Source organism: Neolewinella lacunae, assembly GCF_014349155.1.
GTDB classification, from domain to species: Bacteria; Bacteroidota; Bacteroidia; order Chitinophagales; family Saprospiraceae; genus Neolewinella; species Neolewinella lacunae.
Genome location: NZ_JACSIT010000083.1, coordinates 1 through 91,680 on the forward strand (window position 1 = coordinate 1; position 91,680 = coordinate 91,680).

The 91,680-nt window shown below is 56.2% G+C and carries 70 protein-coding genes; 23 read left to right on the plus strand and 47 right to left on the minus strand.

The window, feature by feature from the left end:
* From H9S92_RS06980 to H9S92_RS06990, 3 genes are all read right to left on the minus strand, one after another.
* The coding region (locus H9S92_RS06980) for a hypothetical protein (protein ID WP_187465994.1) at positions 1–3,875 on the minus strand (3,875 nt) is incomplete at its 3' end.
* Between the two features lie 228 nt (positions 3,876–4,103).
* On the minus strand, positions 4,104–4,445 hold the full coding sequence (locus tag H9S92_RS06985) for a DUF779 domain-containing protein (RefSeq protein WP_187465995.1): 342 nt from the start codon (positions 4,443–4,445) through the stop codon (positions 4,104–4,106).
* 77 nt (positions 4,446–4,522) lie between these two features.
* Entirely contained in the window at positions 4,523–6,046 is a 1,524-nt protein-coding gene (locus H9S92_RS06990) for an aldehyde dehydrogenase family protein (RefSeq protein ID WP_187465996.1), read from the minus strand.
* A gap of 206 nt (positions 6,047–6,252) precedes the next feature.
* On the opposite strand from H9S92_RS06990, the gene H9S92_RS06995 reads away from it, so the two are divergent.
* Together H9S92_RS06995 and acs are read left to right on the plus strand one after the other, a co-directional pair.
* The gene (locus tag H9S92_RS06995) at positions 6,253–7,152 is read left to right on the plus strand and encodes an AraC family transcriptional regulator (RefSeq protein ID WP_187465997.1); all 900 of its coding nucleotides are present in this window, start codon (positions 6,253–6,255) and stop codon (positions 7,150–7,152) included.
* Between the two features lie 131 nt (positions 7,153–7,283).
* On the plus strand, positions 7,284–9,188 hold the full coding sequence (gene acs, locus H9S92_RS07000; protein WP_187465998.1) for an acetate--CoA ligase: 1,905 nt from the start codon (positions 7,284–7,286) through the stop codon (positions 9,186–9,188).
* A 191-nt stretch (positions 9,189–9,379) separates the two neighbouring features.
* Here the strand turns inward: acs and H9S92_RS07005 are convergent, their stop codons facing one another.
* The 10 genes from H9S92_RS07005 to H9S92_RS07050 form a co-directional block, all read right to left on the minus strand.
* On the minus strand, positions 9,380–11,044 hold the full coding sequence (locus H9S92_RS07005) for a glycoside hydrolase family 32 protein (protein WP_187465999.1): 1,665 nt from the start codon (positions 11,042–11,044) through the stop codon (positions 9,380–9,382).
* A gap of 24 nt (positions 11,045–11,068) precedes the next feature.
* Positions 11,069–12,889: an FG-GAP-like repeat-containing protein gene (locus H9S92_RS07010; RefSeq protein ID WP_187466000.1), complete on the minus strand. Its 1,821-nt coding sequence runs from the start codon at positions 12,887–12,889 to the stop codon at positions 11,069–11,071.
* A 104-nt stretch (positions 12,890–12,993) separates the two neighbouring features.
* Complete coding sequence (locus tag H9S92_RS07015) at positions 12,994–14,748, minus strand: RagB/SusD family nutrient uptake outer membrane protein (protein WP_187466001.1); 1,755 nt, start codon at positions 14,746–14,748, stop codon at positions 12,994–12,996.
* A gap of 119 nt (positions 14,749–14,867) precedes the next feature.
* Positions 14,868–18,128: a SusC/RagA family TonB-linked outer membrane protein gene (locus H9S92_RS07020; RefSeq protein ID WP_187466002.1), complete on the minus strand. Its 3,261-nt coding sequence runs from the start codon at positions 18,126–18,128 to the stop codon at positions 14,868–14,870.
* Between the two features lie 232 nt (positions 18,129–18,360).
* A complete protein-coding gene (locus H9S92_RS07025) occupies positions 18,361–19,293 on the minus strand; it encodes a carbohydrate kinase family protein (RefSeq protein ID WP_187466003.1) in 933 nt (310 codons plus the stop codon).
* The gene (locus H9S92_RS07030) at positions 19,290–20,624 is read right to left on the minus strand and encodes a sugar porter family MFS transporter (RefSeq protein ID WP_187466004.1); all 1,335 of its coding nucleotides are present in this window, start codon (positions 20,622–20,624) and stop codon (positions 19,290–19,292) included. The genes H9S92_RS07025 and H9S92_RS07030 overlap by 4 nt, the downstream gene beginning before the upstream one ends.
* Before the next feature lie 203 nt (positions 20,625–20,827).
* On the minus strand, positions 20,828–22,534 hold the full coding sequence (locus H9S92_RS07035; RefSeq protein WP_187466005.1) for a substrate-binding domain-containing protein: 1,707 nt from the start codon (positions 22,532–22,534) through the stop codon (positions 20,828–20,830).
* Between the two features lie 293 nt (positions 22,535–22,827).
* On the minus strand, positions 22,828–23,715 hold the full coding sequence (locus tag H9S92_RS07040; protein WP_187466006.1) for a sugar phosphate isomerase/epimerase family protein: 888 nt from the start codon (positions 23,713–23,715) through the stop codon (positions 22,828–22,830).
* A gap of 80 nt (positions 23,716–23,795) precedes the next feature.
* Positions 23,796–24,830 carry an aldehyde dehydrogenase family protein gene (locus tag H9S92_RS07045; RefSeq protein WP_187466007.1) on the minus strand — a complete coding sequence of 345 codons (1,035 nt, stop codon included), beginning with the start codon at positions 24,828–24,830 and terminating at the stop codon, positions 23,796–23,798.
* 56 nt (positions 24,831–24,886) lie between these two features.
* Positions 24,887–26,347 carry an ArnT family glycosyltransferase gene (locus H9S92_RS07050; protein WP_187466008.1) on the minus strand — a complete coding sequence of 487 codons (1,461 nt, stop codon included), beginning with the start codon at positions 26,345–26,347 and terminating at the stop codon, positions 24,887–24,889.
* A 375-nt stretch (positions 26,348–26,722) separates the two neighbouring features.
* Between H9S92_RS07050 and H9S92_RS07055 the strand changes: the two genes are divergently transcribed.
* Together H9S92_RS07055 and H9S92_RS07060 are read left to right on the plus strand one after the other, a co-directional pair.
* Positions 26,723–27,286, plus strand: a complete 564-nt coding sequence (locus H9S92_RS07055) for a DUF4240 domain-containing protein (protein ID WP_187466009.1) — start codon at positions 26,723–26,725, stop codon at positions 27,284–27,286.
* Positions 27,287–27,380: 94 nt separating this feature from the next.
* Positions 27,381–28,658 (plus strand): replication-associated recombination protein A, encoded by a 1,278-nt coding sequence (locus H9S92_RS07060; RefSeq protein ID WP_187466010.1) that lies wholly within the window; start codon positions 27,381–27,383, stop codon positions 28,656–28,658.
* Between the two features lie 318 nt (positions 28,659–28,976).
* Here H9S92_RS07060 and H9S92_RS07065 read toward each other — a convergent pair whose 3' ends face one another.
* From H9S92_RS07065 to H9S92_RS07090, 6 genes are all read right to left on the minus strand, one after another.
* The gene (locus H9S92_RS07065) at positions 28,977–29,132 is read right to left on the minus strand and encodes a hypothetical protein (protein WP_187466011.1); all 156 of its coding nucleotides are present in this window, start codon (positions 29,130–29,132) and stop codon (positions 28,977–28,979) included.
* A gap of 316 nt (positions 29,133–29,448) precedes the next feature.
* Positions 29,449–30,561 carry a beta-ketoacyl synthase N-terminal-like domain-containing protein gene (locus H9S92_RS07070; RefSeq protein WP_187466012.1) on the minus strand — a complete coding sequence of 371 codons (1,113 nt, stop codon included), beginning with the start codon at positions 30,559–30,561 and terminating at the stop codon, positions 29,449–29,451.
* A gap of 89 nt (positions 30,562–30,650) precedes the next feature.
* Entirely contained in the window at positions 30,651–31,418 is a 768-nt protein-coding gene (locus H9S92_RS07075; RefSeq protein ID WP_187466013.1) for a hypothetical protein, read from the minus strand.
* Entirely contained in the window at positions 31,415–31,525 is a 111-nt protein-coding gene (locus H9S92_RS22810; RefSeq protein ID WP_406612122.1) for a T9SS type A sorting domain-containing protein, read from the minus strand. Before H9S92_RS22810 ends, H9S92_RS07075 begins: the two co-directional genes overlap by 4 nt.
* Before the next feature lie 150 nt (positions 31,526–31,675).
* Positions 31,676–32,818 (minus strand): aminotransferase class I/II-fold pyridoxal phosphate-dependent enzyme, encoded by a 1,143-nt coding sequence (locus H9S92_RS07085; RefSeq protein WP_187466015.1) that lies wholly within the window; start codon positions 32,816–32,818, stop codon positions 31,676–31,678.
* 11 nt (positions 32,819–32,829) lie between these two features.
* Complete coding sequence (locus H9S92_RS07090) at positions 32,830–33,534, minus strand: RluA family pseudouridine synthase (RefSeq protein ID WP_187466016.1); 705 nt, start codon at positions 33,532–33,534, stop codon at positions 32,830–32,832.
* A gap of 326 nt (positions 33,535–33,860) precedes the next feature.
* Here H9S92_RS07090 and H9S92_RS07095 point away from each other — a divergent pair, with 326 nt between their 5' ends.
* Both H9S92_RS07095 and H9S92_RS07100 read left to right on the plus strand, forming a co-directional pair.
* Entirely contained in the window at positions 33,861–34,703 is an 843-nt protein-coding gene (locus H9S92_RS07095; protein ID WP_187466017.1) for a 1,4-dihydroxy-6-naphthoate synthase, read from the plus strand.
* A gap of 65 nt (positions 34,704–34,768) precedes the next feature.
* Positions 34,769–36,010, plus strand: a complete 1,242-nt coding sequence (locus H9S92_RS07100) for an ABC transporter permease (RefSeq protein ID WP_187466018.1) — start codon at positions 34,769–34,771, stop codon at positions 36,008–36,010.
* A 111-nt stretch (positions 36,011–36,121) separates the two neighbouring features.
* On the opposite strand, the gene panD is transcribed toward H9S92_RS07100, so the two are convergent.
* Together panD and panC are read right to left on the minus strand one after the other, a co-directional pair.
* Positions 36,122–36,466: an aspartate 1-decarboxylase gene (panD, locus tag H9S92_RS07105; protein ID WP_187466019.1), complete on the minus strand. Its 345-nt coding sequence runs from the start codon at positions 36,464–36,466 to the stop codon at positions 36,122–36,124.
* Positions 36,467–36,550: 84 nt separating this feature from the next.
* Positions 36,551–37,414, minus strand: coding sequence for a pantoate--beta-alanine ligase (gene panC / locus H9S92_RS07110; RefSeq protein WP_187466020.1), 864 nt, complete (start codon positions 37,412–37,414; stop codon positions 36,551–36,553).
* 378 nt (positions 37,415–37,792) lie between these two features.
* Between panC and H9S92_RS07115 the strand changes: the two genes are divergently transcribed.
* The 5 genes from H9S92_RS07115 to H9S92_RS07135 all read left to right on the plus strand — a co-directional run bounded on the left by H9S92_RS07115 (position 37,793) and on the right by H9S92_RS07135 (position 43,920).
* Positions 37,793–38,617, plus strand: a complete 825-nt coding sequence (locus H9S92_RS07115; RefSeq protein WP_187466021.1) for a glycogen/starch synthase — start codon at positions 37,793–37,795, stop codon at positions 38,615–38,617.
* A 257-nt stretch (positions 38,618–38,874) separates the two neighbouring features.
* Positions 38,875–40,269: a DUF4270 family protein gene (locus tag H9S92_RS07120; protein WP_187466022.1), complete on the plus strand. Its 1,395-nt coding sequence runs from the start codon at positions 38,875–38,877 to the stop codon at positions 40,267–40,269.
* Positions 40,270–40,443: 174 nt separating this feature from the next.
* Positions 40,444–42,285: a glutamine--fructose-6-phosphate transaminase (isomerizing) gene (glmS, locus tag H9S92_RS07125; RefSeq protein WP_187466023.1), complete on the plus strand. Its 1,842-nt coding sequence runs from the start codon at positions 40,444–40,446 to the stop codon at positions 42,283–42,285.
* Between the two features lie 174 nt (positions 42,286–42,459).
* On the plus strand, positions 42,460–43,185 hold the full coding sequence (locus H9S92_RS07130) for a DUF4290 domain-containing protein (protein ID WP_187466024.1): 726 nt from the start codon (positions 42,460–42,462) through the stop codon (positions 43,183–43,185).
* A gap of 186 nt (positions 43,186–43,371) precedes the next feature.
* Entirely contained in the window at positions 43,372–43,920 is a 549-nt protein-coding gene (locus tag H9S92_RS07135) for a hypothetical protein (RefSeq protein ID WP_187466025.1), read from the plus strand.
* A 50-nt stretch (positions 43,921–43,970) separates the two neighbouring features.
* On the opposite strand, the gene H9S92_RS07140 is transcribed toward H9S92_RS07135, so the two are convergent.
* The 3 genes from H9S92_RS07140 to H9S92_RS07150 all read right to left on the minus strand — a co-directional run bounded on the left by H9S92_RS07140 (position 43,971) and on the right by H9S92_RS07150 (position 47,226).
* Positions 43,971–44,492 carry a DUF421 domain-containing protein gene (locus H9S92_RS07140; protein ID WP_187466026.1) on the minus strand — a complete coding sequence of 174 codons (522 nt, stop codon included), beginning with the start codon at positions 44,490–44,492 and terminating at the stop codon, positions 43,971–43,973.
* A 240-nt stretch (positions 44,493–44,732) separates the two neighbouring features.
* Positions 44,733–45,221: an MlaD family protein gene (locus H9S92_RS07145; protein ID WP_187466027.1), complete on the minus strand. Its 489-nt coding sequence runs from the start codon at positions 45,219–45,221 to the stop codon at positions 44,733–44,735.
* Positions 45,222–45,267: 46 nt separating this feature from the next.
* On the minus strand, positions 45,268–47,226 hold the full coding sequence (locus tag H9S92_RS07150) for a GNAT family N-acetyltransferase (RefSeq protein ID WP_187466028.1): 1,959 nt from the start codon (positions 47,224–47,226) through the stop codon (positions 45,268–45,270).
* 180 nt (positions 47,227–47,406) lie between these two features.
* Between H9S92_RS07150 and H9S92_RS07155 the strand changes: the two genes are divergently transcribed.
* A complete protein-coding gene (locus tag H9S92_RS07155) occupies positions 47,407–49,962 on the plus strand; it encodes a M14 family zinc carboxypeptidase (protein WP_187466029.1) in 2,556 nt (851 codons plus the stop codon).
* 294 nt (positions 49,963–50,256) lie between these two features.
* Here H9S92_RS07155 and H9S92_RS07160 read toward each other — a convergent pair whose 3' ends face one another.
* The 3 genes from H9S92_RS07160 to H9S92_RS07170 form a co-directional block, all read right to left on the minus strand.
* Complete coding sequence (locus H9S92_RS07160) at positions 50,257–51,417, minus strand: DDE-type integrase/transposase/recombinase (protein WP_187466030.1); 1,161 nt, start codon at positions 51,415–51,417, stop codon at positions 50,257–50,259.
* Positions 51,414–51,728, minus strand: coding sequence for a transposase (locus H9S92_RS07165; protein WP_187466031.1), 315 nt, complete (start codon positions 51,726–51,728; stop codon positions 51,414–51,416). Before H9S92_RS07165 ends, H9S92_RS07160 begins: the two co-directional genes overlap by 4 nt.
* 383 nt (positions 51,729–52,111) lie before the next feature.
* Positions 52,112–52,900 carry a hypothetical protein gene (locus tag H9S92_RS07170; RefSeq protein ID WP_187466032.1) on the minus strand — a complete coding sequence of 263 codons (789 nt, stop codon included), beginning with the start codon at positions 52,898–52,900 and terminating at the stop codon, positions 52,112–52,114.
* Between the two features lie 342 nt (positions 52,901–53,242).
* Here H9S92_RS07170 and H9S92_RS07175 point away from each other — a divergent pair, with 342 nt between their 5' ends.
* The 4 genes from H9S92_RS07175 (at position 53,243) to H9S92_RS07190 (ending at position 58,884) form a co-directional block, all read left to right on the plus strand.
* The gene (locus H9S92_RS07175; protein WP_187466033.1) at positions 53,243–53,908 is read left to right on the plus strand and encodes a phosphatidylserine decarboxylase family protein; all 666 of its coding nucleotides are present in this window, start codon (positions 53,243–53,245) and stop codon (positions 53,906–53,908) included.
* A gap of 13 nt (positions 53,909–53,921) precedes the next feature.
* Entirely contained in the window at positions 53,922–54,266 is a 345-nt protein-coding gene (locus H9S92_RS07180) for a 2TM domain-containing protein (protein ID WP_187466034.1), read from the plus strand.
* 340 nt (positions 54,267–54,606) lie between these two features.
* On the plus strand, positions 54,607–55,419 hold the full coding sequence (locus H9S92_RS22480) for an RNA recognition motif domain-containing protein (RefSeq protein ID WP_187466035.1): 813 nt from the start codon (positions 54,607–54,609) through the stop codon (positions 55,417–55,419).
* A 378-nt stretch (positions 55,420–55,797) separates the two neighbouring features.
* Positions 55,798–58,884: a DUF4961 domain-containing protein gene (locus H9S92_RS07190; protein ID WP_187466036.1), complete on the plus strand. Its 3,087-nt coding sequence runs from the start codon at positions 55,798–55,800 to the stop codon at positions 58,882–58,884.
* A 131-nt stretch (positions 58,885–59,015) separates the two neighbouring features.
* Here H9S92_RS07190 and H9S92_RS07195 read toward each other — a convergent pair whose 3' ends face one another.
* The 14 genes from H9S92_RS07195 to H9S92_RS07260 all read right to left on the minus strand — a co-directional run bounded on the left by H9S92_RS07195 (position 59,016) and on the right by H9S92_RS07260 (position 73,094).
* Positions 59,016–60,056 carry a Gfo/Idh/MocA family protein gene (locus H9S92_RS07195; protein WP_320055157.1) on the minus strand — a complete coding sequence of 347 codons (1,041 nt, stop codon included), beginning with the start codon at positions 60,054–60,056 and terminating at the stop codon, positions 59,016–59,018.
* A gap of 5 nt (positions 60,057–60,061) precedes the next feature.
* Positions 60,062–60,661 (minus strand): acyltransferase, encoded by a 600-nt coding sequence (locus H9S92_RS07200; protein WP_187466037.1) that lies wholly within the window; start codon positions 60,659–60,661, stop codon positions 60,062–60,064.
* Between the two features lie 100 nt (positions 60,662–60,761).
* Positions 60,762–61,919: a hypothetical protein gene (locus H9S92_RS07205; protein WP_187466038.1), complete on the minus strand. Its 1,158-nt coding sequence runs from the start codon at positions 61,917–61,919 to the stop codon at positions 60,762–60,764.
* 267 nt (positions 61,920–62,186) lie between these two features.
* Entirely contained in the window at positions 62,187–64,187 is a 2,001-nt protein-coding gene (gene pulA, locus H9S92_RS07210) for a type I pullulanase (RefSeq protein WP_187466039.1), read from the minus strand.
* 161 nt (positions 64,188–64,348) lie between these two features.
* Complete coding sequence (locus H9S92_RS07215) at positions 64,349–64,618, minus strand: hypothetical protein (RefSeq protein ID WP_187466040.1); 270 nt, start codon at positions 64,616–64,618, stop codon at positions 64,349–64,351.
* 281 nt (positions 64,619–64,899) lie between these two features.
* Entirely contained in the window at positions 64,900–65,415 is a 516-nt protein-coding gene (locus tag H9S92_RS07220) for a flavodoxin family protein (RefSeq protein WP_187466041.1), read from the minus strand.
* 412 nt (positions 65,416–65,827) lie between these two features.
* Positions 65,828–66,655, minus strand: coding sequence for a hypothetical protein (locus tag H9S92_RS07225; protein WP_187466042.1), 828 nt, complete (start codon positions 66,653–66,655; stop codon positions 65,828–65,830).
* Complete coding sequence (locus tag H9S92_RS07230) at positions 66,639–67,637, minus strand: type IV toxin-antitoxin system AbiEi family antitoxin (RefSeq protein WP_187466043.1); 999 nt, start codon at positions 67,635–67,637, stop codon at positions 66,639–66,641. The genes H9S92_RS07225 and H9S92_RS07230 overlap by 17 nt, the downstream gene beginning before the upstream one ends.
* A 322-nt stretch (positions 67,638–67,959) precedes the next feature.
* Complete coding sequence (locus H9S92_RS07235; RefSeq protein WP_187466044.1) at positions 67,960–70,149, minus strand: peptidase domain-containing ABC transporter; 2,190 nt, start codon at positions 70,147–70,149, stop codon at positions 67,960–67,962.
* Complete coding sequence (locus tag H9S92_RS07240; protein WP_187466045.1) at positions 70,136–70,657, minus strand: peroxiredoxin family protein; 522 nt, start codon at positions 70,655–70,657, stop codon at positions 70,136–70,138. The genes H9S92_RS07235 and H9S92_RS07240 overlap by 14 nt, the downstream gene beginning before the upstream one ends.
* A 134-nt stretch (positions 70,658–70,791) precedes the next feature.
* The gene (locus tag H9S92_RS07245; protein ID WP_222936008.1) at positions 70,792–70,995 is read right to left on the minus strand and encodes a hypothetical protein; all 204 of its coding nucleotides are present in this window, start codon (positions 70,993–70,995) and stop codon (positions 70,792–70,794) included.
* A gap of 153 nt (positions 70,996–71,148) precedes the next feature.
* A complete protein-coding gene (locus H9S92_RS07250; RefSeq protein WP_187466047.1) occupies positions 71,149–71,445 on the minus strand; it encodes a hypothetical protein in 297 nt (98 codons plus the stop codon).
* A gap of 650 nt (positions 71,446–72,095) precedes the next feature.
* On the minus strand, positions 72,096–72,299 hold the full coding sequence (locus H9S92_RS07255) for a hypothetical protein (RefSeq protein WP_187466048.1): 204 nt from the start codon (positions 72,297–72,299) through the stop codon (positions 72,096–72,098).
* 120 nt (positions 72,300–72,419) lie between these two features.
* Positions 72,420–73,094: a hypothetical protein gene (locus tag H9S92_RS07260; protein ID WP_187466049.1), complete on the minus strand. Its 675-nt coding sequence runs from the start codon at positions 73,092–73,094 to the stop codon at positions 72,420–72,422.
* Between the two features lie 1,216 nt (positions 73,095–74,310).
* On the opposite strand from H9S92_RS07260, the gene H9S92_RS07265 reads away from it, so the two are divergent.
* Positions 74,311–75,786 (plus strand): sigma 54-interacting transcriptional regulator, encoded by a 1,476-nt coding sequence (locus tag H9S92_RS07265; protein WP_187466050.1) that lies wholly within the window; start codon positions 74,311–74,313, stop codon positions 75,784–75,786.
* Between the two features lie 267 nt (positions 75,787–76,053).
* Here the strand turns inward: H9S92_RS07265 and H9S92_RS07270 are convergent, their stop codons facing one another.
* Complete coding sequence (locus H9S92_RS07270) at positions 76,054–77,382, minus strand: sugar porter family MFS transporter (protein WP_222936009.1); 1,329 nt, start codon at positions 77,380–77,382, stop codon at positions 76,054–76,056.
* Positions 77,383–77,553: 171 nt separating this feature from the next.
* On the opposite strand from H9S92_RS07270, the gene H9S92_RS07275 reads away from it, so the two are divergent.
* Positions 77,554–78,597: a lactonase family protein gene (locus H9S92_RS07275; protein WP_187466051.1), complete on the plus strand. Its 1,044-nt coding sequence runs from the start codon at positions 77,554–77,556 to the stop codon at positions 78,595–78,597.
* 12 nt (positions 78,598–78,609) lie between these two features.
* Complete coding sequence (locus tag H9S92_RS07280) at positions 78,610–79,713, plus strand: MBL fold metallo-hydrolase (protein ID WP_187466052.1); 1,104 nt, start codon at positions 78,610–78,612, stop codon at positions 79,711–79,713.
* 189 nt (positions 79,714–79,902) lie between these two features.
* Here H9S92_RS07280 and H9S92_RS07285 read toward each other — a convergent pair whose 3' ends face one another.
* The 3 genes from H9S92_RS07285 to H9S92_RS07295 all read right to left on the minus strand — a co-directional run bounded on the left by H9S92_RS07285 (position 79,903) and on the right by H9S92_RS07295 (position 83,720).
* Complete coding sequence (locus H9S92_RS07285; protein ID WP_187466053.1) at positions 79,903–80,085, minus strand: hypothetical protein; 183 nt, start codon at positions 80,083–80,085, stop codon at positions 79,903–79,905.
* Positions 80,086–80,296: 211 nt separating this feature from the next.
* Positions 80,297–81,484 carry a hemolysin family protein gene (locus H9S92_RS07290; RefSeq protein WP_222936010.1) on the minus strand — a complete coding sequence of 396 codons (1,188 nt, stop codon included), beginning with the start codon at positions 81,482–81,484 and terminating at the stop codon, positions 80,297–80,299.
* 82 nt (positions 81,485–81,566) lie between these two features.
* A complete protein-coding gene (locus H9S92_RS07295; RefSeq protein ID WP_187466054.1) occupies positions 81,567–83,720 on the minus strand; it encodes a LysM peptidoglycan-binding domain-containing protein in 2,154 nt (717 codons plus the stop codon).
* Positions 83,721–84,148: 428 nt separating this feature from the next.
* On the opposite strand from H9S92_RS07295, the gene H9S92_RS22485 reads away from it, so the two are divergent.
* Complete coding sequence (locus tag H9S92_RS22485; RefSeq protein WP_187466055.1) at positions 84,149–85,429, plus strand: peptidoglycan DD-metalloendopeptidase family protein; 1,281 nt, start codon at positions 84,149–84,151, stop codon at positions 85,427–85,429.
* A 572-nt stretch (positions 85,430–86,001) separates the two neighbouring features.
* Here H9S92_RS22485 and H9S92_RS07305 read toward each other — a convergent pair.
* Both H9S92_RS07305 and H9S92_RS07310 read right to left on the minus strand, forming a co-directional pair.
* Entirely contained in the window at positions 86,002–87,573 is a 1,572-nt protein-coding gene (locus H9S92_RS07305) for a carbon-nitrogen hydrolase family protein (protein ID WP_187466056.1), read from the minus strand.
* A gap of 251 nt (positions 87,574–87,824) precedes the next feature.
* Entirely contained in the window at positions 87,825–88,481 is a 657-nt protein-coding gene (locus H9S92_RS07310; RefSeq protein WP_187466057.1) for a toxin-antitoxin system YwqK family antitoxin, read from the minus strand.
* A 31-nt stretch (positions 88,482–88,512) separates the two neighbouring features.
* Between H9S92_RS07310 and H9S92_RS07315 the strand changes: the two genes are divergently transcribed.
* From H9S92_RS07315 to H9S92_RS07325, 3 genes are all read left to right on the plus strand, one after another.
* Complete coding sequence (locus tag H9S92_RS07315; RefSeq protein WP_187466058.1) at positions 88,513–89,289, plus strand: hypothetical protein; 777 nt, start codon at positions 88,513–88,515, stop codon at positions 89,287–89,289.
* 144 nt (positions 89,290–89,433) lie between these two features.
* Positions 89,434–90,000: an FKBP-type peptidyl-prolyl cis-trans isomerase gene (locus tag H9S92_RS07320; RefSeq protein WP_187466059.1), complete on the plus strand. Its 567-nt coding sequence runs from the start codon at positions 89,434–89,436 to the stop codon at positions 89,998–90,000.
* Positions 90,001–90,287: 287 nt separating this feature from the next.
* A complete protein-coding gene (locus tag H9S92_RS07325) occupies positions 90,288–91,541 on the plus strand; it encodes an IS256 family transposase (RefSeq protein WP_187465088.1) in 1,254 nt (417 codons plus the stop codon).
* Positions 91,542–91,680: the final 139 nt, after the last annotated feature.

The following is a 91,680-nucleotide window of genomic DNA, read 5'->3' on the forward strand; positions in this document are numbered from 1 at the left end:
GGGCAGACGGCAATCTCCGTAGCCGTGAAGGTGCGCGTCAGGATGACATCTTCACACAGGGGGTCTTCGGCGTCGTAGGCCACCACGTCGTTGACGCACACCCGGATACGGTCCGTGCAGCCGTCCGTGAAGGTCGGCAGCAGCGGCGTCAGGCCACCGGCCAGCAGGCGGGCCCGCAGCTGGGGGGCCATCGTACCCGCTACCGTCGTGCCAGCTACCGCACCAACTTGGCCGGAAGCCGTAGCGCTGCGGTTGTTGGAGAATACTTCGTAGCACTTGCTGATGTTGGCCGGAAGCGTCGTCAGCGTGTTCGCGTCAAGGTCTACGCAGAGCAGGTTCACGTCTTCAACTTCCGTGACAACCGCTGGCGGCGTCTTGTCTTCGGCGTTGACGATGCCCCAGCAGGTCTCGAAGTCGAGGCCCAGCAGTTCACCACCACCAAAGCTGAAGTTGCTGATCGTTACCCGGCTGATGTTGCCAGAGGTAGAGAAGTCATCGCCTTCGAGCATGATCATCAGCGTGCTGCCAGCGGGGACGTCTTCATTTACGTTGAAGTTGCCGGACTCAATCGGGCCAGTCGTGCCTTCGTTGCCGATGGACTGGAAGATGATGTTGCCGTCGAAGTCGATGATCAGAATGTCTTCAATGATCTCCGTCTCCAGTTCGTAGTCGACGTCAAAGTTGACCGTACCTGCACTTGCGAACTGGTAAGAGACCGTGATGTCGTCGGAGTTGCTGAAGTCGCCATCGTTCACTACACCGGAAGTGATTTCCAGCGTAGTGGGCGTAAACGTTGCAGAAGCTTCGGCACCCGTGGCGTTTACCGTCCAGTTGGCAGGAGCAAAGGCGCCCGTGAAGCCGTTGGTCGTAGCTCCGCTTTGGGAAGTAGAGCGGATCATGTACTGGAAGCTGCCGCAGCCGTCGATGATCGGGCCGTTGCTCGGGTCGCTGTCCATGACCGTGATGTCAAAACCGAAGACGTCCAGGCAAGCTACGTTGCCCGTCAGCACCATGCGGGGGATCAGCAGGCCCTGGCAATCGTCGTTCAAGGTCAGGTTGATCTCGCCGATGCAGGACAGGTTGGGCTGCAGGAACTCTACCGTTACGATGACCGGGGCCGTCGTTACGTTGCCATTGACGTCGGTGGCGGTGATGATCACTTCCACCTCGCCGATGTCTTCGCAGGTGAAGAGCAGCTGGCTGGCCGTCAAAGAGGCGATGCCGCAGATGTCCGTGGCGGTAGCCAGGTCGGCAACCGTCAGGGTAGCCGTTCCCGTGGCGTTGCTCAATACTACCGTTTGGGGCGTGACAACGATCTCGGGAGCGATGTTGTCTTCTACCGTTACCGTAGCTTCGCAGCTGGCGCTGTTGCCGTTCACGTCCGTTACCGTCAGGGTAACCACGTTGGGGCCTACGTTGGCGCAGGTGAAGTCCGCTTGGCTGACCGCGTAAGTCGCGATGCCACAGGCATCAGAAGAGCCGCCGTCGACCAGGGGTGCATCGCTGCTGCCGCCGCCACCGTCGCCGGCCGCAAAGACCTGGCCACCGTTGGCGCTGCTGATCGTGTAGGTGTAAGGTCCATCCGGAACGTTTCCGGAGAAGGTGCTAGTGACCAGAGTGTAGTTGCCGGGAACAAGCGTCAGTTGAATCATCAACTCTGGCTCAGTACTGCCGGGACCGTCATCGTCGCCCGCCAGGAAGTTGGCGCAAGGCAGCGCCGGATCAAAACCTCCTTCGTAAAGGATGAAGTAGAAGTCGGGGCCAAGCACATCCATCATCGTGAAGGTGTACATGTCTTCAGCCGAGATCGTGAAGTTGAACACTTCGTAGTAGTGGTCGGCGGGAGATGTCGTGCCACAAGTCAAACCGTTGGCGTTCGGGCGGGCAAACTGGAGATCGCCCACGTCCAGGGAACCACTTACTTCCGTTACGGCAGTAGGCGTACCAGTAGCACCAGCGGCGATGGAGGCATTGCCTTCTTCGTCGAGCTCAATGGTCACGTTCTGGCAAATGGCAACGGGGGAAACCGTATCCAGCACCGTGATCGTGATGGTACACACCTCGCTTACGTTGCCGGAAGCGTCGACGTCAGACTCATTGAATACGAAAGACTCACCAGCTGACGCACAGTCGAAGGCTACCAGCGGGTCACCTACCAACACCAGGGGTGGGCAGGCATCTTCGGTCACCAGCAATTCGCCGGGAGCGATGGAGGCAAAGCCGTTTTCGTCCAGGTAAATGGTCGTATCCGTTACGCAAGAGACGATGACGGGGGCGATATTATCGACCACCGTGACATCGTAGGTGCACTCGCCGCGGTTGCCGCTGGCATCCGTAATGACGACGGTGCGCTGGAAGGTAGAGTCAGCAAAAGAGCAATCGAAGGTCCGAAAGGTCGGGCCGCCAACGGTGAAAGGACCGCTCAAATCATCGGGGCAGTTGTCGTAGATGCTCACCACTGCGTCAGCATTTTCGATCGTGGCATTGCCGGTGCTGTCGAGCGCCACTTCAATGGCTTCGCAGACGATGACGGGGGCGATCGTGTCGATGATTGATACGTCGTAAGTGCAGCTGCCTTGGTTGCCGCTGGCGTCCGTAACCACTACGGTGCGCTGGTAAGTGGAGTCGGCGTCCAAGCAATCGAACATCCGGGCGGTCGGACCACCTACGGTGAAAGGGCCAGAAAGGTTGCCGCCACAGTTGTCCTCGATGCTGACAACGGCGTCACCGTTGGCAATCGTTACGTTGCCGGTGCTGTCGAGGGCTACCTCAATGGCTTCGCAGATGATGATGGGGGCGGTGGTATCCTGGACGGTGAAGACCTGCTCGCAGGTCGTAATCTGGCCACAACCGTCGGTGGCGGTATACGTAAAGGTGTAGGTCGTACCAGCCATATCTGGCGCACCTACGACAACCGCATCAGAAACGGTAATGACGGGCGTGCCACAACCAGAAGTGGCGGTAGCATCGTCGGCATCAACGACGGGCACTACGCCGCAGTCGATAAGGGAATCCGCTGGGCAGACGGTGAACACGGGTGCCTCGCCGTCGAAGGCGATCGTGGAGCGGAAGAAAATGGAATCCGCCGCCTGGTTGCCCACTTCGTCGCGAATGACCACCACGTTGATGATGTCTACGGAGCAGCCGGGGACCCGGTTTTCTTCGTAAGAATCAACGAAGGCAGCCTCGAAATCTTCGGAGCAGTTGTCATCTACGCAGGCAGACAGGTCGAAAGATGCAACGTAAATACCGCCGGCAGCAACGGAGAAATCACTCAAATCCCCGATGGGGAAAAAGGTGCCCGTGGGGGAGTTCGGGAAGATAGCGTCCGCACAAGCGTTGAAGTTGGCCGTGAACTCGGGGCAGGCCACGACGGGAGGGGTCATGTCGACAATACCGTCTATTTCCAGGGAAAATGCAAAGTCCGAAGTGGTACCCACGAAGGCGTCGTGCACATACATAAGATAGGTAAGGTTGGGGTCCGTGTTGACCACCATCACCAGCGCGTCAAGACCGGGCCCACTATCGTCGTCGCCAGTAACACAGGTCAGGCTGGCGCAGCTGCCGCTGTAGACGTTGACTTCTGGATCCCAATCAGGACCTTCCGGGAACATGAAGGTCCAGGTATTCCCATCACCCACGAAGGTGTACCAAACGCCTTCTCCTTCCGCATCGGCACCAGTCCCACAGGTGGCTGCTCCGTTCGGGTTCTGGGCAGTTGCGTCAATGGTGGTGCCGTTGTAGCACCCTGGCATAGTGAGGACAATGGCGTCGGCGCAAAGGTCGTTGACCGGTTGGGCAAACGCAGTAAGCCCGCTGAGTAAGAGCAGGCAGATCAGGCCTATTCGGCCCATTCTGGGTAAAAAATTCTTCATTGGGTCGTCTTTAAAATTCGAGATTATAAGGCAGGGCTTCCCCAAGGGCGAAGCGCAATTGAGGGTAAAAATAACACCAGAAGGAAGCAAACACCAAGGATTAAAGAAAAAAATATGTTTGTACGGATTGCATTCAGCCTGGTGGGGCCTTGTTGGTGGTCAAATCCCTCATCCTCCCAGGCTTCCTCTGCTCCCTTGTCCTAACGCCCCGGCACCTGCGTCCGCGCCCTACTCCAGATCGGCTTCGGTAAGGATGCGTGAGTTGACCACGAAGCGTAGCCCCAGCGGAATTTCCGCCGAAAAACTGGCACCCCGGCCCGGGGTGACGTCGAGGGTCAGGTGGGTATGCTGCCAGTATTCATACTGAAATTTGGACATGTAATAGGGGCAGCCGTGGACCTCCCCGAGCAACTCGTCGTTATCGTCAATGAAAAACTCTCCGTCGGGGAAGCACATCGGCGCGGAGCCGTCGCAACAGCCGCCGCTCTGGTGAAAAATGAGGTCGCCGTGCTGGGCGCGCAGGGTATCGATGACGGCGCGCGCGGCGTCGGTAATGTCTACTTTGGGCATGATTTTGGTAAATAAAACGCCGACTGGAAACAGTGCTCCAGCCGGCGTAGGTTTTGGGGAATCGGGAAGAAACTAGCCTAGAAGAAGCCCAATTTTTCCTTGCTGTAGCTGATGAGCATGTTCTTCGTCTGCCGGTAATGATCGAGCATCATCTTGTGGTTTTCGCGGCCGATGCCGGATTTCTTGTAGCCACCGAAGGGGGCGTGGGCGGGGTAATCGTGGTAGCAATTGACCCAGACGCGGCCGGCTTTGATCTTGCGGGCCATGCCGTAGGCTTCGTGGGTGTCCCGCGTCCAGAGGCCAGCCCCGAGGCCGTAGAGGGTATCGTTGGCGATCTCGATGGCCTCGGCTTCGTCCTTGAAGGTGGTGATACAGACTACGGGACCGAAGATTTCTTCCTGGAAGACGCGCATCTTGTTGTTGCCCTTCAGCACGGTGGGCTGGATGTAGAAGCCGCCGGAGAGCTCATCGACGAAGGCGGGGCCGCCGCCCGCGAGGACTTCACAACCCTCTTCCTTGCCAATTTCGATGTACTTGAGGATTTTCTCGTACTGGTCGTTGCTGGCCTGGGCACCCATCATGGTGGAGGGATCGAGGGGGTGGCCCATTTTAATGGCCTTGACCCGTTCGATGAAGCGTTCGACGAACCGGTCGTAGATGGATTCATCCACCAGAATGCGGCTGGGGCAGGTGCAGACCTCGCCCTGGTTGAGGGCAAACATGGCGGCACCTTCGAGGCACTTATCGAAGAAGGCGTCGTCGGCATCCATCACGCTTTTCATGAAGATGTTGGGGCTTTTGCCGCCGAGCTCCAGGGTAACGGGGATGATGTTCTTGCTGGCGTACTGCATGATGAGCTGGCCGGTGGTCGTTTCACCGGTGAAGGCAATCTTGCAGATGTCGGGGTGGCTGGCCAGGGGCTTACCGGCTTCGATACCGAAACCGTTGACGATGTTGAGCACGCCGGCGGGCAGGATGCCGTCGATGAGTTCCATCAGGATGAGGATGCCGACGGGGGTTTGCTCGGCGGGCTTGAGCACGATGCAGTTGCCGGCAGCCAGGGCGGGGGCGATCTTCCAGGCCGCCATCAGGAGGGGGAAGTTCCAGGGGATGATCTGCCCGACGACACCGAGGGGCTCCCAGACGTTCATGGAAACGGTGCTGCTGTTGAGCTCGGAGACGCCGCCTTCCTCGCCGCGGATGACGCCAGCGAAGTAGCGGAAGTGGTCGATGGCCAGGGGCAAATCCGCCGCCCGGGTTTCACGGATGGACTTGCCGTTGTCCCAGGTCTCGGCGCGGGCCAGGACTTCGAGGTTATCTTCCATCACCTGGGCAATCTTGAGGAGGAGGTTGCTGCGCTCGGTGGCCGAGGTGTTGTTCCAGTGGTCGGCTGCCTTCCAGGCCGCGGCAACGGCCTTATCGATGTCTTCCTTCGTGGAGCGGGGGATGCGCGTGAAGGAATTGCCGTCTACCGGCGAGATGTTGTCGAAGTATTCTCCGTTGGTGGGGGCGACCCATTCGCCGCCGATGTAGTTTTCGTACTGGTCCTTAAACTTAGGACGCGAAAGCGTAGGAGAAGAGGTGGTTGCTGTGGTACTCATGATCGATCGATTTTAATGTGATGGGGGCACCCAAAAACAGTGCGCCGCTTGATACCTCCAAAAGTAGTCCGTCCTCCTCCCCGCCCCCTTGCACAATCCACCCAAGGAATTGCACAATCCTACATTTGTATGGCAATTGGCGCGAACCACCACCTGCGCTACGGCTTTTTATACCTACATTTATACATTGTTCTGAAAAACCGATCATGCTCAACGTTCAGTCCTTGCCCGTCCGCCAGCTGCAGACCCTGGTGGAAAACCGGACCACTTTCACCGCCGACAGCTCCGCACTCAGTCTTTTCGAGACCCACGAGGAGGCCGGTGCCGTGCATTTGCGTTTCGATAAACCGGTGTTGGCCAGCATGATCCAGGGCCGTAAGGTGATGCACCTGCGCGACCGGCCCGGCTTCAATTTCCTGCCCGGCGAATCCGTCTTATTGCCCCCGGACGAGCTAATGGTGATCGACTTCCCCGACGCGCGGCCCGGCAGCGCCACGAAGTGCCTGGCGCTGGAGGTAGACCCTGCGGAGATCAACAAGGTGCTGGACGGCATGAACGAGCGCCGCCCGCGCTCCGACGGCAAAGACTGGAAGCGGGAACACAACAATTTCCACTTCACCAACGACCCCGGCATCACCCAGCTCCTGCAGCGCCTCGTTTACCTCTACGCCGAAAAACACCCGGCGCGGGATCTCTTTGTCGGGATGTCCTTACGTGAACTGCTCATCCGGCTGCTCGAGGCGGAGTCCCGCGAACAGCACCTGCTCGACCCCAATAACCTGGCCACCAGCCAACCCATCACCGCCGCCGTTTCCTACATCCTCAATCATCTGGACGATAAGCTGACCATCGCCAGCCTCAGCCGCCTGGCCTGCATGAGCGAATCGGGCTTCCACCGGGCCTTCAAAAATGAGATGGGCATTTCGCCGGTCGATTTCATCAACGCCGAACGCATCAAGCTGGCCAGGCGGCTGCTGCAGTACGAATCCCTGAGCATCCAGGAGATTGCCCTGCAGGCCGGGTTCAACAGCGCCAGCTACTTCACCCGCATGTTCAAACGGCAGTTCGGGATCAGCCCCGCCCGCTTTCAGGCCCAGGCCAGTTGACCTCCCCCGCTCCTCTGTCCCTTCTCCCCCCCTTCGGGGGGTCGGGGGGGAGCACCTGCGGCCGCGCCCCAAAAAGCGAGTAGTTATTACATTGCCACCCATTAAACCTCCAACTGACCATCATTCAGATCATGCTACCTACCCAAATCACCTCTTTTGAACACTACCAATCCGAATACGCCCGCTCCGTCAACGATCCGGAAGGCTTCTGGGCCAAACAGGCCAGCACCTTCAACTGGCGGAAAAAGTGGGACCATGTACTGGAATGGAACTTTGAAGAACCTAACATCAAGTGGTTCCAGGGTGGCAAGCTGAACATCACGGAAAACTGCCTGGACCGCCACCTGGCCACCCGCAGCCAGCAAACGGCCCTGCTGTTTGAACCCAACGCGCCGGGTGACCCCGCACGCCACATCAGCTACCGGGAACTCTACGAGGAAGTCTGCAAAACCGGAAATGCCCTGCGCGAACTCGGCATCGGCAAGGGCGATCGCGTTTGTTTTTACATGCCGATGGTGCCCGAGCTGGCCATTTCCGTGCTCGCCTGCGCCCGCATCGGGGCCATTCATTCCGTGGTCTTTGCCGGCTTCAGCGCCCAGGCCCTGGCCGACCGGGTGAACGACGCCGACTGCAAAATGATCATCTGTTCCGACTACAATAAGCGCGGGAACAAGAACATCGGCGTGAAGGAAATCGTCGACGAAGCCCTGGCCATCGGCTGCCCCAGCGTGCAAACCGTGCTGGTGCACCGCAATACCGGTGAGGAAATTGCCTGGGACGAAAGCTACGACGTCTGGTACCACGAAAAAGTGGACGGTCAAGCGGCGGAATGTCCGGCAGAGGAAATGGACGCCGAAGACGTCCTGTTCATCCTCTACACCTCCGGCAGCACGGGCAAGCCCAAGGGCGTCGTCCACACCTGCGGCGGCTACATGGTATACACCGCCTACAGCTTCCTCAACGTTTTCCAGTACCAGCCCGGCGACGTCTACTGGTGTACGGCCGACATTGGCTGGATCACCGGCCACAGCTACATCGTCTACGGCCCGCTGCTCTGCGGCGCGACCTCGCTGATGTTCGAGGGCGTACCGACCTACCCCGACGCGGGCCGCTTCTGGGAGGTATGTGCTAAGCATAAAGTCAACCAATTCTACACCGCCCCCACGGCCATTCGCGCGCTCATGGCGCAGGGCGACGAATTCACGGAGGGCTACGACCTGAGCCACCTCAAAGTGATCGGCTCGGTGGGTGAGCCCATCAACGAAGAAGCCTGGGAGTGGTACAAAAAGCACATTGGCAAGGACACCGTGCCGGTGGTCGACACCTGGTGGCAAACCGAGACCGGAGGCATGATGATCTCCGGCATGGGCGGACACAGTCCGCAAAAACCCACCTTCGCCGGTTATCCACTGCCGGGCATCCAGCCCTGCCTGGTCGATAAAAACACGATGCAGGAAGAGGAGGGCAACCCCGCGGCGGGATTGCTCGCCATCAAATTCCCCTGGCCCAGCATCCTGCGCACCACCTGGGGCGATCACCTGCGTTGTAAACACACCTACTTCAGCACCATCCCCGGCATGTACTTCACCGGCGACGGCGCGCGGCGGGACGCCGACGGCATGTACCGCATCATCGGGCGGGTTGACGACGTGGTCAACGTCTCCGGCCACCGCCTCGGCACGGCCGAGGTGGAAAACGCCATCGATGAGCACCCCCAGGTAGTGGAATCCGCCGTGGTGGGCTATCCCCACGACATCAAAGGCCAGGGCATTTACGCCTACGTTATTGTGGGCGCGGGCGCAGGTGCCGACGATGCCTTAAGAGCAGAGATTGTCGCGACGGTCCGCCAGGAAATCGGCCCCATTGCGAAGCCCGATAAGATCCAGTTCGTCTCCGCCCTCCCCAAAACGCGCTCGGGTAAAATCATGCGCCGCATCCTCCGCAAAATCGCCGCCGGCGAGCAGGATTCCTTGGGGGACGTGAGTACGCTGCTCAACCCCGAGGTGGTGGAGGAATTGATTTTGGGGAGGGTGTAGGCTGTCTAATTAATTGGGATGAACCCGTACTCCCTCCGGGGAACTGCGCTTTTCCGCTGCGCGGGGTTTTTCACCACTAAGAGCTTGTCTAAGCGCTTAGCGTTCGTTTGGATTTTTACTTCCGGAGAACCAATGCGTTTGCTACGCAGCAAACGCATTGGTTCTCAGTCCTTACCACCCCCGACACGCTCTTATTTTTTAGCTGGCCATATACTGTTCAGGGGATAAAACTTTCCACCGAGGAATTTTACGCCTCCACTCCTTTCCTGATACAGGCTAATGTGATTAAATATTTCCCCGGGGAAGTAAATATCCGTGATCACGGTGGCTCCCTCATCTCCAAACAGCTCTGCGGAAGCATGGTCGAAAAAGAGGTGCATTTGCACGGTATCGGATTGAACAACGCGGGGCGCACGAGTAACTTTATCAGCAAATGCTTCGGAAAAAGAATGGTCTCCGCTTTCCCGGCGGTCACTGAAAAACTCCTGATTTCCGGGGTGGTAACCTACCCGATAGGCTTCGCCCAAATCATTGTTTAACAACACGCCGAAGGGGCTTGCTTCGGGTGACGTGATAAGAAAATCGAGGATCAACTCATAGGTACCCGACGCATTCTTTTCTGGCGTGGCCGCAGGTGCAAACAAGGATTCAAGGGGCAGGGGTGTTTTGTCCATGGTGCTACCCGCGAGCACCTTTTCGTTGCGGCGAAGTTGTTGCAACTCCTTTACGGGTGTTGAGAATACCCGGTAACCGGCCGGCAGGCGATGAAGCTCCAGTTTACGGGGAAGCGTAGAGGCACTTCGCCATTTTTCGGTGGGAACTTCGCGGGCATATTGCCAGTTACTCATCCAGCCGATGAACAGGCGCCGGCCGTCGCTTTCGGGGATATTAGACCACGTTACCCCGGCGTAGTTGTCTCTTCCGTAATCCAGCCAAACTGCTTGCTCTGCGGTAACATCCGGTTTGAAGGTTTCGTCAAGCGTAAACACCTTACCATCGAAGTCTCCCACAAAGTACTGCGTGGCCGACCCACCATTGGGTCCACCAGGGTTGATGCTCGCGATCAAGACCCATTTTGTAGTACCGTCACCGACTACTTTCATCGGGAAAAAGTCGGGGCATTCCCATACGCCGGCGTGCGTGCCGTAGGTTTCACCAAATTCACTCAGGAATTCCCAATCGATGAGGTTGGGGCTTTTCCAGAACATCATCCGGTTTTGGGCGGCAAAGACCATTAGCCAGTATCCCCCTTTTTCGTACCAGCTAACCTTTGGGTCTCGGAAATCTCTGATGGGCGTAGTGTTGGGAACTACCGGGTTGCCTGCGTACTTCTCCCAGGTTCGTCCTTTGTCGTTGCTGTAGGCGATGCCCTGGTATTGGTAATCCTGCCTTCCGGCTTTTTCCATTACCGAATTGTGGTAAGTGAAGATCGCGATCAGCGGGCCCTTACCGTCCTTACCGAGTCCGCTGGTATTGTTTTTGTCAATAACTGCGCTACCGGAGAATATCCATCCCAGGGTATCGGGGTAGAGTGCGATGGGGAGGTGCTCCCAGTGTACCAGGTCTTCGCTTACTGCGTGCCCCCAATGCATGGGGCCCCACACGGTACTGTCGGGATAGTATTGGTAAAAAAGGTGGTATTCCCCTTCGTAATAGACCATCCCGTTGGGATCGTTCATCCATTTTTCCCGAGGGGTGAAATGAAGCTGTGGCCGATGGGGTTCCTGAAAGTCAGTAACGTATTGTTGGTCCGTTTTTTTACTGCCGGCTTCAGTACCATCCTCACCGGTACCCGGCTGACACGATACGAACAGCGCCAGCAACAGGAGGCAGAAAGATGGGAGGAAGATCTTCATTTTGAGAAAATTACTTAGTGGTGGTCAATTGTTTTGTTTCAGCAGTTTGCCGGTGCTTACTGACTTATCGGAAGTGAGGCGGTAGAAGTAAGTTCCTTTGGGATGGACGCTGGCATTCCAAGTAAAACTTACGGTTCCGGTAGCGGGCACTGTGGCACTGGCTTGCCAAATGGGTTGACCAGTTGTGGAAAAAACATCAAGGGAAACACCCTGTCCAGCGGGAAGCTTAAAACGGAGGTTGACTTCCTGGTCAAAGGGGTTGGGAAATGCCGCAGCCGTAATTCCTCTTGGCCCCCCTGGTGGATCGCCTACGTCGGTGAGGCTTCCTCCTTCGGTAACGTTGATGGTCTGGTTCACCCCAATCCTACGGTAAGTTTCTACCGCACCGGATAACCAAGTAATCTGAATTTCCTCCACCTCGGTGGCGGCACCTACGCCAATGTGGACGGCTTTCTGGCTCTGGGAAAAGAAAGCGGAGCCATGGTGCCAGCGGTAATAAGTTTTGCCCCCCACCGTTACCTTCACTTCGGTGCCGTAAGCCGAACGGTTGGATGCGGTTCCTTCCAGCCGGATTTTGAGCCAGTTGCGGGCACCATCGTTTTCGAGATTGTTACGAAAGAGGATAGGCGTAGATTCAACATTGGCAATTAAAATATCTAAATCACCATCCCCGTCGTAATCGAAAACCTCCATCCCCCGGGCGCGTTCCATAGCACCTAATCCAGTTTCTACGGTCTTATCCAAAAAGCCCTCTACTCCATTTTCTACTAAGGTATTCTGAAAGAAATAATTGGGTTCATCCTGTTGTTCGGCACCGCCGATGTATTGTTTGCTGACCACTCCGTTGACGGCATACAAGTCTTCGTCTCCGTCGTGATCGACATCTAAAAAGTGTACCCCCCAGCCCCATCCGGTGTTATCAACGCCCAGTCTTGGGGCTACATCCTCAAAGCGACGCTGTCCGGTGTCTTTGTAAAGCGGATTAGGGTGATGATTAAAAATGTTGGTTACGTAGATATCGAAAAGGCCATCGTTGTTGTAGTCCCCTATGGCGATCCCCATTCCCGCCCCTTCATCTGCCAGGCGGTAAGCCAGGCTGTTGTCGTTGTAATGTACCCCAGAGGTGTTGGCAAAGCATTGGTTATTTTGGGTGTCATTAGCGAGGTAGAGGTCCAAAAACCCATCTTTACCAATGTCTAGGGCAGCCGTTGTCCAGGTAATGCTTTGACTAAAAAGTATGGGGAGGTTTGTAAATAGGGAGAACCGACCATTGCCTAAGTTTTCGTAGGCGAGATTCGGGCCGTTGAGAACACTGACGTAGAGGTCTAGATCGCCATCCCGGTCATGGTCAAACCAGGTAGCCCCTGCACTGTAACATTCGTTGCAAGCGATCAGGCCAGAGGTGGCACTCACGTCGGTAAACGTACCATCTCCGTTGTTGTGGTACAACTGGTCCTTGCGGCTGTTGCTCAGGTAAAGATCGGGATACCCGTCGTTGTCGTAATCGCCCCAAGAGGCACCCATCTTCTCCCCCAAAGAAGCAATTATGTCGGTATTGACGAATTGGTCGGTAAAGCCCGCCGCGATCGTCACATCGGTAAAGGTACCGTCCCCGTTGTTCCTCATTAATCGATTCCAGGTGGAATCCGCCCTAGCCTCGAAACTATGGTAGCCTGTGAAAAATAGGTCTTCGTAACCGTCCTGGTCATAATCGGCAATGGCCACGCCGTTGTTGTCGGAGATATGCCCGAGGCCAGCCTCCAGTTCCACCCTGGTAAATGGTTGGGCGTATAGCTGGGAGACGAGGAGGGAAAAGATTACATAAAGCATTTTTTGTGCGTGCATAACAAAATATTTGAAAGACTAAAAACTGCTTATTGGTAAAGATGCTCCGGAGGCTATGGGGGCTAGCCCCCGGAGCATGAATGGTCGGGCAATCAGTAAAGCAGCTAGTTGTAACCGGGATTCTGAACGTAAAGCCCCTGGGAGATCGTGATCTGTTGCTGGGGGATGGCGAGGTACTCGTCCCGGCCAGCCGTAAACAAAGCGTCCGTTAGGTGCGCTACTCGGCTACGCTCTTCATTGAAGTACTGATTGAGCGTTTCTTCGGCAATGCCCCACCGAACCAGATCAAAGAACCGCTTCGACTCAAAGGCAAGTTCAAGCCGCCGTTCCATCCGGAGAATCTGGCGGGCGTTGTCCTGGCTGCCCAAGTCCGTGTATTCACCCACGTTCCAGTTGCCCGTAGGGTTACCCCCAGCGTCCATTATCCGCGAAAGACTTGCGTTAGAAATAGCCCGGCGCCGAATCTGATTGATGATCGGCAATGCCTCTCCAATGCGGTTAAGTTCAATGAGCGCCTCTGCTTTCCACAGCAATACCTCCGCCCAGCGGATCTGGTCGGTATTTCGGGCAATGCTGAAGAAAGCTTCATACTGCCGGAAAGCCGGTGAGCTGGGCAGTTCCTGGTCCTTCATCCCCATTTTAAAGCCGTACACGCCTGGCACGCGGGAATAAGATTCATCATATATCCGGTTGGGGTCATACTTGAACGGCATACCGATCAGGCCGATGGTATGCGCAATACGGGGGTCCATGTTGGTGGCCCGGGTATCCTCGATGGATTGAATCTGTAGCCCCGCGTTGAAGTCACCATGCAGCGGCAGTCCGTTTTCGTCGGTCTTATAGGCATTGGCCAGGTTCTGAGATGGTTGGTTAAAGGAGCAGCACCCGTAGCCGGGGCCAAGGGAGGAGGTCAGGCCCGTAGAGAAATTCCCTCTGCCCTGATTTGACCCATCGTTGATGGAACGCATAACGGCCCATACCGATTCAATGCCGCTTTCAAACTCCCAGAGGAAATTCTTTGCGTAGTCGTCGTGCAAAGCGTATTCGTTCGTCCCCTCAATGGTCGTAATCAGGTCGACGGCTTCCTGCAATTCAGCAGCATTGATGCTGATTACCTGATGGTTATCATCCTGAATGTAGGCTTTGTACATCAGTACTTTGGCGAGGTAAGCCCGGGCGGCGTTCTTGGTTGGCCGCCCTTCATCCGCCTGCACGTCGGGCAACGAAGTAACCCCGGCGCGGAATTCATCGGCAATGTAGGCCCACCCCTCTTGGTCGCTAAGTACCCGGTTGGAGATGTTGATGATCTCCTCTTTCGGCACATTCTCGTCTACGAAAACGGGATATTTATGCAATATCTTTAGGATGAACTGGTAATGCCCCCGGAGAAAGCGCATTTCCGCCAGGCGTTGGTCCACACTCACGCCTACCTCGGCCTGGTAAGCAGCGGGGTCAATGGCCTTAATCCGACGCATAGCGTCGTTTACGCGCGAAATCCCCGCGTAAATCCACCGCCAGTTGAGGTTGGCATTAAAGTTGTTGGGGTCATTGAGCGTGAAAACCTCCGTTTGGTGCGTAGGAAATTGATCGCCAATACCGCCCCCGCCTTTGTACCCATCGTCGGAGCGGGTAGTACCCCAGGCCCAGAGGTCTCCGTACTGGTGGGCAAGTAACCCGTCGTTACCCAAACTGGCGTAAGCGGCAACTACCATTGCCTCTACGGCCGCCGGGGTTTCTAAATCGCCGCTCGATACGACCCCCGTAGGCGTAAATTCCAGGAATTCTTCGCTACAGGAAGTAAAGATGAGGAGCAGCGAGAAGATCGCAAGATACGTATGCATCTGAATTTTTCGATTCATGATATTCAATTTTTGGTTGCCCTGTGGGCGGAATGGGTGCCGCTCCGTTCCCATCCCGCAGGCAGGCAAAGGAATATTGCAGCGCCCAGCCCACCAGCTGGAGCGTAAAATAATGGATGTTAAAAACCTGCGTTGAAGCCAAGCGAGATCCGCAATGGTTTTGGGTACAAACCCCCTACGTTGTTCTCTACGCGCCAGCCTACGTGCGGAAATTGGTTGGGACCATTGCGGTCAACAATCCAACCCAGGTTTTCAGCACTCAGGTATATGCGAAGATTGGAAAAAACATTGCGGAGGCCAGATACGGCAGGGAGGGTATAACCAATGGTGGCCTGACGGAAGGCAAAGAAGTTACCGTTGCGCAAATTATAGTCAAGCGAGAATCCAAAGGGCTGGTTACTATTGCTTATCGCAGGAATATAACTATCGGTGTTGGTAGGAGACCAAGCGCCGAGCTGGGCAACGCCACCATTTTCACCGTTGTTCAGAGAACCCAGCTCCATTCGGAAAACATCGGGGGCAACCGTGCGGCCCAGAGCTCCCCAGCCGAATACCGTAAGGTCGAAGTTCTTGTAATCAAGGCGCACGTTCACACCAAACTGAACGTCCGCTACCCCATTTCCACGTGAATCATCGTATTCCTGATCGAGTGCATCAATTACATTGTCCCCGTTGAGATCAACGAAGCGGAGCGCGCCTACGCGGGCACCGGTTTGCGATGCGTGCGCCGCCACTTCTTCGGCATTTTGGAAAATGCCGTCGGTGCGGTAACCAAAGAAAGCATTTGGGGCCTGTCCGATGATGTTCTGTTCCTGATTGCCAGGGTAGGAGGTCCATAAGTCTTCGGGCAGATCGGTAATAATGGCTCGGTAGCTGCCAAAATTTGCTCCCACGGAGAACCCAAAGTTTTTCTTGACTAAGCTATTATATTGCAAAGTCAACTCCCATCCCGTGGTTTTAACATCTGCTGCGTTTACAAATCGACGCGCACCATCGCCAAAGGCACCAATCGCCGTAGGAATAATGAGAATGTCCTCGGTCATCTTATTGAAAACCTCGAATGTACCGGTGATGGCGTCGTTCTTCAGGCCAAAGTCCATCCCAAAATTCAGTTCGGTGGAGGTTTCCCACTTCAAGTCGGGGTTGGCCGTTTGGATGGCAAGGAAGCCAGAAGGAAGGATGCCACTGTCGTTGTTCCCGATATCGTAAGCCGTAGCCGCATCGTTACAAACGGTTTCGGCACAGCCCCCTCCCCAGGGCAAGACGACGTTCTGCGGAGCATAAACCGCCCGGTACAAAGCCAATGTGGCGTCATTAGCCGTAAACTGGTTGCCCGTCTGTCCATAAGCCACCCTAACTTTTAGATCGGAAATGAGGTTGTTGTTGACCAGGAATGGCTCTTGGCTGATTCTCCAACCCAAGGAGGCAGCGGGAAATACGGCAAAGCGGTTGTTCGCCCCAAACCGGGATGACCCGTCACGCCGCAACGTGAAGGAGGCCAAGTACCGGTCGTCAAAGCTGTACCCTACCTTCCCGAAGTAAGAAAATAGGGAGAAACCCGTCTCTCCGCCATTATTCGACCTTTCCCCCGAAGCAGCACCCAGCTGGAAGTACTCGTTGGTCTCCAACGCAAATTCCCTGGCAGTTGCCGAACTGAAACGCTGCGTATTTTCAATCGCTTCCGTCCCAACCAGAATGTTGAAATTATTCTTGCCTACATCAAACTTATAGGCCAGGGTATTATTAAAGACAATACTGGCAAACTGGCTTTGGGTCAGCGTCAATTCCGCAATGTTGTTGGCCAAGAAACCACGGGAATAAGTCCTGAAAATATCCCGTGAGTTGATGTTGTCGTAGTCTACCCCTAAGTTTGTGCTAAAAGTAAGCCCAGGGAGTAAGTCCACGTTGGCGTAGACATTGCCAAAGATCTTAATGTTATCGACGTTATCGTCCCGATTATCAAACGCCAGGGCGATCGGGTTATCCCGGTCCGAAAATCCGCCCCCGGGAGGACCCGAGAAACGGCCGTCTTCCGTTCGCACCGGTAGAATGGTCTTGTAACGGTAGGGAGCCGCCTCCGCCGTACCACCAAAGCCGCTGTCCAATAGTTGACGATCACCGCGCACCACCGCCAGGTTTTCCCCGATGGTGATCCGGTCATTGAAGAACTTGTGGTAAGAATTCAAGCGGAGGCCAATCCGCTCGTAAGCCGTTTCAATGACCACCCCTTTCTGGTTAAAGTAGTTGGCCGAAAACATGACGCCGCCCCGCTCGCCGCTTTCCGTAAAGGAAATGTCGTAGTTCTGTACCAAGCCCGTCTGGGAGATCTCATCCCAATAGTTCGTCCCTTCCTCAATGCGACCCCCGTACACACTATTGGGGTGGCCAGAGGGTCGGAGCTGATCGGCCTCGTCCAGCCACTCTGGATAAATGATCCGTTCCAGCACCGGAACACCCGTGCCTTGGATGCCCGGCCCCAGGCTGGGGTCTAGGCGCCACTCGTAAGTGTAAACTCCCGTAGCATTGGGGTCTGAACCGTCATTTACGGCTCCCTGCCACTCAACCCGCGCTCGCTCTTCGTTATTCGTAAGCTGATCGAAACGGTTCCAGCTCTCTACACTGCTGCGAACGTTTAGGCTGATTTTGCCCTTCCCACTGTTCGGCCGGCGGGTAGTAATGATGATTACACCGTTGGACGCCCGCGATCCGTAAATCGAAGCAGAAGCAGCATCCTTAAGAACTTGGACCGACTCAATATCATTCGGGTTGAGCCAAGAGAGGCCCCAGTTTTGCGCGTAACCCGTACCCAGGGCATCCGTATTGAAAGGTTCAATGGGTACCCCATCCACAATGTAGAGGGGATTGTTGTTGTTCAGCGTACTGGTCCCTCGCACCTGCACCCGTGCACCCTGGCCCGGGTCTCCAGAAAGGTCAACGTTGACCCCAGCCGTACGCCCTTGGATGCTCTGCAGCACGTTTGGGTTGGCCACGTCCTGTATCTCTTCCATATTGATTACGGCAACCGCACCGAGCAGGTCCTTTTTACGCTCAGTCGCGTAGCCAGTAACGACTATCTCGTCAAAGTTGACCCCAGAGCTAAGGGACAAGTTGAGCACGCTTTGCCCCGCTTCAACTTTTATGCGCTGGGTCGTGTAGCCCGTGTAAGACACGACCAGCGTAGCGTCCGGAGTAACGCTCAGCATATACTTACCCTCAAAATCGGTCACCGTACCCGTGGTAGTCCCCTCCAGCATGATGGAAGCACCAATCAGCGGATCACCGGATTCCGCATCGGTTATCGTACCGCTGAGGTTTTGTTGTGAATACACCTGTAAACCTATCGTAAAGAAGGCGAACAGCAGAAGTAACTTCAGTTTCATAGTTGATTAGTTAATGTGAAATAATACTGGCCTATTTTTCATCGCAGAAAATCGTGCCGTTGTGAGTTACATGGTTTTTATTCGTTCTTCAACCACTAGTGGTTGAGGAATGAATTAGGGCTTAGCTTGGGCGAAGGGATCGTGGCGCTGAACAAGTGGACGAAACGCCAGCATAGCCGACCTATGGTGGCGTTTTGGCCAGGCAGTTCAGTGCCGCGAGGGCAAGTCCAAGCTAGATCGGAATTCGTTTTTCAACCACTAGGTCTTTCAAACTGTAGTTGGGCGTACCTCCCGTTTGGCTGGCAACGTACGCCCCAACTCTACAGGCGTAAGCCAGGCTCACCGCGGGGCCCTCTCCGCCGAGGTACCGGATCAGAAAAGCAGCCAGAAAGGCATCTCCCGCGCCAATCGAATCGGCCACTTCCACGGCAATGCCCGGGTGTTCGTAATATCCACTATGGTCCAACAGGGTTGCTCCTTTGCCGCCCCGGGTAAGTACCACCGCCCCAAGCCCAAATTTTTCTAGCATTTTACCCAGTAATTCCCTGTCATCTCCCCACCAGCCACACCAAGCGCCAATCACTCGGAGCTCCTCCTCGTTTACCTTCACCAGGTCGGCGTGGCCAAGCAATTCCCGAACCGTCTTTTCGTTAAAAAAAGGTGCCCGGAGATTTACGTCCATTACCCGCACCCTCGCCAGAAAAAGTAGCGTCCGTAAATGGCTTAAATTGGTTTCCGACCGCGCGGCCAGGCTGCCAAAAACCAGCGCTTGCGCCATGCTTACCGCAGTTTTTGTCTCCTCACTAATGCCAATTTGATCCCACGCGACGGGGCCGTGTATCGTGTATTCCGGCGTTTCGCGGTTGCGAAAAGTCACCCCAACCGTTCCGGTCTCAAGCACTTCATCTACCGGAACGGGGAGAGCGTCCAGGCCATGTTCACGGATAAAAGCCAGGATATCTTTGCCGAGTTCGTCGCGGCCAACCCGGCTGATGATGGCACTGCGGCCACCCAAGCGTTGTACGTGGTAGGCTACGTTCAAAGGCGCACCTCCAATGCGCTTTGCGGTGGGCATCAGATCGATGAGCGTTTCCCCAAAACAAACAATGGCAGGAAAAGCCGGGCGATCGTAAAGGGGCGCGGTCGCAGGTGCAGTGGAAGTCATTGGGCAATGTTGGTTTTGAGCACAGTACCGAGTGCTTCGAGCGGAATACCTTTGGTTTCGGGCATCATGCGCCAAACGAAAAGCAACTGCAGTACCATCATAAAAGCGAAAAAGGCAAACACCGGAGCGGTACCCACCGTAGAGAAAAGCACCGGCACCAGTGAAGGAATAATCGCCGCCAATACCCAGTGCACGGAAGTCCCGAAAGACGTTCCACTCGCCCGCAGGTGATTGGGGAAAATTTCGCTGAGGAACACCCAGATCACCGTACCCTGCCCAATAGCGTGTGCGGCAATGAAAACAAAAAGAAACCCGGGCACGTACCAACCCTGCCAGCCCAGCCCAAAGGCCAAAGCCACCATACTCAGAGAAATGATGTAGCCCACGGAACCGATATACATCAACTGCCGACGGCCAAACCGATCAATTAAAGCAAGACCTAGCAGGGTAAAAACCAGGTTGACCACGCCAATCCCTACGCTGCTCAATAAGGCCGAACGCTGCTCCAGCCCAGCGGCCTCGAAAATGCGGGGCGCGTAATAAAGAAAGGCATTGATCCCCGAAAACTGGTTGAACGCGGCAAGCAGAAAAGCCAGCAGAAGAGGAAACCGGTAGCGGGTTTGGAAAATCGTCTCAGCGCTATCCGCTCGTTGGTCTTCCGCTGCTATTTCAGCCATCATTGCACCTGCGTCCGCGCCCGGATGAATGAGCGCCAAAACCCGCTTCGCTTCCTCCGGTTGCTTGCCCCGCGTCAGGAGCCAGCGGGGCGAACGGGGCACCCCCAAAACAAGTAAGGTGTAGATGAAGGCCGGGAGCGCTTCCACCCCAATCATCCACCGCCAGGCATTTTCCCCCATTCCACTCAGCAAGTAGTTGGAAAGAAAGGCTACCAGGATGCCAAACACAATGTTGAACTGGTAGGTGGCCACTAGCTTGCCGCGGTCCGCCGCCGGAGCAATCTCAGAGATGTAAGTCGGTGCCGCAATGGTACTGACCCCTACCGCAATGCCCCCCAGGAAACGTAAACTGGCAAAAACCCAAGGGTCACTTACCAGGGCCGAACCCAGCGCAGAAACGAAATAGAAGACGCCAATCCAAAGAAGGGTAGTTTTTCTTCCCAGGCGGTCCGTAGGTATTCCCCCAAACAGGGCACCGGCAACCGTTCCCCAAAGCGCCGAGGCCATTACCACCAGCCCATGAAACAGCTCACCCCGCCCCCACAGCTTCTGTAAGGGAATGTCGGCCCCCGAAATCACTACGGTATCGAAGCCGAAGAGAAATCCGGCCAGAGCCACTACAACAGACCAGAATAAAATTTTACTGTTTTGCAATTTGTCAACTTTAATGTTGGCAAATGTCGACTTATGAAAAACTTTAGGGAGGTAAATTAGTACCAAAGATTCTGCACTATTGTCCCACTACGCACCAACAGGTAAATTGCTGATAATCAACAATTTAAGGCCTCCTTTTTCGCAAAAATTTGTCGACTGGTAAAATCGTCCCAAGGGCTGCGGACCATTTTGAAGGGCCGTCATTATGTCCCTTGGCGGTGCCGGTCTCGAAAACCCGAAGGCGACAGTTGATAGCGGGCTTTGAAGACCTTGGCAAAGTACTCAGGAGTGGAATATCCAACGCTGTAGGCGATTTCTGCGATGGAGTCGTTGGTATCCAGCAGGAGCCTTTCGGCATTGCGCAGACGCACGTTCTCCACGTAACTGATCACCCCCTCCCCCATCAGCTCCTTGACTTTGCGGTAGAGGTGGGAGCGAGATACCCCCAACTCCTGGCAAAGATCCGTCGCTTTAAAATCCGAATCGGCGTAGTGGGCCTCTACATAAGCAGCCATTCGTTGCAGAAAGTCGTGGTCTTCCGCCAAAAGTTCCTCCTTCCGCAGCACTTGGTCTAATTTGGACTCCCCGCTAGCGGCAGTTTCCTCTTCCGGGTTTACCCCACCGTTGCGCTGCTGCTTTAGCAGCATCCGCTGGATACGGGAAATGAAGTATTCCACATCAAATGGTTTGTCCTCATTAAAGGTCACCTCGTCCGCTTCGGCCATCTGCTCCGCCAGCTGCTTCAGTTGACGCTGGCTTTCGAGGATTTCCCGGTTTTTTTGCTGTAGGCTTGCATTGGCGGCTTGCTTGGTGCGTAGGGACCGAAATAAAGAAACGGCCAGAATGAACCCTCCTAGCAGCGCCGCGAGGAGCACGGTGATCAATACCCGCTGGCTGCGGTAAGTAGCCTGGAGAGATGCCAGTAGGCTGATTTCTTCGTCAATCATGACCTGCAACTTATCCACACGTTTCATCTGGTTGTGCAGGATGGTAGCGTTACTTGGTTCGATTACGATGGTCTCCAGTTTGTTCTCTTTTTGGTAGGGCAGCCCTTGCAGGATGGCCATGATCAATCGGACGGCCTCATCCCCGCCCGTGGGGTAGAGGACGGAAGCATCCAGAATGCCATCCTTAACGGCCTCGATGCCGCGGCCCGAGCCCGGGATACCATCAATTCCAATAAAAAAAAGGCTGTCCTCCAGCCCATTCTCCTGAGCAAAGGAGTGCGCCTTCTCCGCCAAGACGTCCGTGTGGGAGAAGACAATATCAATGTCCTTACTGTCAACGATCATGCGCCGCAGGGAGTCTGGGTTGTCAAACACAATATCGTCGCTGATCGCCCGTACAATGCGCAAGCCAGGGTTCGCCGAAATACCTTCGCTAAAGCCCTTCGTTCTGGCCATTCCCGGCGAGATGGTTTCGGGAATTTCTATGGCCATGATGTTTCCACCCGCCGGAAATTTGCCCGCCAAGTACTGCCCGGCAGTACGCCCCACCTCATAATTATCCGCGCCGATAAAAGCAGTGTACAAATTGGATTCAATTTTTCGATCAATCAGCACCACCGGTATTCCTGCCTTATAAGCATCTTCCAGCACGGGGGTAAGCGGAGCTGATTCGTTGGGGGAAACCAGCAGCACATCAATCCCCTCCTCTATTAAGCCTTTGATGTGGGCAATTTGCTCCCTGCTGTTGTTGCTCGACCCCCGGAATAAAACGGACACTTCGGGGTGCAAGGACGCTTCCCGCATGACCTCTTTGTTCATCACGTCTCTCCAGCCGTCATTGCAACACTGAGAAAAACCAATCTTGATGGCGGCAGGCAACGCTTCGTTAGCCGCAGGCGAGCCGCAGGAGGACAAAGCCAGAAACACCAGCAACCGTAAGAAAATCGTAAAATAGTTGCCCAACTTAGTAATTTTCCGTGAAGGTAAGGGTTTAGCACCTTTCAACAGCCAGACCAATGACGGTCAATCACTTAGGACCTAACAACCCCCAATACAGCGTGTCTACTAAACCAGCTTGCGGGTTTTGCCCCCAGTTCACACCGCCAAGTACTACTGCACCCCGCAGGTAACGCTCAAGCGGCAGCAAAGCTGCTGGGGGGAGTCGAGGTGGAAACCCTAACGGCCCAGCGACGGTCAGCGCAGTTAAAAGAGCCAGCAAAAAATCGCAGCGCTAGAGTGGTTCAACTACACCCTTCCTAAAACACCCCCTGCAAATGCGCCTTAAAGTACGCCGCACTGTCTGCCGCACTCTGCAGCGGGTTGTGCGCAAAGTTGCCCCCTTGTTCCAGATAGTAGTACTCGAGCCCAGAGACCTGCGGGTCCGGTAAAACTTCCCGGTAGTCAATGGAGCCGTTGCCCAGCTCGGTGTAATCGCGCGATACCTTGTGCATATCTTTAATGTGCCACATCACGTAGCGGCCCGGGGCGTTTTGGATGAGTTCTTTCGGCGTGAGCTTGGAAGAATGCATCACCCAGTACAGGTCCAGCTGGAGTTTAACCAGTGCGGGGTCGGTTTCCCTCAGAATGATGTCGTAGCCGGTTTGCCCATCGTAGTCAATGAACTCGAAGTCGTGGTTGTGGTAGGCGAAGCCCAGCCCTGCGGCATTGATCTGTTCGCCAATCCGATTCAGTTTTTCCGGAAGGCGTTGGAAAGTTTCCAGGGTTCGTTGCTCGGGGGCCATCCAGGGCCAGGTGATGTAGGGCATCCCCATGGTCGTTGCCCCTGTAATGCACTGGTCAACGAATCGCTTCAACTCGTCGTCCGTCTTGTCGAGCAAAGGATGGAACATGAAGTGGCCACTGGTGGTCGTTACATTCAGGTCTTCGAGCACCTTCCTGAATTCAGCGGAGGTATAGCCATAAATAGTGTTTTTTTCCGCCTCGTAGCCGTACACTTCAAAGTCCTGGTAGCCCATTTTGATCAGGGCTTTGAGCGTAGCCAGAGGGTCTTTGGCCATGTCTTCCCGGACGGAAAAAAGTTGGTAACCCAGCTTCCGGTGCTGTGCAGGCACAGAAGAGGAGATTGGGAGCAAAGCGGCAGCACCGAGGAGGCTGGTCTGCGTCAGAAAAGTACGGCGATTCATAGTGAGATTTGCTGATCGACCGATGAAAAGGCCACCGTCGGTTTGGGCAAATGTAGTTGTTTAGGTCGAATCCCAAACTCTTACACCTCCAACAAAAACCCCAACGTATCCACCCCATCCGCATAATCTCCCAGGCCCGGCCGTTGGGCAGCACCGAAGGGGAAAGTCGGCAGCTCCGTTTGCAGCAAGCCGGGTTGGGCCACGACGAGTTGGATCTCCTCCCTCCGCTCCAGTAACTCCGCCGCCAGGCCATCCAGGTCGGCGTAACGCGTGAAGTGCAACGTAGCAATGCGGGAGGTAATGGCGGGGTATTCCAGCAGCATCAGCGGTCCCGTCAGGTGAAAGCTTTCTTTGTTGAGCGTGGTCAGGGCGTAGTTGTAGTCAAAATTGTTCTTCCACTTGCTGTGGTTTTGCAAGTGTTTCCATTCGTGAAATACCTCCAGCAGGGGCTGGAAGTCGTAGTCCTGGGGCACGTAAAGCTTCGCTACGTTGCGGCAACCCAGACCGAAGTACTGGAAAACATCGTCGCCCAAGGCCCGCAATTCCGCTTCGCTTTCCTGGCCGGAAAGAACGGCCACGGCGTTGCGGTTCTTGCGAATGATGTGGGGGTATTTTCCAAAGTAAGCTTCGAAATAGCGCGCCGAGTTGTCCGATCCCGTGGCAATCACCGCGTCAAAGCCTTTCAGCATCGGGACGATCTCAAAGTAGTCCGCCGCCCGCGCATCGTAGCGCGCCAGCAGTTGCAGCAGGTAGGGCAAAACGTACTCGTCCTTGCTGCTCAGCTTGATCTGCGAACGGTGCCCGGCCACGTAAACACACAGGAGGTCATGAAAGCCTACCAGTGGAATATTGCCCGCCAGGACCAATCCGACGGTAAAACGCGGCTCCGTCGGCGCGTCGGCCACGGCGGGGTAATCGGCCAGCCAGCGCCGCAGCGCCGCCTCGTCTAAAAAGGCACTGGCGATGGCCTGCACCGCCGACCGCTGGTTGTCTTGGGTAAACCAGCCGTTGTGGAATTCCGTCCGCTGCTGGAGCGCCGCGAGGTACTCATCATTGTTGGCCAGCAGGTGCTGACCGAGCTGGGTGAGGGTCCTTAGTCTTTCGTCTAGTGTCATCTGGAGGGCGAAGATAGGGGCTGCAGACGAGGGTTACCGCTCTACACAGCACCCATTTAGTCTCTCACCAGATCCCCCTCGGGCGTTTTAGTGACGTCGTACAGCCTAAATACCTCGTCATCAGTGATGATGTAGTAAGGAAGCGGCTTATCGTACCTACTTTTATCGACTACCAAAAAGCGTAAACCCAAGCGGCGGTAACTCACCATCCAATTGTGATGATCCAAGGTACTGCCATCTGCAAACCACCCTCTCCGGTGTGCGTAGTACATATTGGTCGGGTTCATCCATACGTCGTGCACCATGATCAACTCGTCCTTCGGTACGCCAGCCGCAGTGAGTAGCGCATCTAACTCAAGGGCCGGTATTTCAGGCACCAAGTTGATGTCCCGGTAACCATAGCTCAATGGTTGATAAGCCAGGCCAAGCACAATCACCAAGGCCAGCCAGCGTGGCAACCAAGGCTGCGACAGCATTTTCCCAGCGTAAAGTGCCATCAGCGGGATAAACGGAATGACATAGTAATTGTGCGTTGAAAAAACGGGGCCCGTCTTAAAGATAAATAATAAAAAAATGAGCGCGTAGGCCAAGGTACCTGCCAAAATCTTCCACTCCCGACGGTAAACTGCCAGAGCTACCCCCGCCAGAAAAAGGTAAGCGGGAATGGGGCCACAAAAGGCTAAGATATGAAAACGATGCAGCGAATCCCCCAAGGCATCGAAAAAGAAAATGCGAAAACCTTCGGCCAGGCTCACGGGATAAATAAGCGGCGCACATCGCGTTAATGCCTGCAAATGCGGCATCCAGGCAAAATACCACCCCGCCGAAAGAAGTCCACCAATTCCAAGAACCACAAACACATTTACCTTACGCCGCCAAGATATTTCTCTCGTCAATACCGGAACACTCAATAGACAAATTACGACCACCGAAGGTATTTTACTCAACACCCCAAGGGCAACAAGCACTCCTCCGAGAATGAGCCACCAATGCCTACCCCGCTGTAAGTAATCATACAAAAAGTATACCCCAATGGTCACCAGCGCCACCGAAAAAGTATCCGGCATAATCTTCCGCCCAAACATCGTGGCGATGGAACCGACCATAAAAAGCATGGAAAAAAGACCCACCGGCCGCTTCATCAACTTATCACAAAGCCCGGCAAAGAACCAGAGCCCCAGGCAATAAACTGCCCAATTAATCAAGCGACCAATCCAGTATTCCTCCCCAAAAATATAGTACCCAAAGGTCATTAAAATTTGCAGGAAAGGAAATTCCGTCGCAAAATAATTGGGCGAGGTCTCGCCACAAATGTTCATCGTCGGGTACATGGGGTTCAAGCCCAGTTCATAAAAGTTACGGGCAATGGTTGCGGTTACCGCCTGCCGCTGAACGTGGTCCCCATGAAACGGCAGATCAAGAAAAAATAACCCGCTTAAAAAGAGTAAAACAGCCCAAAAAGCGGGGGAAAAAACGCTGCGCTCAAGGGTAATAGTGGGTAAGGTTTTAGGGAGCATGCTTAGCTTTTAGACTACAAAATTAGTAGTTCTCTAGCAATTTGTGCCGTGGTATTTTGTGCGCTGCCGGACATTTTTGCACGTCGCAACTCGGACTCCCAGCCTGTCCACCTCCCTGAGCAGCCTAAGTAAAAGCCCTGTAACCAGCAGCAAGTCTCGCTTTTTTGTCAGAATTCTGCGCGAAGAAGCCGCCCTTCCCAGCAGGCCACACCAGCAGTAGCGGCCCGAAGAAGGCTCACCAACCCGCTCCAATGTCCCCAAAGACAGAAAAGGCTACCCCCTTCACCAACCCACCAAATTTTCCGTAACTTTGCGAAGCATCCACCCCAACACTACCGCAGAAGACCTCTATCTTATCACTTCAAGCTTCCTGCTATGGCAACGGTTCTGAAAGTTAACATCAACGACCTCAACAGTCAGTTTTTTCTTGATTTAGGTCAAAAAGTTGCTGATGCTACGGAAATCGAAATTCGCATACCAGATCAGCCTTCAAAAATTGAGCTTTTCCCAGATGCCGATTTTTGGAAAATCATTGACTGCTTGGACTGGTCGAAGGAGGAACCTGCCGAAATCCTCCTGCCTGCGATCAAAAAGTTGGCAGCGATGCCCGTAGTAAACATCTATCTTTTTGCTGACAAACTTGCAGAAAAACTGTTCGAACTCGATACACGAAGCCACGGAGAGGCCTATTTACAACAGGTAGGAGAAGATGATATCTCGATTGATGATTTTTTGTACGCAAGGTGCGCTGTTGTTGCGGAAGGAAAATCGTATTTTGAGGAAGTCCTCCAAGACCCGCAAGCCATTTCTGGCGAAAGCACTTTTGAGTCTATTTTGAACTTACCCGATGGCGCATACGAGCTTAAAACTGGGAGGGAATTTGAATACCTGCCAAGCATTAACCACGAGACATATAGTAATCACATAAATTGGAATTAAATAGGAAATTAAACAAAATTACCATGCATATTCGCCTCTTGGAAGCATATCAAAAATAAAATACAGCCCACCAGTAAAATATTACCTGCCTCCAATGCAACCCCTAGCCGAGCGCATGCGCCCCCAATCGCTGGATGAATACGTCGGCCAGGCCCATTTGGTGGGGCCCGGGGCGGTCTTGCGGCGGGCGGTGGAGACCGGCCGGCTGCCCAGTTTTATCTTGTGGGGACCGCCCGGCGTTGGCAAAACCACCCTGGCCAAAATCATCGCCAGCCAATTGGCGGTGCCTTTTTACCTGCTTTCCGCCATCAATTCCGGGGTAAAAGACGTCCGCGATACGATCGACAAGGCCAAGCGCAGCCAGTTTTTCGACCGCGCCAGCCCCATCCTGTTCATCGACGAAATCCACCGCTTCAGCAAATCCCAGCAAGACAGCCTCCTCGGGGCCGTCGAGGCGGGCACCGTCACCCTCATCGGGGCCACCACCGAAAATCCCAGTTTCGAGGTCATCCCCGCCCTCCTCAGCCGCTGCCAGGTCTACGTCCTCGAACCCCTCGGCGCCGAAGATTTGCGCAGCATGGTCGAGCGGGCGCTGACGCAGGATGCAGTGCTCAGTAAACGAGCAGTGGAAGTCCAGGAGGACACCGCGCTGCTCCGCTACTCCGGCGGAGACGGTCGCCGCCTCTACAACCTCCTCGAACTGGTCACCAACAACGCCGACCCCGCCGAGGCCATCACCATTACCGACGAGCTGGTCAGCACCCGCGTCCAGGAAAACCTCACCCGCTACGATAAAACGGGTGAACAGCACTACGACATCGCTTCGGCCATGATCAAGTCCATCCGTGGTTCCGACCCCAACGGCGCCGTCTACTGGCTGGCCCGGATGATCGACGGGGGCGAAGACGTCAAATTCATCTGCCGCCGCCTCATCATCTCCGCCTCCGAAGACATCGGCCTAGCCAACCCCAACGCCCTGCTACTGGCCACCACCGCCGCCCAGGCCGCCCAGCTTGTAGGCTACCCCGAAGCCCGGATCATCCTCAGCCAGGCCGTCATCTACCTGGCCACCAGCCCCAAGAGCAACTCCAGCTACCTGGCCATCAACGAAGCCCAGGCCGCCGTCCGCAACACCGGCACCCTGCCCGTCCCCCTGCACTTGCGCAACGCGCCCACCAAGTTGATGAAACAGCTCGACTACGGCAAAAACTACGACTACAGCCACGATAACCCCGGCAATTTTCGCGCCCAGGAATACCTCCCCGATGCCCTCAGCGGCACGGCCTTCTTCCAGCCCAAGCCCGATAACCCCCAGGAAAAAGCCCTCCTCGAGCGGCTTAAGGCCTGGTGGCGGGGGAAGTACTATCCTTAATGCGTGAATGCTTGAATGCGGGAATGCGTGAATGCTTGAATGCGTGAATGCGGGAATGCTTGAATGCGGGAATAATTAGTGAATGAGTGACCGCCGTAGGCAGCAGCGTAGGATACAAGCTAATGAGCTGCCGCACTGGATAGGCGTTACCAATATCGGCTGCGGGACTGTTGTGGGAATAAAAATTGAAAGCTATTTTTACAGCACTGTAAGCCATTCATCTTTAGCCAAATTATTATTTCACCTAAAGAGCAGGGATTTAACATTATTCGAAAGTTAACCCTTCTCGCATCATCAATTGCAATGCAAACCAAAATTTTAAACAGGGCCGTGTTTTTTGCCGCGTTGACCCTTGCCGTTTTTATCGGGTATTTGTATTGGATGACTTCCCAACATTTCGGCACCCATGCCACAATAGAATACACGGACTTGTGGAAGATAATCCGCAAAGCCTCCCTCTTGATAATAGTGCATCTCCTAATTGGTTATGGGGTAGGAAAATTCGCCATTTATCATGAGAATAAATAGCGATTTGATTTTCAGGGCTTTGTGTGTAGAAATTAGATTTAGGTCCTTCCCCATTTCTCGTGTGTGAAAATGCTAAATGCCCAAGTTGAATCCGAAATTTGTTCAGTCATTAGCTGCGCTGCTGCCTATCGGCGGTCACGCATTAGCTAGGCTGCTGCCTACGGCGGTCACTCATTGTCAGGTCGCTCGCGGTAGCGTGTCGCGTGCGGCAGCGTGTCGCGCGCGGCAGCCCATTCACGCCTTCACGCATTCGCTCATTCGCTCATTCCAAAAAAACCGAAACCACATTCCCCCCAAACCCCGTAGCATTCACCAGCACCGAGCGCACCCCCTTCCCTCCCGGCAAGTACGCCAAACCAGCGGCATCCCCAGCGCGCAGGATGGCAATGGCCAGCTCCAGGGCCAGCGGACCGGAAGCACCGAATGTATGCCCCGTTGCCCATTTGCCGGAAGTGACGGCCTGGTCTGGCCCAAACACTTTTCGGATGGCAAACAACTCAGCCGCATCCCCCCGCCGGGTCCCCGGGGCGTGAGCGATGATAAGATCGGGGGACTTACCCGCCGTGGCCGCCGCTTCGCGCATGGTTTTTTGGAGTCCTTCCCCCGTGGGCGTAATGCCCGTTGGACTGCCCGCCACCTCCCGCGCAAAGGCGAGTCCCGTGATCCGGGCGATGGGCGGCGGGGCACTGTCTAGCTCCAGGGCCAGAAACGCGGCCCCTTCGCCCACGACCATCCCCGTCGGCGGCTGGGCCAGGGGGCGACAAACCGGCAGGCAATCATCCTCCGGCGGAACGGCGTAGATGCGCAAAGCCTCCATTTGCCGCAGCGTAAAGGGGGTCAGCGGAGCTTCCGCGCCACCCACCAAGACCCGGCTGGCCATCCCCGCCCGCAGCAAAGCCACGCCGTGCAGCAAAGCGTGCAAGCCCGAAGAGCAAGTCACACTAAGGCTGCTGGCCAAACTGGCGCTGGAGAAGTAAGCCCCCAACCCAAACCCGATGCTGCCCAAGGTCGTCGCAGGGGAAGTCCGGGGCCCTACCCTACCCGCCCCCGCAAACTGCTCGTACCCCGCCTCCCAACTCATGGTAGGGCCACGGGAAGAACCCACCAGTACGGAAAAGTCTTCCCCCCTCCATCCCGCGTGCTCCACCGCCCGGTCGGCAGCGTACAGGGCCAACAGCGTGGCGCGGTCCAGGTCCTGCTCCGCACTAAATGCTTCAATTCCGGCGTGGGACGGCAGCTGGGCCCGGTACACGGGCAAATGGATACTGGGGTCCATAACCCAGCGGGCCGGCCCCTCCGTGTAGGTCCGCCAAACTTCCTGCGGGTCGCTGCCCGCCGCGGAGATGCCGCCAATGCCGGTAATACTGATGTTCATGGGCGGGCAAAGGTAGGCAGAGAAACGCTGCGAAATGGTGGCCCACTAGGAATTCCGGCAACAGCGCACGCCAATCTTAATTGCCCACTTTAGAAAAACCGGGAAACCGAAAAGGTTAGTTTCAGCGGATTAAACTTTTCAAAACCAGTTGGAACGGTGGTAGAACGACCTCTAATTACAGTAGCTTGGTTTACCGTATGACTATCAACAAAGTGGTTGTTGTATAGCCGGACACCTAACTCAAATGCCAATTTATTCCTGCACATATAACGCACCCCACCCAAATATTCAATGGACTTTGGCTCAAAGCCCCAAATCCCTGGGATCCTCCAAATATGGGAATTTTCTATCGACGAATGATACCCCGTTGTATAAAACCGATAGCGTGGCCGGAATCTTCCGAATAAACCAAATCGCGGACTAAGCTGGTATACCAAGGATAGCTCCGGGGCAATCATAAAATCGTAGAAGCGATCAGCCGTTCGAAGATCAAAAGAAATGATGTCACCAGGTTTGTATCCTGGGCGATAAGGCCGAGTGAATGTCGCAAGCTGAAAATGAGCACCTGCACCAACCCATAGGGATAAACGGCGAAAGTTCAATACCTTTTTTTGCCCAGATATGCCAATTCCATACGTGCCGAAATATTCAGGCTGACTGCGCAGCAATTCACGTGAAGACGAACCATACAATCGTTTATCATGCGCCTCAATAGCCGTTTCAATCGTCAAACCCCAGCGGGAAGAATCCAATTGAGCACGCACTGAACCTAAGGGCAAAAATAAGATTACCAATACAATTACGAAGGAACCCAACACAAAGGTATTCCAGCTAGGAAAGTTGGAGCAGCGGATCATTGAATAATAATTTTACGGGTGGTCGTACTTTGCGGAGTACTTAACCTTAAGAAATATACCCCTGAAACGTAGGGACGTGGAACAATGCTGCTTAGCTCTTCACCCATTCGCCAAACAACAAGAATTGCCCAGTTGCTGCTTTGCTTACTAACCCCAATAACGTAATGCGAAGCGAACACAAGTTAGTTCCTTTTTCTGAATGTTCAAATGGCTGTATTTGACTAGAAAAGGGAAATCCTTCTTTTCACTTATTCTCCTTAATCAACATCCCCCAACCCCGCCAACACCCTCAACAGCGCATCCATTTCCGCAGCGGTGTTGTAGGCGTGCAGGCAAATCCGGAGCCGTTCTGCACCAGCGGCCACGGTGGGCGAACGGATGCCTTTGACCAAAAGACCCGCCCTGCGGCAAGCGGCTTCGGCGGCCAGCACCGCCGCGTTGCCGGGGGTGGAAAAGATTTGAATGGGGCCTTCTCCCCCACTCAGGGAGACACCGAGCCCGGCCCGCTCCGCCGCGCTGCGGAAGTAAGCAATGTTGTCGCCCAGGGCTGCGTAACGGCTGGCGTGGTAATTGGCCAGCTTAGCATAGGCCCCCGCAATGCCGTACCATTGATCAGGGGCAGGGCCAGTCGTGTAAATGAACGGACGGCAGGTATTGATCAGGTATTCCCGCAAATTTTGGCTGCCCAACACCGCCCCGCCGTGGGTGCCAAATGCCTTACCGTAAGTGATGATGGTCGCAAAAACCTGGTCTTGGAGGCCGTGGCTGGCGACCAATCCGGCCCCGGCCCGCCCCTCCAATCCCCCGGAGTGCGCTTCGTCTACGATCAGCTGGGCCCCGAAACGCGCACAAAGCCCGGCCAGCTCCGGCAGGGGCGCTAAGTCTCCATCCATACTGAAGCGGCTTTCGGTCAATACGAAGCGCTGTCCATCGGGTCGGGCCGCGGCCAGCAGCCGTTCCAGGGCCAGGAGGTCATTGTGCGGAAAGCGAAGGGCCTTGCCCAGGCCCAGGCGGATGCCATCGCGGCAACTGGCGTGCACGAGTTCGTCGTAGAGCAGCGTATCCGTCCGGCGTACGAGGGCGGAGAGCAAGCCGAGGTTGGCGGTATAGCCAGAGTTGAAGACCAGGGCGGTGGGATAGCCGTGGTAGGCGGCAATGTCGGCTTCAATGCCGTGCCACTCGGCTGCGTCGCCGGAGATGGAACGGGAGCCCGTTGCGCCAGACCAGGTGCTGGCCGCCGTCTCGCCCCGCTTTTGCAAGGACGTTCCCGGCACCTGCGTTCGCGCCAAACCCAAATAGTCGTTCGACCAAAAATCTACCCCCGCCAGCGTGCCCCCCAGCGTGCGCCAGGTACCGGCCGCCGCAATTTCGGCCAAACGTTGTTGGAGAAAGTCCGCCATCCCTTCCGAATTTACCACTCGGTCATCTCCCCGAAAAGCTGCCAAAGTTGGTCGTCCTGGGGGATGGGCGCGATGATGTGTACGGTCTCTTTTTTCACCGGGTGCTCAAAGCGGAGCGAGCGGCTGTGCAGGTTGATCGTGTTCTGGTCGTTGCGGTAACGGGAGCCGTATTTTACGTCGCCCTGGATCGGGGTTTTCAGTTGGTCGGCGAGTTGCACCCGGATCTGGTGCGGGCGGCCGGTTTCGGGGGTGACTTCCAGCAGGACGTTGGAGCCGACACGGCCGAGGAGGCGGTAGCTGAGCTTGGCCAGTTTAGCGCCCTGGTGGCGGTTGGAGTCGGCCTTCGGGACGATCTTGCTGCGGTTCTTTTCGCTGTCCTTATACAGGAAGCCCGAAAGGCTGCCCTCAATGGGGTCGGGCTGTTCGCCGACGATGGCCCAGTAGGTTTTGGCTACTTGGCGGTCGCGGAACTGCTCGTTCATGCGGGTGAGCGCCTTGCTGGTGCGGGCGAAGAGGATGAGGCCACTGACGGGGCGGTCGAGGCGGTGTACGGAGCCGAGGAAGACATCGCCGGGCTTGTTGTAGCGGAGCTTGATGTACCGTTTGGCCCAGTCCATCACCGTCTCGTCGCCCGTAATGTCGCTTTGGCTGAGCAAGCCGGCGGGTTTGTTGATGGCGATGAGGTGGTTGTCTTCGAAGAGGATCTGGAAGTTCATTGGTACGGCTTTGAGGTCACAGGTCTTCCTGGCCTTGGTTTGGGGCGCAAAGATCGGAATTTAATGCCGACCGCAACCCAGGGTACTATTGAACGTGCGGTTGAGCCCATGGAGTAACAACAACTAATTGGTCTTCAACGGCCTTGTAGTATTGTAGTTTTGTAGTTTTGTAGTTTTGTAGTTTTGTAGTTCGGTAGTACTGTAGTAGAAAACTACCGAATTATGAAACCATTGCACGCTAACCATCTGAAAATCAGCTTACCTCTACGTTGTATACCCCAAGCTGACGTTATTGATGGTTAAATGAACTAGCCAAATCCCCCACCGTGCTGCTAACCCTCGGTTTTTCTCCGTGCCCCAACGACACTTTCATTTTTGACGCGCTGGTCCACGGCCGCATTGATACGGAGGGGCTGCGCTTTGCGGTCCGCCTGGCCGACGTAGAGGAGCTCAACCGCCTGGCATTTGCGGGCGAGCTGGACTGCACCAAGCTCAGCTACCACGCCCTGGGCTACCTGACGGAAAGCTACGCCTTGCTTAACGCCGGCAGCGCCCTGGGCCGGGGGGTGGGCCCCTTGCTGGTGACGGCCGACGCCGCGCTGGCCCAAAATTTCGTACCCGACGCCAGCACGAAAACCGCCATTCCCGGCAAATACACCACCGCCAATTACCTGCTGGGACTGGCCTACCCCAACCTGCAACAAAAGGAGGAAGTCTTGTTTTCGGACATCGAAGGCAAGGTCCTGGCGGGCGAATTCAGCACCGGCGTGCTCATCCACGAAAACCGCTTTACTTACCAGGAGCGGGGCCTGCACAAGATTGCCGACCTGGGCGAATACTGGGAGGGCAGCACCGGCCACCCCATTCCCCTGGGCGGCATCGTTGTACGGCGCACGCTGCCGCCGGAGGTGCAGGCGACGGTGGATCGGGTGCTGGCGCGGTCCGTCCGCTACGCCTTCGACCACCCCGCCGCCTCCGAAGATTATGTGGCGGCCCACGCCCAGGAGATGGACCCCGGGGTGCGCCGGCAGCACATTTCCCTTTACGTCAATGACTATTCCGAGGACCTCGGCGTGGCGGGCCGGGCAGCGGTGACGGCCTTCCTGGCGCAGGGCAAAGAGCGGGGCGTGATTCCGGCGGGGCGGGCCGACGTATTCGTAACCCGGTAGATGCGCGGCCGCCGTTCGTCGAAAAGCACCAGGCCGCCCGACGGAAAGCGCTACATTTGGACCCTATGGGATTAATGGAAAACATCCGCGTTGCCCTGCGCAGCGTCAACGCTAACCTCCTTCGGGCGCTGCTCACCACGCTCATCATTGCCGTTGGCATCATGGCCTTGGTCGGCATCCTTACGGCCATCGATGCGGCGATCTATTCGCTCTCCTCCAACCTCTCCAGCCTGGGGGCCAACACGATCGAGATCGAGCGCGTCAGCACCAGCCTGCGCGGCGGCGGTGATGGCCGGGGCCCGCGCAAGCAATCAGCGCCGTTCACCTACGACCAGGCGAGGGAGTTTGCCGAGCGTTACAATTACCCCTCCGACATCAGCCTCAGCTTTTTCGCCACCGGGGCTACGGTGATCAAGTACGCCGACCGCGAGACGAACCCCAACGTTTCCCTCTACGGCATGAGCGTCAACTACCTCAACAGCAAAGGCTACGAAATCGACTACGGCCGCAATTTCACGGAGCGGGAAGTGGCCGAGGGCGGCAACATCGCCATCATCGGTTCCGATCTGGTGGACGACCTCTTTGATGGCAAAGCAGAATTTGCCGTCGGAAAAGAAATCCAGGCCGGCACGCTGCGCCTGACGGTGGTCGGGGCCCTCAAAAGCCGCGGCAGCAGCATGAACACCAGCCAGGACCGCCGCGTGCTCATCCCCCTGCAAACGGCCAAACGCTACTATGGCTCGGGGCAGACGAGCTACGACATCCTCATTGCCGTGAAAGACCCTGCCGGCGTGGAAGCGGCCATGGCCGAGGCTACCGTAACGATGCGCAACGTCCGCCGCCTGCGCGCCGGCGAGGAAAATGACTTTCAAGTAGAAAACAGCTCCGATCTGGTGAGCATCATCAAAGACAACACCGTGACGCTGCGCCTGGCCGCCGTTTCCATTGGCTTGATGACCCTGCTGGGCGCCGCTATCGGCCTGATGAACATCATGCTCGTGTCGGTGACAGAGCGTACCCGCGAAATTGGCGTGCGCAAGGCCCTGGGTGCCACCCGCCGCAACGTCCTGCTGCAGTTCCTGGTGGAAGCCATCGTCATTTGCCAGATCGGCGGTATTCTCGGCATCATCCTCGGAGTGGCGGCGGGCAACGGTGTCGCCCTGGCCACCGGGGGCAACTTCATCATGCCCTGGGTCTGGATCGGGATGGCGCTCGTCGTCTGTACCGTAGTGGGCCTGGTGTCCGGGCTCTACCCCGCCATGCGGGCGGCGGCGCTGGACCCCATCGAGTCTTTGCGCTACGAGTAGGGGGGCGAAAGGCTTACGGTAGGTCTGGCTGAGGGTGTCCCCACCCGAATATGTCCACGTTTCGGGTGGGGACACCCTCAGCCGGTATTTTACGGGAGGGGACTGCCTCCCTCAGAGCAAATTATTCGCATCGGGGAAAGCCACTTTGGGCTCAAAAACCAGGGCTTCTTCGGTCGTCATGTAACCATAGGCGATGATGATGACGACGTCGCCCACCTGGCAGCGGCGTGCGGCGGCCCCGTTAAGGCAGATGATGCCGGTGCCTTCCTCGCCGCGGATGGTGTAGGTTTCGATCCGTTCACCGTTGTTGTTGTTGACGATCTGCACCTTTTCGCCTTCGATGATGCCGGCGGCATCCAGCAGCTTGCCGTCGATGGTGATGGAGCCGACGTAATTGAGGTTGGCCTCAGTAACGGTGGCGCGATGAATTTTTCCTTTAAAGCGTTGAATCAGCATAATCTGACTGGGTTGGGGCGGTAAACTGTGGTATTTCGCCTACGCAAGACGGCAGCTCGCCGGGGAGAAAACGGTAATTAATGCTTAAGGGTTGAATGGTGCGGCCAATGCGTGGTTATCAATCAGGCGCACCGGGCCGCAACGCACGGCCGTGGCTACCACGATTTCGCGGCTCGTTTCGCCTTCGGTGTAAGGCAAAAGGGTATCGCCGTGGCAAATTTCGACGTATTCGGGGTCCAGGAGCGGATGGCGGCGGAGGCCATCCAGGGCCAGGGCTTCGAGCTGGCGGGCGGGCCAGCCCGCCCGCAGGCCGGCGACAACGGCGGCCAGGTGGCGGTTGATGGCCGGTGCGGCCTGCCGTTCGGCGGGACCCAGGCGGCGGTTGCGGCTGCTCATCGCCAGGCCGTCGGCTTCCCGGACGGTCGCCACCGCGCGCAGCACCACCCCCAAACCCAACTGGGCAATCATGGAGCGGACGACGGCCACCTGCTGGTAATCTTTTTGTCCCATCACCAGCGTGGTGGGCCGGACGATCTCCAGCAGGCGGCTCACCACCTGCGCTACGCCCGCGAAATGGCCGGGGCGGTGCGCCCCCTCCATGCGGGTGGTCAGACTGCCGAAGTCGAGTTGCTCCGCCAGGCTCACGGCCGTGCCGGTGGGGTACACGTCTTCGACGTCGGGCAGGTACAACACCTCGCAGTCTACGCCGGCCAGCAGGGCCGCATCGGCCTCGGGCGTGCGAGGGTAGGCCTCCAAATCCGCCGCCTCGTTGAACTGTGTGGGGTTCACGAAAATGCTGCACACCACCGTCGGGTGGTCAGCGCGGGCGGCGCGCACCAGGGCCAGGTGCCCCTCGTGCAAGGCCCCCATCGTAGGTACGAAAGCGATGGGGCCCGGAGCCCGGTCTAAGTAGTCCCGCAGTGCTTCCGCGGTGGTAAATATCTGCATTGCGAAGTGGCTCGGGTAGGTTGGGCGGGTAAGTATTTCGGGCGCGGCCGCAGGTGCTCCCCCCCGCCCCCCCGAAGGGGGGAGTAGGTTGGCCCCCCAACCCCCAAAGGGGGAGCAGCGGGGGAAGTCCGGGGGCCAGCCGAGGCCTTAACCCCGCTGTTGAAAAGACGTTCGCGGCACCTGCGACAGCGCCCAATTGGTAAAACGAAGAAGCAAAAAGGGGCCGAAAGTGCCGAAAAACCTGGGTCGGCGGGCCGAAATGGCGGCGAAGATAGTCGGTCTCCATAATATTTCGTAAATTTGCCCCGGCTGATGCCTCGGCGGTGGTGGACAATGGTCCCGGTCCGGCGAACAACCTGAATTGATACCGATAGCGATATGAGTAAAAGAAAGGTGCTGATTGTCACCCAGGAAATGGAACCCTACACCGTTGCAAAGGATATTGCGACTACCGTGCGGGCCCTGGCTCCTCATCTCCAGAAGAATCAAATGGAAATCCGCGTGTTGATGCCCCGCTATGGCACCATCAACGAGCGCCGCCATCGCCTTCACGAAGTCGTTCGCCTCTCGGGCATGAACATCATCGTTGATGACAATGACTTCCCCCTCATCATCAAGGTAGCGTCGCTGCCCGATAAGGGCCTGCGTATGCAGGTGTACTTCCTGGACAACGAAGATTTTTTCAAGCGCAAGTTTGTTCACCACGACAAAGAGGGCAAGCCTTTTGCCGACAATGCCGACCGCACCGCCTTTTTCTGTAAGGGCGTCATCGAGACGGTCAAAAAATTTGGTTGGCCGCCCGACATTATCCACTGCCACGGCTGGATGACGAGCCTCATCCCTTTCTATCTCCGCACGGCTTACAGCACGGAACCGCTCTTTGCGGACAGCAAGATCGTCTACAGCCTCTACCAGAGTGAGGCGGAGGAGCACATTGCGACCGACTTCCCCAACAAGGCCAGCATCAACGCCCTTTCGGCCGAAGACCTGGCGCCCTACATGCACGAAGGCAAGCCCGACCTGCACGGCGGTGCCATCAAATTTGCCGATGCGGTGATCAAGGGCTCCACGGAGCTGAGCGCCCACAACGAAAGTTTGCTGGCGGCGGCGGAAGTGCCCGTCCTCGACGTCCAGGGCGAAGATGCCCCGGCGGCCAGTCTGGATTTCTACTTCAGCCTGCTCGAAGAAGAGGTGGTGAAATAGCGGTGTAATTACCGGGCCGCAGCAAAAAACCAGCGGCGATACCAACCTTAAGGCCCACCACCGGGGTCTATTAGCAAAAATCCTTCCTTCGCTCCGGTGGGGGAAGGATTTTTAAGCGCAAGTCGGGCGGTTTACCCGGCTCCGCTGCCGCTGCTCCGGTGGCGGTCGTTTCCATTCTTTAACCTGTCTTTACCCCTAACCGGCCTCCTGACTTTTGGTGCGGCTCCGGTGTGTTCCCTTCCCCAATACCAACGACGATGACTAAGTATCTCTTTTTTGCGGCGGCTGCCCTGATCTTGCTGCAGAGTGCCTGCACCGACCCCATCACGGTAGGCTCCGACCTCCTGGCGGGCGACCGGGCCGAGTTGGGGCAGACGGTGGACATCACGTTCACCACCCGCGTAGTGCCCGACGATAGTTTGCTGACTTACGATGCCAGCAGCAACTCGGCCGTCGGGACGTTCAACTTTGGGCATCTCAGCGACCCCTTCGCGGGGGAATGGATCCACAGTGTTTACATCATCCCCGAACTTAACCGCCGCCAGAGCACCGGCCTGATTGACGTGCCAGCGTTTGCCCTGCGCCCTGAGGTGTTGGTAGATTCCGTGGTCTTGCTCCTTCCGATTGACACAGCGCAGGCCCTTTATGGCCCGGGGCGTCTTTTCCCCTACCGGCTCAACCAATTGGCGGGGGCGGTCGATCAATCCCGTGATTACGATTCCAACGTCAGCTTTCCCCGGGGCTTCAACGAGCTCAACCGGGAGAATGTGTTTCTGGCCACGCGCGAGCCACGGCTGCTTTACGACACGATCATCGCCAGGGGTGCAGACTCTTCGCGGTACAACTTTCCGCACGTACGTATTCCTCTGGACCAGCAGTTTGTGGACCAGCTGAACCTAAGGGACGCCAGCACCTTTGAGAGCGATACTACCTTCTGGGAATTTCTGGCGGGTTTTCAATTAGAGCCAACGGAAGTGACGAATGCTTTGCTAAAGCTACAGCCCTTACCTGCGCGAGCGGGTGAAATTCCCTTCGCAGGTTTGTACTTCTTCTACCCCGATACGCTCGACCAGCGGCCCACCTTTTACCGGGCACCGCTTTCGCTTTCGCTGCCGCGCTACGAGCGCAACTACGCGGGGTCTTTGGCGGGTGATTTGCTGTTACAGGGCGTCAACAACGAACGAACGTTCCTCGGCGGCCAGGCCAGCCTGATGACGGAGATCAATTTCCCCGATCTGACGAGCCTCGAAGACGTGGTGATCAACCAGGCCGAAATCAAGCTGTACCTGGAAGACGTGGCGGGCTACGATTACGCAGACTACCCCTATCCTACCTTCATTGCACTGTACTACCGCGACGGAAGTGGAAACCTGACGCCTATTCTCGACCGGCAACTGCTGGGCAACCCGAACAGCAACCTTGCCATCCGGCAGTTTTTGGGTGGAAACCCCCAGGAAGACGAAGAGGGGAACATTTTTTACCTCCCCCGCTTCTCGGTACACCTGCAGCGGATGATCGACGGAACGGTGCCTTCCACCATTTACGCGCGGGTAGTGCCCATCGACCGCGACCCGAGCCGGGCGGTACTGGCTGGGCCCGAGGCAAGCGTCCGGCCCGCTACGGTGAAGGTGACTTTTACTAAGCTGGACTAGTCTATAGGTACAGGTTTGGACAGCTTGGTTTCGCTTGGGACAAACTAAGCAGTAAAACAAGGCGTTTGCTTAGGTGGGCTGAGACTTTGGCCTCAATTGCCCGGCCCGGACTACCCGTTCACCGAGGGCTCCTGCTGGCTGCTGCCCTCCTTTTTATTATTAAGCATTCAATTTATGTGTGGAATTGTAGGTTACATCGGCCATCGTCAGGCGGATGAACTCATCATTAAAGGTCTGGAACGGCTGGAGTACCGTGGATACGACAGTGCGGGCCTGGCCATCATCAACCAGGACGGCCTGGCCATCCACAAAAAGGCGGGTAAAGTAAAGGCGCTTCGCAAACTGCTGAGCACGGAAGACACCAGCGGCACCATCGGCATCGGGCACACCCGCTGGGCCACCCACGGGGAACCCAACGACCGCAATGCCCACCCCCACACGGGCGGGAAAAACCGCCTGGCCCTGGTCCATAATGGCATCATTGAGAACTACGCCGTCCTGAAAAGCGCCCTCATTGCCGAGGGGCACCACTTCACGAGCGACACCGATACGGAAGTGTTGGTCCACCTGATCGAAGAAATCCAGCGGGAGGGCGACCTGGCCCTGGACGAGGCCGTCCGCCTGGCCCTCAACCGGGTAGAGGGAGCCTACGCCATTGCGGTGATTGACCGGGAGAACCCAACCATGCTGGTAGGCGCACGCAAGGCCAGTCCGCTGGTCGTCGGCATCGGCGAAGGGGAGTTTTTCATCGGTTCTGATGCTTCGCCGTTCCTGGACAGCACCAAACGGGTGGTGTACCTGGACGACAACCAGATTGCGTCCATCTCCCTGGAGCACGGATTGCAACTGCGGAATAAGGACAACGTGACGCAGCCAGCCTTTATCCAGGAGCTCGACCTCCACATCGAAGCGCTGGAGAAAGAGGGTTACGACCACTTCATGCTCAAAGAAATCTACGAGCAACCGAAGACCATCCTGGACGCGATGCGGGGGCGGATCAGCAGCAAAGAAAGCCGCGTCATCCTGCGGGGCATGGAAGAGTACGCCAACCGCTTCGTGCGGGCCAACCGGATCATCATCGTGGCGTGCGGGACGAGCTACCACTCGGGCCTCATCGGGGAGTACCTGATTGAGGACCTGGCCCGGATCCCCGTGGAGGTAGAGTACGCCAGCGAATTCCGCTACCGCAACCCCATCATCAACGAGCACGACGTGGTTATTGCCATCAGCCAAAGCGGCGAGACGGCCGATACCCTGGCTGCGCTGGAGCTGGCCAAGAGCAAGGGTGCCCTGATTTACGGCATTGTCAACAGCGTTGGCTCCAGCATTGCGCGGCTGACGGATGCGGGCAGCTACATCCACTGTGGCCCCGAGATTGGGGTGGCCAGCACCAAGGCCTTTACCGGGCAGGTGACGGTACTGACGCTGCTGGCCCTCAGCCTGGCCCGCAAGCTGAGCACCATCAGCAACACCTATTTCCAGACGCTGCTGAGTGAGCTGGAGCTGATCCCCCAGAAAGTGGAGGAAACGCTCAAATCCAGCGACCACATCAAGTACATCGCCAAGGAAATCAAAGGCCACCACAATGCCTTGTACCTGGGCCGGGGCTATAACTTCCCCGTAGCGTTGGAAGGTGCCCTGAAGTTGAAAGAAATCAGCTACATCCACGCCGAGGGTTACCCCGCAGCGGAGATGAAGCACGGTCCCATTGCACTGATTGACGAAAACATGCCGGTGATTGTGACGGCGACCAACCGTTCGGCGTACGAGAAGATCGTGAGCAACGTCCAGGAAGTGGTTGCGCGCAAGGGGCGGGTGATTGCCATCGTCAACAAGGGCGAGCAGGCCATTACCAGGATTGCCGACCACGTGATTGAGATACCGGACACGGAAGAGCCGTTTTCGCCCCTGCTTTCGGTCATTCCGCTGCAACTGCTGAGCTACTATATTGCCGTAGAATTGGGTAAAAACGTAGACCAGCCCCGGAATCTGGCCAAATCGGTGACGGTAGAATAGCGCCAGGGGAGGCCGCAGTTGGGGGCGGAGACCTTTGCGACGGACATTGCTGTTCAAGGCGCTATCTTTGCACCTGCGTCCGCGCCCCACTGGGCAAAAATTGTAAATGTAGTGGCTGCCGCCCAGCGGAGAGCGCCACTAAAAAAAGACGCCAGTCTAAAAAAAGACTAAGCTATGGAATGGGATATTGCCTATAACACCACCCAGGAGGAACTGATTTTCAGTGAGTACGGCCGTGCGGTGCAGGAACTGCTGCGCAACGCCAACAACGTGGAAGACGACGACGAGCGGCAGGCTTACGTGGAACGCGTGATCAAGCTGATGCTGCAGATGCAGCCCGGCATCAAGACGCAGGATAAGTACGAGGAGCGGCTGTGGCGCCACGCCTTTCAGATTGCGGGTGAGCCCCTCAAAGTACAGCTGCCCGAGGGCGTAACGCTGGAGCCGGCGACGGAAGAAAAAGAACTGGAGCCCCTGCCCTACCCCGAATCTACGGTACGGATGCGGCACTACGGGCAGCACGTGCAAGACCTGATCAAGGCCGCCATGGCGATGGAAGATGGCCCAGAACGGGACCTGGCGACGTACACCGCAGCCTACTACATGAAAATAGCGCTGAGCAGCTGGGACCAGGGGAAATTTGTCAACGAAGACATGATCCGCAAGGACCTGTACGAGTTGAGCGAGCGCAAGCTGGTGTTGCCGCCCGATGCCAAGCTGGGCGAACCCGGCCCCAACCAGCCGGCGCAGCACGACGACAAAAAGAAGAAAAAGAAAAGCAAAAACCGGAGCATGAAGCAGACGATCCAGCCGCCCCAGGTTTCGCGCCCGACGGGTGGCCACACGGGTGGCGGCGGCGGTGGCAGCAAAAGCCGCAACCGGAATAAGCGGCGGCGGTAGGGAGTTGCGGCGGGCGCAAGCACAATTTCTCCGTTAGCGGCCGTCCTTGCGCAAGCTCCTAGTGCTTGATACCCTATGCTCACACAAAGACCCATCCGGACGGACCGTAAGAGGAAAGGGAAAGTAGTCCCGGTGGGCAGCTACCTAAAAAGGAAGTCCTTACCTCACCCACCAATCCACCTCCTCATGAAAAAAACCTGCACCAGCCTCTTCCTACTCCTTTTCCTGGCCTGGAATCTGGGCGCACAAACGGAGGCCGACTACATAAAGGCCCTGGGCCAACACCTGCAAGGGCAGACGGAACACGCAGTGGAAAACGGACGGGTGGATATCCTGACTGCTACCCACGCCATTGAAGTGGAATGGGCAACGAAGTGGAAAAACAGCATCGGGCAGGCGCTTTGGTACAGCCTACAGACCAACAAGAAAGCGGGCATCATTTTGCTGCTCAAGGAGCCCAAAGATTACGCGCAGGTCATTCGCCTGGGGAGTACTTTGCGCTATGCGGGGCTCGGGGAGCAGGTTAAAGTCTGGGTTTACCCCAACGATTTCCCGGGCCTGCAGGTGGCTCCGCCATCAGTGTCCCCCAACGCCGACCCCAGCCTCACGCACTGGCTGAATCTGAATTCCCAGAAACGGCATAACGCCAAATGCACCAGCAACTACGGGCGTACCAGCAACGGCCGTTATTGCCGGGCCGATGAGGGAGTTGCCTGCGGGATTTGCGGCGGTTAGCTGGCGGTAATACGTCAAAACCGCAGGAAAAATGCCCGCCCAGAGCGCGCTCAGACCTTCATGGCAACGTTGGATAGCACTGGCGTGGCGGCGCTGGCTGCTTTTTTGATGATGGCGACATCGCCGGTGGTTTCCAGGATGATCATGTCTACGCCGTCTAAGGTAGAAAAACCTTGCTGGCGGGCGGCGCTGTAGATTTCCTCTTTCGTCAGCCGCTCCTTTTTCATGGCGGACTCCACAAAACTCCCCTGGTAAAAAATCAGGTTCGGGCGGCTGGTGATCAGGGTTTTTACGGCTTTTATGCGGACGGAGAGCCAGGTCAACAGGAATTGTAAACCAATAAAGATCAGCATTGCCATGACGCCATTGACGAGGGGAACACTCTTATTGAGGGCAACACTGGCCAGTACCGAGCCCAGGGCAACGGTTACTACGAAATCAAAGGCATTCATTTTTGCCAAAGTGCGTTTGCCGGAAGCCCGCAGCAAAACCACCATGGCTGCGTAGGCCAGAGGAGTAGTGAGGACCACTTTGAGAAGACCTTCCCAACTGTCGAACCAGAAGTTTTCCATAGACTGCGACGCTTTAATTGAATGGCCAGTACAGAATTCTGCAGTGGGCGCAGCGTGGAACTTTTGCGCTCCGGTAGTGTGCCCTCAGGTACTACGGAAGGCGTAGCCAATTGTTCGTTGTGGGGTGGGGCCAGCCCACGCTGGGCCGCTTTGAAGGCCTGGGTGGCGGCCATCAGCTTGGCAAGTTGAGTTCTTCGGCGACGTAGGCTTCGGTGATGCGGAGTATTTCCTGGGGTGCGATCATTCGTTTTTATTCCATTTTTCCAGGTTGTTATTCAGCCGCCGGATTTCGATCAGTAGTGAGTCTTGGTTGGAGGGCCTGGTAAAACCCTCCAAGACATCTTTCAAAAATGTTGACAAGGTATCGGAACCAAATAAACTCGGGCCTGCAAATACCAGCAAGGTATCTCCAGACGCGATCATCTCCTTCTCCGTTCCTAGCTCAACCATAAGCTCTACTTCGCCCAGCAGACCCACACTACCAAGTTGAAATTTTGAGTCAAGGGGCAATACTGGTTCTTTCTGAAGTTGCAGTTCCAAGACGACCTGACCTCGAGGACTTAAAGCGATATCATCTATCTGCCCTATTTCAATGCCGTGGAGGGTTACGGGAGTTTCCACCCGAAGTCCGCCCACCTCATCTGCTACCAAGTAAATGGTGTTCACCTCGTTTTTACACGAGTAAAAAAGACTGGCCAAAATCAGGGCAAACAAAAAATATTTTCTCATCGAATGGCAATTTTAGTCAAGTACTCAAAAGCAAAAGCCACCTCATTTACCCCCTCCCAAAATCAATCCTACGGATGTTCTTGGCCACCTCGATACGGTCGTAGAGGGCATCGATGATGAGGGCGTAGAGTTTATCGCCCAGAACGACGTCTTCGATGCCAACGTCAATGTTGGGGTTGTCATTGACCTCTACGACGTAGACTTTGCCGTCGATCATCTTCAGGTCAACGCCGTACAGGCCATCACCGATCAAGGCGGCGGCCTTCAGTGCAGTTTTTACCACTACGGCGGGAACGGCCTCAATGGGCAGGGTTTCCGAATCTCCGGAGGTTTCTTCGGCCTCCCCTTTCCAGTTATAGATCTGCCAGTGGCCTTTGGACATGTAGTACTTGCAGGCAAAGATGGCTTGGTTGTTCATGATGCCGATGCGCCAGTCGAAATCGGAATACAAAAATTCCTGGCACACCACCATATCCGATTTTTTGAACAATTCCCGCAGCGCGTCGGCGGCCTCCCGCGCCGTGGCGACTTTGGTGATGCCCAGGGAAAACGCGCTATCGGGCTGCTTGAGCACCAAGGGGAAATTCATCCCTTCCAGGTCTTTTTTAGTAAAGAGATTTTTGGTAAAAATGGTGGTGGCGGGGGTGAGGATTTTGTGTTTCCGAAATATCTCGTTCTGGTATATTTTGTTGGAGCATTTGAGGATTGACCACGGGTCATCCATCACCACCAGGCCTTCAGCGTAGGCCATGCGCGAAAATTCGTAAGTGTAATCGTTGACGTTGGTGGTGGCGCGGATGAAAAGTGCGTCAAATTCATTGATCTTATCGGCGTCCGCACGCGTAATAAATTCTACGTAAAGGCCCCGGCGGTTGGCCATTTCCTTGAATTTCTTCAGCGCCCGGGGGCACGAAGGGGGCGTATCTTCCGAGGGGTCCACCAGAATGGCAATATCGTATTTATAATTAACCAGTTTGGTTTTATTGAAGCGCTTTTTGCTGAAATACTTTTTTGCCGCTGCGTACATCGGGGCGAGGTCCTGCTCCGGCAATTTATTGATGCTCAGCACTTTCATGTCCTTGATCATCCATTTATCGTGGCGGACGAAATGGACCTCAAAAAGCGGTGCCTCAAAAAGCTGGTAGAGTTTACGGGCCAGGCCGTTGTAGCCCTTGGTGTTGGAACGTCCGAAGTAGATGTGGAGAGAAAAATCATTGCCGTTCACCTTGCGCAGGGCCTTATTGATGGCCTCGTCTACGTCGTAGGCAACAGATTTAATGACGTTGAAAATCTTAAAGTCCCGGATCGTGAGGGTGCTGGGGATGATGCGTTGCCCGCGGGCGGAAGCCAGCAGCGACACGTAGTAGCCGTAGCTCTGGTAGCGGTAGGAACTGCAGAGGTTGAAAATCCGCAGGTCGTTATCGGAATGGTAGACCGGATTATTGATGTATTCTTTGACGGAGATGACCTTGGCGTTTACGTCGGGGAAAGTCCAGGTAATGGGCTGGTTGATGACGATAACGTTGCTCATCTTTTTGCCCTTCGCGGGCGGGTCGATTTTGAGTTCCATTTTCACGGCGTGGTGGCCCGGGCCATAGTAATCGGGAAGGGTGCCGACCTTTTGAAACCCGCGTTTGGCGTACCATGCGAGCAGCTTGGCGTGGTCGGCGCGGGCTTCGATGGCCAGTTTTTGGTAGCCGTTGCGGGTGGCCAACTCACGGGCTTGGTGCAGCAGGGCGTCGCCCACCCCCTGTCCCTGACATTCCGGCAGGGTGGCGATGGAGTAAATCCGCAGCGTTTTGCGGTATTTAAAAAGGATGAGTGCGCCCACCGGACGGCGCGGCTCCCCGGTGCTTTCGGCGATGAGTACGTCCTGAAAATCGCTGGTGATGGCCCGCGCCAGGTTCTTTTTTGCGTTGCGCTGGTGCGGCAAAAACGCCTCCCGCTCCAGATGATCGAGGAAAGACAGGTCTTCCGGGGCGGCTTTTCGAATATCAAGTTGCATACGGTAAAAAGGGGATAGCGGGCGTCGTTGGTCTGCGCAAGCGCAATAATACGAACAATTGGGCGCGGCCGCAGGTGCGGAGTTGGCCCCGGTGAAAGCAAAGTAAGTCGCCTGATTTGCCAGCTGGGTTGTACTTTTCAATTTACCCCTATCTTCCGGCCCGAACCAAATGCTCCTGCCGTGCGCGCGTACCCGATCTTTGCTCTTCTCCTCTTCCTTTGCACCTGCGTCAGCGCCCCACTGCCCGGGCAAACCAGCAACTCCGAGGCCCCGCGCCCCCTGACGTACTACCTGCCCGCGCTGGATTACAACCCGGCCATTACCACGCCCGAGGAGTTTCTGGGCTGGCAGATTGGCGATTGGCACCTGAGCCACGATCTTCAGCTGGCCTATATGCGCCTGCTGGCCAGCCAGAGTGACCGCATTGTGCTGGAAGAAATTGGCCGCACTTACGAAGACCGACCCCTAGTCAACCTCATCTTCACCAGCCCGGCCAACCACGCCAAGCTCGGGGAACTGCGCGAAAAACACCTTGGCTGGAACGACCGCAACTCTGCGGTAAAAGCCAACATGATCGACGAAATTCCCGCCATCCTCTACCAGGGTTTCAGCATCCACGGCAACGAAGCCAGCGGGGGCAACGCCGCCCCGCTGGTGGCCTACTACCTGGCCGCCGCGCCCGCCAGCGCCGTCGGCAAACTCCTGGACAACAACATCGTCCTCTTCGACCCCTGTTACAACCCCGACGGCTTTAACCGCTTCGCCAGCTGGGCCAATGTCCACAAAAACAAAAACCTGACCGCCGACGGGGCCGACCGCGAGTACAGCGAAGCCTTCCCCGGCGGCCGCACCAACCACTACTGGTTTGACCTCAACCGCGACTGGCTCCCCGTCCAGCACCCCGAAAGCCGCGCCCGCATTGCCCAGTTCCACAAGTGGAAGCCCAACGTGCTGACCGATCACCACGAAATGGGCAAAGATGCCACCTTCTTTTTCATGCCCGGCGAGCCCACCCGCGTCCATCCCCTGACGCCGAAAATCAACCAGGAACTCACCTACAAAATCGGGCAGTACCACGCCGCCGCCCTAGATGAGATCGGCTCCCTCTACTACTCCGGCGAGGGCTACGACGACTTTTACTACGGCAAGGGATCCACCTACCCCGACATCAACGGCTGCGTCGGCATCCTCTTCGAGCAGGCCAGTTCCCGCGGGCACCTGCAGGAGACCGAAAACGGCCTGCTGAGTTTCGCCTTCACCATCCGCAACCAGGTAGCTACGGCCCTGAGCACCCACGCGGCCTTTGCCGACCTGCGCAACAACCTGCTCACCTACCAGCGGGAGTTCCACCTGGCCCAAAACGTCACGAGCAATGGCTACCTAGTGGACGCCGATGGCGACGCGGGCCGCACCCGGGAGTTCATCCAAATGCTCCAGCGCCACCAGGTCGACATCCGCCAAGACGGTCCGGGCCGCAACGCCCCCCGCTATTTCGTCCCCGAAACTCCCTTCACCAAGGCCATCTTTGATCCCATCACCACCTTCGAAGACAGCCTTTTTTACGACGTTTCGACCTTCGTAATGCCCCACGCCTACAACCTGCCTTACGAGCGGGTGACCACGGGCGCGCCCAGAAACGGCAAGTGGCAGCATATTCCCAACGTCAGCATCCAGTCCGTGCCCACCTCCGCGCCGGCCGACTACGCCTATTTGCTGAGCTGGGACGATTACTACGCCGCCAAAGCGCTCTACCAGCTCCTCGCCGCCGGCGTCAACGTGAAAGTCAGCAGCCGCCCCTTCCGGGCGGCTGACGGACAGTCTTTCAGCCGGGGCACCATCATGGTTCCCGTGGCGAACAACCAAACCATGGACCCGGCCGAACTGCACCGCCTGATCAATGAAGTTGAAGGCAACACCCACCTGGCATTCACGCCCGTAAGCACCGGCACCGTGGCCGAAGGACTCATGTTGGGCAGCCGCGATGCCTACCAGCCCCTCCGCCAGCCCAAAATTGCCCTCCTCATCGATGGCGGTGTCAGCAGCTACGACGCTGGCGAAACCTGGCACTTGCTCGACCAGCGCTTCGGGATCCCCATCACCAAATTGCCCCTCTCCCGTGTGGGCCGCACCGATCTGAGCCGCTACAACACGATCATTATGGTCGATGGATCCTACAACGACCTTGGTGCAGCGGGTACCGAAGCCCTCAAGCGCTGGCTTGGTCCGGGCAACGTCCTCATCACCCAAAAAAGGGCCTCCAGCTGGGCCGCAGCCAATGGCCTGGCCAACGTACGTACCCGCGTTGCTCCAGACCCCGACCGTAACGATAACACCCGCCGGGCCTACGCCAGCGCGGAAAAGGACAGTGGCGGAAAAGTCCTCGGCGGAGCCATTTTCCAGGCCCAGGGTGACCTGACCCACCCCCTGCTCTTCGGGATGCGCCGACCGGAAATCCCCGTCTTCAAGCGGAGCACGCTGCTGTTTGAACCCAGCAGCAATGCCTACGCCTCCCCGCTGATGTACCGCGAAAAAGCGCTCTTGAGTGGCTACTCTCCCCGGGGGTTTGAACAGCAGCTGTCGAATACCGCCGCCGTAGTGGTCAGCGGCATCGGAGGCGGACGGACCATCTCTTTTGCCGACAACCCCAACTTCCGGGGGCACTGGTACGGCACCAACCGCGTGTTCCTTAATGCTATTTTCTTTGGCGCTACGGTTGATGGGAGTACCACCGAATAAGGTGGGCCCAGGGAGCTTACTACTTTAGCCCAGGGAGTTGGTAGATCGGTTCCGGACCTCCGGTCCGGCTGCGGTTATAAGCCCAGGGAGTTGCATGGAGTAAAACATGGAGTTACTTGGAGTTTGTGGACATGTGAGGTAAAGAGGTTCTACGTCGACCACTGTCCTTATTCGGCGTACAACGCCTCGACCACTACTGCTCCAAAACTCCGTGTACTTAGTAGTTCAAAATGGTCGAGCAGTTGTACGGCGATGGTCTGGCCCCCTATTTCTTGGACAGTGTGATGAAATAGTTTAGGAGGGTTCTCCGGCCGTTGCCGGGTTGTTCTGTAGCATCAAATCGCTGTTGGCGGCTGCCGGAACGGATGCCCCCTTTACTTCGTGAGGGGCATCCGTTCCGTCACCCCCCGACAGCTCGTCGGTCAAGTCATTATCGGGGGAAGAAGTAGTAATCTCTTCCAGCGTCTCGGCCAAAAGGTAACGCTTGATCTTGAGGTAGAAAATCAAGCGGCCTTGTTTTTGGTCGTGGCCAATCAGGTCATGCTTCCAGGCTAGCAAAAAACGGGCTGGTGACAGGTCGCAGATGCTGGAATGGAGGCGTTTGTTATTGTAGAACACATAGAACGTCTTGAGCCACTCGGCGAGGTCGACACGGTCCTCGAAGTCAAGCCCTTCAATGGCTTCTTCCAAGATGCTGTGAAAACTCTCGATATGGGCGTTCTCCTCCGGTGTGGCAACGTGGGTAAACTCCTGAGCAATGCCCTGGTCCGCGAAGAACGCTTGGACGCTTTTGGCGATGAACTGTGAACCATTATCGTTGCGTACCCTCACATTGCCTACCTCGTCAGGTCCATAGTCCCGGAAGACCTCCTGACTCAGGGCGCGTTGCCAGAGCGCCTTGACCTCGTGTTGCGTCATTTGATACCCAAGGCTGTAATCGAGCGCGTACCTGGAGTGTGTGTCGATGATGGTGAGCAAGAATATGGCCCGACCTTTTCCCTTGATATACAGGTACTTAATGTCCATTTCCAAGAAGACAAAAGGAGCTTCGGGGCGAACCATTCTGCCACCGGCACGGTCCGCCTTACCCGTGGTCTGGATACGAGCGCCCCGCAGTAGTCCAGCATCTTTCATTAAGCGATAGACTTTTTTGTGGTTGATATGGTAGCATTCATTGCCCAGCGCGCTGTGGCATTTCCGGTACCCGTAGTCGATCAAAGGTTGGTCCAGCAGTGTCTGCAGGAACTCGATCACAACGGTATCCTCCACCTTGATCCACTCGCCCGCTACGTAACGCAATGTAAAGCCAGGAGCCTTCCGGCCAGGGTGGCCGACAACGCTGCTGGTCTCTACCTTGAGCTGGAAGTAGTAACTGCTTTTAGGTAGTCCCACCACGGCCAATGCTTTGACGACAGCCAACCCCAGGTGGGCGTACTTGGTGATGAGCTGTATCATTTCGTAGCGGTCAAGGACTTTTTTTTTATCAGATCCTTGGCCAGGCTGAGCTCCATCTCTTTCTCCGCCAAAAGCCGTTTAAGCAGGGCGTTTTCAGACTTCATCTGCGCCAACTCTGCCATCTCTGGGCTAGGGGAGCTACGTTTGCCTGCCAGCCCCTCGGGACCGTTCTCCTTCAGAATCTTGGACCACCTGTAGTACAAGGAATTAGCGATGCCGTGCTCGCGGCAGGTTTGAGCAACGCCGTTAGCGTCACCTTGAGCGAGGATGAATTGCTTCTCCTCGGCGGTGTGGAATTTGCGTTTCTTCATGGTCAAAAGTCTCCTATAAAGTTAGGAGGAATTTGTCCAAGGTATTAGGGGGCTAGTCCAGGCGACTCCCCAATCTTAGCACCTCTTCGTGTCCTTAGTGGTAGGCTGTCTAATTAGCCAGGCCGCAGCCGTACTCACTTTGGCCAACCGGGGAGGCTCAAGCGCTTAATAGGTCGAAACCCTCTGGGTCGTAGGAGAATACGCCAATGTACTTAGCTGGATCGACACAGAGGGTCTCAACCTAGGGAGGCACCGTGATTAGCTGGATCGACACAGAGGGTCTCAACCTAGGCGGTCCAGGCCCCTAAAGCGCGCACGGGTTAAACCCATTAGATTAGACAGCCTATCCTTAGTGGTTCAAACAAGCTTCGCAGGAGCCCCTCTCAAGCCGCCACCCGTTGCAACTGGCGAACAACTTCCGCGTCAGCGGGCGGTGCAAAGAGAAGGTCCCCTTGCCGGTCGTCAACGATTTCCAGGCGCAGCTGCCGGGCCAGCTCCAGGGCCAGCTTGCCCATTTGCTGGGCGTAGGGCAGGGAATTACCCAGGGCGGCGTAGTGATCGACGATCCCGATGCGGATCAGTTCGAGCGGTGCTACGAGGGTCAGCAAGTCGCGCAAGTCATGGCGCGCACTGCTTTTTTGCCCGGATTTTTGGAGTTGCTCCCTGAGTTCGGCCACGGTAGTGAATACGACTTGTTCCCGGCGGAAGAGGTTCCAGTAAGATCCGTCCTGACGGCGTGAGGTGTAGTACGCCAGGTGGCGGTGTTCTGCGGCTTTCTGGCAGCTGATGCGGGCCATGGCCTTGGTTTGTTCCAGCAATTCCAGGGTTTCCGCTACGGAAAGTTGGACCGTTTCGGGGTACACCGCTTCCTCCTTCCTGAGCTTGGTGGCTACCGCTTGTTTTAGCCGGGATTTGGATGCCAGGGCGATGAGTTTGGCAAATTCGATCTGGAGGTAGTATTCCTGCACCAACTCCCCTTTCGTCTGGGGTGAACGGGCGTAATCTCTGAGGCCCTCGGGGCGGCGGATGCCGTCGGCGAAGAGGTAAACGTCCTTCAGCCACTGCCGTACGTTGTTTTGGTAGTGGTGGTCGGCCAGATCCAGCGCCCGGTGAAGATCCGTTGCTTTTACCACCCGGGTACCTTTCTTACTGATCAGAATTGTTAGTTCCATGTTGGAAAACTGCTGTTGACAAAACAAAAATACAGGATGTTGCAATAAAAATCAAGTTTAAAACAAATAATTTTTCGCTTTTTCTTGAAAAAAATTAGCAAAGTCAATGAAAAAGGCAGAATTTAACTTTTTTGGTTACAATTATTTGTGACTTATCCATACGCCAGACCACTAGTTTGCTCTTTCATTAGTGTCGGGGGCGGTGTGGGCAGAGAACGATGTCTGGCTTAGGACGTTATAAGGGACGTGAGGCCAGGGGATTCCGCATCCGCATTCCCTTTGCCGGACGTGGCGCATCCACCCGGTTCAGGTATATTTGCGCCAAGCATAAATCCAACTGTTTTGAAAAGCCCATTTCGCATTCACTCGGAAGGCCAAAAACTTCTCCTGCTGCTCTTCCTGGTTCTGGTGGCGATCACGGCCATCGTTTTCTGGCTCGCTCCCGCGTGGGTTTGGCTGGCCGCTGGCCTGGGCGTAGCCTTTTACCTGATCATTTTGCAGTTTTTCCGCAATCCGTTGCGCTTGGTGCCGTTAGAAGACGACAACCTGGTGTATGCCCCGGCCGATGGTAAAGTGGTGGTGATTGAGGAAGCGGTGGAAGGAGAATACTTTCACGATCGCCGCTTGCAGGTGAGCATCTTCATGTCTCCGGTCAACGTCCACGTTAACCGCAGTCCCGTCAGTGGAAAAGTGACTTATAACGCCTACCACCCTGGCAAGTACCTCGTTGCCTGGCACCCCAAGAGCAGTACGGAAAACGAGCGCACCACGGTAGTGATCCATAATGGCAGGACCGAAATTCTGCTGCGACAGATTGCCGGGGCCCTTGCGAAACGGATCAAGAACTATCTGGAAGTCGGGCAGTCCGTCCGCCAGGGCGAAGACTTCGGTTTCATCAAATTTGGCAGCCGGGTGGATATTTTTCTGCCCCTGGGCACCAAAATTGAGGTCTCCCTGAATCAGAAGGTGAAAGGCAACCGCACCGTCATTGCCCGCCTTGTAAGCTAAAATCACTCTACCCATGAGCCGCAAAGCAAAAAAGGTCAAGTACGAACAAAAAACCCTCCGCGAGAAGCAGATCGACTTCAAGCGTCACTTGCGTACCTACCTGGTCATGTCGGTCTTCTTCATTGTTCTGGATACCATTTCCGGCCCGGGTTCGTGGGCGATGTGGCCCATTATGGGCTGGGGCATCGGCGTGGCCATGCAGGCGCTGAGCCTCTACGGCCCGTTGCGCGACCCCGATGAGGCCCACCCTACCGATCAGGAGTTCTCGGGCCCCCTGCCCGATTTGCGCGATCGCCCCGAGCCGCTGAAACTCCGCGAGCTTGATGCCCGTCCTTACCGCGACGAGGACCTGGTTTAACTGCGAGTGGGGCCATTCCCGGGGAGCAGGCGCAGAAGTTGGGCGCGGCCGCAGGTGCCGGGGAAGGGGACGGAGGAGCCGGGAACGCAGAAAAGCCGCCCCGTTAGGCAAAGTTTTCCATAAAATCCATGTTTACCACCAAAATATCCCCTAAGTTTGTGGTTGGTTGTGAACTTCCGCAGCTAAATTTGTTACAGTAATGCTTTTACGAGCGGCTTTTGAGCAGGCACTTCTAAATCTTTAGAGACTTTTCCTTTGCTTTCTATCCATCCAGCTTTGCCTCTGTCATTTCCCGCTGTTCTAATATTCCATCTCTTTTTTTCATTTTTTCCTTGTTGTTATGAACTTATTTGTTGCCCGGCTTAGCTGGGATACTGACGAAGATACCCTCCAGAATACCTTCAGCGCCTACGGAGAGGTTGAGACAGTTAAAATTATCCTCGACCGGGAAACTGGTCGCTCGCGCGGGTTCGGCTTTGTAGAAATGCCGAATGATGAGGAAGCCAAGGCGGCCATCGAAGCCCTGGACCAGACCGAACTCGACGGTCGCACCATCGTAGTTAAGGTTAACGATCGGCCCGGCGGCGGCGAAGGCGGCGGCGGCGGCTTCCGTGGCGGCGCAGGCGGCGGTGGCGGTGGCTACCGTGGCGGTGCAGGCGGCGGTGGCGGTGGCTACCGTGGCGGTGCAGGCGGCGGTGGCGGTGGCTACCGTGGCGGCAGCGGCGGTGGCGGCTACGGCGGCGGCAGCGGCGGTGGCGGCTACGAACGCGGCGGAAGCGGCGGCGGTGGCTACGAGCGCGGCGGAAGCGGCGGCGGTGGCTACGAGCGCGGCGGCGGCGGTGGCTACGGCGGCGGTCGCAGCGGTGGCGGTGGCTTTGATCGCGGCGGACGCGGCGGCGGCGGCGGTTTCGATCGCGGCGGACGCGGCGGCGGCGGCTTTGACCGTGGCGGACGCGGCGGCGGAGGTCGCAGCTTCGACCGCAACGACGACGGCGGCGGACGCTACGACCGTGGTCGCAGCTTCGATCGCGATGCTTCTAACGACGGCGACGACTTCGAAGGACGCAACAACTACAACAACTACGGCCCAACCCGTCGCCCCCGGGTATCCCGCAGCGACGACTTCCGTTCCTACAACGAAGACGGCGAATAGATCGATCTTCAGCCCATTAACCCGGGCCTGACCAACGAATTCGAACACCCACCCCACTCCCGTGGCGGTGGGTGTTCGTGTTTTTTGCCCCTTCGTAAACCCGCCAGCAAGCGCCCCTGGCATCCCCAGCCCCCAGCAACACCAGCTTGCTTACCCCAAGGCCCAGTCTACGCCCACCACTTTTTTTTCCTCATTTGACGTACTGCCGCCTTAAGAAGGTGGCGTAAGCGCCGGGGACTGATTACCTTAGTGCGCATTAACATCCGCCGCCCGGGCAAGGCTTGTCCGTTGGCATTAGGCAAAACCATCTGAGTGCCCGGCCAGGAACGGTTAGTTGTTCTTCCCTCCTGCCCTCTACCTTCCCCAATCCGTACCATCATGCAACGTTATTTTTTATTCCTCGTTCTCACCCTTTTTTCCGCCGGGCTCTGGGCCCAGCTGATCATTACGGACCCGGCCGCCCCGACCGACGACCGGGCGGTGACCATCACTTTTGATGCCACCCAGGGCAATGCGGGATTGGCCAACTGCGGCTGCGACATCTACCTGCACACCGGCGTCATCACGAACAACAGCACCAGTCCCAGTGATTGGAAATACGTCCAGACCACCTGGGGCGTGGCCAATGCCGCCTGGAGGCTGACTCCGGTGGCCGGGCAGCCCAATAAGTTTACGTACACTTTTGGCCCCAGCATCCGGGAATACTTCGGGGTGCCGGCGGCGGAAGTCATCCAGCGCATCGCTTTCGTTTTCCGCAACGCCGACGGAACCCGGGAAGGCAAAGCTTCGGGCAACGCCGATATTTTTGTGGACGTCAGTGCCGGCGGCGGCGCGCTGGGCATTACCGTGGTAGGGGACCCTGGCCAAGCCACCTGGCCCCTCGGCAGGCCCCTGCCCGTCCTCCTCGGCGCTACCCGCGAAGCAACCCTGGAAATTTATGACAACGCCGCGCTGGTGGCATCCACAACCGGCGTAGAACTGCCCGCCGACCTGGTCTTCACGACCTCCGGATTGCACAACATCCGCTTCGTGGCCCGCACGGGGGACGGACAAACGGCCGTAGATTCCTTCGCGATCACCGCCCGCCTGGAAGCGGAATTCACCCAGCCCAGCACCGGCATCACCAATGCCACCGCAGGCAGCACCGTCACGCTGGCCGGAACGAGCTACCTGGCCACCGATCTTTCCATCAGCGACGGCACCAACACGGTATTTACGGGAGCAGCCAGCACCTTCAGCCAGCAGGTGACCCTGCCCAACGCGGCGGTAACGACCTACACGCTGACGAGCACCTACCAGGGCGAGACGGCCACCGACCAGGTCACCTTCGTTACCGGCAGCCCGGAGGTAGCCGAGCCACCGGCAGGATTCCGGCCCGGCGCGGTGGACCTGGACAACGGCGACGTCCTGCTCCAACTGCGGGCACCGGGTAAAGACGACGTCTTCGTCATCGGCAACTTCAACAACTGGCAACCAACGGCCGCCAGCCGCATGAAGAAGTCGGCCAACGACACCACCTTCTGGCTTACCGTCAGCGGACTGGAGCCCGACGAAGACCTGATCTACCAGTACCTCATTGACGGGAACATCCGCCAGCCGGATCCCTTCAGCACCCTCGTGCTGGACCCCAACAACGATCCATTCATCGAAGAGACGACCTTTGCGGGCATCCCCGATTACCCCAGCACTGCTACTACTGGTATCCTTTCCTGGCACCTGCGTTCCGCGCCCGAATACGTCTGGGAAACCAATGACTACGAGCGGCCTGATCCGAAAAAAATGGTGGTGTACGAACTGCTCGTCCGCGATTTTCTGGAAGACCACAGCTTCAAATCGCTGCAGGACACCCTCGATTACCTGCAGCGCCTGGGCGTAAACACCATCGAATTTATGCCACTCAATGAATTCGAGGGCAACATCAGCTGGGGCTACAACGTGAGTTTCCACATGGCCCTGGATAAGTACTACGGCAGCCCCAACGACCTCAAAGCCCTCATTGACGCCTGCCACTCCCGCGGAATGGCCGTGGTGCTGGACGTGGTCTACAACCACGCCTTCGGGCAGTCTTCCCTGGCGCGGATGTGGTGGGACGAAGCCAATTTCCGCCCCACGCCCGAGAACCCTTACCTCAACGTGACCGCCCGCCACCCCTTTAACGTGGGCTACGACTTCAACCACGAAAGCCCCCTGACGAAAGAGTACCTGAAAGTAGGTATTCAGTACTGGATCGAGGAGTTCCGCTTCGATGGTTTCCGCTTCGACCTCAGTAAAGGTTTTACCCAGACCAATACGGGCAACGACGTAGGGGCCTGGAACCGCTACGACGCTGGCCGCATCGCCACGCTAAAGGATTACGCCGACCACATCTGGAGCATCGACCCAGAGACCTACGTGATTATGGAACACCTGGCGGAAAGCCGCGAGGAAGAGGAGCTGGCCCAGTACGGCAACGGGATGTACTTCTGGTCGGGCTTCGAGCCGCACAACCAATACCTGGAGGGATCCCTGGGGGCTTCCAGCAATTTCAGCCAGGTGCTGGCCAGCAACCGGGGCTTCAGCGACCGCAGCCTGGTGGCCTACATGGAAAGTCACGACGAAGAGCGGATGCAGTACAAAAACCGGCAGTTTGGCCGCAGCGCGGGCACCTACAACATCCGCAACGTCAACACGGGCCTCGACCGCGTCCAACTGGCGAGCACCTTCTTCTACCCCATGCCCGGCCCGAAAATGCTCTGGCAGTTCGGCGAACTGGGTTACGACTTCAGCATCAACCAGTGCCCCAACAACGGGGGCATCAACAACGGCTGCCGCACCGACCCCAAGCCCATTCGCTGGGACTACCGGGAAGAGCCCGCGCGGCAACAGGTATACAACTGGATTGCCGATTTGCTTTACCTGCGCAACAACTACGACTTCTTCCACGGCACCGTCGTAAAACAACGCCTCGCTACGCCCGATAAGATCGTGCAACTCTCTGGCACGGATGGCGAAGTGGCCATTGTGGGCAACTTCGGCATCACCCCCCTCAGCGCAACGGGCATCTGGCCGAGCGCGGGCACGTGGTACGACTACGAAACCGGCGAAACCATTACCGTCACTGACCCCAACGCTGCCCTGCAATTGGCCCCGGGAGAGTTTCACCTCTACCTCTCCCGTCCCATCGCCCGCGGCGGTGGCAACATCGGCACCTCCACCAACCAGGCCGCCGTGGCGCGGCTTCAGTTGCGGGTTGATCCCAACCCCAGCAATGGTCCTCTGCGGGTCAGTTTCCACCTCGAGCGGGCGGGCAACGTAGCCATTGACGTGCTGGACCTGAGCGGACGCCGGCTCTCCCGCCTCTACCAGGGGCAGCTCAGCGCCGGCAACCAAAGCCTCCCGTTGCGTACGGACCTACCCGCTGGCCTTTACTTCCTGCGGGTGGAAGACGGCGTGGGTAGTGCGGTGCAGAAGGTTGTAGTTCAGTAGTTCAGTAGTCGGTAGTTCATAGTTCAGTAGTTCAGTAGTTCAGTAGTCGGTAGTTCATAGTTTACTGGTAGCTAATGAACTATGAACTATGAACTATGAACTATGAACTATGAACTATGAACTATGAACTACTAAACTCCATACATCGCCACAATCGTAGCCACCACCTGCCGGCCTTCTTCGGCGGTAGTGGCTACGGTGGCTTTGCCGTGGAGGACGTCGATGACGTTGTCGATGACGAAGTGGTGGTTGGCGGCCGAGCCTGCGTAGGGGCCGTAGTTGTTGGCCGGGCTGCTGGCGGGTAGGTCGGGCGGAAGCAGGCCTTCGACGTGGCAGTACCGCACTTCGTTCATGTACTGGCCACCGAGTTTTACCGTGCCTTTTGACCCGATGACGATGAGGGTAGACTCAAAATTGCGGTCCCAGATGGCGGTGCTGAAGTTGAGGGTGCCGAGTGCGCCACCAGCCAGGGAATAGTGTACGGTGCCGGCGTCGGCGAAACGGTGCAGGCCCTGGTGTTGCTGGTTGGCAAAGCGGGCGGAGGCCACTTCCACCGGCCCGAAGCACCAGCAAAGAAGATCGACGAAGTGGGCAAACTGGGTAAAGAGTACGCCGCCGTCCAGTGCTTCGTCGCCGTGCCAGGGGTGGGGGCGGCCGTCGGGCGGCACCGTGTAATAGCGGTGATCGCGGTTCCAGAAGCAATTGAGGTGAACTTGCAGGATTTCCCCCAGGCGTTCCTGCTCCAGCTGTTCCTTCAGCCAGGCCGAGGCCGGGCTGTAGCGATTTTGCATCACGCCAAAGACGTGGCGGCCGGCCGCGCGGGCCGTTTCAATGATGGCATCCGCACCTGCGACGGTCAGTGCGAGGGGTTTTTCGACCACCACGTGCAGGCCCGCCCGCAGGAGCAGTTCGGCCTGGGCGGCGTGCAAGCCGTTGGGGGTGCAGATGCAAGCGACGTCGGCGGCCAGCCCAGCGGCCAGGAAGTCCTCCAGGGCAGCAAAAAGGGGAACTGCTGCGGGTACACCCTCCGGCCAGGCCAGCTGGCGGGGGGGAAGGACATCGCAAATGGCCACCACCTCCGCCGCCGGATGCGCAGCCACCAGAGTAGCGTGCCGGCGGCCGATGTGCCCCAGGCCAACAATCAGAAAACGAATGGGAGCTAGCGTAGCGATGGTGCTTAGTTTTTCTTAGGGAAGGGGTGATCGGGATCGATGTGGCGGAACACTTTGTCGCCATCCAGGCGGTACACCTGCTGGGTGACCGGACAGATGGCCCGTCCCGCCTCGTTGAAGTGCAGGCGGCCCCCGGCTACGCTCATCCAGCCAATCTGCCGGGCGGGATTGCCCACCACCAGCGCGAAGGGAGCCACGTCTTTGGTCACCACACTCCCCGCCCCCACGAAAGCGTGGTGAGCCAGGCGCACGCCACACACGATGACGGCGTTGGCCCCGATGGTGACCCCGTCTTCGAGCAGCGTCGGGCGGTACTCATCGCGGCGATTAACGGCGGCGCGGGGATTGAGCACGTTGGTAAACACGGCCGAAGGGCCAATAAATACGTCATCGCCGCAGGTCACACCCTCGTACAGACTCACGTTGTTCTGCACCTTGCAGTTGTTGCCCAGGCGCACGCCCGTAGCCACAAAAACGTTTTGCCCGAGGCTGCAATTTTCGCCGATCTCGCAGCCCGCCATCAGGTGGCAAAAATGCCAAACCCGGGTATTGTTGCCAATGCGGGCGCCGGAGTCAACGATGGCGCTGGGGTGAATGGTAGCCATGGCGGAGGGAGTTGAAGTTGATAAAAAAATGGGCGCGGTCGCAGGTGCTCCCCCCCGCCCCCCCGAAGGGGGGAGATGGGACGAGGAGCAAAGAAAGCAATTACTTCGCTTCCCCCAGTGTGCGCAAGGACACCCGGATGAGCAAAGGAGCCCGCCGGGGTGGCCGAAAAGCGGCGTAGTTGGGCTTAGATTGCAACCACCGCCGCAGCACTTCCGTACCGAAGAAACGAAAGTAGGAATAGCCCGCACCGTACTCCGCCGCCGCCCAGAGGCCAACTGCACTTTCGTAGTATTCGCAGTCGAGCGGCGCAGCGCCCTGGTTGCAAAAGCGCACCGGCTCACCCGCCCGCATGTTGGACCGCAGGCGCAGGGTAAAGGGGCTCAGGGAAGTCCGCTTGAAATAGTGCAGCCATTCCTGCCAGGGAATGTCGCTGTCCACCTGCGCGGGGGCGGCCGCCGCGCGGTAGGCGATGTAGAGCCCGGTAGCCGTAGCGTTGGGGCCCAGCTGGCAGCGGTTGGTGGCACTGAAGGCGGCGCAGGGCAGGCGCGATTCTTCGAAGTACAGTTCGGTCGTCAGGTAGTTGGCCCAGTCGGTAAACGAGGGTTCCAGGTACTGCGTAGCGTAATAGCTTTCGTATAGGGAAAGGGTGTAAAGGGCCGCTGCGTTGTCCGCCGGACGAAAATATTCCTCGTCGTCGCGGCTGATCAGGTGCTTATAGCGGGCGCGCTGGAGGCGTTTGCCGAGGTGTTCACCCATCTTCTGGAAGCTGGCCGCGTAGCTTTCCTCGCGGGTGGCCAGCTGGTAGTGGCCCAAGACAGCCCCGGCGTGGGCCAGGAAAAACACCTCCCGGTCCAGGTCGGTCCCGCCCCGCCACTGCCGGAAGTTGCCCCGGTCGCTCACCCACTCGGCCAGTTGGCGGAGGGTAGAGTCGATCGCGGGCTTGCGCTCGGGGGCGTGTTCCAGCATCCGGTAGAGGGCACCGCTTCCCGTGGAGGCCAGAAACAACAATTCTTCGCGGTTGGTGAGGTCGTTGGCTTCCCACAGGTCGGGGCGGCGCAATTCCTCCAGCAAAGTGTCGAGGTCGTGCCTGGCCTGGACCTTCGCCACGTCCTGGTACTTCACGGTGAAGGTAAACAGCAGGATCAGGGCCCCGGTGACCAAAGGCGCGATGGCCCAGCGGTGCCAGGCCTTCGCCTTCTGGCGCATCCACCAGGCGAGAAGCAAAAATAAGAGCCCCAGGAGGAATGGCGGAATCATGGTGGTGGGATGAATTGGGAAATGCGGAAACAGCAAAATTAACGTCAGGATGGAGGTATGCAACGTAGATATTCGCTGATTTTCAGATGGTTAGATCGCAATGGTTCTGTAGTTCAGTAGTTTTGTAGTTCGGTAGTGGGGCATTGTCTACTACCGAACTGCAAAACTACCGAACAGCCTTCTAAAGGCCGTTGAAGACCAACTAATTGTGATTATTGCAAGGGCTCAACCTCACGCAAAATTAAGCCCGCAGCGCAGGATGGCCGCCTATTCTTTTACCAAAATGGCCAGGTCGATGCCCCCCAGCGTCAGGCTTCCTTCCAGGCTGCGGCCCAGTCCGGCGGGGTCCACTGTCCGGCCATCCGCCACCCGCTTCCAGGTGCCTTCGGGCAGTTCGACTTTCCGATTGGCAGCGCTGCCGTTGAACGCCACGAGAATGTTCGTCCAGCTTTCCCCCGGCGCATCGGTGATGGTGTAGACGATGAGCTGATCGTCTTCGGTATCCACAAAGCGGAGGTGCTGCTGCAGTTGCTCGGTAGTCTGCATCCGGAAAGCCGGGTGGGCTTTGCGCAGGGCGATGAGCTGGCGGACGAACTCGTAGGTCACCCGGTGTGTCTGCTTGGCGTTCCAGCGAATGGCATTGACGGCGTCGCCGGATTTATAGCTGTTTTCATCGCCGTTCTTCGTGCGGCACATTTCCGTCCCCGCGTGCAGGAAGGGAATCCCCTGGGAAGTCAGCACGATGCCCAGCGCCAGGCGGTGCATCTGCTCCCGTTGGCTGGGCGGCGTGGAGGGGTTGCTGATGGCCAGGCGATCCCAGAGCGTGTGGTTGTCGTGGCAACTGACGTAGTTGACGCACTGCGCCGGAACCTTCGCCCAGGGTGCGTTGGAGTAGTTGACGCTGTCGTACACCACGCCGGGGTGTTGGGTGGAGGCGACGATGCCGAAGCGGATGGACATGTCTTTACCACTGGCGCCGGAGACGAAGCCCTGCTCTTCGTGGACGAATACGCTGCCCTTCAGTCCGTCCCGCAGGTCATCACTGAAGGCCGCGATCTGCCGCAACTGGGGCGTATTGGCCTTGATGGCCTTCAGGCTATCGGGCAGGGGGCTGGTGCCGGCCGTCCAGCCCTCGCCGTAGAGGAGGATGCTGGAGTCGATGGCGTGGAGCGACTGGCTGATCTCGTTCATCGTCGGGATGTCGTGAATCCCCATCAGGTCAAAGCGGAAGCCATCGACGTGGTATTCTTCCACCCAGTAGCTGACCGATTCGCGGATGTATTTGCGCACCATGGGCCGTTCGCTGGCAATTTCGTTGCCGCAGGCGCTGGCGTCGCTCATGCTGCCATCCTCTTTGAAGCGGTAAAAGTAGTCGGGGATGAGGTGCTGAAAATGGCTGTCGGCGGAGCGGCCAGTGTGGTTATAGACCACATCCATGATCACCCGGATGCCCGCCCGGTGGAGGGCCTGGACCATTTGCTTGAACTCCCGGATCCGCGCTTTGCCATCGCTGGGGTTAGTGGAGTAGCTGCCTTCGGGCACGTTGTAGTTTTGGGGATCGTAGCCCCAGTTGTACTGTGGCTCGTCCAGCCGCGATTCATCCACACTCATGTAGTCGAAGCTGGGCAGGAGGTGCACGTGGGTCACGCCCAGCTCCACCAGGTGGTCTACGCCCGTCACGATGCCCTGCGGCGTGGTGGTTCCCCGCTCGGTGAAGGCCAGGAATTTGCCCTTGTGCTGGATGCCCGAATTTTCATCAATGCCGAAATCGCGGACGTGCAGCTCGTACAAAACGGCGTCCGTCGGGGCCGCCAGGGGCGGGCGGGTATCCTGGTCCCAGCCTGCGGGGTCGGTATCGTCGAGGTTGACCACCTGACCGCGCAGGCCGTTGGTGCCCGTCGCGCGGGCGTAGGGGTCGGTGGCTTCCACGCCCCAGTTGCCGTCGCGTTTGATCTGGAAAGTGTAATAGCGGCCGTCTAGATCGCCGTCCACTTTGGCCGTCCAGGCCCCGTCAATTTCATCGAGCTCGATGCTTTCCTGGGCTTCCTCGGTCGGCTCGTCCGTCAGGTACAGCCGCACGCGGGCCTCCTGGGCGGCGGGCGACCAAAGTTTGAAGGTCGTAGCCTCCGGAGTGTAGCGTGCCCCCAGGTCTTTAAAGGCATATACGGGGTATTCATCGAGGCCGCCGTACACCGGGCGGTCTTCCTTACAGCTCAAAAACATAGTCAGCAGCAAAGTGAGGGACAAAAAATGGTGGATGCGGGACATAGCAAGATAGGTTAGCGGCTACAAGGTAGGGCTGGCGCGACAATCAGCAGCATTTGCGAGGAATTGGGGCGTTTTTGGGGCGCGGCCGCAGGTGCTCCCCCCCGACCCCCCAAAGGGGGGAGACAAGACAAGGAGCAAGGTTCGTCTGAGAAGACAGCCCCCTACCCTACCCGTTCTGCCACGGCGGCTGCGGCAGCTTTGGCTTTCAAGCGCGCCTCCGTTTTCCGCGCCGCCCGCCAGGCCCGGAATTCGTTGCGGGCCATGAAGCCCAGGAACAGCGCGGGCAGCCCCGGCGTGAACGATTGCAGGCTGGCGTTGGGTGCGCCCGCGAGGTAGTAGTAGCCGGCCACCAGCAGAAAAGCGGTGAACACCAAAGCAAACAGTGCAAAGAAAACGAAGGTGTAAAAATGACGGCGAGCGGTACGGGCCATGGATGCAGTGAGAAGTTGTAAGAGGGTAAACGAGGTGGAGGGGAGTTGGGTTGGGGGGGCCTGGGCCATTAACATCAATACGCGCTTCGGATGTTGGTACTTGGATCACTCCTTTACATCTCACAATTTATAAACCTCATCTCAGGCAATTTATCAATTTTGACTTCCCAAGTTTCTAAGGCACCAATGATAACCTCCTTTTGAGATGCACGGAATTCGTGATCTCTACACCCTTCTCTAAAATTCCTGGCCTTTGATGCATAACTGCAACCCCTATTCTCTTATACACGGTGTTCTGGCGTCGTTTTCTCTTCAATGGTTTGTTTGAATTCAGCAATCTTATCGTCCTCCATTCTTCCTTCATAAGTATGTAAATCAGCTATATAGTTCATTCCTAAATATTCAGCCGATTTTTTGAAAGGAAGCCAAAACATCTCTCCCAAATTGTCGCCATTCGAGCAACTAATAACCGCCATATACTTACCCCTCAACTTCCGTCCGGTATCTTTTTCTATGCGCAATAAATCTGTCAGTCGGTCGAAAAACACTTTCATTATTCCACTCATGGAGTACCAATAAACAGGCGTTGCAAAAATCAGCACGTCATAGTTTTCAGTTATTCGTTTCAATAAATCTATGAAATCGTCCGTGCGGTTTAAATGTTCATAATCAAAGTGAGAAATGTTAAAATCAGTCAAGTCAATTAAGTCCCAATCGGATATACGCATCAACTCCGAAACGACTTTCTTAGTTTCGCCATTTTTTCTGGAACTTCCTAAAATGATTAGCTTTTTCATTTCACATTTTTTCAATTGCACAACTACATTATACCTGCAACATTCCTGTATCGTCCTTACGTTTATCACTTCTCAGCAGCCAAGCGGAGGGCTGCTGATGCAGGGTAAATGGGTATTGCGTAAGTGAGGCGGAAATATAAAATCATTTTCGCTTTGATCTGTCAAAGTCCTGAAAAATAATTTCGCGTAAAGACTTTTGTGGGGAGAGACTCATCTCTTTGGGGTGGCATCGACGGTCGAAGCGAGACAGTGCCCTGTTAGTACGAGGCGAGGCCAGTATACATAGTGGACTACGTAAGCCATTTATTGTGACACCAGGTTCATAGCACGAAGTACTGAGCAGCAAACTGCTTGGTTATCAGAAATAAAAATTTAGACAAGCTCTAACTGATGGTGCGTTGTACGGGTGGTGTTATCTTTCGTTATTTAGTCCACTCTTGAACAGTACTAACCTTTCCACCATCATGGCGACGTTTTCCTTTTGCCCGTCTTCAATCATATAGGCGGCGAGTTTGCTTCGTCCTGCTATGGCATCATCTAAAATTCTGTTTACCCGATCAAGTAAGGCAGCATTTTCAACAATGAGTTTACGGACTTCGCAACCTATTACCTTTACCGCTACATCATCGTGAGAAAAATCACCATCGTATAGATCGTGGTAGTGGTGCCAAATAAAATCTGATTCAACAGACGGGTAGACCTTGAAAATCGAAGCAACATCCAGCGGGTCTTTCGTGCGTTGATCAGGCCGATCGTCGAATGCGATAAGCTTTAATAGCACCACGGAAGGGATCGAGCATAAATTGATAATATCACCTTCTATGTCAACGCGCCTTAAGCCATTCAGGTGAACTTCCACAAAGCCTTCCAGATTCATACTTGTCAATCCTTTTCCTTCTACCAGCACTTTATCGTTGTTTGCTATTTCGCCAAAAGGCAGTAAGTCAACCGGCATTTTTTGCGGAGATATTATGCAAAAGGCATTAGTCGAAGAGGCAGTGTATCCATACTGCTGGATTAACTTGTCTTTCAATTGTTGGTATACCTCTTTGCTCGGAATGTAGACACCGAAATCCACGTCCTTGGTACCTCTGGCGGGCAAGTCATTTTCGACGTACCAAGTATTTCTGGCTAAAGCTCCGACGCCAAAGAATTCAATCCGCAAATCGTTGGACGCGGCAATCATATCGGCTACAATGTCTTTCAGGAGCGTGTTGCCTAGTTTACTGTACAGGCTCATGTAAATTCCGGTTGAGAAGGAGAGTCGCGGCTTCAAGATTTCTGGGGCTGGGATCATTCAGCAAATCCGCGTACACCAGCGTCGGGCTAGCCAGAAACTCACTAAGTTCCCAGTAGTTATCCGATCTATTCCAAAATTTTTCCAGCAGGGTTATTCTACCATTCTTTGTTGGTTTCAGCTGGTTTTTGAGCGCGAAGTCTACAAAAGAACCTGCTACGTAAACAGTTGCTTTACGGCTGATCAGGTGATTATCCATGGATTCCGCCGCTAACTCTCCACCAATCAAACCACCGGTATCCTGGCCCAGTAGACTGCGAAGTTCCGTGCTGCTATCCTGAAAATCGAATGCCCGGGCTTTCAGACTCGGCCTCAATACCTTGTTGAATAGGATAGCCCAGTCGTTTAACAATCTTGACTGATCTACGATTTTATAGCCTCTATTGCCAGTCTTCACCAGGTATTTATCGCTTACCAATTCGCGCAACACCCGACCTACGGAATCGATCGACGTCCCAGACAGATCTGCTAAATTCCGGTAATTCGTTTCGGTAACGTCCGTATTGGATAGTAGAGAATAGATGATCTTCAATCCGGTTTTCGAAAACGCCTTTCCGGCCTTATCGCTAGCACCGGGAGCTCCTTTTTCGGTATCGATGAAGAGGAAAAAACCGTCGCAGTTCAGAAAAGCGTTGCCAGAGGATTCTAAGTAGCTCAGGTTTTCTTTCCTCAGGCGTTCCTTCTCCGCATCAGTGGCTTTGTCGAAAACAATTAGCACTTTCTTGTTCAGCGACTTCAACCCATCCACCTCCGCTGCGGTCAACTGCCGTTTCACAATGAACGGAATCTTGATGGCGTGTGCGGTGTGCAGTAAACGCAAGACACCGTCAAACGCATCAGTACTGACCCCATGGTCTATCTCCCCCACAATTCCTGATGCGGCGTACAGATTATCTATGGCGCGATGTAGAAAGCTTGCCTCCATGCCGCAATGTACGACTTTTTATTTGGAATCGTACCAAATTTTTTATCGTACAAAGTATTAGTGGTTGAGGAATGAATTAGGGCTTAGCTTGGGCGAAGTAATCGTGGTGCTGAACAAGTGGACGAAACGCCAGCATAGCCGACCTATGGTGGCGATTTGGCCAGGCAGTTCAGTGCCGCGAGGACAAGTCCAAGCTAGATCGTAATTCTTTCTTCAACCACTATTGCTCTGCTCACTACCAGTCATCTCCGTATACAAAGCCCGGCAGTTCTCCATTGCATACCCACCACAGTAAAGCGGTCTACATTTCTTTGCCGCCGCCTCACCCACCGTAATCTACCATCAGCATATCGCTCCAAGCATTGGCGTATAAATTGTCTTGGTGCGCCAGCAACTCATCGTGCGTACCAACGGCAATGGTACGTCCCTGCTGAAGAACGAAGATTTGATCCGCGTGCCTTGCGGTGGAGAGACGATGCGTTAAGACCAAAATGCCCATCTGGGATTTGATTTTCTTCAACAATGATAAAACGAAGAGTTCCGAATTTCGGTCGAGCGCCGCAGTAGGCTCGTCCAATAGCAATAGAGAAGGACGTCGCCAAAGCGCGCGGGCCAGGCCCAGTATCTGTTGCTGACCACCCGATAGGTTTACTCCTTGCTCACCGACAATAGTGGCCAATCCATTGGGTAATTGCAGAAAGTTCTCGGTAAGGCCATACTCAGCAAAAAACGCTTCCAGCACTTCTGGTGATTCCGGTGCTTCCCCGAGCAAAATATTATCCAGCACCGTTCCATTGAAGAGCTTTACTTGTTGTGGCAACACCCCCAGATGGCTGCGCCAATCTACCAGACCCAATAATTCAAGATCAATTCCATTAACTTTAATTGATCCCGACTCTTTTTCATAAAATTTTTGCAAAATTTGTAGTAAAGTAGACTTCCCCATACCGCTTTCCCCCATAATCGTTATCCACTCCCCTTTTCGTAAGCGGAAGTTGACCCCATCGAGTAATAAGCGCCTGCCGGGAAAACGAAAACGAAGATTGTCTACGGATAGTTCTTCAAAAGCTGCCGTAACGGACTGGGGCTGGTGGGCTTCCCGCTCCTTCTCACTGCGGATACTGGTAAACTCGTTCATCCTGTCAAAAGCTACCCTAGCCTCCTGCAGCTGAATATTTGCCCCCGCTAAAGTGGCGGCCGAAGTCATTTGGATGCCGACCATTTGCAGGATGGCAATTAATTCTCCCGCAGTCATGGTTTCGGAAAGCACTTTCATCGCGCTCCAAAGGATAATGGCTACTATAAATACTACTGATGTAACCTGCGTCCAAAACTGGTAACGAATGGCAATTTTACCTAATTTCACAATGGCTTCTTGCAAAATTCGGTAAAAAGTGTTCGTCACCATACTAAAAAACGATTCTTTGCCGTGCAATTTGATCACCCCTACGCCTTGGATGGTATCCACATAGTTGCTTTCATTGGCGGCGTAACTTGACATAACCATCTGCTGCCCGCTCAAAACCGCAGGATGAAACCGGTAAACAATGAACCCAAACACTGGCAACCAAGCAAGGCTAACCAACCCAATTCTCCAATCAAACCAGATGATGGCCCCAGACGCTACGATTACCATCAGCAGCTCAATAGTGACGTTGGCCAGGATATTGGAAACCGCCCGCTGGATATGCTGGGTATCGTTCATCCGCGCGATCAAATCTCCGGTTTTACGGTTATCGAAAAAGGACTTGGGAAGTTCCAAAAGCCGGCCGTAGAAAAAATTGATGATGCGGAGGTTAAAGTCGAAGCTCTGCCGGAGTAACAACAAGGAACGTAAATACTGGACAGCGGCACGCGCCAACAGCAGCAGCATCAACAAGCCTGCTCCGAGGAACAAGCGGCTGCGGTCTTCACTGGGCAAGATCTTATCCAGCAGCTGCTGAGAGAAAATGGCGGTAGCCAAACCAAGCACCGCCAACACTACACCCATCGAAAGCGCAACGAAAAGCAGCGGCAAATCTTCATCTACCAAACTGCGGATCCAATCCCACCGCTTGGGCTTTTCCGACGCTTCCATTTGTGCTGCAGCATTTGCTTTCAGCAACAAAAGCGCTTTGCTTTGCCAAACGGCGTCAAGTTTATCCGCCGTCCAATATTCCACCTCGGGCTCCGCCGGGTCCCCGATCAGAAAGGCGGCTTTTTTATGGTCGTAACCATAGCAGACCACATAATGCTGTAGCCGCTGATCTTTGATGATGTGAAGAATGCATAAATCAGCACAATCCCGCAAGCTCGGCAGATCAGCCTCAAAACCTTCGGCGTCGATCCCCACTTCCTGTGCCGCCTGGAACAGGCCCAGCAGGGTGGTCCCCCGGATAGAGGTGCCACTCAATTCCCGCAGGCGCTCGAAGGACACCGGAGCCAAGGCAAAGTGATTCAATGCGGCCTTCAGGCAGGCGACCCCGCAGTCGGTTTGGTCTTGCTGGCGGACGTGGGCTTTAGTGGGTTGCATGGAAAAATTTGTAAACGTAACCGGGTTTTGCTTCCCCGACAATGGTTTGTAGATGTACTCCGGCCGTATCGTAGAGAAACATGGTGGGGTAGCTGCTTACCCCCATCTGCTGGGCGACTATACCGCCTTCGTCCCAGAGAAATACGGTCGCGGTGTTATCGTACGTAAACTGGCTGGCAAAGGCTTTTAAGCTATCCGGGTGGACATCAGATAAGAAAGCAAGGCGAAGGCCAGCTGGTTTCGCGGCGTCTTCGCCTAGCAGGGCACCAGTTTGGTAATGGCAGTGTTCACAGTCGGGGTTGATGAAGGTGAGAAGAGTTAGCCCACTGTCTATTAACGCCGTTGGATTCCAAGTAAGCGAGTTTAAGTGAGTGATGTTTGGACGGGTTGGCATTGCTTCTCCCTGTACTTCATCTCTAAAGCCGTTTCCATCACAAGCCGTAAAAAGTATTGTCAGGCCCAGAAGCCACGTTACCGATCGACGAATCTTATTCATTCTTGTAACCAAGGGAGACGATTTTATACACACCGCTACACGACTCATACGCCCCAGTTGGTAAGTACATAGACGAACTTACAGATGAGTAACGCGCAATTGTGCTTCAATGTATGGCATTAATAAATTTTTTCGATTAGTGGGTGTTATAAGTCATCCATGTCATTACGTCCAAAACTCTTTTCCTTCTGTATCATTTTATCTTTAAGACCTGGATAGATAAGAATGTAAAAGCCAACCGCCGCACCTAAGAAAGTGTGAAAGGCATCCTTAGGTTGTTTGAATAGGCTGGGAGCCTCTTCAAAAAAATAAGGGAATGCTAGCGCTATGCCGATAAATAGCATGACCATATTAATATACATTACTTTGGACTTAATCTTTTCCACTGCTGAAATTTCTACTCTCTTTTACTGAAGTGACTCACTCAAGCTTGATTTCCTATGTAGTACTTCGTATCTTTCTTTGGCTCCAAAGAAAGGGTATCGCAATGGCGCAACGGATTACTACTTAAGTAAGTAAATCAAAATAAATCCAATAAAAACACCTAATGATAAAAAAATAATTATTGCTTTTGTATTACTCTTTCGGTTCTCCACGTCGTATTTAGAAGGATCAATCTCACCCAAATTGACATTTGTAAAAACGTATAACATCCAGGCAGAAAACATAAGACAGGCAACAAATATTTTAGCCCAAGCAGGGACATCGTAGCCAAATATATTGTCTATAGTTAGAATGGTCGTAGCTGTAAAAGCACCCCAACAAAATATTTCAAACTTAGCCATTTTTTGCTTATCCACGATAAAATCATTTTATGTGTTACTAAAACAATCCTTTTTTTTTTTAAAGAAGGGCGCTAAAACCGTTAGAGGGTGTAACTTATAGTAAAACAACCAAGAAATTGTGAAAAGTGAAAGAGCCAAACGAGTAACTCAAGTCCTTGTAAACATTGACTTCCAAGATGGTTACCCTCAATCTCCAAAATCACAAAACCTAGGTTGTTGCACTATACACGTAAATACACTCGCATGCACAAACCGTACTAAAACGGTTAAAACTGTGGCGAGACCTCATAGTTTAGTTCCGAATTAGTGCTCTAGAATTGAGGTTTACAATCTCAATCAAAATGCATACCCAAGTATAACCATACGGCCAAGTTACAAATAAATGTAGCATGCCGTATGGTTATTGACTAGGCAACTTTAATCAGGTCGCGCCAGCTGCCGCTCCCACGATGAAGCAACCAATGGCTACTCCACCCCATAGAGCCGCGCCTCCTGGGACGGCTACGGCTGCTACAGCGGCAATACCACGAACTAATCCGGTACCAGCACATACTCCTGCCCCAAAATCGAGGGCATCGCGCCACCAATCGCCTCCTTCAATTGAGGACATTTGTTGAAAAGATATTTTTTCCATATCAAAAAGACTTTATCAATAATTAACTGGATTAGTAAACTAAAAGACCAGCGCAGGCGCCGAGAGCAACACCTGATCCGACTGAAGCAAGATAGACACCTGCCGTCATCGTAACGGGATTAGAGAGTAGAACTACAGCTCCCAATATACCGGCTCCGCAGGCAGCTCCGTTTACCCAGTCAATCCAAGCACCGCCTTCAAGCCTTTCAATTTGGTCAAAAGAAAGTTTTTGCATAACAAAGAATTGATTAAACATTCAACAATCCCCTCACATCTTTACCCAGCCTTAAGGTGTGGGCTGCAGTCGCGCAACATATCTTAGTGTCCGAAACAATTTCCGGACAATCGTTTTCTTCTATCCTATACTCACCTGCACGTACATCAGCGCAAGCCACCACAACAGCGTGCCACAACTGTAACTAACGAGCGCAAGTTGCGTAGTTCCTTTGTCAGCCAGGTAGCGCATTCCCATGAACAAACCCAGCACAAAGAACAAATGAAACAAATTGAGGGCCGCAAGTGGAACGTGCAGGAAAGCCGAAACATTATCACGCCCCAACAAGCCCAACAGCGAGTACCAATCGCTTCTCAGCAGGTCATCAAGGACTTGGATGTCTTGAAAAATCAGCACCACCGTGGGAAGCAGGCGCAGAACGCTTATAATGGCCACTACCCTGAGGACCATGCCGAAAAGTGCTTTAAACCCAACTTTGGCATAAGAGAACACCACTCCAGTGATCAAACTGATGCTGATAACCAAGGTTTGCAGCAGCACGGCCAGGGGTAGAATAGCGTAGCCAAGCCAAGACCAAGCGCGTTGCTCGGTCATCATTTTCTCAATCCGTTCGTAGGCCATTCGCTCTCCTAAGGTATTATGGAATACTTCTTCGGAGAGGAGCACTTCCTGTACCAAGTAAACATTGAGCACACCCGCCATCACCGCCAACAAAAACAATAACCAACTAGCAACCGAGAAGAACTCAGCGACTATTTTAGGTTGGTCAACATTCGGAGCAGTTAAGGTCCGCATGGTTTTGATTGGTATTTATTGGACAGCGAACAATCTGATCTAAGGTCCTATTTCTTGGCAATGCCAAGCTCATAAGCCAGTTGCATCAGTTGTCGAAAACAAAAGTAGTACAGCAAAAACATAGCATTCCCCGAAATTTATGGCCTTTCTTCATGGCGTGCTAGTTTTGATGTGAAAAAATTGGGCTATTTCTCGGCTTTTTCCTTCTTCTTGGACTTCGGAACTTTCACTTTCGCAAACAACTCCTCATCTATCCCCAGGGGATACCCTAAGCATTCGTAGATTTCTTTCTGCTGGGCGGGAGAGAGTGCTCCCCGCTGGATCTTCAGGCCTCAACTGCGCATCCGGTTGTACAGGGTTTTCCTGTCCCAGCCAAACTCGGCCGAGATCTCTTTCTTGAATTTGTAGCTTAACATCTGTTTAAGGTTCGGTATTTATAGGTTTATCAATCAACAGTCAATGGAACAACAGCACAAGATTGCCGCTAGAAGCGCTATCTATCGGCCGGAGGAGGACAGCACCTCGGCCTTCTTCAGTCAGGCATGCCAGTAATCTGGTTGGGACAAATACAGAGGAGAGTGCTCTTACAGAATGTCCACCGAACCAGGCGCAGGCTTCAGGCCAGCAACGGGCTAAAAATAAACCTCCCATACCAATTAGCCAAACTGCAAGTCCATTCCGCAGATGAACATGACCAAAATCCGGATAAAGCACCTTAATTGGGGTATTAGGGTAATCACTCACCTGCTACAGTTTAATGGCATACTAATTAAGGCACAGCCATCAGCCCAAAAGAAAGACCGGACGCCAGCCCTCAAGAAGACCGGACCCTTCGAGGTCCTACGGACGCTCAAAGGTCCTTGGGTAGGACCTCGAAGCGTTGCCACCCAACGCAGCGCAGCGGAGTCGGTTGGCAACCTTTGAGCGTCCGGCCGTCGTGGAAGCGTCCGGACTTTGCTCCTTTTACCTTCCCCCTGCACCTGCGGCCGCGCCCAAGGAATAGTTCAGTAGTGCAGTAGTTCAGTGGTGCCATAGTGGAGTAGTGGCGTAGTTGCTTAGTCCAATAGTGCTGCCGCTAATGGACTCCAAGCTTGAACGACCTCCTACTAAACTAGGAACTACTGAACTAGGTACTACTAAACCACCGAACCACCCAACTCCAAAACTATCTCCCCCCACTTGGGTTTACCTAGCGCAGACCCCGAAATTATCCCCCATGACCAACCCCAAGACCCTCGGCGAATTGAAGGCCAGCGGCTACACATCACGCAGCGTAAAGCAAGAGTTGCGCGACAACCTGATCAAAAAACTCCAGCGCAAGGAGGAGGTTTTCCCCGGCATCATCGGCTTTGACGACACCGTCTTGCCCGACATCCAGCGCGCCGTGCTGAGTCGCCACAGCATCCTCCTGCTGGGCCTCCGCGGCCAGGCCAAAACCCGCATCGCCCGGCTTCTGGTCAATCTTCTCGACGAGTACATGCCCGTCGTGGAAGGCAGCGAACTCAACGACGACCCCCTGGCGCCCATCAGCCGCTACGCCCACGACCTCATCGCCGAGCACGGCGACCAAACCCCCATCGCCTGGGTACACCGCAACGAACGCTACGTGGAAAAACTGGCGACGCCGGATGTGAGTGTGGCCGACCTCATCGGCGACGTTGACCCCATCAAAGCCGCCACCCTGAAGCTGACTTACGCCGACGAACGCGTCATCCACTTCGGCCTCGTACCCCGCGCCCACCGGGGCCTTTTCGTCATCAACGAGCTGCCCGATCTTCAGGCCCGCATCCAGGTGTCGCTGTTCAACATCCTGCAGGAGGGCGATATCCAGATCCGCGGCTTCAAGCTGCGCCTCCCCCTCGATATCCAGTTCGTCTTCACCGCCAACCCCGAAGACTACACCAACCGCGGCAGCATCATCACGCCGCTCAAAGACCGCATCCAGAGCCAGATCCTCACCCACTACCCCAAGACGGTGGAGATCGCCATGGCCATCACCCGGCAGGAGGCCAACCTGGTAAAGGCCCAGACGGACCGTGTGCAAGTCAGCGACCTGCTCCTCACCATGCTCGAACAACTGGCCTTTACGGCCCGCGATAGTGAGTACATCGACGAAAAAAGCGGCGTTTCGGCCCGCCTGAGCATCACGGCGCTGGAAAACCTCATCTCCACCGCCGAGCGCCGCGCGCTGCTGGCCGGCGACGAAACCACCCAGGCGCGGATTACCGACTTCTGGGGCGTAGTGCCCGCCATCACCGGCAAAGTAGAGCTCGTCTACGAAGGCGAACAGGAAGGTGCCTACGGCGTGGCGATGAAACTGCTGGGCCAAAGCATCAAAGCCAGTTTCCTGGCCCACTTCCCCGACCCCGATAGCGTGGCCGCCGACGGCCGCACGGGCAGCGACCCCTACGGCATCATTCGGGCCTACTTCAGTGGGGGCAACGTCGCCGAACTCGTCAACGACGCCAGCAACGAGAGTTACCACCAGGCCCTAGACGGCGTAGCGGGCCTGCGCAAGTTCGTCACCGGCACCTTGGGCGATAAACTTTCCGAAAACGAGGTTTACCTCTACATGGAACTCGTCCTCCAGGGCCTCGCCGAAATGGAAGTCCTCAGCAAGGAAACTATGGAAAACAGCCTCAGTTTCCGCGATATTCTGGCGGATATGTTTGGGGAGGATGGTGGGTTTTAAATTTTAAAGCTTCGCTTTTTTTCACCACTCAACTTTTAAAAGCTTCGCTTTTATTTTTTTTCAACACTAAGGGCACTAAGAGCACTAAGGGCACTAAGTTTTTTTTACACTAAAAAATTTGGTGAACTTAGTGTTCTCAGTGATTCCAAAAGAACTAGCTCTTAGCCCCTCTTCGTGTTCTTAGTGGTTCAAAAAAAAGAACGCAGTTCTTTAAAAAAGTGGTTCAAAAACAAGAGCGAAGTTCTTCAAATAAAGTGGTTCAAAAAATCACTCCTCCAGCTGCCGCTGCAACACCTCCAGATTAACCCCTTTCGTCTCGGGCATCACCCAGTGCACGAAGGCCAGTTGCCCCAGCATACAAACGGCGAAAAAGGCGAAAATCGGCCCTTGCCCAAACTGGGCGGAAAAATAGGGAAAAACCCCGCTGATGAGGGCCGCAAAAACCCAGTGGGTACTGCTACCGAGCGAAGCGCCGAGGCTGCGCACTTCGTTGCCAAAAATCTCACTGATGAACACCCAGATTACCGCCCCCTGGCCAATGGCGTGACTGGCAATAAAGACGAACAGCCAGATCGGTACAATGATGCCCGCCACGTTCCCGCTGAAAAATGCGTAGGCCACCGCCCCCAAAGAAAGCAGGTAGCCAAAGGAGCCGAGGTACATCAGTTTGCGGCGGCCTACTAAGTCGATCAGGTACATCCCCAGCAGGGTGCCGACGACGTTGACCACGCCGATGCCTACGCTCGAGAGTAAGGAGCTGCTGCGTTCCAGTCCGGCGGAGGCGAAGATATCCGGCGCGTAATAAATCACGGCGTTGATGCCCGAAATCTGGTTGAACAAGGCAAAAAGGAAAGCGTAGAGGATGGGCCGGCGGTATTTGCCGCTGAAAAACTCGCCCACGCTGGCCGCGCGGTGCCCCTGGTTGGCGGCTTCGATGCTGGCCAGCTCGGCTTCGGCCGTGCTGGCGTCCATCGCCCGCAGGGTGGCGAGGGCTTCTTCCCGGTTGCCGCCCTTAAGCAACAGCCAGCGCGGACTACGGGGCACAAAGAACAGCAGCACCAGGTAGAGGGTGGCGGGGATGATTTCTACCCCCAGCATCAGCCGCCAGTTGTTGGCCCAGCCCACCGCATCGATGACGTAGTTGGATAAATAGGCTACCAGAATGCCCACCACCAGGTTGAACTGGAAGGCCGCCACCAGCTGTCCCCGCAACTTGGCCGGGGCCATCTCGGTAATGTACAGGGGCGCGACCACCGAGCTGGCCCCCACCCCAATGCCTCCGATAAAGCGGAAAATGCCGAGCTGCACCACGTCCGCCGCCAGCGCCGAGCCGATGGCGGATACCAAAAAGAGCAGCGCCACCCCAAGCAGGCTGGCCTTGCGCCCGTAGCGGTTGGCCGGAAAGCCCCCGCAGAGCGCCCCCAGAATGGTACCGTACAGCGCCGCCGCCACCATCTGCCCGAGCGCGGCATCCGAAAGCCCCCACTCCGCTTTGATGATGCCGTTGACACCGCTGATGACGGCCGTATCGAAGCCGAAGAGAAAACCACCCAGGGCCACGGTGATGGCCCAAAACCAGATTTTTTGCATGTTCATGGGGGTAAGGTATTATTTGATTTTGAAATGACGGGCAAGAGATCTTCCAGCATCCGGCCTGTCTGCTCCGCCCGCGGGCGGGCTGCGAGACTTCTTTGCGCCCGATCCTTCGTTCCGCCTTACCTTTGGCCCGCTTGGTCCGGTGCCAGGCCCCAAAACCAAAGCCCCAGTATGCTGGTAGTAGGCGGATATACCGAAAGAATGGACGAGCGCACCCCCGGCACGGCACGGGGCATCTCCCTGTACGACTTTTTTGAGCGCGACGGGCGCTTGCAATTCCTCGCCTTCATGCCCGCCGTGAACCCGAGTTACGTGGTGGCCAATGCCAAAAAATCCCTCATCTACGCCGTACGCGAAAAATCTGCCGACGCCGGCGCGGCCGTCACCGTCCACAGCATCAAGCGCGGCAAAGCGGGCAAAGTTGAATTCCGCCAAATTGCCGAACAGGCCCTGCCCGGAGACGCACCCTGCCACCTGGCCCTCGCGCCCCAGACCCTGCTCGTCTCCTCCTACGGCAGCGGCCACCTGCACGCCCTGGCCCTCGGACCCGACGGCAACCTGACCGGCGCACGCCAGGACATTTTGCTTTCCGACGCCAGTCACCCCGGCAGCCACCTCCACTGCAGCGTATTCCAGACGGATAAGCAGCGGGTGCTGGCCATTGACCTGGGCAATGACCGCCTCTGCGTCCTCGATCGGGCGGCGGATGGCCAGTTGACCTACCGGCCGGAGCTCGACCTGGATTTCCCCGCTGGCCAGGGCCCGCGCCACATCGCGCTCCATCCGGGCGGCAAGCTGGCCGTCGTCAATGCCGAGCACGTCGGGGTCGTCCACCTGTTGGACGTCAGCCAAGACCAACCCAAGCTGCTCGATACGGCCAACGCGCTGCCCGAGCGGGTCCTCAACGAAGCCTGGGGCTCGGCCGTCCGCATGGGCCACAGTGGCAAAATGGTCTACGCCGCCGACCGCAACTTCAACGTTATAAACCTCCTCCACCTCGATGAGCGGGTCGGCAAATTGCAATTCCGCGATACCCTCGCCAGCGGCGGCGTCGCCCCCCGCGACATCGTCATTTCCCCCGACGGCAACTGGCTGCTCAGCGCGAATACTACCGACAATACCGTCGGCGTTTTCCAGCTAACGGCGCGGAGCGGGGTGGTCCATTACCATACCTTCCGGAAAATCCCCAGCCCCACGAGCCTGGCCTGGCTCTAAGCTCCTCTCCCTATGAAACCTCACTGGTTACTCGGTCTGGCCCTTCTGCCCGTTGGTTATCTGGCGCGGAAAATGCGCAACGACCCGCAATTTGGCGCGGACGCAGGTGCCATGCGCTACGTGGAAGAGCAAGGTTCGGTCGCCTGGCGCAAGGGCTTTTTCCGCAACCTCGATCGTACCCCGCTGCGGGAAGATCTCCGCAGCCTGCTCGGCGACCTCTACGGCTACCTCAAGGCCAAAAACACCCAACCGACCCGCCCCCTGCCCGTAGGTTTTGCCCAGGCCGGCACCTACGTGGACCCCGACCAAGACCACCTGACCTGGTACGGCCACTCCGCCCTCCGCCTCGAAACGGACGGAAAGACGATTTTGATCGACCCCATGCTGGGAGAATGGGTAGCGCCCGTCCCCTTCCTCGGCCACCGCTTTCCCTACGAAGACTACCATCCCCTGGCCGAGATTGGCGAGATCGACCTCATCATCTACTCCCACGATCACTACGACCACCTGGACTACGACACCCTCGTCGCCGTCAAAGACCGGACCAAAGCCTTCCTCGTCCCCCTCGGCGTAGCGGCCCACCTGCTGGCCTGGGGCATACCCCGGGAAAAGATCACGGAACTCGACTGGTGGCAAAGCACCGAGCTGGCCGGCTGCCGCTTTACGGCCACCCCCGCCCGGCACTTCAGCGGACGCTCCCCCGGCACCCGCAACAAAACGCTCTGGGCCAGCTTCGTCATCGAAACGGCAAAACACCGCCTTTACTTCGGCGGCGATAGCGGCTACGGACGCCACTTCAAAATGATCGGCGAACGCTTCGGGCCGTTCGACCTGACGATGCTCGACACCGGCCAGTACCACCACCGCTGGAAGAATGTCCACATGCAACCAGAAGAGGCCATCCAGGCCCACGCCGACTTACGGGGCGACATCCTGCTGCCCATCCACTGGGGCGCATTCTCCCTGAGTGACCACCCCTGGTTCGACCCCGTGCACCGCATTTACCGTGCCGACCAGTCCGAATGCGTCATCACCCCCATGGTGGGCCAACGCTTCGCGCTGGATAGCGTACACGAGTGCCGTACCAACTGGTGGGAAGAATCAGGCGTGAGCTAAAAAGTACCAATCCAACGACAGGTTGAGGGTATGCACCCCAGATTTTCACTAATCCTCAGCTGTTTAGATCGCAATGGTTTCTTGGGACTACCGAACTACAGAACTACAATACTACCTTCTAATCTCCGTTGAAGACCAATTAGTTGTAATTCTTGCAAAAGCTCAACCTCACGTTGAAGGTGCAAGGCCTTACTCCCGGATCGTCCGCAACAAACTCATGCCCGTCAGAAAAAAGATGACCCCGATGATGGCCACCCCGTAGGGATTCTGGCCAAAGGCCTGCGACTTATTAAAAATCGCGATTACCCCCACGGCCATACCGATGGCACCCACCAGGGTAAAACCGATGCCGATGGTTTGCTTGCTTTTCATTCCTTGCGTTTTTGTGGCGCGAAGATAACCAGCCTCCCATGAACACCAGCGCAAATCCAAAGCGAAAGAACCCACTCCCGTAGCCTCCCGTAACTGACCCCGTAGGGGTCGAACCTTAATAACCCCGGATGAAGGATGCGCAGCATCCGTAATCCGGGGCTCCTCCACCCACGCAGCATCCGTAATCCGGGGGGCTCACGCAAAACGCAACCTACGCCTCCTCGCTGGGTGCCATATCCAGGGTCGAAAGGTCAATGCCCATAGACTCCGCCCGCTTACGCCAGTGCTCGCGGGCCAGATCCTGCATGTCGCGGCTGGTATCCATCTCGTCCATGATCTCCAGGCCGAGGAGGGTTTCCATGGCGTCTTCCATCGTCACGAGGCCTTCCATGCCGCCGAATTCATCGACAACCAGCGCAATGGGCTGCCGGCGGGCCAGCATCAGGTCGATAAGTTTATGGAGGGTGGTAGACTGAGGAACCATCAGCAATTCCCGGGCCAGGGAGCGCAAGGGTTCGTTCTGCCGCTGCTCAATGATGGCCTTGTACACCATGTCTTTGAGGACGTAGCCTTCTACCTGGTCGCGGGTCTCCCCGAAGATGGGGTAGCGGCTGAAGGGGCTGTTGTTGTACTTCTCGTAAAATTCCTGGATGGTCATCGCCGCCTTGGCCCCCATCACTACGGTGCGGGGCGTCATTACGTCGTGGGCCGTCAGGGTTTCAAAGTTGAGCAGGTTCCGCAAAATACGTCCTTCCTCCGCCTTGAGTTCGCCGTTTTCCGCCTGGGCCTCGGCCATGGCGATGAACTCCGTGCGGGTCAGGGCAGTGCCGTGGGGGTCATCGCCCCGTAGCAGCAGTTTCTTGATTTGGTCAGAAAGCCAGATGAAGCCCGTCCAGGTAAAAATCTTTACCATGACGTTGAGGGAGGCCACGGTAAAGGGTGCCAACTGCTTCCAGTACGTTGCCCCCAGGTTCTTGGGGATGATTTCGGAAAGGATCAGGATGGCCAGCGTCATGACGATGGACACGATGATTTCGTAGCTGACGGGAATTGGATGGAGCGCAAAAAGGCCCAGTACGTCAACTTCCGGCAGGGGAATGGTAAAGGCCAGATCGCCCTCGAAAGCAGCTCCGGTACTCGCGCCCACCAGGATCGCCCCTACCGTGTGCGCCACCGTATTCAGGGAGAGGATGGCCGTAAGCGGCGCGTTGACGTCTTTCTTGAATTTCTGGAGCAACTCCCCCGTTAGCCCTCCTTCCTGCACTTTCATTTGCACGTAAGAGGGGCTCACCGATAGCAGTACCGCCTCCCAAACCGAACACAGAAAAGAAACGACGATGGAAATGAGGGCAAAAAGCAGGAGGGTGGTCATGGCGCTAGCGGGGCGATTCTCGGGCAAAAGTATTACTTATACCGGGGAAGCGGGACTTTTTCATTTCCCTGGTATAAGTTACTGCCTTTAGTACGGAAACGGCAGCCCCTTAGTTCACGTACAGTTTCTGGAAGGGCACGATGACGTCACCGGCTTTCAGTCCGTTCAGCGTCCGGAGCTCATCGGTGGTGATGTTGTAGCGGCGGGCAATGGAGTAGAGGCTTTCGCCTTCCTGCACCAGGTGGAAGGAACGGTTGGAAGGCTGTGTGCTGCTGCCGTAGTTGACGTTGGCCCCCACCGGAGTTCCGTAGGTATTCGGGCTTGCGGGCGTGGAACCGTAGGTAGTGGGCGCGGCGGGCGGGTTGCCGTAAGCAGGGGGCGCGGCCGCAGGTGCAGCGGAAGGTAGCGGAGCGGGGTAAGCCCCGTAAGTGCTGGGGTTGTTTACCGGACGGGCGTCGGTGTTGCCCCGGCTTTCCAATGTCCCCATCGTAGCGGTGGGAGCCGCCGCAGGGTTGGCTACCGGCTGGCCGAAGTTGGGATCGTTAGAGATCGTCATCGGGTTGGTCTCTGCCGCAAGAGCAGGCGCCTGGTAGCCCTGCGGAGCACGGTAAGCCGGCGTCGTCGCTCCGCTGGCCGTCACCGGTGCACCCTGAACGCTTCCGTAAGCCTGCGGCGTGGCGTAGGGCTGGGGCGTAGTCGTAGCCGGTGCATTGCCGTAAGCCTGCGGGGTGGCGTAGGGCTGGGGCGTAGTCGTAGCTGGTGCATTGCCGTACGCCTGCGGGGTGGCGTAGGGCTGGGGCGTAGTCGTAGCCGGTGCGTTGCCGTACGCCTGCGGGGTGGCGTAGGGCTGGGGCGTCGTCGTAGCCGGGGCGTTGCCGTAAGCCTGGGGAGCAGGCACTGCTTCTGGCGTAGGACAGTTGCAATCGGAGGTCTTGAGGCGTTCGCCGACCTTAACCACGTCGTTGGGGCCCAGCTCGTTCATTTCCCGAAACTTGGCGGAGGTATAACCGTACTTCAGCGCCAGGCTGGCTACGGTTTCGCCGGGCTGCACGGTGTGGAGGCCTTCACCGTACACCGCCTCGCCGCTGCGGGCCATGGTGGTGGATCCGTAGGCCTGGGGGGCGGCTACTGCCGTCGTATTGTAAGGCGTAGGCTGCGGGGCACCAGGATTGGCCAGGGCAACGGGCGCGGAAGCCGCGGGCTGGTTGCTGGCCAGAGCCGTAGGGGCAGCCTGGACGGTGGGTGCCGCACTTGGCTGGCTCATCACCGTCAGCTGTTGTCCGGGGAAGAGGGTGTTGCTCGTCAGGCCATTCTGAGCCTTGATGGCATCGACCGTAGTGGCGTAGTTACGGGAGATGGCGTAAAGCGTTTCTCCTTTGGCCACCGTATGGGTGAGGGGAATAGGAGCAGGAGCGGGCGCAGAATAGGCGCTCGACTCCGGCTGGGGCGTTACCGACACCGCCATGCTGGGCGGAGTGTACACGGGCTGGTTGCTGTAGGCCAGCGGGGCAGCACTGGGGTTCTGACCAGTTGTTGCAACCATTGGGGAACCACAGACGCTGGCCAGGTAATCGGCCAAGGCAACGCCGTTCACCGTCTTGGCCGTAATCACGCCGCCCGAAGTGGTCTTCCCATCGCTGCCCAAACGGCGCTCCACCAAGCCAATCTCGGGCGCAATCCGGTAGTCGATGACGGGATAGGAAGAACTCGGGTTGAGCTGACGGAACATGAAATAGCCAGCGCAGGGGCTTAAATCGCGGCCCTCGAAGTAAACCTTCGCTCCCGGCGTATTCATGGCCAGGTTTTCACCAATGATGCCGTTCTCCGCGTCAAATTGGTAGCTCGTCAACGGTGAAGTATAGCTGAAGCGCTCCCCCTGCCGCTGAAAGACCGCCGCCATCACCACGGGCTGGATGAGGAATTGGTTGTTGGCCGTGGGCAGCAAGACGAAGACACGGTCCACCCCGCCGTTGACCCGCGCGGCCAGTTCAACACTCAGGCGGGGATCGCCGCAGTAAACCGTGTTCTGGGGCAGGAAACTCTGCACCGTGGCCCCTTCAGCCCCCGTTTCCAGCATCAAACGATCACCGCCCACCAGCGGGAAATGGTAGGCGTAGTAGTCCAGGCGCGGCTGCTGCGCAATGGCTTGCTCGTACAACACCCGGTCTCCGCACGTGCCATCGAAAAGGACGAAAATCTGCTCCGCACGCAGCGGGGCACTGGCCAGCAAGAGGGCCGCAAGGAGGGTGAAGAGACATTTCATTTTGGGACAAATTTTGGTATCGTAAATGGTAAGGAACTGTTGGAACGCCCTACAAATATAGATGTTTGCTATTCATAAACGCCGCAATTTAACGGCTTAGGGGTCAATTTAAGTATTTAACGAATCTGCCCGGCAACCCCAATTCTGCCTTTTCCTTTCGCACAGACACCACTGCCTCGGCATAAGCTACCGCTGGGGGATGATCCCGCGCCTCCTCCTCTCCGGGGTCAGGGAGCCAAAATTTGGATACACCAACAATTGACTATATTTGCCGCGAACGCACTCAAATCGAAATAAGAGCTTTTTGGAAGGTGTACCGCTTTGGCCCTTCCCAACGAAACACATCAAACGTGAACTTACCGCATCTACTGCGGAAAATGCGCCTCCCCCGGGCCGCGTTATTTTCCGCTTTCTGCCTCCTCTTTTGTGTGGCCATTATCTATTCCTCCGTAGCCCTTTCGCCCGCTCCCAAGGCACCAGGACTCACCAAAACGGCCTTCCCGATCACGGTACCTACCGTCCGCTACGGCGTGGCGCTCGACACTTTTGCGCTGCGGATAGACACCATTCAGAACGGGCAAACCCTTTCCGAGGTACTCCTCTCCCAGGGCCTGGAAGCCCAGCGGGCCTTCGACGCGGCTACCCAGTTTAATACTTTGCTCGACGTACGCAACCTCCGCGCGGGCAGGACTTACACCATTCTGGACGATCCCGATACCGAAGGCAACGACTACCTGATCTACCAGCCTTCCATCTACGAGTACGTCCGCCTCGACCTGCAGGGAACGGGCAAAGACGCCCGCGTTGAGCTACCGGTAACCACCGAGATTGCCCTGGCCGCCGGCCGCATCGAATCCAGCCTCTGGAACGCGATGACCGGTGCCGGACTTTCCTTCGGCCTGACCGACCGCATGGAGGACGCCCTCCAGTGGTCAGTGGATTTCTACCACGTTCAGCCCGACGACGCCTTCCAGCTCGTCTACGAGAAAAAGCAGGTAGAAGGCGAAGAAGCCGACCCCGGCCGGGTCTTGGCCGCCCGCTACAGCACGGGCAAGGAGGATATTTACGCTTTTTACTACGAAAGCCCCGACCCCGATTACCAGGGCTACTTCGGCCTCAACGGGGAGCCGATGAAGTCGACCTTCCTCAAATCTCCCGTACGCTTCAGCCGCGTCAGCAGCGCCTTCAATATGCGCCGCTTTCACCCCGTCCTCAAGCGCGTCCGGCCCCACCTGGGCACCGACTACGCTGCCCCCTACGGAACCCCCATCCTGGCCGTAGCCGACGGCGTGATTGTAGAGCGGACCCGCCGCGGTGGCAATGGCAATTTCGTCAAAGTGAAGCACAACAAGCAGTACACCACGCAGTATCTCCACATGCAGGGCTTTGCCGAAGGGCAACGCGTTGGCAGCCGGGTCCGGCAGGGCGAGGTCATCGGCTACGTCGGTTCTACCGGCCTGGCAACCGGGCCCCACGTCTGCTTCCGCTTCTGGAAAGACGATCAGCAGATCGACCACACCAAACTGCGCTTCCCACCCCCGCAGGCCATGCCCGACTCGTTACTGGGCGACTTCATCCAACAGCGCGATCTCTACCTGCAACGCCTCAACGAGGTGGGCCAGCCCGTCCAAGACACCCAGCAACAGATCATCGACGGCAAAAAGCTCCTCGATCAAATGGCGGGGATTCAGCAACGGGAGGCTAAGTAGCCCAACCCGGTTCCGGACGTCCCGTCCGGCATACCACTAGACTTATGCTGTTTAATTAATTGGGGTTAACCCGTACGCTGTATAGAGAACTGCGTTCTTCCGCTGCGCGGGTTTTTCACCACTAAGGCATTAAGGGCACTGAGTTGCACTAAGGGTAGGGTGTCTAATCTAATGGGTTTAACCCGTACGCGCTTTAGGGGCCTGCTTAGGTTGAGACCCTCTGGGTCGATCCAACTAAGCACAGTGGCGTATTCTCCTACGACCCAGAGGGTCTCGACCTAGTAAGCGCTTGAGCCTCCCCCGGTTGATCTGGGGTTGAGCCCCCAACGAAAGGGCCAAATTGAGTACGGCTGCGGTCTAGCTAATTAGACAGCATACCACTAGACGTCCCGTCCGGCATAACACTAGCACTAGGGGGCTGAAAACACTTTCCGTCTTACGGCGGGTGATCGGGTTACGGCCTTCCCTCGCTCTCCCCCTTTGGGGGTTGGGGGGCCAACATTCTCCCCCCTTCGGGGGGCCGGGGGGGAGCACCTGCGGCCGCGCAAAAAACCGCTTAGGTACTCCGCAAATTACTTCAGTTCCAGGCGGTAAACGTCGGTGCGGCGGTCGCGCAGGTTGTGTACGCTGCCGTGGTGATGGAGTTCCTTGAGGAGGTCGAGGTCGACGTCGGCAACGAGAATCATTTCGGTATTCGGGGTGGCTTCGGCCTTGATGCCGTTGCTGGGGAAGGCGAAATCACAGGGCGTGAAGACCATGGATTGCGCGTACTGGATGTCCATGTTGTGGACCTTGGGCAGGTTGCCGACGGAGCCGGCGATGGCGACGTAGCACTCATTTTCGATGGCGCGGGCCTGGGCGCAGTGGCGGACGCGGCTGTAGCCGTTTTGCGTGTCGGTGAGGAAGGGGACGAAGAGGATGTTCATGCCCTGCTGCGCCATGATGCGCGGGAGTTCGGGGAATTCGACGTCGTAGCAGATCAGGATGCCGATTTTGCCGCAGTCGGTATCGAAAGTGCGCACGGTGTTGCCGCCGCTCATGCCCCAGACTTTGGCCTCGTCGGGCGTGACGTGGATTTTGGTAAAGCGGTCCACCGTGCCGTCGCGGCGGCAGAGGAAACCGACGTTGTAGAGCACCCCATCTTCGATCATCGGCATGGAGCCGGTGATGATGTTGATGTTGTAGGCGACGCTGAGTTCGCTGAATTTTTTGCGCAGCGGCTCGGTGAATTTGGCCAGCATCCGGATGGCCTCCGGCTCCGAAAGGTGGTTATACGCCGCCATCAGCGGAGCGTTAAAAAACTCGGGGAACAGGGCAAAATCGGAACGGTAAACGGAGACGGTATCAACGAAATACTCCACCTGTTGCAGGAGGTCTTCCAGCTCGCGGTAAGTCCGCATCTGCCACTGTACCAGGCCCAGGCGAACTACGGATTTGGTGACCGACGGCGACTTGGTCGGCGGGGCATAAAGCACGTTGTTCCACTGCAACAGGGCGGCGTACTCCAGGCTTTCGCTGTCGCCACTGAGGTAGTTGGTGATGATTTTCTTGATGTAGAAATCGTTGGAAAACTGAAAATTCAGGACGGGGTCGTGAATTTCTTTGGCTTTCACCTTCTCGATAAACTGCCGGGGCGAGAGGGTTTCGGCAAAGAGGTGGTACTTGGGTAAGCGGCCGCCGAAGAGGATGCCTTCCAGGTTCAGTTCTTCGCAGAGTTCTTTGCGGTAGTCGTACATCCGGCGACCCAGGCGCAGGCCGCGGTATTTGGGGCGCACGAAAATATCGATGCCGTAGAGCAAATTCCCCTTGGGCGTATGGGTTTTGAAGGTGTAGTTGCCAGTGATTTCCCGGTAGGTATGGCTGTCGTCAAACTCGGAATAATCAACAATGATGGCCAGCGCGCAGCCCGCCAGTTCCCCGTTGATGAACAAGGCCACCTGGCCGCGGGGGAAGAGCTCGGTCAGTTTTTTGATCTGGTGTTTTTTCCAGACGGCGTCCGTCAGGCCCGTGTAGGCCTCGCGCATCACGAGGGTCATTTCCTCGTAGTCTTCCAGGGTAAGGAATTTAAGCTCTACCTTTTCAATGTCGGTGCCGTGGGCTTCGATCGTCTCAGTAGTTTCAGTAGTAGCGTGGGGAGTGTCCATGTTTTTTGGGGAATATTTAAAACGCAAAGTGAGTGTCCGCAGTGGCACACGTTAATGCAACGTTTGTACGGCGCGGAAAGGTTTGGTGGGTAGTAGTTTTGTAGTTCGGTAGTGGGTAGTGCAGGGCCTTCCCTTAGTCCTTTTCCCCTTTACTCCCTTCCCCTTTTCCCCTTTACTCCCTTCCCCCTTTTCCCCTTTACTCCCTTCCCCTTTTCCCCTTTACACCTTTTCCCCTTTACTCCCTTCCCCCTTTATTCCTTTGGAGCGGGCGCGGGCCGGGTCATATCTACGCCGGGGGGCGGCGTAGCGGTGCTGTCGGGCGTCCAGAAGGTGGAGCATATCCCGTGGTCGCAGTTCATTACCCGGAAGAGTTGGCCTTCTTCGTTGTAGAGGTGGAGGACGCCTTGTTCGTCGTCGCCGTTCATGTAGGTACCGCTGGCTTTGGGCTGTCCGTTTTCGTGCCATTCGCGGAAGGGGCCATTTTCTTCGTTGTTGACGAAGGTGACGACTTCCTTGACGCCGCCGTCGGGGTAGTAGACGTACCAGGCTCTGTTCATAGCGCCGTCGATGTAGTGGCCGCTGATGCGGAGGTTGCCCAGAGAGTCGTAAGTCGTATAGGGTCCGGCGAAGTTGCCGTTTTCGTAGTTTTCCACCACTATTTTCTGGCCGTTTTCGTGCAGCAGGACGCGCTCACCGTGGAGTTCACCCGCGACGTAATGCTCTTCGGAAAGCAACTTTCCCTGGGGGCTGTACTGCCGCATGGGACCTTCCTTCAATCCCGTCTCGGGGTTGATGCGGTACTCCGTGCGGATGCCCAAGGCATCGGTTTCTTCGATGGTTTCCAGTCCGTCACCGCAGGCGAAAAGGCAGCAGGTAGCGAATACGAAGAGTTGGATTGTGCGAAACATGAGCTATTTTTGGGTCAAACCTAGATATAATATGTCAATCAAAACGCTATTGACCATTCACTTCGTGTTGGGCCTCCTGTGTGGACTCGGTGCCCAGATCCCCAACCAGGCCAAGGCCCTGGATGAGGAGAGAAACGATCGCCTCCGGGCCATTGCCCTGGAAGAGCGGGAGGCCAATCGCCCGGCGGCCTTCCAGTCGGGAGACCTGGCTTACCTGGCCACCGTCAGCCGGGCGGTAGACCCCGACCGCTACCGCGAAGTGCGCGGCACGCCCTACGTACTGGAGGCTTTTGGCCCGGCCACGCTGTTCGACCTGACGCTGAACGAATACCAACTTGACTCGGTCAACCTGAATGGCTTTACCAACCAGTTTGAATTCAGCATCGAGGGCCATCTGCGGGAACTCAACCCCAACAATTTTTTGCGCGTAGAGGTTGCGCTGGCCGACGGCAGCAAGGCCACCTACGCTTTCGGGATCAACCCCACCTTCCCGAAGATGTACGCCGAAATCGTCTACAAAGGCGAAAACATCGTCACCACCCTGGTCAATGAAATCACCAACGAGGAAAAGGTGGTGCAAGACGTTGGCCGCACGCTGACCCTACGGCGCTTCAATGCCAAAACCCACACCTACGCAGTAGTCGATGGCGAATTCATCAGCCTGAGCAACAGCCCCAAAAAGCTGGCGGCCGAACTCGGCAATCCCGCCGAACTCAGCAAATTCATCAAAGCCGAAAAACTCAATCCCGCCAAGCGCGCCGATTTCCTCCGCATCCTGCAGCGGGCGGATGAGTTGCTCGATGAGTGACCGCCGATAGGCAGCAGCGTAGCTAATGCGTGAATGCGTGAATGAGCGAATGCGTGAATGAGTGAATGCGTGACCGCCGTAGGCAGCAGCATAGCTAATGCGTAAAGAAATGAACTATGAACTATGGACTATGGACTATGGACTATGAACTATGAACTAAAAACCTCCCCAATCACCCTCCTCCTCTGCCTGTTCATTGCCTGTTCCGGGAACCCTGCACCTGCGGCCGCGCCCGATGCGGCGACCCAAACGGCCATTGAAGAACGGCTGATGGCAGAACTGGCCCCTTCGGACGACCGCGCCGGCCGCGAACGCAACGCGATCATCAACCGCGCCATCGACCAGCATTACGACGTTTATGCCGCCCCCGAAGGCTATTTTTACGAAATTCTACAGCCGGGAGACTACAATTTATTGCTTACGGGCGACCTCGTCCAAGTCCACTACCGCGGCAGTTTTCTGGACGGCACCGTTTTTCAAGACAGCCGACAGCGGGGCCAGCCCCTGGAATTTGCCGTCGGCGAACTCATTCCCGCCTGGAACCTCGGCCTGCTCCGCGCCCGGCCCGGCGGAGCCATCCGGCTGCTCGTTCCCAGCCACCTCGCCTACGGTGCCGCTGGCCTCGTAACGCCCCGGGGAGACACCCTCGTGCCCGCCCACACGCCCCTGGAGTTCCTGATTGAGGATATTGAAATTTTGGACCCGGAATAATGCGTGAATGAGTGAATGCGTGAATGAGTGAATGAGCTACCGCACACGATAGGCGAGACAGGTTAGATAATTATTAGCTTCGCTTTTGCCTTCGGCGGTCAATTATTTACATGCGGTAGCTTATGTACGTGCGTTAGCTTATTCAATTATTCAATTATTAGCTTCGCTGCTGCCTACGGCGGTCACGTGCGGTAGCGTATCCACGTGCGGTAGCGTGTCGCTCGCGGTAGCGTGTGAGACTGTTCATCTAAGTGTGTCTACATTCACACAACTTAGATTCGTGATTTATGGCAAAGAAAAGTAAAAATCCCACGCTGGAAGAGTTGTTCAGCGATCCTGAGCAGTTCCGGCAGATGCACGAGCAGCTTTACTCGCGTAAACCCCTACTAGAGCAAGGTAGCCCGTTTGCTCATCTGCTCCAGACGATGGTTAATGCCGCCCTGGACGGCGAGGTCCTAGGCCATGTTGCTGAGACGAGAGCCCAAGGGGAGGAGAACAAGCGTAACGGCTACACCGACAAGACGATTCTTTCCGAAGCTGGCCCCTTGTCGATCCGTACGCCGCGGGACCGGCAGGGGACCTTTGAGCCCCAGCTAGTACCCAAGCGAGAGCGAGAGCTATCGAGTGGTTTGGACACGCAGATACTAGCTCTGTATGCGCAGGGTAATTCGGTTGAGGACATTAAGCGGTTGCTCCAGACGATGTTTGGGGTGGACATTTCGGCGGGCAAGATATCGGCCATTACGGACCAGGTACTTCCAGTCATTCAAGAGTGGCGTAACCGCCGACTTTTAGAGTTCTATGCCGTAATTTACATGGATGCGATCCATTTCAAAGTCCGCCACGAGGGCAAGTACTCCAGCCGTGCGTTCTACACTGTTTACTCTGTTGACGGTCACGGTAATCGGGACCTATTGGGCATGTATATGTCTGAAAATGAGGGTGCTAACCAATGGGGACTGGTACTTGAGGACTTAAAGTTTCGTGGCGTCGAGGACGTTTTAGTCTTCTGCACGGATGACTTGACGGGCTTTAGTGAGGCGATGAATGATGTCTTCCCGGCCACGGTGGTCCAGAAGTGCCTGGTGCATAAGATGCGCAACACCACGCGCTTCGTAGATGACAAGGACATGAAGGCGGTGGTAAGAGGTTTGAAGGCGGTTTACAAGGCGGACACTCAGGAGGCAGCAGCAACAGCCCTAGAGGCTTTTGAGGTAGAGTGGGGTCACAAGTACAGCAGTATCGTCGTCAGTTGGCGTCGTGATTGGGATGAGCTGATGGCCTTCCTAGACTTCCCGATAGCCCTACGTCGAATGATCTATACGACCAACCCCGTGGAAGCCGTCCACCGAATCATCCGTAAACTCATCAAGGGCAAGGCTGCCTGGGCATCAGATACGGCCTTGATGAAGCAGGTGTACCTGAGCCTAATGCATAACGAGAAGTCGTGGCGCAAACAGGCGTATGGCTGGAAGGCCATCCAGCGCGATCTGGTTAAGCTGTATGGGGATCGGGTAACCAAGCACATGGGGCCAAGCTAAAAATGGCAGCGCGCGATCCGCGCCGCGCAGTCTCCGGCCTTCGGCCTCCGACTGTGCGGCGCGGATCGCGCGCTCGTCGCAAGGCTACGCCTTGCGATAGAGTAATAACTAACCCAGACACACTTAATTGAACTATCCC

Coding starts and splice junctions, on each gene's coding strand:
- H9S92_RS06985 (WP_187465995.1), bottom strand. CDS start 4,445: ATGCCCAAAGTAGACATTACCGACGCCGCGCGCGCCGTCATCGATACC.
- H9S92_RS06990 (WP_187465996.1), bottom strand. CDS start 6,046: ATGAGTACCACAGCAACCACCTCTTCTCCTACGCTTTCGCGTCCTAAG.
- H9S92_RS06995 (WP_187465997.1), top strand. CDS start 6,253: ATGCTCAACGTTCAGTCCTTGCCCGTCCGCCAGCTGCAGACCCTGGTG.
- acs (WP_187465998.1), top strand. CDS start 7,284: ATGCTACCTACCCAAATCACCTCTTTTGAACACTACCAATCCGAATAC.
- H9S92_RS07005 (WP_187465999.1), bottom strand. CDS start 11,044: ATGAAGATCTTCCTCCCATCTTTCTGCCTCCTGTTGCTGGCGCTGTTC.
- H9S92_RS07010 (WP_187466000.1), bottom strand. CDS start 12,889: ATGCACGCACAAAAAATGCTTTATGTAATCTTTTCCCTCCTCGTCTCC.
- H9S92_RS07015 (WP_187466001.1), bottom strand. CDS start 14,748: ATGAATCGAAAAATTCAGATGCATACGTATCTTGCGATCTTCTCGCTG.
- H9S92_RS07020 (WP_187466002.1), bottom strand. CDS start 18,128: ATGAAACTGAAGTTACTTCTGCTGTTCGCCTTCTTTACGATAGGTTTA.
- H9S92_RS07025 (WP_187466003.1), bottom strand. CDS start 19,293: ATGACTTCCACTGCACCTGCGACCGCGCCCCTTTACGATCGCCCGGCT.
- H9S92_RS07040 (WP_187466006.1), bottom strand. CDS start 23,715: ATGAATCGCCGTACTTTTCTGACGCAGACCAGCCTCCTCGGTGCTGCC.
- H9S92_RS07045 (WP_187466007.1), bottom strand. CDS start 24,830: ATGACACTAGACGAAAGACTAAGGACCCTCACCCAGCTCGGTCAGCAC.
- H9S92_RS07050 (WP_187466008.1), bottom strand. CDS start 26,347: ATGCTCCCTAAAACCTTACCCACTATTACCCTTGAGCGCAGCGTTTTT.
- H9S92_RS07055 (WP_187466009.1), top strand. CDS start 26,723: ATGGCAACGGTTCTGAAAGTTAACATCAACGACCTCAACAGTCAGTTT.
- H9S92_RS07060 (WP_187466010.1), top strand. CDS start 27,381: ATGCAACCCCTAGCCGAGCGCATGCGCCCCCAATCGCTGGATGAATAC.
- H9S92_RS07065 (WP_187466011.1), bottom strand. CDS start 29,132: ATGCACTATTATCAAGAGGGAGGCTTTGCGGATTATCTTCCACAAGTC.
- H9S92_RS07070 (WP_187466012.1), bottom strand. CDS start 30,561: ATGAACATCAGTATTACCGGCATTGGCGGCATCTCCGCGGCGGGCAGC.
- H9S92_RS07075 (WP_187466013.1), bottom strand. CDS start 31,418: ATGATCCGCTGCTCCAACTTTCCTAGCTGGAATACCTTTGTGTTGGGT.
- H9S92_RS22810 (WP_406612122.1), bottom strand. CDS start 31,525: ATGGGTGAAGAGCTAAGCAGCATTGTTCCACGTCCCTACGTTTCAGGG.
- H9S92_RS07085 (WP_187466015.1), bottom strand. CDS start 32,818: ATGGCGGACTTTCTCCAACAACGTTTGGCCGAAATTGCGGCGGCCGGT.
- H9S92_RS07090 (WP_187466016.1), bottom strand. CDS start 33,534: ATGAACTTCCAGATCCTCTTCGAAGACAACCACCTCATCGCCATCAAC.
- H9S92_RS07100 (WP_187466018.1), top strand. CDS start 34,769: ATGGGATTAATGGAAAACATCCGCGTTGCCCTGCGCAGCGTCAACGCT.
- panD (WP_187466019.1), bottom strand. CDS start 36,466: ATGCTGATTCAACGCTTTAAAGGAAAAATTCATCGCGCCACCGTTACT.
- panC (WP_187466020.1), bottom strand. CDS start 37,414: ATGCAGATATTTACCACCGCGGAAGCACTGCGGGACTACTTAGACCGG.
- H9S92_RS07115 (WP_187466021.1), top strand. CDS start 37,793: ATGAGTAAAAGAAAGGTGCTGATTGTCACCCAGGAAATGGAACCCTAC.
- H9S92_RS07120 (WP_187466022.1), top strand. CDS start 38,875: ATGACTAAGTATCTCTTTTTTGCGGCGGCTGCCCTGATCTTGCTGCAG.
- glmS (WP_187466023.1), top strand. CDS start 40,444: ATGTGTGGAATTGTAGGTTACATCGGCCATCGTCAGGCGGATGAACTC.
- H9S92_RS07130 (WP_187466024.1), top strand. CDS start 42,460: ATGGAATGGGATATTGCCTATAACACCACCCAGGAGGAACTGATTTTC.
- H9S92_RS07135 (WP_187466025.1), top strand. CDS start 43,372: ATGAAAAAAACCTGCACCAGCCTCTTCCTACTCCTTTTCCTGGCCTGG.
- H9S92_RS07140 (WP_187466026.1), bottom strand. CDS start 44,492: ATGGAAAACTTCTGGTTCGACAGTTGGGAAGGTCTTCTCAAAGTGGTC.
- H9S92_RS07145 (WP_187466027.1), bottom strand. CDS start 45,221: ATGAGAAAATATTTTTTGTTTGCCCTGATTTTGGCCAGTCTTTTTTAC.
- H9S92_RS07150 (WP_187466028.1), bottom strand. CDS start 47,226: ATGCAACTTGATATTCGAAAAGCCGCCCCGGAAGACCTGTCTTTCCTC.
- H9S92_RS07160 (WP_187466030.1), bottom strand. CDS start 51,417: ATGATACAGCTCATCACCAAGTACGCCCACCTGGGGTTGGCTGTCGTC.
- H9S92_RS07165 (WP_187466031.1), bottom strand. CDS start 51,728: ATGAAGAAACGCAAATTCCACACCGCCGAGGAGAAGCAATTCATCCTC.
- H9S92_RS07170 (WP_187466032.1), bottom strand. CDS start 52,900: ATGGAACTAACAATTCTGATCAGTAAGAAAGGTACCCGGGTGGTAAAA.
- H9S92_RS07180 (WP_187466034.1), top strand. CDS start 53,922: ATGAGCCGCAAAGCAAAAAAGGTCAAGTACGAACAAAAAACCCTCCGC.
- H9S92_RS22480 (WP_187466035.1), top strand. CDS start 54,607: ATGAACTTATTTGTTGCCCGGCTTAGCTGGGATACTGACGAAGATACC.
- H9S92_RS07190 (WP_187466036.1), top strand. CDS start 55,798: ATGCAACGTTATTTTTTATTCCTCGTTCTCACCCTTTTTTCCGCCGGG.
- H9S92_RS07200 (WP_187466037.1), bottom strand. CDS start 60,661: ATGGCTACCATTCACCCCAGCGCCATCGTTGACTCCGGCGCCCGCATT.
- H9S92_RS07205 (WP_187466038.1), bottom strand. CDS start 61,919: ATGATTCCGCCATTCCTCCTGGGGCTCTTATTTTTGCTTCTCGCCTGG.
- pulA (WP_187466039.1), bottom strand. CDS start 64,187: ATGTCCCGCATCCACCATTTTTTGTCCCTCACTTTGCTGCTGACTATG.
- H9S92_RS07215 (WP_187466040.1), bottom strand. CDS start 64,618: ATGGCCCGTACCGCTCGCCGTCATTTTTACACCTTCGTTTTCTTTGCA.
- H9S92_RS07220 (WP_187466041.1), bottom strand. CDS start 65,415: ATGAAAAAGCTAATCATTTTAGGAAGTTCCAGAAAAAATGGCGAAACT.
- H9S92_RS07225 (WP_187466042.1), bottom strand. CDS start 66,655: ATGAGCCTGTACAGTAAACTAGGCAACACGCTCCTGAAAGACATTGTA.
- H9S92_RS07230 (WP_187466043.1), bottom strand. CDS start 67,637: ATGGAGGCAAGCTTTCTACATCGCGCCATAGATAATCTGTACGCCGCA.
- H9S92_RS07235 (WP_187466044.1), bottom strand. CDS start 70,149: ATGCAACCCACTAAAGCCCACGTCCGCCAGCAAGACCAAACCGACTGC.
- H9S92_RS07245 (WP_222936008.1), bottom strand. CDS start 70,995: ATGGTCATGCTATTTATCGGCATAGCGCTAGCATTCCCTTATTTTTTT.
- H9S92_RS07255 (WP_187466048.1), bottom strand. CDS start 72,299: ATGCAAAAACTTTCTTTTGACCAAATTGAAAGGCTTGAAGGCGGTGCT.
- H9S92_RS07260 (WP_187466049.1), bottom strand. CDS start 73,094: ATGCGGACCTTAACTGCTCCGAATGTTGACCAACCTAAAATAGTCGCT.
- H9S92_RS07265 (WP_187466050.1), top strand. CDS start 74,311: ATGACCAACCCCAAGACCCTCGGCGAATTGAAGGCCAGCGGCTACACA.
- H9S92_RS07270 (WP_222936009.1), bottom strand. CDS start 77,382: ATGAACATGCAAAAAATCTGGTTTTGGGCCATCACCGTGGCCCTGGGT.
- H9S92_RS07275 (WP_187466051.1), top strand. CDS start 77,554: ATGCTGGTAGTAGGCGGATATACCGAAAGAATGGACGAGCGCACCCCC.
- H9S92_RS07280 (WP_187466052.1), top strand. CDS start 78,610: ATGAAACCTCACTGGTTACTCGGTCTGGCCCTTCTGCCCGTTGGTTAT.
- H9S92_RS07285 (WP_187466053.1), bottom strand. CDS start 80,085: ATGAAAAGCAAGCAAACCATCGGCATCGGTTTTACCCTGGTGGGTGCC.
- H9S92_RS07295 (WP_187466054.1), bottom strand. CDS start 83,720: ATGAAATGTCTCTTCACCCTCCTTGCGGCCCTCTTGCTGGCCAGTGCC.
- H9S92_RS07305 (WP_187466056.1), bottom strand. CDS start 87,573: ATGGACACTCCCCACGCTACTACTGAAACTACTGAGACGATCGAAGCC.
- H9S92_RS07310 (WP_187466057.1), bottom strand. CDS start 88,481: ATGTTTCGCACAATCCAACTCTTCGTATTCGCTACCTGCTGCCTTTTC.
- H9S92_RS07315 (WP_187466058.1), top strand. CDS start 88,513: ATGTCAATCAAAACGCTATTGACCATTCACTTCGTGTTGGGCCTCCTG.
- H9S92_RS07320 (WP_187466059.1), top strand. CDS start 89,434: ATGAACTATGAACTAAAAACCTCCCCAATCACCCTCCTCCTCTGCCTG.
- H9S92_RS07325 (WP_187465088.1), top strand. CDS start 90,288: ATGGCAAAGAAAAGTAAAAATCCCACGCTGGAAGAGTTGTTCAGCGAT.